Raw genomic sequence first — 114991 nt, forward strand, 5'->3', positions numbered from 1 at the left:
CGCAGATACGCCGTTACGTAGATACGATTCCCTAGTATATTAGGTGGCCATGAGTTAGGCAGAGCGGCGACGTCCCCCGCATGAGCTTGCGGGAGATCGTCGCCACCAACTTGCGTCACATGCGTCATGCCAAAGGCTTGTCGCAGGAGGAGCTTGCGGACCGTGCCGGGATCAACCGCAACTATGTTGGAATGCTGGAGCGCGAAGAACACGCGGCGACCGTCGATATGCTCGAACGGATCGCGACGATCCTCGACATTGACCCGATGGAATTCTTCCGCAAGTCGAGCTGATCTTCATCCGTTATTGTCGGGACCAACGGTGCGCAGGGTGTTCCACGACCCGCGTCTCCTTTGCGGAAGGTTCTGGCAGTGGGCGCGATTTGCGGGCCGCGCGCGAGGCGCTTATCCCATCGGTCGCATGACCGGGCTCCGTTTTCGGGACAACCGCAACGCGCCCTGGGCGCCAGGTGTCGCGCAATGACCATTCCTGCATTTGACGACGCGCCTCCGCAAACAAGGCGGGTGAACAGTTATGACGAACGCCATTTCGTTACCTATCTGCGCCTGCTCGAAGCGGATGCCGAGGGCGCGCACTGGCATGAGATTGTCCGCGTGATATTTGGCCTTGATCCGGCAACAGATCCCCAGCGCGCCTGGGGCATCTACGAAAGTCACCTCGCTCGCGCCAGGTGGATGACCGAAGTCGGATATCGCCATTTGCTCGAAGGACGCCCCCGGTAGAACCGTCGCCGCCGCCTACAGGGGATCGCTGCGCCGTGCGCGCAGGTTCGCCCGCAAGGCGTTGAATTCATGCGCTCGGGCGGTTCTTCTGGCGTGGGTGAGCGCAGGCAAGCTCGCTCTCCTGACCCCCAATGCGGGATACAGGGAGAGGTGCGATGCCAACTGCCAGCGATTGGCGGTCGCAAGCGATCGCCGGGGCAACCGCCAATTTCGATTATGCGGACTTTGCGCAGGAGTTCCTGCGGCACAACAAGAATTACCGCCGTGACTATGATCGGATGACATCGACGAGCGCGGACGGTGCACATCGGGAGAAGACCCTCGGCGCGGACTTCGTCCGGCGCTGGGGGTTGGTGTTTCCCCATCGACCCTTATGTGTCGGCCGCAGCCGCGCCCGCGCTATGGCGCCCCGACGTCGCGCCAGGCACAGTCGTGCTGGCGCCTCCGCCCCAAGGTTATGCCGCCGCGCCTGCATTTGATCCGGCCGATCTCGGCCCGATCGTCGCCGATCACACCGACCAGAGCGGTCGCCATCTCGTTATCGACGATCCCGGTGGACGCCTGCGCCTGTGGCTGTCTGATCCAGCGATGCGCGCTGGCACGATCATCGCACTCTCACCCGACGGGGACTATCCCTTGCGCCGGGCCGCCGCCGACCGCTTCCTGCGCCGACTTCAGGGAGCGCCGCGCGGCAGACGATCCGCCGCTTTCCGGCCAACGGAATTTCAGCGCCTGCGCCTGAGTTTCCTGCTCCACCTGCTCAGTCTCCTCGCGGCTGGTCTGAGCACCCGCGAGCTGGCCGACGCCGCGGTTTATCCCGGCCTGGAGCTTCACGGTTCCAACTGGCGCGCGGCCAATGAACGCCGGCAGGTTCAACGACTGCGCGACGAGGCCATTCGGCTCAGCGAGACCGGATATCTCGATCTGCTCCGGAGCCGGTAACGCTCTACGCCGGTGCGACATTTCCCGCAGGCTTATTTTACCCTCTCTCCCGGCATAGGCGGCATACGCCAGCCTTGTCTCCAGCACCACGCGCCTTGCCCTCGTGGCCCGCGCTTCGACGGAGACCGATCATGCAGCCTGACGCCCCAGACACTGCGCCGCGCTTTCTGCGAACACCCGATGCTGCGAAGCGTCTGGGCCTCTCGCCGCGCACCCTGGAGAAACATCGCTGCTTCGGAACCGGCCCCATCTACCACAAGCTCGGCGGACGCATCGTCTACACGGTTGCCGACATCGACGAGTGGGCGGCGGCCGGGATGCGGCGCTCGACATCCGATCCGGGACCCGGCCTGGCCACGACAAGGCGGCACGCCAGCGGGACGCGCGGGCGATAATCCATGTCGCTAAGCAAAGCTCCCGCCCGGCAGCTCGACCTGTTCCGCCCGGCCGGCGGTGATGTCGCACCGCGCGATGCCCAGGATCTGATGAGCTGGCCCTTCTTCTCGCTCGCCAAGAGCAAGCGGGTCGCACCGATCGAGTTTCGCATGGGCGAGGTCTCGATCCAGGTCGAGGCGACGCCCGAACATGGCATGGCCACCATATGGGATGCTGATATTCTGATCTGGGCCGCGAGCCAGATCGTCGAGGCGCACGACGCCGGCCTGCCGACCTCGCGCCTCATCGCCGCCACGCCCTATGACATCCTGACCTTTACAAGGCGCGGCACCGGCAAGGCCAGCTATGAGCGGCTGCGCGCCGGTCTCGACCGGCTTCAGTCGACCACGATTGCCACCAGCATCCGTCAAACCACCCAGCGGCGGCGCCATCGCTTCTCCTGGATCAACGAATGGCGCGAGCGTCTCGACGGGAAGGGCCGCGCGCTCGGCATCGAGATGATCGTTCCCGACTGGTTCTACGCCGGGGTCCTGGATCACGCGCTCGTCCTTACCATCGACCGCGCCTATTTCAGCCTGACCGGCGGGCTGGAACGCTGGCTCTATCGCATCTGCCGCAAGCATGGCGGACGGCAGGAACATGGGTGGAGCTTCGACGTCGCTCACCTCCACCTGAAGTCGGGCGTCCTCTCGCCGCTCAAGCGGTTCAGCTTCGAATTGCGCGATATCGTCCGCCGCCAACCCCTGCCCGGATACCGGCTGACCCTCACCTTCGAACTCGGCCGCCACCGGCTGAACTTCACCCCGCTCCCCATCGATCCGCTCGACGCCGTCATGCGGCGGATGGGCTACCCGCCTGTGGATAAGTTGCCATGAGACACGGACTATCAGGAACCGCGACTATCGGACGATCGGGAACCCGATCCTCGGACTATCAGGAACCGAAACCACCTATAACACAATGGAATCATTGCACGATTCCGCCCCTTAACATTGCTAACTCTGAATCCTTCGGATTCATGCTAACGGGCTGCGCCCCTGTGGACGAAGCGCGATGATCGTCGCGTTCCTCAATCAGAAGGGCGGCGTCGGCAAGACGACCCTCGCGCTCCACCTGGCTGGCCAGTGGGCCATCACCGGCAAGCGCGTGCTCCTAATCGATGCCGATCCGCAGGGTTCGGCGCTGGACTGGGCCCAGGAGCGCGCGTCGCAAGGCTTGCCGCGACTGTTCAGCGTCGTCGGTCTCGCACGCGACACGCTGCACCACGAGGCGCCGGAGCTGGCGCGCAGCGTCGACCATGTGGTGATCGACGGGCCGCCCCGTGTCGCGGGATTGCTCCGCTCGGCTCTGCTCGCCGCCGATCTGGTCCTCCTGCCGGTGCAGCCATCGCCGCTTGACGGATGGGCTTCGGCCGAGATGCTGACGCTGCTCGATCAGGCCCGCATCTTCAAACCCGCGATCGCGGCGCGGTTCATTCTCAACCGCTATCCTGCGCGCACGCTGATCGGACGCGCCACTGCCGACAACCTTGCTGACCATGATCCGACTCTGCTGCCGGCCCATGTCGGTCAGCGGGTGATCTTCGCAGATGCGTTGCGAACCGGGCGGCTCGCGTCCGAAATGAACTCGGGCAGCATCGCCGCGCGCGAAATCGTCGCTTTGGCGCAGCAGGTCGGGAGCCTGCTCTCATGAGCGGTCCGGGCAAATCGTCCCGGCGTTTCGTCGCCCGGCCGCGCGGTGTTGAATCCTGGGTGTCCGACGGCGATCGGGAACGAACCACGCCGCCATCACGCAGCGCGAACACCGCGCGGCTCACCATCGACGTGACGCCGGAACTGCGCAGACGGATCAAGTTCGCCGCGCTCCAGCGCGGGCTGACGCTGGCCGATCTGTTGCGCGCCCTGCTGGTCGAAGCCTTCCCGGACGAGGATCAGGAGCGCGCCCCATGATCGCCGCCCGCGATGATCGCACCCGCGTCGACCTGCTGTGGATCGAGAAGAAGATCGAGCGCTGGATACGCTTCGGACGCCCTGTCGAGGATCAGATACTCGACCGGCGCCGTCGCCGTCTCGGCTTCGCTCCTGGCAGCATATTCGCCTTCGTGCGCTGGGCGTCCAACGACTTCGGCACGGTCGTTTCCCGCATCGACATTCTGCGCGCGGTCCTGCCGGGGGAACCCTATCAGACCGTGCCCGGCGTCGATCCCGGCGGCGACATTCTGCTGCGGCTTTCCGGCTGGCCGAAGGTCCAGCGCGTGTTCGAAGCGATCGACGCGGTGGACGCACTCGACATCGATCCCGCCGACACCGCGCCGGACCATTGGCGCCACGTCCACAATCGTCTCGCCGCCCGCGAAACGCCGCGTCCCTACACGCTGGAGCGCCACCGCGCCTGGCTCGCCCGCAAAGGCTCCCTGCAATGACCTATCCGTGGAAAACGCTCGCGGCGGCCGTCGTCGCGGTCAATCTCATCGCGATCTCCATGTGGATCGATCCGCCGCCGCGACTGATCTGGAATGCCAGTCCGAGCGTTCCGATCGGCTTCTACCGCGTGCGGACGGGCGACTCCGTCCCGCGCGGCGCGCTTGCCGTGGTGATGCCGCCGCCGGATATCGCGGGGTTCCTCGCCGAGGGCGGTTATCTGCCGCTCGGCCTGCCACTCCTCAAGCGTGTCGCGGCGCTTCCCGGACAGACGGTTTGCCGGACTGGCGACACCATAAGCATCGATGGCCGGACCGTCGCCGTCGCCAAGGCGACCGACCGGCTTGGCCGCGCGCTGCCGGTCTGGGCGGGCTGCCGAACGCTCGCAGCCGACCAGCTCTTCTTCCTCAACGCCGACCGCGAGGACAGCCTCGACGGCCGCTATTTCGGACTGCTTCCCGCAGCAACCGTGATCGGTCGGGCGACGCCGATGTGAGCGTTCGCCGTGCCGCGAAATCTCTTCCACCCCGCCAAGCAAAGGAGACTGGCAATGCAACCCAATATCTTCAAACCCACCGATGATGGCTATACGGGCCGCATCCGGTTGTTCGGCATCGATGAGGTTATCGCCCTCGTTCCCGCCGAACCGAGCGATGCAGAAAAAGCGCCGGATTTCCGCGTCCTGCTCGACGACGAACATGGCCCCAGAGTCGGCGCTGCGTGGAAGGATGTCGGCGAACGCGCGGGCGACTATGTCTCGCTGGAGATCGAAAGCCCGTTGTTCGCGGGCCAGACTCTGCGCGCGCATCTCTTCCGCACCGACGACGAGGGTTCGGCTTTCCGCCTGTCGGTAAGCCGTCCGCGTGTCCGCGAAGATCGGAGCTGATCCGGTGCGCCCGCGCTGCTGCACATCGCGCCGCCGGGCGCTGTCGCTGGCGTTGCTCGCAAGTCTTGCGAGTGCGCCGGCGACGGCCATCGCGCGCGGCGAAACCGCCACGGCGCAGTCGTCGTCCGCGGTGACGCCGATCGCCGCTCATGTGGCCGAGGCATCGCGTCGTTTCGGTATCCCGGAGCGCTGGATATGGGCGGTCATGCGTGTCGAGAGCGCGGGCGATGTGACCGCGCTCTCGCACGCTGGAGCCATGGGGCTGATGCAGATCATGCCCGGCACCTGGGCGGAACTTCGCGCGCGTTATCGTCTCGGCCGCAATCCCTACGACCCCCGCGACAACATCATCGCGGGCGCCGCCTATCTTCGTGAATTGCACGATCGTTACGGCAATCCGACTGCAATGCTGGCAGCCTATAACGCTGGCCCGGGACGCTATGATGAGCATCTGGCGAACGGCCGCCCGCTACCGCGAGAGACGCGCGCCTATCTCGCCATGCTCGCGCCGATGGTCGGCGGAGCGCCCGCTCGCGCGCTCGCCAGCGCGCCCGCCGATGCGCTGGCCTGGACCCACGCGCCGCTCTTTTCCCGTCCGGTCAGCGTCACGTCCGGCACAGTTTCGACGCCATCCGTAGCGCCACGGGGCGATGCCGGAGAGATACCAGATCCAGCCCCTTCCGAAGTCGAGGATAGCCTGTTCGTCCCTCTTTCCGGTCACCAGCCGTCATGAGGCGCCCGCTCGCAGGCAGGCGTAGTCTGGGGCGCAACGGCGTTCGCTATCGCATACGAGGCCGGGAAGGCAGGGAAATAAGGGGAGCATCGCAAGATAAAAGGACCGCCAGCAGGCTCGGTCCAGATGGTTGGTTGGTCGGGGGTTTTTCGTATGGCTCCGTGAGCGGCCTGCCAGCATGTTTTCGTGAAACTGCCGAAATTCTCGTCAATCCGCGTCTGGCGGGCTTTTGCGCCGATGGTTCCAGCCTCCGATGAGCGGCCCCGACGACGAGTTCCAGGTCAGGCCTGGACGGCCCCGCGACGGAGGGACAAAAGGCCGGCAAGCGAAGTCCTTCGTCGGCCAGGTGCTGCGGGCGGCGAACAAAGGCGGGCGCGGCGGTCGCACATACAGTCCTCGCCGGAAAGGGGGCGGCGCTTCCCGCTTCGGGCGCGGCCGAGTGACAGCCCCTCGTCGCGCGCGCAGGTCATCGGATCGACGCGTCGTCGTCAAGATGCGGATTGTCCGGCACCAAGGGGGCAAATATCGTGCAGCGCCGCTTGCCCGGCACGCCAGCTATCTCGAACGCGAAGGTGTCACTCGCGACGGGGCGCCGGGCCGACTGTTCGACGCGACTGGCGACCAGGCGGACGGGAACGCCTTTGCTGATCGCTGCGAGGACGACCGCCACCATTTTCGGATCATCATCTCACCGGAGGACGCCAGAGAGATGGAGGACCTGCGTGCCTTTACCCGCGAGTTGATGGCAGATGCACAGCGCGACCTTGGCACCTCGCTCGACTGGGTGGCGATCGATCACTGGAACACCGACGACCCCCATATTCATGTGCTGGTTCGTGGTCGCGGTGACGATGGCCGCGACCTCGTCATAAGCCGGGACTATATCCGCGAGGGCTTCCGCCATCGCGCCGAGGACCGCGTGACCCTTGAAATGGGGCCGCGCACACAGCGCGAGATCCAGGCCGCACTCGGTCGCGAGGTTCAGGCCGATCGCTGGACCAGCCTCGATCGCTCGCTGAGAGATATCGCCGATCGTCATGGCGGCATTGTCGATCTGCGCCCGGACGCCAATGGTCATGGAGCTCAAAACCGGCATCTCCTGATAGGCCGCGCGCAGAAGCTCGAAGCCCTGGGCCTGGTCGATCCGCTCGGTCCCGCAGCCTGGACCATCAAGCCGGGTCTGGAAGACAAGCTGCGCGATCTCGGCGTTCGCGGCGATATCATCAAGACTATGCATAAGGCGATGGGTAAGGACACGCCGAATCCGGACGTATCGCGTTTCGCGATCCACCTCGCTCCGCCGGTCGATCCGATCGTGGGCCGTCTGGTTGATCGCGGGCTTTATGATGAACTCAAAGGGAGCGCCTTTGCCGTGGTCGACGGCATCGATGGTCGCACCCATCATCTCCGGTTCGAGGATCTCGAAATGACCGGGGACGCGAAGCCAGGCGCAATTGTCGAGCTGCGCTCCTGGGATGACGTTAGGGGACAGCGGCGCCATTCGCTCGCGACGCGCTCGGATCTGACCTTGAGCCAACAGATCAGCGCTGATGGCGTCACCTGGCTCGATCGCAATCTGATCGCCCGCGAACAACCTGTGCTGGGCGGCGGATTCGGCGCTGAGGTGGCCTCGGCGCTGGAAGCGCGCTGCGATTATCTCGAGGGGGAGGGTTTCGCCCAACGTCGCGGGCAACGAGTAGTATTCGCACGGTCGTTGTTGAAGACGCTGAAAGAGCGTGAGCTGCAACGGGCGCAGACGGAAATTGCGGGCCGGACGGGCCTCGCGCCGCAGCCGTCGGCGCCTGGGGAGCATGTCGCCGGAGTCTACCGGGAGCGCGTCACGCTCGCATCCGGCCGCTATGCCATGATCGACAATGGTCTCGGGTTCCAACTCGTACCGTGGCGCCCCGCGCTGGAGCAGAATCTGGGGCAGCATGTGTCCGGGACAATGACGCCGGGCGGCGGGGTTGATTGGACCTTTGGCCGACAGCGGGGCCTGGGTCTGTAGCAAATCTTGGCCTGCTTTCCTGACGTCAAACAGGATCGAAAAAGGATATTTGGCGCCTAGTTTAACAAATTTTCGTTGAATGTGGCGACAAATGCCCTATTTGTGGGTCGAGGAGCGGCGCAGATGCTATACAGCTTGGACATTGAGAACTTCTATTCCATCCGCGAGCGGCAGGTCATCGACCTGCGCGCGGCTGGAAACGCGCCCGACACTCCCGAACGGTTGGCACCAATCTGGGCGGGTTCCAAGGAGCGGGCGCCCAAGGTGGTCGCTATCTTCGGTCCAAACGCTTCGGGCAAATCAACGGTGCTGCGCGCACTGTCTTTTGTGGCCTGGTTCGTACGCGACAGCTTCAGCATCGCGCCCGGTGCGCGTCTGCCTTACGAACGTTTCAATGACGAAGCATCCTTGGCTGCGCCGACGCGCCTGTCGGTCTCGCTGGCCGGCCTTGCTGATCCCGAGAGTGATGATCCGAATGGACCACAATGCCGGTACGCGTATGAGGTGACGCTGGGCGGCGCGGCAGGTCAGGCGCAGGAGGTGCTGGCTGAAGCGATATATTATTGGCCGCCGGACACCGGGCGTAAGGTTCGCCTGTTCGAGCGCGATCGTTACGGCAAGGTGACGGCGGCGAGCGCCTTTGGCCTTTCCGGCTACCGGCAGGCACTGGAGAAGGTGCTGCGGCCGAACGCAAGCGTCATCTCGACGCTTGCCCAGCTCAAGCATCCCTTCGCCACATCCATCTGGCAGGCGGCTTCACTCGTCATCTCCAATATCCTGATCGAGAAGCAGGATGGACTGGAGGATCAGATGGTGCGCCACTATGCTAGCAATCCGGCGCTGGTCGATGCGCTCAACCGTGAGATCGAGCGGATCGACCTCGGCATCAAGGCGATGCGACTCGAATCCGGTCCCAACGGTCCAATCGCGCTGTTCACTCATGAAGGCCATGATGGTCCGATGCCGCTCGTACTGGAAAGCCACGGCACGCGGATGTTCCTGCGTATCTATCCAATCATTCTTCAAGCGTTAGAAACCGGCGGCCTCGCGGTAATCGACGAACTGGACACCGCTATCCACCCTCTGGTGTTGCCTGAGATTCTGCGCTGGTTCCACGATCCGGAACGTAATCCGCATGATGCCCAACTTTGGATGACCTGCCATAACGCCTCCCTGCTGGAGGAACTCATCAAGGAGGAAGTGCTGTTCTGCACCAAGGACCGGCGCGGTCGCACCGAGGTCTACACGCTGCGCGACGTCCAGTCGGTCCGGCGCGACGACAATTATTATCGCAAATATCTGAGCGGCACCTACGGCGCCGTTCCCCAAATCGGATGAGGCGGCCACAACGCCGCCGCATCCCGCAGCGCAGGCGATTGTTTGTCGGCTGCGAGGGAGAGAGCGAACGCGGCTATGGAGCATTCCTCACCCGTCTGATCGAAGATCAGCAACTTGCGGTCCATCTCGATCTGGTTGTGCTGCAACCTGGCGGCGGCGATCCATGTGGCATCGTTGAACTGGCTGCTCGCAGGATCGCGCAGAAGCAGAAAAGTCGTGGCGAACCCTATGATCGCAAGATTGTGCTGCTCGATGCCGACCGGCTCGGCGCCGTCCCGGAACGTGATCAGCGTCTCTTCCAGCTAAGCCGCCGCGAGAATATTCATCTTGTATGGCAACGGCCCTGCCATGAAGCCACGTTGCTGCATCACATCGACGGATGTGAACGCCTTGATCCGCAAAGCACCGCAGGGGCGCTTCGCGAGTTACGACGGCGATGGAATGACTATCAGAAAGGGATGTCAGCCAACCGACTTGCCGAACGTCTGGACCTCGACGCCGTTCATCGCGCCGCGGCTGTTGAGCAAGACCTCGCCGTCTTTCTCACCGAGATTGGATTGGTTCGGTGACCGGGTCATCGGTCCATGCGGGAGGCTGTTGGATGCTGCGTCATTCCCGAGGTTCAGCGGACGATCGGTCCAGCCGTATGGCGAAATTCGATGCAAATAGAGTCTGAGACGCGCGTAATTCGCCTACGCTATCATTTGTATTTGCACGATAGCGTTTCTATTTCTTCGATCGCTCTCGCTAAGATATTGTAATCGCAATCATTGGATCCCGACCTTTAGGCAATTTGCCGGAAAGGAAGGGTTATGTCGGCTACCAAGATATTGTGGGGCCAGATCCTCGCAGTCTTCGCGATCGTTCTCACATCAGTCTGGAGCGCGACCCAGTGGACGGCCGCCGCGCTCGCCCATCAACCCCAGCTCGGATCACCCTGGTTCACCATAGGCGACTGGCAGATCTATCCGCCGCCCGCTTTCTTCTGGTGGTGGTTTTCGTTCGACGCCTATGCACCCGACATATTTCTGCACGGCGCCTATATCGCCGTCTCAGGTGGATTCGTATCGATTGCCGTCGCCATAGGCATGTCGGTCTGGCGCGCCCGTGAACTGAAGAATGCAGAAACCTATGGCTCGGCGCGCTGGGCGACCGAGACGGAGGCGCGCGCCGCCGGCTTGCTGGGTGATGATGGCGTCATTCTCGGCAAGCTCGGCACGAACTATCTTCGCCACGATGGCCCGGAGCATGTGCTGTGCTTCGCGCCAACCCGCTCGGGCAAGGGCGTCGGCCTCGTTGTTCCCAGTTTGCTGACCTGGCCGGGCAGCTGCATCGTCCACGACATCAAGGGCGAGAACTGGGGACTGACCGCAGGCTTCCGCAGCCGTTTCGGCAAGGTGCTGCTGTTCGACCCGACCAATGCCGCGAGCGCGGCCTATAACCCCTTGCTCGAAGTGCGCCGCGGCGAATGGGAAGTCCGCGATGTTCAGAATATCGCCGACATATTGGTCGATCCCGAAGGGTCGCTCGAGAAGCGCAACCACTGGGAAAAGACCAGCCACGCGCTGTTGGTGGGCGCCATTCTCCATGTGCTCTATGCCGAGTCCGACAAGACGCTGGCCGGCGTCGCCAACTTCCTCAGCGATCCGGGCCGCCCGATCGAGACCACGCTGCGGGCCATGATGCTAACCCCGCATCTGGGAGACGCGGGCGTCCACCCGGTCGTCGCCTCGGCGGCGCGGGAACTCCTCAACAAGAGCGAGAATGAACGGTCGGGGGTGCTCTCGACCGCCATGTCGTTCCTGGGCTTGTATCGCGATCCCGTCGTCGCGGCCGTCACACGGCAATGCGACTGGCGCATCGCCGACCTCGTGAACGGGCCGCATCCAGTCTCGCTCTACCTCGTCGTGCCGCCGTCCGACATCAACCGCACCAAGCCGCTGGTCCGCCTCATCCTCAACCAGATCGGCCGCCGGCTGACCGAGGAGTTGAACTCCACTGCCAAGCGGCAGCGCCTGCTGCTGATGCTCGACGAGTTTCCGGCTTTGGGCAGGCTGGACTTCTTCGAATCCGCGCTCGCCTTCATGGCCGGGTACGGAATGAAATCCTTCCTGATCGCCCAGTCGCTCAATCAGATCGAGAAGGCCTATGGCGTCAATCACTCGATCCTGGATAACTGCCACGTCCGGGTTTCGTTCGCGACCAACGACGAGCGGACGGCCAAACGGGTCTCCGACGCCCTCGGCACCGCGACCGAAATGCGGGCGATGAAAAACTATGCGGGCCACAGGCTCAGCCCCTGGCTCGGTCATCTGATGGTGTCGCGATCCGAGACCGCCCGCCAGCTTCTCACGCCTGGAGAGATCATGCAGCTTCCACCCGACGATGAGATCGTCATGGTGGCGGGCACGCCGCCGGTGCGGGCGAAGAAGGCGCGATATTTTACCGATCCCCGTCTCACCCGCCGCTTGCTGCCGGCGCCAAAACCCCGGCGCAACCAGCGGCCGCCACGTCCAGACGACTGGACGGGTATCGAACCGCCGCCGCAGCCGGACAGTCCGCCTCCAAGTCAATCCGGCGGTGCGGCCGCCACGCCTGAGAATGCCGACAGCGATGACGCCAATGCCAATATCCGCCGTGAGCCGGGGCTTCCCGACCATGAGGAGGTGGTGCGTGAGGCGCCGGCGCCCGTCAACGAGTTCGATTTCGACGAACCGGATACAGCCAGCGACGAGGCGACCACCCAGCGCCGGATGCACCGCATCGCCCGCATCGCGAGCCTCGATCCCGGCGACGGCATCGAGCTTTGACAGGGAGAACCCAGACCATGCGCGTCAAACGCACTTATCGTCTGCCGCCCGATCTCGTCGATCAGATCGAGGACTATGCCGCCCGCAAGCGCGTGCCGCAGACGCACATCATCGAGGCCGCACTTCTCTCGTTCCTGTCGCCAGACGGGCCTGAGCGCCTGGAGGCGGCGCTGGCGCGGCGCCTCGATCGCCTGTCGCGGCAACTGGAGCGAGCCGAGCAGAACATCACCATCTCCAATGAGGCGATCGCCCTGTTCGTTCGCTTCTGGCTCACCACAACCCCGCCCTTGCCCGACACCGGGCAGGCGGCCGCGAAGGCCAGCGGCAATGAACGCTATAAGGCCTTCATCGAAGCGCTTGGCCGTCGGGTCGAGACGGGGTCGAGTCTCGCTCGTGAGATCACGCAGGACGTTGATTCACAGGCGAGCCGTCCCGTTACCGGGTTTGAGGACTGAATAAGTCCTACGCCCGGCTTTCTATTCCTTCGACGCCCTACGCTAAACGCAAATAGTTGTTGCGATAGCGTTTTTTCTGTCTCTTCTAACTGTCCCCATGCCCACGCGCGGCTCGCGCCAAGGCGCAATCAGGGGACGGTCATTGGCAAGCTACAGCCTTAAACCGGAGAGTTCGGCACGCGGTGCGCGGATGCTTCGCACGGCGCTGGGCGCTTCGATCGCGGGCTGGCTGGCGGACCCGAAGACCGTCGAGGTCATGCTGAACCCCGATGGCCGGTTATGGCTCGACCGGCTGGGCGAAGGCCTGTCCGATACCGGCGAACGGCTTTCACCGGCTGACGGTGAGCGGATCATTCGGCTGGTCGCCCATCATGTCGGCGCCGAGGTTCATGCAGGGAGCCCGCGCGTCTCGGCCGAGCTGCCGGATAGCGGGGAGCGGTTCGAGGGGCTGTTGCCGCCTGTCGTCGCAGCGCCGGCCTTCGCGATCCGCAAGCCCGCCGTGGCTGTCTTCACCCTCGATGATTATGTCGCCGACGGGATCATGACGCGGTTGCAGGCGTCGGCGCTGCAAATCGCAGTCGCCGACAAGGCCAATATCCTGGTCGCCGGCGGCACCGGCACCGGCAAGACCACGCTGACGAACGCGCTGCTGGCCGAGATCGCCAAAACCGGCGACCGGGTCGTTCTGATCGAAGACACCCGCGAGCTTCAGTGCAGCGCCCCCAATCTGGTGGCGATGCGGACCAAGGACGGCGTCGCCAGCCTGTCGGATCTCGTTCGTTCCTCTTTGCGCCTCCGCCCGGACCGGATTCCGATCGGCGAGGTGCGCGGCGCCGAGGCCCTCGATCTCCTCAAGGCCTGGGGCACGGGCCATCCCGGCGGCGTCGGCACGATCCACGCCGGCAGCGCGATCGGCGCGCTACGCCGCATGGAACAGCTCATCCAGGAAGCGGTGGTGACGGTGCCGCGGGCGCTGATCGCGGAGACCATCGATCTCGTCGCGGTCCTTGTGCGCGATGGCCATGGTCGTCGGCTGTCCGAACTCGCCCGCGTCGATGGGCTCAATGCCGCCGGTGAATATGCGCTGCGCCAGCTCCCCGGCCCGCTCGAGCCCGTCCGCAGGGCGGAAGACGTCCCCATCCATCAGACAGGAGAACTCGGATGACCAACGCACTTTCCCGTTTCCGCAGCACCGCCAACACGGCGATGATCGGCCTCGTGGTCGCGCTCGCCATGTCGAGCGCGGCCAGGGCGTCAGGCTCCTCGATGCCCTGGGAAGCGCCGCTTCAGTCGATTCTTCAGTCGATCGAAGGGCCGGTCGCCAAGATCGTGGCGGTCATCATCATTATCGTGACCGGCCTGACCCTGGCGTTCGGCGACACCAATGGCGGGTTTCGGCGGCTGATCCAGATCGTGTTCGGTCTTTCGATAGCCTTCGCCGCCAGTTCCTTCTTCCTCTCCTTCTTCAGCTTCGGCGGCGGGGCCGTCATCTGATGTTGGGCGGCGGAGATGAGGTCGCGGGCTTCTACGCCCCCGTCCACCGGGCGCTGACCGAGCCCATCCTGCTCGGCGGCGCCCCGCGCACGCTCGCCATCGCCAATGGCACGCTGGCGGCCGCGATCGGTCTCGGCCTCCAGTTGTGGATTGCCGGCGGCGTGTTCTGGCTGGTCGGCCATCTTGCCGCCGTCTGGGCCGCGCGCCGCGATGCGCAGTTCGCCGACGTCGCCCGCCGTCATCTCCGATACCCCGCGCATTTGCGTGTCTGAGGCGGAGCAACACCATGATGAACCTCGCCGAATATCGCCAACGCGCTGCCTGGCTCAGCGACTTCCTGCCCTGGGCCGCTCTGATTGCCGAGGGCGTCGTCCTCAACAAGGACGGCTCATTCCAGCGCACCGCGCGTTTTCGTGGCCCCGATCTTGATTCCGCCACACCGTCTGAACTGGTGGGCGTTACCCACCGGCTCAACAATGCACTCCGGCGCCTGGGATCGGGGTGGTCGATCTTCGTCGAAGCCCAGCGCATCCCGTCCGACGACTATCCCGTTTCGGACTTCCCCGACCCGGTCTCGTCGCTGGTCGACGAGGAACGCCGCGCCCAGTTCGTCGACGCGGGCGCGCATTTCGAGAGCCGCTATTATCTCACGCTGCTCTGGATGCCGCCCGCCGAGGACGCGGCCCGCGCCGAAAGCTGGCTCTACGAAGGCAAGGCCAAAGACGGGGTCGATCCCTGGGAACTGGTCAAGAGCTTCACGGATCGCTGCGCCCAGCTTCTCAATCTGATCGACGGGTTCGTGCCCGAATCCGCCTGGCTCGATGATGCGGAGACTCTGACCTATCTCCACTCGACGATCTCGACCCGGCGCCAGCGGGTCCGCGTGCCCGAAACCCCGATGTATCTCGATACGCTGCTGGCCGATGAGCCGCTGACCGGCGGTCTCGAGCCCCGGCTGGGCCGGCATCATCTGCGCGTCCTCACCGTGATCGGATTTCCGACAATGACCTGGCCGGGGATTCTCGATGAACTGAACCGGCTCGCCTTTCCCTATCGCTGGTCCACCCGCGCCATCATGCTCGACAAGGGCGACGCGACGAAGCTGCTGTCGAAGATCCGGCGGCAATGGTTCGCAAAGCGCAAATCCATCGCAGCCATCGTCAAGGAGGTGATGACCAATGAGGCGTCGGTCCTCATGGACAGCGACGCATCGAACAAGGCGGCGGACGCCGATGCGGCGCTGCAGGAGCTGGGCGCCGATGATGTGGGACAGGCCTATGTGACCGCGACTGTCACGGTCTGGGATGAAGACCCGGGTATCGCCGCCGAGAAACTGCGTCTCGTCGAAAAGATCGTCCAGAGCCGCGACTTCACCTGCATCCCCGAAGGCATGAACGCGATCGAGGCCTGGCTCGGATCGCTCCCCGGTCATGTCTATGCCAATGTTCGGCAGCCGCCGCTCTCGACGATGAACCTTGCCCACATGATCCCGCTCTCGGCGATCTGGGCGGGGCAGCCGCGCGACGAGCATTTCAAGGCGCCGCCGCTGCTGTTCGCCAAGACCGAAGGCAGTACGCCGTTCCGCCTGTCGCTTCATGTCGGTGACGTCGGCCATACGCTGGTCGTCGGCCCGACCGGCGCGGGCAAATCCGTGCTGCTCGCGACCATGGCGCTCCAGTTCCGGCGCTATCCCGGCAGTCAGATTTTCGCCTTCGATTTCGGCGGCAGTATCCGTGCTGCGGCTCTCGGCATGGGAGGCGATTGGCAGGATCTCGGCGGAAGCCTGTTTGCGCGGGATGGCGACACGGAGGAGACAGGCGGCGTCCTGTTGCAGCCGCTGGCCCGGATCGATGATGCAGCCGAACGAGCCTGGGCTGCCGAATGGCTTGCCGCCATCTTCGAAGCCGAAGGCGCGACAGTCGATCCGCAGGCCAAGGACCATATCTGGTCGGCCCTGACCTCCCTCGCCAGCGCTCTGCCCGGCGAGCGAACGCTCACCGGGCTCGCCGTGCTACTCCAGTCGCAAGAGCTGAAGCAGGCGCTTGCGCCATGGTGCGTGGGCGGCGCCTGGGGGCGGCTGCTGGATGCCGAACAGGAACGGCTCGGCACCGCCTCGGTGCAGGCGTTCGAGACCGAAGGGCTGATGGACAGTGGCGCGGCGCCCGCCGTTTTGTCCTATCTCTTCCACCGCATCGCCGGGCGGCTCGATGGGAGCCCCACGCTCATCATCATCGACGAAGGCTGGCTGGCGCTGAACTCGCCCGCCTTCGCCCGCCAGCTCTCCACATGGCTGGTGACGCTGCGCAAGAAGAACGCCAGCGTCATCTTCGCCACCCAGTCGCTTGCCCAGATCGAGAACAGCAGCGTCGCGCCCGCGATCATCGAAAGCTGCAAGACGCGTATCCTGCTCCCCAACGAACGCGCGCTCGAGCCGCAGATCGCCCGCATCTACCGCGCCTTCGGTCTCAATGACCGGCAGATCGAAATCCTGGCCCGTTCGACGCCCAAGCGGGATTATTACTGCCAGTCCCCACGCGGCAACCGGCTGTTCGAGCTGGGTCTCGGCGATGTCGCGCTCGCTTTCGCGGCCGCCTCTTCCAAGACCGACCAGATCACCATCGGCGAACTGATGGACGCCCATGGGCAGCAGGGCTTCGCCGACGCCTGGCTGCGCCATCGCGGTCTGAACTGGGCGGCCGACCTTCTGCCCGCTTTCACAGAGGAGAATCCGCTATGACACGTCATAAACTGCGCCGCAGCATCATCGTCGGCATCGCGATGCTGGGTCTAACAGCCGTCCCAGAGCCTGCCAGCGCGCAGCTCGGCTTCGGCGGGATCGTCTATGACCCGACCAACTATGCGCAGAATGTGCTGACCGCGGCGCGCTCGCTCCAGCAGATCAACAATCAGATACAGCAGATCCAGCAGCAGGCGACGTCGCTCATCAACGAGGCCCGCAACCTCGCTTCGCTGCCGTTCAGCAGCCTGGGCGAGCTTCAGGCGCAGATTCAGCAGACCCGCCAGTTGCTGAGCGAGGCGCAGCGCATCGCCTATGATGTGAAGACGATCGAGGACGCCTTTACCGCGCGCTATCGTAATGTCGATATGAGCGCGTCCGACGCGACCCTGATCGCCAATGCCCGCGAGCGCTGGCGGGACAGTGTCGGCAGCTTCGAGGATGCGCTCCGCGTCCAGGCCGGCGTCGTCGGCAATATCGAAGGCTCGCAGACGGCGATGGCGGACATCGTCGGCGCCAGCCAGTCGGCGACCGGCGCGCTTCAGGCGGCCCAGGCCGGCAACCAGCTTCTTGCCCTGCAATCGCGTCAGATCGCCGATCTCACCGCGCTTCTCGCCGCGCAGGGCCGCGCCCAGGCGCTCGAATCCGCGCGCAACGCCGCCACCGAAGAGCAGGGCCGCGAGCATTTTCGCCGTTTCATGCGCCGCAGCGGCCAGTGACCGGGCGATAATCGAGAAGGGGAAACGCACATGAGCCGCAGCGCCAGGATCGCCGGAGTCGCGCTTGCCGGAGGCCTGTTGATGGCGACCGCTATCGCCATAGCGGTGGACGAGCGCAAACCTGCCGCGCCTCTGCCATCGCCCACAGATCTCGCGCCGTACGATCCCTTGCGCGACGAGCTTGCCCGTTGCCGCACGCTCACCATGCCGGATTCCGGCTGTGACGCGGCCTGGGAGGAACATCGCCGCCGCTTCCTCGGACGCGAGGATGACCGGCCATGAACGACACCGGCGTCATCAATACCTTCCTCGACACGTTCAACACTTACATCGACAGCGGCTTCGGCCTGCTCGGGGGCGAGGTCGCCTTCCTCTCCACGACACTGATCGTCATCGACATCACGCTCGCCGGCTTGTTCTGGGCCTGGGGCGCCGACGAGGACGTGATGCACCGCCTTGTGAAGAAGGTGCTCTATGTCGGCTTCTTCGCTTTCGTCATCGGCAACTTCTCCGCGCTCGCCGGAATCGTATTCGAGAGCTTCGCTGGATTGGGGCTGAAGGCGAGCGGCGCCAGCATCAGCCTCGCCGACTTCATGAAACCGGGCAGCGTCGCGGCCGCCGGGTTCAATGCAGGCGAACCGCTGCTCGACGCTGCCGGACAACTGACCGGCCCGGTCGGCTTGTTCACCAACTTCGTCCAGATCGCGATCCTGTTGATCGCCTGGGTCATCATATTGATCGCCTTCTTCATCATCAGCGTGCAGCTCTTCGTCACGCTCATAGAGTTCAAGCTGACCACGCTCGCGGGCTTCGTCCTGCTGCCCTTTGCACTGTTCAACAAAACGGCTTTCCTTGCCGAAAAGGTGCTCGGCAATGTCGTCGCCTCCGGTATCAAGGTGCTGGTGCTCGCCGTCATCGTCGGGATCGGCACCGGCCTCTTCGCCCAGTTCGAAAGCGCGTTCGGCGAAATGCCGACTGCGGAACAGGCGATGTCGGTGGCGCTGGCCGCCCTCGCGCTTCTCGGCCTCTCGATCTTCGGACCCGGCATCGCCACCGGCCTTGTGTCCGGCGCACCCCAGCTCGGCGCAGGCGCCGCAGTCGGAACCGCGCTTGCCGTGGGCGGAATGGCAGTCGGCGGTGCGGTGGGCGCCCGCGTGGCGGCGGGCGGCGCCGCTTCCGCGATCGGCGGCGGCTTGAAGGCGGGCGCGGCCGCCGCGCGCGGCGGTTCTTTCGCCGCTGGCGCCGCGGCGAGCAGCTACAGCCTGGGATCGCTTGGGAAAAGCGGTGCCGGCGCGGTCGCGGGCGGGCTTTCCGCTGTCGGCCAGTCGGCCGCAGGCGGCGCGGCCAAGGCCGCTATGGCCCCGATCAGGAAAGCCGCCGCCAAGGCTGGCGACAGCATGAAATCCAACTTCCACTCCGGCGCCCGTGCTGGCTTCACCGCATCCGGCGGGACCATCTCGGGCGGTCCCGGCGGTTCGGGCAGCGCACCGGCTACAGCGTCAGCCACGCCCGGCTCTTCGCTCGGTTCACCGCCTGCATGGGCTCAGGCGATGAAGCGCCAACAGGCGCTGCAACGCGGCGTTACCGCGATCACGCACGCTGTGCGCTCCGGCGATCGCGGTGGCGGCGGCATGTCGCCCGACATCAAGCAAAAGGACTGACGGCTCATGTTCAAGCGCCCCTCCATTCGTTACGGCAAGGCCGTCGATCCGGAAACACCCTATCAACGCGCCGCGCAGGCATGGGATGACCGAATTGGCTCGGCGCGCGTTCAGGCGCGGAACTGGCGGCTAATCGCTTTCGGCTGTCTCGCCCTGTCCGCGGGACTTGCGGGCGGCCTTGTCTGGCAGGGCGCACGCGGCACGATTACGCCCTGGATTGTTGAGGTCGACAAACTGGGCCAGGCCCAGACCGTCGCGCCGGCCAATGGAGACTATCGGCCAACCGATCCGCAGATCGCATTCCATCTGGCGCGGTTTATCGAACAGGTCCGCAGCATTCCCGCCGACCCGGTGATCGTGCGCGAGAACTGGCTACGCGCCTATGACTTCACCACCGATCGGGGCGCCGTGGCGCTCAATGACTATGCGCGCACGAACGATCCATTCGCCAATGTCGGCCGCATCCAGATCGCCACCGAGATCTCCAGCGTCATCAGAGCTTCGCCCGACAGCTTCCGCGTCGCCTGGATCGAGCGGCGCTATCAGGACGGCAGTCTTGCGGCGATCGAGCGTTGGTCAGCCATCCTCACCGTTGCCGTGCAGCCGCCCCGCGATCCCGAACGGCTGAGAAAGAACCCGCTCGGCGTCTACGTCAACGCCATCAACTGGTCGAAGGAACTGGGCCAATGACCGTATCCGCATCATCGCCTCGCCAGTCGCGCTGTACCTACGTGCTTCCGGCTTTGCTGATTTCCGTATCCACGCTGTCGGCCTGCGCCACCAGCGCGGCGAAGCCGCCCTTAATCCGCTACGACGATGCGCCCGCCATCGCGGCCGTTCACACGCCGTCGCCTCCCGCGCCAGTCGAGATCGTCACCGTGCCGGAGCCGCTGCCGCTCCCCGGCCAATTGATGCCCGTTACCGAGAGCAGCGCGCCGCCCGAGCCCGCTGACCCTTCGGTACGCGTCAACCAGGCCAATGCCGCGGCTCGGATGCAGCCAGTGCGCGACGGCTTCATCAACGCGATCCAGGTCTACCCATGGTCGGATGGCGCGCTCTATCAGGTATATGCCGCACCCGGACAGGTCACCGATATCGCCCTGCAGGAAGGCGAACAGCTCGTTGGGCCCGGGCCGGTTGCGGCCGGCGACACGGTGCGCTGGATCATCGGTGATACGGTGAGCGGCTCCGGGACGTCTGCTCGGGTTCATATTCTCGTGAAGCCAACGCGGCCGGATCTTTCAACCAACCTGGTCATAAACACCAACCGTCGTACCTATCATGTCGAACTGCGCGCCACCCAGGCCACCTGGATGGCCTCGGTCTCCTGGACCTATCCACACGACCGCCTGATCGCGTTGCGCGCGCAGAACAGCCATGCCGCGTCATCAACACCCGTCGCCACCGGCGTCGACGTATCCCGGCTCAACTTCCGCTATCGGATCGAGGGCGACGAAGCGCCCTGGCGCCCGGTTCGAGCGTTCGACGACAGCGCGCAAGTGTTCATCGAGTTTCCCGCCGGTATCGCACAAGGGGAAATGCCACCGTTGTTCGTAATCGGTCCGGAAGGCGGCGGCGAGCTGGTCAACTATCGTGTGGCGGATCGCCATATGGTCGTCGATCGCCTCTTTGCGGCCGCCGAACTCCGTCTTGGCGGGGAGCGCCAGCAGACCGTCCGCATCGTTCGCGACGACGGACAGCGCCAGCGCAGGACCCGGCGATGAGCAGCGCGCACGAGCCCCGCGCGGCGCTCGACGCGCCGGGACGGCAGGATGATGCAGCGGCGCCTTCGACATTCGATCGCGGGGCGGAAGACGCGGAACGCGGTCCCCGCGAAGCGCCGTCGCAAGAGCCGCGAGACGAGCAGCTTCTGGAAGATCCTCAGCCGCTCGCGGACCCTGCGGGCTTTCGGCTGCGCGGCGATCCGCCGCGCGTCATGCGCCTGTCGCGCAAAGCCATCGCAACCCTGGGTGCGGTCGGTGCCCTGGCCGTGGGCGGTGCTCTGACCTTCGCGCTCCAGAGCCGTGACCGACAAGCGCCCGAGGAACTCTACAACACCGACAGTCGAGCCGTGACCGAACAGGTCGCCGCGGCGCCGCGAGACTATAGCCAGTTGCCGCCTGGCGTGCCTCAACTCGGAGCGCCGCTCCCCGGCGATCTGGGCGGCCCGATTCTCGCCGCCCAACAAGGGGACGCAGCGGCTCCCGATATGGCGTCGCCGCCCGGCGCGCAGGGCATGACGCCGGAAGAGCTGGCGGCCCAGCGTGCCGAGCAGGAACGGGAAGCCGCCATCGCGAGCCGGCTCTTTCTGGGCGGTCAGGCCGGTGCTCCGGTCCAAGTTCAAGCCCCTGGCACGGGTGGGGCGGTTCCCGGTATCGATCTCGCGGCCCTCGGCGCGGCAACACCCGCGACACCGGAACCGGCGGATGGGCCGAACATGCAACGCGCCAAGCGGGAGTTCGTCGAGCGCGGCCCGGAGAGCAGAACCATCAACAGCGGCCGCCTCGTCGATCCGGTCTCGCCCCATGTCGTGCAGGCAGGCAGCGTGATCGCGGCCGCCCTCATCACCGGGATCAGCTCCGATCTGCCTGGACAGGTCACCGCCCAAGTCACACAGAGCGTCTACGACAGTCCGACAGGCCGCACATTGCTCATTCCGCAAGGATCGCGGTTGATCGGCGACTATGACGCGGAGGTCGCGTTCGGACAGCGCCGCGTACTTCTGGTCTGGAACCGGCTGATCCTGCCCGATGGGCGTTCGATCATTCTCGATCGCCAACCCGCAGGCGACGCCTCCGGCTATGCCGGCATCGAGGACCGCGTCAACGAGCATTGGGGCGGCATCCTGCGCGCCGCAGGCCTTTCAACGCTGCTCAGCATCGGCGCGGAACTCGGGACCGATTCGGATGACGACATCGCGCGCGCCATCCGCGACGGCGGCCAGAATACGATCAACCAGGCGGGTCAGGACATTGTCCGCCGCCAGCTCAACATCCAGCCCACGCTCACGGTGCGGCCCGGCTACCCGGTCCGTGTTCTCGTGAGCCGCGATCTAGTGCTGGAGCGCTGGAGACAGACACGATGACCAAGCTCAAACTTGGCGATCTCGCCGAAGACAAGCCGGTCCGGCTCACCATTGAATTGCCGGCCTCCATCCATCGCGATCTTGAGGATTATGGCCGCGTGCTGGCTCAGTCGACCGGCGCGCCACAGCCGGTCGCCCCGGTCCGGCTGATCGCCCCAATGCTGGAACGGTTTATGGCGACGGATCGCGGGTTCTCGAAAGCGCGCCGTCAGGCGCGGGAAATGTAGCGCAGCGTTCGTGCGGTGATTAGCGCGCGTAACTAAAGGTATGGCTAAACTGCTATCTCCCAACAAGCGGATGTGCGTACCCACCGGCGGGATATGTCAGTGATGGGCCGCAGTGATCGAAGCCGCGATATCCGCAACCGAACGGAACAATATCAGCGGATCATCCTTGGAGGCGACGAAGCCTCGCCTGGTCCAGAATGACGCAGCGTCATCATCCACCGCGTTCACCACGAGCGCACGCCCGCCGATCAATGAAGCGGCCGTGACGCATCGTTGAAGCGCATGTTTGACGAGCCCTGTGCCAATACCCTTGCCTGTCCACCGTTCGTCGGTCGCAAGTTGGCCGAGCAGCAGGCAGGGAACCGGGTCGGGCGGCTGGCCGGTACGGATCGATCGAGGCAGCCGTCCGGGGACGATAGCCGTGGGCGCCAGCCCATAGTAGCCGACGACGCGATAATGCTCATGCACCACGATGACCGCTGTAAATCCCTTTTCCTGGTTCGACAGCGCACGCGTCTTCAGCCAGCGGTCAAGTGTCGGTTTACCGCAGGAAAAATCCGAGATGTTGTGTTGGGCGCTGAGAGCCTCGGGTCCGGAAAGAACCAAGGTTCAATCCTCGCTTGTCGCACTTGTCTCCCACGGCGCAGGACGCCGGATCAGTTCGATCATCTCCGGCACAGGAACCGGCGGCCCGGACAACGCTTCCATGAAAGCGTCGAAACTCGCCGCGCTCATGCGCACCGGAAGGGTCTCCATCAGCACGTCTTCGGCGGCCCGAACCGCCGCGTCTCGCACGAAATCCGTCCGAGAACGCCCGCGCAGCATCGCCGCACGGTCGATGATCGCGATATCTGCGTCAGGCAACCGCATGGAAAGCGGATGATCTTTTCGCTCGGCTAGACGGGGCATCGGGAATCTCCAAACCACATCCCATTTAGCGCATGTAGCGTAAATTGCAATACAAGAACAGATGGCGCCGGGAACCATGCGCGCAAGCCTCTCCGCCGTTATCGGCCCATGAAGGCTTCGAACCTTTCCCTGCCCTCCGCCTCGACAATGGCGGTCTCGGCATTGGCGCATTCATCGCCACGCACGCTGCCATCCCGGCATCGGTCGACCACACTCCTGGCTTTTTCGAGATTGGCGGCGAAATACTGTGTGCCGCGAGGCACGGCCGAAGGGAGTGGCAAGTTCACACTGACCTCCCGGTTCGCCGCGTCGATCGGCAGGATAGCCGGGCGCAGAACGAAGCCGAACCCAAAGCCGATTACCAGCGCGATGATCGCGACCGCCACTGTCTTGCCGTGCATCCTGTTCACTCCTTCTAGTCGCTTCGGAAATCTGCTGACGCCGGCCGGGCCGTGATCAGGCATCGGGATAGCGCTCGCGGATGAGGCCGAGGAAGCGCCGCAGCGCTGGGCTCGTGTCGTCGCTGCGCCAGTAGCAGCCATAGTCGATCCGGGCCTGGCCGGTCGGTTCATGAACCTCCCGGAAGACGATGCCAGGATGATTGACCCCCAGCGCCGATTCCGAAACGAGGGTAAGGAACCAGCCTGCCGAGACCATCGCCAGAACATTCTCGCGGCTGACATCCTGGGTTTCGACTTCGGGTTGAAAGCCAGGCTCGGCCAGTCGGGCTTGCATCAGCCGCATCAGGTCCGGGCCAGGGTCTTGCGTTCCCAGCACGAATGTCTGGCGTCGCAGATCGGGCCAATAGATCCGTTCGGCTTCGACGAGGGGATGACCCTCCGGCAGTGCGACCAATACGCGCTCGGACCAAAGCGACCGTCGTTTCACGGCCGGATCTGCCAGTTCGCCGGTCACGACGGCGAGATCGATCACGCCGGCATGAAGCGCATGATGGAGAAAGCAGCGATCGCGCTCGACTCCGTTCAGTCGGACGTCCGGGAAGCGCCGCTGGAATTCTACGATCGCAAACCGCAGGTCGCCCGCTGTCAGCGAGCTGCAAAACCCGATTGTGAGTTCGCCGGCATCGCCATTGCGCATCGCGCGCGCTCGCGTTTGCAGATTGTCGATCTCATTAACGATACGGCGGGCGGCCGCGATGATCGGCAGCGCTTCCGCCGTCAGGGTCGCACCGCGCGTTCGCCGCTCGAAAAGCTTCACGCCGAGCCGGTGCTCCAGCAGCAAGACGTTGCGACTAAGTGTCGCCTGCTTGATTCGCAACAGGGCCGCCGCCCTCGAAAAGCTCCTCATTTCCGCCGCGAGGACGGCGTAGCGTAATTGTTTCGTTTCCAGTGGCACGGCCGACCTCCCCGACGGAGGAAGGGAGGGATATCCGGGACAGTCTGTCGACCCGCCCCTGGAAATCCGTTGCTCACATCACTTCCTCCTGACTGAAAGACCAGCGGAGGCGGCTGCAAACGAAACGGATTCTGTCATCGGAACGAAATAATTAACCTTGTCAGCCCGCCAGGCCGCTCAATCCGTCAGGATTGGCATCATGGTTTTTACATGCGCATCGATCCGCTCCAGCACAGCTGGCGGAACGACGACGCGTGCTGGCAAGGTCCACCAATGCGCGTCGATGCGCTGCACTGTCTCCGCCACGGCTTTGAGCACGGCGGGCTCTGGAAGTCTTGCCCGATTGGCGAAGGCCTTCCACCGAGCCGGACCCAGTGCCTTGAACGATCGCTCACCGCCAAGCGACAGCGCTAGGCCATCTGAGGGAATATAGGGAACCGTCGAAAGCGTGTCGTAGATCGGCGCCAGTGCTGGGGTGTCGCCCGCACCTGGATAGATCAACGACCAGTTCTTGAGATGCATATCGCCGTTGCCCATCACAACCGAGAGGGTCAGTCTGCGGACGAATTCCAGCGCGGCGAAGGGTGAGATTGCGACGTTCAGCACCGAAGCGATGTCGTGGAAGGCGGCCCCGTCATATTTACGTGCGGGATAAAGGCCGAAGATCTGCGCGAAATCTTCAATATGGACGCGCTGTCCATTCGCCGTGCGATCGAAACGGCGAACGAGGAGAACCAGGCCTTCTGCAAGTGTTTCAAATTCTCCGGGTATCCCCTCAAACTGGTCGCGGCTGAGAAGCTCCCGCTCGGGGACATCCATCCCGATTGCTTCGGCAAGCGCGAGATTGGCAAATTCGTTTTCCGATACGCCCGGAAAGGCGGTGGATGGGAACTTGGCGATATATTGTCCTTCGCCGTCACCAAACGGCAGCGTCAGACCTCCGCCCTTGCCGGTGTTCTTCATCACCGAGAGCTTCATTTGCACGCCCGCCAGCGAAAAACGAGCCTTGCGTGGCCCATGTGAGGCTGTCGTCGTGACGCTGGCCTGTCCGTCAGAGGGCAATACGCGCACAGCGCCGGGCAAGTCTGCGCCGAGCGCCGCCAGGAGATCAAAATCATTGCCTGGCCGCACAGTGCCGGCGTGGTGCTTCTCCATTGCTGCGCGCAAACGGTCTTCGGGCAGGAGATTGGCGAAAAAGGGCGGCAAGGCGCCAGAGACGGGGCGCGGGTCTTTACGCAAATCCCCTGAGGCCGAGCGAAGGGACAGGCTCAGAACCGGAACGCCGCCTGTCGCGCGATAGGCCGGATCAAGGCTGAAGGCGCTGAAATCACCGGGCGTTCTGACGATCGTGCCGACCTTCACGTCCTTCAGCAACACATCCAGAGAGGTTATCGTCTCAGCGGTTGGCAAGGCTGTCATCACCGCTCTTCCGGTTGCGGGCTGAAGGCTGGGCGATCGTCCTCTGTCTCCGGATGTAAGAGCGCCGCCACAGCCGGCGCCATCGCCTGGGGCACCAGCATCATCTCAAGGCCGACCGCCCGGGCGATGTTGATCAATGTCGTGGCGCGCGCCGCCGCAGCCCCTGTCTCAATGTCGCGATAGCGTGGGCGTGATATGCCGGCGAGATCGGCGACTTGTTCCTGGGTCAGCCGCGCGGCCTGCCGAGCGCGCCGAAGATGGTCGCCGATCTCTTTCAACGTGCGGTCTTCCATTTGATACCTTTGCGGATCGATCGACTGACAATTGATCTGAATAGGTATCATATCAATGAAGCGCAATCAATAAAAGATCCTAAAACATATCATTGCTACTATGCATGGCTCGTTTTCGGATCATTGTATGCGGTCGAGGCGCGGGAATGGCCGGAAATGGGTTAGCTCATCACCACCACGCCGCCGGCAAGATGGCGGGCGCGCAGGTTCAGCAATTGCTCGATCTGCGGGACGGCTTCCTCGATCCGGTTGGTGTGGAAGATCGCATTGACCTCAAGGCCGCCCAGCGCCGCATTGGCGAGCACGATCTTGCCCGAGCGGTAGAGATTGATCTGGTCGACCACTTCGGCCAGCGAAGCGCCTTCGAAGATCAGCAGGCCGCGTCGCCAGGCCGTCGCCTTGGCGCCGTCGATCTCGCTGCGACGTGTTCCGCCATCGGCTGCGACAAACACCTGTTCATTCGCGCGCAGCATGAGCGGCCGATCGCCTCCACGGCATGTCACCTCTCCATCGACACAGGCGACGCGAACGCCGCCGTCGAGGCGCTGGACGTTGAAGCTGGCGCGATGCGTCGAGGCCTCCACTGCACCGGCCTTCACCCGGAACGGCGCACCGCGCTCCCCGGCGGTGATGAAGGCTTCGCCGACCACGAGGCTGATCCCGTTGGCGCCGTCGCGGGTCGTGTCGAGCAGGGAAATGGCGGTGCGGGAATTCATCTCCACCTTCACCCCGCTCACGGGCGCAAATGCGTAGCGCTCTCCGATAGCGGTCCGATGATCCGCGGTGAGTTCGGCAAAGGAAGGCCAGAGGCCAAGCGGCGGTCTGGCGACGCCCAGCGTCAGTGCGGCGACGGCCACCGTGCCGCCGCCGGCCAGAACAGCGCGGCGGCTCACCATGGCGGGCTGCTTGTTGTGCTTCGCCGCGACGGCGTAATTGCGCACGCCGGCAATCTCACGAAAGGCGGCCTCGTGCGCCAGGCTGGTGGCGCGCCATGCCGCGAGCCGCGCGGCATCATCGTCCGTCGCTGCGCCGGACGTCAGGCAGACGAGCCAATCGGCCGCTTCGACGAGCAGGTCGTCGGCGTCATCTTCACGGATCTCCCGATCCGTCATCGGCAATCCGGATCCAACGGGCGCGGCCATTGCGCGGTCTGCATCCTCAATTCTTTCTCCTCCTATCGGGTAGACACGCGAGCGGCCCGCTCAGCGAAAGGGTTTTTTCGCCGGGTGCGGCGCGCGCAGTGCAAGATGGCGCCGCGCAGGTCCATCTGGATCAGCCGGACCGTCACGCCATAGTGATCGGCGAGTTGCTCATGGCTCATCGTGCCGGTGAAACTCTCGATGAAGACGTGGCGCTGGCGGGGCGTCAGTTCACCCAGCACTTTCCAGACATGGGCGAGTTCGCTGCGCGCCAGAGCGATCCGCTCGGGTCCGGGCGCGTCATCCGGGATCGACAATATGTCTTCGATATCCTGGCTGCCCAATACCCGGCGCTGTTTGGCCGACATGGTCGCGGCCATGTTGATCGCCGCGCGATAGATATAAGCGTCGGGGTCGTTGACCGGCGCGTCATCTTTGAGATCGCTGAACTTGATCCAGGTCTCGTGCAATGCTTCGCCAGCCAGGTCTTGCGAGCCAAGGCGCGCGGCCAGGCGATCGCGAATCTGGGTGTAACGGAGCGCCAGCGTTGTTTTGATACTGGCCCGCGTCGCGCTCATGGACGCCGCCTCCCGCCAGGTGGAGCGGCGCGCCCTGCAAGACGGTCGGTCTCCACTTCGAAGCGCATCGAGCGGCTGAGCCCCTCGGGCGGCGGGCTGCTGATAATCGCGCCGAACAGGATCTGGCGGACGCGGGCGTCCCAATCGGGTTCGGAACTGCCGCGCATCAGGCGCACCTCATCGATGCGGCCGGTCGGATCGACGGAGACGGCGATCTCGATGCGGAAACTGCGCCCCTCATAGGCGCCGTCGCGCTTCAGGCGCTCGAAGATTTCCGTCTGAACGCGCTGGGCATATTGATTGTAGGCGCTTGGATCGCGGCGACCGACTAGGCGCGGCGCGCGAACTTCCGCCATGTCGAGATGGAGCGCGGACGGGCCAGCCGCCGCCGCATTCCCAGCCCGGTCGGATGGCGGCGGCTGGCCCTCGACGAAAATCACCGCAGAGTTGGGGCCGGTGAAGCGCGCCGAGAGGCCGGTGCCTTGCAGAAGATGTCGAAGGGCCGCAGGCGCGGCATAGACGCCGCGGAGCGGTGTGGACTGCCGCGCGCCGGCGAGGCTTTGGCGATAGATGATGTTGACGCCGCTCACGGTCGCAAACTCGGCGATCGCCTGCGCCACGGGCTGGGCAGGAATATCGTAGCGCCGCTCCTGCATCGCCGGCGCTGTCTGGGCTGCCGCCACCCCGGCCATGCAGATCGTGAGGACGATGGCGGCATAGAGCAGAAGCCCTTGTCCACTTCGCCTGACTGCAATGAAGGGGATGCGCGCAATCCTCGTCATCCGAGCCTGAAGGTCACCGGGATGACGACGCTGAGCTGGCCGGGCCAGCCTTCCGGGAAAGCCGGGAGGGGCTGCGCGCGCATGACCGCGGCGACCGCTTCCCGGTCGATGTCGGTTACGCCGGAGCTTTCCCCAACCCAGGCCTGGATCACCCGCCCGTCACGCGACATGATGAAGTGCAGCATGACCACGCCCTCGCGCCCCGCATCGCGCGCGCCGGCGGGATAGATGCGGTAACGCGCCAGATGAGCCTCCAGTCGCCGGCGATAAGCGAGGACATCGGCGTTCGGGAGATTGGCCAGATCATGTGCTTCGCCCTGCGCCTCGGCACTGGCGTGCGTCCCATCTGACTCAGGCCCGGCAGCGCGCGGCAAAGGGTCAGGGTCTCCGGTCAGCCCGGAGGTCTCCGGGGGGCGTGGCTGAGAGAGGGCCTCCGCCATTTCGCCGCGTTGTGGGCTATCGTCGCGAGCGCGTCCATCCGCCGGATCGAGCGGGATGAGTTCGACGATCAAAACCGAACCGCGATCGCCGCCGGCGACATCGCGCACAGGCGTGCCCTTGTCCCAGGCCCATAAGAGAGCGGCCCCCATGACAGCGTGCATGGAGAGCGAGGCGAGCCAGCCTATCAGTCGTGTCGAGACCTCCCGACTCATCGTCCGCCCGTCATCCCACTGTCATTCAAATGCTCAGCCCGTAGGCAGAATTTATCGCGTCTTCGTGACAGCTGGCCGGGCCGCGGAATTCTTTCGCGATGCCGGGCTGAAGAAAAATGCCTCGAAGCGAAAAAAGTCTTTCGTTCGATGTCGCGAGATTGGTCTTCCAATCGAGGACCATGACCATGCACCCGACTATGGCCATCAGATTGGAGACGCATGACGCGGATAACAGGGCGATCGCCCTGCCATCCGTTCGCGCAGTCGTGCCCCATCGTCAGGCGGTCGCCGTTGATGAAGCAGCACGCCCCGCGGTCTTGCGGCAACGCTTCAAGCTCGGTCCGCTCGACTTCGATTATCGGGCTTTTCCGCGCCAGCGCGTTGTCGCGCTCTCCTCGACCGACACGACCGTCCATATCGTCCTGCCGATCACTGGGATGACCGTGGTGGTGACGGAAGGCGAAGCCCAGACGCTCCGCGCCGGTTCGGCGTTGCTGCTTGGCGCCATTACGCGGACGGCCGTTGTCTGCACCGCCGGTTCGAGCGCGCTCTTCCTGCATATTCCGCGCGCCGCCATCCAGTCGGCCGCCTCGCGCGCGCTTGGCAGTCCGCGCCGCCTCGCCGCGATCGATCATCTCTTCAACTGGTCGCTCGACGATCTGGGCGCCCGTCTGCCGCGCGCTTCGGTTGCAGCGGAGCCCGGCCATGACGATCCTGTCCTGGAACGGCGGACGCTCGATGGACTGGTGAAGCGGTTGCGCGACGATGACGTTGCCGACACGCTCTTTCCCGTCGCGCGCTCGGTGCAGCGCGCCGTCGAGCATATCCGCGCCAACCCGCAGCACAGTTGGACGATCAACGATCTCGCGCCGATGGTGGGCGTGACGCCCGGCACCTTGCGCCGGAACTTCCGTACCTGTCTCGGAATCACCGTTACCCAGCTCGTTCAGCAAATCCGTATCGAGTGGGTGAGAGCGCGCCTGGAGAGCGTGACCGAAAGCCGTTCCATCAGCGACATCGCGCTCGCCGCCGGTTTCGGGGCGCCTGGCGTGATGAGCCGGACCTATCAACGTCACTTTGGAGAAACTCCGAGCAAGACCCGCACGCGGGCCTTTCGCGCCATGCGCGACTGAACCTTCCTCCCGCTCATGGGAGACAATAATTCCTCTAGCGTCCTGACGAATAGTCAGGGCGCAATTTCTGCTGCAATGAAGTAGAAATACAATATTATGCGACATAAATTACTATCAAGTGATTCGCCTGTGGCATTACGATAATACGTAAACCAGCGATCTCTGTAACACAACTTACATACTAAACGACCTAGGCGAGACGAAACGCATTTGGGCATGTGTTATGTCTTGAGACTTGCCCGCATCCCTTCTTAAGAGCGCATCGACAACTGGCGCTGCAATGCAGCACGGGTCTTTGCGCGCGCCGGCCATGGGATGACAGCGACCGGTCGCCGTCCGGCTCCAAGCCGTGCGGCGCTTCCGGCAGGGGGTACAGGTTTTGAGGTTCGATAAAGATCACTGGCGCCGTGCCGCGAGCCATGTCGCGCTTGCCGTCTCGATAGGGTTGATCGCATCGCCGGCACTCGCCCAGGGCGGCGGGGCTGGCGACGCCATCGCCGCCCCCGCCGAGGCAAGTGCCCGCTTCGACATCATGGCGTTCCAGGTCAGGGGCAACACCGTCCTTGCGCCCGACGATGTCGAGCGGGCGATCCTGCCCTTCATGGGGCCGGGACGAAGTGAGGCCGATGTCGAGGCCGCACGGGCGGCTTTGCAGAAAGCCTATGAGGACGCCGGCTATGTGGCGGTCTCTGTCTATGTGCCTGAGCAATCCGTCGACGGCGGGGTTCTGCAACTGGCTGTTCAGCAACAGGCCATCGGCCAGCTGCTCGTCGAAGGCGACACGGGACGCGCCGATGCACTGCGCGCGATGGCGCCCTCGGTCGCGCCGGGCCAGACGCCCAACCTGACCGCCTTCCAGCGCGATGTCGTCGCGCTCAACAGCAATCCCAATCGCCGCGTCACGCCGGAACTACGCGCCGGCGAAGCGCCCGGAACGCTCGATGTCGTCCTCAAGGTCGAGGAAAGCTCGCCGTTTCACGCCTCGGCGGAACTCAACAATTTCAGCTCCTCGGCCACGACCGATCTGCGGGCATCCGCGACGATCCGCTACGACAATATGTGGGGACGCGGAGATTCCTTAAGCCTGTCCGCACAGACCGCCCCTGAGCGCACCGACGACGGTACTGTCTTCTCCGGCAATTATCTGATGCGGCTGGGGCAAGGCACGCAGCTCCTGCTCTACGGCGTCCACTCGGACAGTGACATCGCAGTGGTCGGTGGGACCAATGTTGTCGGCAAGGGCAAAATGATCGGCGCCCGGCTGATCCAGTCGCTTGGCTCCAGCGAAGGCTTCTATCATTCGCTGACGCTCGGGTTCGACTGGAAGGATTTCAAGGAGGATGTGATCCTCGGGTCCGACCGCGCGTCTGCCCCGATCGAATATTTCCCGTTGATCGCGAGCTGGCGCGGCGACTGGGCGGGCGATCGCTCGAACAGCAATATCACCTTCTCGGGCACTTTCGGCATCCGAGGTCTCGGCGATCCCTGGGAGCGCTTCGACGCCAAGCGCTACATGGCCCGCCAGAGCTTCATCGCCTTGAAGCTGGACGCTGAGACCACGCGAACCTTCGGGCCTGATCTTCAGCTCAACGCGCGGTTCTCCGGCCAATGGTCGCCCGATCCGCTGATCTCGAACGAAGGCTTCTCGCTCGGCGGCATGTCGAGCGTACGCGGCTATTATGAGTCCGAGGCCATCGGCGATTATGGCTTCGCCTATCAGACCGAACTGCGCTCGCCGGATTTCGCCCGGATGCTGGGCAGCGACCTCATCAATGAGCTGCGCTTCCATGCCTTCATCGACAGCGGTTATGTCGGCATCCATCAGCCGCTGGAAAGCCAGCTTGCGACCCGCAACACCTGGCTTTCCAGCGCCGGCCTCGGCGCGCGGCTCAAGCTCTTCAACCATCTGACCGGCGCGATCGACGCCGGTGTTCCGCTTCGGTCGGGCTCGGAATCCGAGTCCGGCGACATCTTCGTTCGCTTCCGCATCCAGGGGGAATTCTAATCATGTCTGTTATTGCACGTCTCAAAAAGGGTGCGGTTGCCGGTGGCATCGCGCTGGCCGCGACTGTCGCATTCGCCGCACCGGCTCACGCCTGGTGGGAGGCCGATTACAGCTACCGCACCAGGATCAATCTCAACGTCGATGCGGCCGGCATCACTGGCGAAGTCACGCGCGCGCCGGTGCTGGTCCGCCTGCACTCGGGCAATTTCAGCTTCAAGGATGTGAAGGCCGACGGTTCCGACCTGCGCTTTGTGGCTGGCGACGATCGCACGCCGCTCAAGTTCCACATCGAGCGCTGGTCGCCGCAGGACGAACAGGCGCTGGTCTGGGTTGATGTCCAGGGCCTTCAGCCGGGTCAGACCTCTGCGATCTATGCCTATTACGGCAATGAAAGCGCCGCGGCTGCGCAGGATGCAGCCGGCACGTTCAGCACAGACTATCGCCTTGTCTATCATTTCGACAACGAGGGAGCCCCTCGGGACGCCACCGCCAATGACGCCCACGCCACTGGCGGAGAAGCGCGGAACGCGGGCGGCCTGATCGGATCGAGCCTCATTCTCGATGGCGCGAGCCCGGTGACGCTGCCTGCGTCCGCCTTCGCTTCCGGTCCGCTTTCCATCAGTTTCTGGGTGAAGCCTTCGGGCGATGGCGCGATCTTCAGCCTGCCCGGTGCCGTGAGCCTCGTCGCAGAAGGCGGCCAGCTGTTCATCGACGCCAATGGGACGCGCAGCAATGGCGGCGCTCTGGCGGCCGATAGCTGGGCCAATGTCGCGCTGGTGAACGACGGCGCCAAATCGACCCTCTACATCAATGGCCAGCCTGCGGGCGAACTGGCGGGCGCGCTCCCGGCAGCGACCGGCGCCGCCGTCATCGGTCAGGGCTTCACCGGTGAGATCGACGAATTCCGCGTCGCCGGCGTCGCTCTGCCGCAGAGCCTGTTCCAGCTCGCCGCCGCCAGCGAAGGCCAGGCCTCGCGGCTGGTGACGACCGATACGCCCCAGCAGGTCGAGACCGGCGGTGGCCACAACCATTTCGGCATTCTCTTCTCGGCTCTGACGCTCGACGCATGGATCGTGATCATCATCTGCGCCTTCATGCTCGCGATCGCCATTGCGATCATGATCACCAAGGGCTTGCTGATCAGCCGCGTCCGCAGCGCAAACGAGGCCTTTATTGGCGCCTATAGCCAGATCTCGCGGCGTGCAGGCGATCATGATGGCCTCCCGGCGTTCGATCCGGGCAATGCCGCCGCCGACTCCACGCTTGGCCGTCTCTACAATATCGGGCGCCGTGAGCTCACCGAGCGCCTGCGTGAAGGCAAGGCCACCGGCAGCCGCTTTGCGATCCGTGCCCAGTCGATCGCGGCGATCCGATCCGCCCTCGACGCCGGACGCGTCCGCGAAAGCCAGAAGCTCAACTCGAAGCTGGTGCTGCTGACCATCGCCATCTCGGGCGGCCCCTTCATCGGCCTGCTCGGCACGGTGCTGGGCGTCATGATCACCTTCGCGAGCGTTGCCGCTGCCGGTGAGGTCAACATCAACGCCATCGCGCCGGGTATCGCCGCCGCGCTGCTCGCGACCGTCGCGGGCCTTGCCGTCGCGATCCCGGCCCTGTTCGGCTACAACTATCTGCTTAGCCGGATCGAAGAGCTCACCGCCGACCACGACATCTTCGTGGACGAGCTGGAGAAGCGCATCGCCGAGACCTGGCAGGATGTCGGTCCCGCAGGCGGGCCCGCTGGGCAGGATACGCCCGCTCCCGGACCCGTCCCCGCCAAAGCGGCTTGACCCGAACTTAAGGAGATCAGGCCATGGGCATGCAGGTAGGTGGCGGCAAGAAGCCGTATAACGAGATCAACATCACCCCGTTCGTCGACGTGGTGCTGGTGCTCCTCATCATCTTCATCCTGATGACGACGGCGGCTGTTCAGGGGATCAAGGTGGACCTGCCGTCCGCCTCCTCGGCCAAGACGCTCGAGGCGCAGAAGAGCCGGGTCATCGCGGTATCGAACGACGGGACCGTGTCGATCGACGCCATCCCCGTCTCTATGGCCGAACTGGAGAGCCAGCTGCGGTCTTCGATCGCGACGACACCGGACCTGGCGGTGATCCTGCGCGGCGACCGGGCGGTTCAGTACGACAAGGTCATGCAGGTCCTCGACCTTTGCTCGAAGGTCGGCGTCCCCAGCCTTGGCATGGCGTCCACGCGCCCGCCGAGCGCGAACTGAGGCGGAGGGGATGATGGACCATGCGTGTCAAACGCTCCCGAAGCCGCTTTCGTCGTCGCAATCGGCGGCCCTGGTTTCTGCTGGCGCTGGCGATCCTCTTGATGCTTGCGGCGATCTCGATCGTCCGGCTGACGACCTAGGGAGGCGATCATGGCCGCAGGCGCATTGATCGCCCCCGGAAGCCCCAATGGGCCGCGGGGCCGCCGCAAGACATCGCCCATCACCTTCGGCCGCGTGCTGGTGGTGGTCGGCGTCGGCCTGGCGATTGTGATCGGCTACAATTTTCTGGGCAAGCAGACCGTCTCCGATCGTCCCAATGAAATGCGGACGACGCAGGTGATCCTCCCGCCGCCACCGCCCCCTCCGCCGCCGCCCGAACCCCAACAGGTCGAGCAGCCGCCGGAGCCGACCATCGCGCCGCCGATCGAGCAGCCGCTCGATACGCCGCCGCCGCCCGACGCCAGCAATGATCCTGCCCCCGGCGACAATGCGCTGACCGCGCGCGAAGGCGCAGGGCCGAGCAATTACGGGCTGGCGCGCGGAGACGGATCAGGCACCCGCATCGGTGGCCGCCCCGGCGGCGGCAATCCGTTCGGAGCCTATGCCTCGCAGGCGCAGAGCTGCATCCAGCGGGCCGCCCAGGCTGACCGTGAACTGACACGCGGCCGTTATAGGGCCGAGCTTGCCGTCACCATGGCCGCCAATGGCCGGATCGCCGACGCCCGCGTCAGCGGGGTCGATGACCGCCGCGCCGCGCGCATCCGTGCGGTGCTTTCGGGAACGACCTGCCCGCCGCCGCCGGCGGGGCTCCCGGTCATGCGCCTCGAAATCAACAGCCGCTCGGGAGGCTGATCGCATGTCCGCGCAGCACCCAGTGACCACTCTCTCGAAGGGGATAGACATAATGATGAAGGTTCCCGGCCAGACAGGCCGCCTTAAATCTCTGCTTTTGGCGGCGTCCGCTGGCGCTGCGCTTCTCGGCTCGCCGGCGTTCGCGCAGGACGATACGGGCATCGACCCGCGTCAGCTCATCGAACAGATGGTGGCCGAGAATATCATCACCCGCGAACAGGCCGATCGAATGATCAGCAATGCGCGGGCCGCCACCATCCAGGCGCGGGCCCAGGCACCGGCGCCGCTCCCGCAAGCGGGCGTCGCCGCCGATGGCACCCAGACCGTCACCTATGTTTCGCCTGTCGTGCGAGAGCAGATCGCGCAGCAGGTGCGCGCCGAGCTTGGCACCCAGGCCCAGGCCGAAGGCTGGGCCCGCCCCGGCGAGACGCCGGAATGGACGCGCCGCATCCAGCTTTACGGCGATGTGCGCGTGCGCGGCGAAGCGCGCCGCTATGACGACGCAAATGGCGACATCTTCTGGGACTATGATGCGATCAATGGCGGGCAGCCGCAGAACGTCAACGCCAGTTCGACCGGCTATATCGATGCGCCGTTCCTGAACACGCTGGAGGATCGCCAGCGCTTCCGCCTGCGCGCGCGTCTTGGCGTCAAGGCCCAGATCACCGACTGGATCACCGCCGATATCCGTCTCGCGACAGGCGCGAGCAGCTCGCCGGTCTCGACGAACCAGACGATGGGCGCCGACGGCAGCGGCAAATATCATCTCTGGCTCGACCGCGCGTCGATCCGCCTCGCGCCGACCGAGAATGTCGCGCTGGAGTTCGGCCGTTTCGCCAATCCGCTGTGGATGTCGGATCTCGTCTTCGACAACGACATGAATTTCGACGGCGTCGCGATCTCCGGCCAGGGCGCTGTTGCGGATGGCGTGCGTCTGTTCGGTACGCTCGGCGCCTTCCCGGTGTTCAACACCGATCTCAACTTCGGCACCCGCAATGCGCCGACAATCATCGACCCGGAAACGGGCGGCGAGATCGGCACTGGACGGCCGTTCAAGAGCGAGGATCGCTATCTGTTCGCGACGCAGGCAGGGGTCGAGTTCAATCCGACCGAGCAGATCAATGTGAAACTTGCCGGCGGATATTATCATTTCGACAATATTGCCGGGCGTCTGTCCGAGCCCTGCTACTGGACCGAGCTGGTCTGTTCGACCGACGCCCTGCGTCCGGCCTTCCAGCAGCACGGCAATACGATGATGGCGCTGCGCGATCCGCTTTATATCGGCTCGCCCAATCCCGAACTGGAGCCGGATAATCAATATTTCGGGCTCGCCTCGAAGTTCGAGCTGCTCCACATCCGCGCCCAGGCCGAATACCGGGCCAATGAACGCTTCGGCGTCCGGCTCGAAGGCGATTTCGTCAAGAATCTCGGCTGGGACCGTGATGCGATCTCCGCCATCGCTTGGAACAATCTCGGCCCCAATGGCGACACCTATAATGGTCGCTACGATGGCGGCGATGCCGGCTGGCAGGCCCGCCTGACCGTTGGATCGGTGATGAACCTCAATCTCGCCGGCGACTGGCAGGCAAAGCGCGGCGACTGGAACGCCTGGGTCGCCTATCGGCGCCTCGAAAGCGATGCGGTGGTCGACGCCTTCGCAGACAGCGATTTCCACATCGGCGGCACCAACAATCGCGGCTGGCAGATCGGCGGCAATTACGCAATCGCCAGGAACACCATCCTCGGCTTCCGCTGGCTGTCGGCGGAAGAAATCGCCTCGGCGCCGTTCAGCGTCGATCGCGGCTTCATCGACCTTATGACGCGGTTCTGAGGCCCGGATAGGCCCATGTCCACGTCAACGCTCCTGATTGTCTCGGCCGCGCTGCGCTCCCACGGCGCCGGCGATCGCAATCGTCCGGTTCCGTCCGGCCCCCTCAACGGGCGGAGCCGGGCGTTGACACATCTTATCCAGATCTCCGGCGCCGCTACTCGCCTGATCCGGTCCGGTTCCCCCAAAGACGGACAGGACCAGGTTGCGGTGCAGGAGGCCGTCACGGACCGGCTATGCCAACGGCCGGCCCGTGCGGCGGGAGCGGCGCTGGCCATCGGTCAGCGCCCGCTCACCCTTTTCCCGAACCCGCGCGCTGGTTCACGCCAGTTCCTGCGCCGCGCGGCGACGGCGGGCTCGCCCGACACCCTCTTCATCGGGCGAGCCTCGCTTGCGCTGGCGTCTTTCGCCACACTGTTCTTCGCCGGCAGCGCCCTTGCCCAGACAGCCGAGACGAGCGCGGAAGCGCCGCCGCTTGTGATCGAACTCGATCCGGCCGAAGTGCGCGCGCCTGCGCCGCAGCGCATCGGCGGCTCCGGCCCGCAGCCCTGTGTGATCGTCGATATCGCGGGCACGCGCGCCGGGCATCTCGACTGCGCGACGGGCCATCTTCAGGAGGCGGCGCGCGCCGCCCAGGCCGAAAGCCGCGTCGGTCTCGAAGCGCCGACGCCGGGCGCCGGATCGCCCGACGTCCAGCTCGGCGTCGCCCATCAGGCAGCGACCCGCCTGCGCATGGGCGATGCGCTCGGCCGGTCGGTCCACCCGGAGCGCCCGAACAGCCGTCCGCCCTCGACCCGGGGGCCGCGCTGATGACCCGCACCATTCTCGCCGAGGAGCTTGGCCGCACCGTCCCTTGGGTGCTGGCCTTCCTTCTCGCCGCCTTCCTGCTCGGTGAAGGCCCGTCCGGCGCGGCCATCCCGACCTCTCACGACATTCAAGAACATGCGGCCGCCACGCCTGCCGCAACGATGCTGGAGCCAAAACAATGACGAACACCAACCACTCGCTTCGCACGCGTCTGCTCATCGGCGCTTCGATCGGCTCCCTTCTGCTTGCCGGTGCCGCCGAGGCGCAATCGAACCGCATCGGCCAGGGTCGTGGCGGCGGCAATCCGGCGGCGGCCGCCGCCCGCGTCGCGCAGGCCGAAGCGCAGCGCGTGACCGAGCGCAACAGCGCCACCCAACGCGCGGTCGAGGCCATGCGCCGCGCGGCGCAGAACCGCGCCCAGATGAACGACGCGCAGGTGCAGGCGCGCATCGCCGCGCAGAACGCCATCAACAATATTCCCAACGGCATCGGTCAGGGCGGGCTTCAGCAGGCGCCCGGCATCGAGATCGATCCCAATCTCTGGCAAGGCGCCAATGGTCCGATAGAGAGCGCCGGCAAGGACGGGCGCACGACGGTCACGGTCGATCAGGACCAGCAGCGCGCCATTCTGACCTGGGACAGCTTCAACATCGGCCGCGAGACCGATCTGGTGTTCAACCAGGCCTATGGCGCCGACGCGGTCGTGCTCAACCGCGTGCGTGATGCTTCGCCCTCGCAGATCCACGGCACGCTCACCGCCCCCGGCACGGTGCTGATCCTCAACCAGAATGGTGTGCTGTTCGGCGGCACGTCCGTGGTCAATGTTCGCAATCTGATTGCCTCATCGGCCAATATTCTCGACAGCGATTTCCTCAACGCCAATCGCGGTATCTATTCGCAGCTATCCGGCGCCAACTATCTGCCGAGCTTCACCGACGCTGGCGGCGCGATCACGGTTGCGGCCGGGGCGCAGATCACTACCCATGCGCCCGCCAGCGCTACGCAGGGCGGCGGCTATGTGATGCTCATGGGGACCGAGGTCACCAATGAAGGCAGCATCGTCACCGCAAAGGGCCAGACGCTGCTGTCGGCGGGCGATGACTTCATCATCCGCAAGGGGTTCGGCACCGAAGAGAACCAATATTCGACGACGCGCGGCAATGAGGTGCGCGGGCTGATCGATGAAGACTCCGACAGCGGCACGGTGATCAACCGCGGCCTGATCGAAGCCGCCCAGGGCGACATCACGCTGGCTGGCCGCACGATCCGGCAAGAAGGCGTGCTCGTCGCCACCACTGGCGTCAATCAGCGCGGCACGATCCACCTGCTGAACAGTGCGACCGATGCCGAAGGTTCGGTGACGCTCGCCAGCGGTTGGGAATCGAGCGACGTCAACGGCAAGGTCGTCGGGTCCGGCCAAGGCCTGACGATCATCCTGCCCGAACTGGATAGTGAGGATACCGCGCTCAACGGCCAGCGGGATTCGCTGATCGAGCAGAGCGAGAAAGCCAACCTCAATCGCTACACAACCACCAGCGGCGGGTTCAACGACCGCTCATTGCTGGCCGATCGGCTCGACCAGTCGCGCATCGAAATCGTGACCGGCGGCGACGTCGTCTTCGAAGGTGGATCGCAGACCAGCGCCCAGGGCGGTCAGGTCGCGGTGCAGGCGGCCGGACGCATCACCACCGAGGATGGTTCGCTGATCGACGTCTCGGGCGTTCAGGGCATCGCCCTCGACATGGAGTCCAACTCCATCCTGGTGAACATCCAGGGCAATGAGCTGCGCGATTCCCCGCAGAACCGCGAGAACGCCAATCTTCGCAGCAACGACGTCTGGGTCGATGTGCGCGATCTCATTCTGCTGCCGGACGGCACCGGCGGCTATGATGGTGATCGCTGGTACACCAAGGGCGGCCTGCTCGAGGTTGGCGGCCATCTCAAGAACATGGCGCATGGTATCGGTGAATGGGCGGCGATCGGCGGCACGATCACGCTGGCGGCCAATGAAGTGGTGGCGCAGCACGGCGCGACCTTCGACATCTCCGGCGGCAGTCTCGACTATCAAGCCGGTTGGGTGCTTTCGACCCGTGTGCTCGGTGCGGATGGCAAGCTTTATGATCTCGCCAATGCGCCGGCGGGCATGAAGATGGTCGCCTGGGGCGACGCCTTCGTGCGCGAGCATTCGCGCTGGGGCGAGCAATATGCCCAGGTCTGGTCGCACCCGATCTCCGGGGCGCGTAGCGTTCGCCGCTGGAGCGACGGCTATACGGTCGGGCGCGACGCCGGACAGCTTATTCTCTCGACGCCGACCGCCATCATGGAAGGCGATATCATCGCCGCGGTTATCGAGGGTGAGCGGCAGGTCAATGCCCGAGCCGATGGCATCACCGATGGCTATGATGTGGCGCAGCATACCCGCGCGCAGCCGGGGTCGCTGGCTTTAGGGCGCTATGACCTGTTGGTGAGTAACACCAACCCCTATTCAGTGGAGGTGAAGATCGCGGATGTTGCGAGCATCGCTAAGCATCTCGCGACGGGGGACGCACTGCCTGAAGAGCGGAACGGCACCGCCTGGCTCGACGCAGGCCTGCTCAATCAGGCTGGTCTCGGCGGTCTCAACATCGAAACAACCGGCGTGATCGCCATCGACAATCCCCTGACACTGGCCGATGGCGGGGCGCTAAAGCTGGTTGCGCCAACGATTGACTTCAATGCGGACGTCACCGCCCATAGTGGCTCGATCAATGCGACCAACCGGGCAAGCAATCACTATGGAAGCAGCGCACAGGTTCTCCTGGATGGGAATGGGGGCTCGCTTATCGCGGTCGGTGAAGGCGTAACGCTCGATCTCACCGGCCTGTGGGTCAATACCGCCCTCAATGCTTCCGACACTGGAAAGCTGGGTTATCTCGATGGCGGCAAAGTCACCCTGGCCTCTACCCATGATCTGACTCTGGCGGAAGGCAGCCTGATAGATGTTTCATCTGGTGGAGCGATCCTCGCCCAGAATGATACAAGGGGCGGAGCCGGCGGTGACGTTTCGCTCGTTGCGGATGGCTATAATGCTATTGTTGCGCCGGATGGCGCGCTCCTGCTCGACGGGGAAATACGTGGCGTCGGCGTGCTGGGGGGCGGCACGCTACATCTCGAAACCGGCAAGACGTTCACTGTTGGCGCGGCCGATGAACAGGGCGGCACACAGGTCGATACTGCGATCTTTCAGACCGGTTTCGCTAGTTACGAGTTAGTCGGACGCAAGGGCGTGACAGTAGCCGATGGCACGGATCTGTCCGTAGTCATGCCGGTGTTGCTTTTTGGCGAATTCGCGCCGGATGCGGCTACCGGCGCGCCGCTGTCCGAAGCGCTCGACCTTTGGACGCCACCCACCTATTTGGAAAATCCGGTAGATGGCGTTTTGACCCGGCGGGGGGGAGCAAGCCTGACTATCTCCGCCACGCTGGGAGCGCCGGCTGGAAGCGATGAGGCTATTGGCGGAATTCGCATTGGTCGCCAAGCTGCGATAAATGTCGATCCTGGCCAATCCATCACGTTGCTAGGCAAAGATATTGAGGTCGATGGCGGCCTTCACGCTTGGGGCGGCAATGTTACGCTGGATGTTCCTCGCCTGGCGACAGCCGTTTCTGCGGGCTACGGATCTCCCGACCCGGGCCTGATCCGTATCGGCAGCGAAGCTGTGATCGATGTCGCCGCCCGCTCTGCTACCGCCGTGGACAGGCTGGGGCGCCGTTACGGCATTGTTGCGGATGGGGGAACGATCGCGCTCGGCGGCGACCTTGATTGGGAGGACACCGGTTCGGCCAAGGCTGCGGATGCGTTCATCGTCATCGAAACTGGCGCGCTACTCGATGCCTCCGGTACGCGGGCGACACTCGACCTTCCTTCTACGATGGGTATGCCCTCGATCACGACGCAGGTTGTCAGCGACGGCGGTACGATTGTCGCCAAATCCAATGTCGGGCTCTACCTGGACGGCACGGTGAAGGCCGAGGCTGGCGGCCAGGGCGCTGCAGGCGGCACGCTCGGCCTTGCGCTGGAATCGGCGGGCTACCGTGTCGGCGAAGCGCCTCCAGACCTGCTGCGGCCGCGTGAATTCCTACTGTCGCAGGAACAGAGCGAGAGCCTGCTTCCTGAAGGTTTCGGCGTGAAAGGAGACCAGGACGGCCTTGTCGCGGGCACCGGATATCTCGGCGCCGACAGGATCGAGGCTGGCGGTTTCGACAATGTCTCGCTGTTGGTGAACGGCGCGCTGTCGTTTGACGGCAGCGTCGCACTCTCGTTGGGCCAGAGCGCTCGTTTTTATGCGGGCACATATGCGCTGACGGACGCCGCCGCAGAGGATAGCCGGGTATCCATTGCGACTCCTTACCTGCGCCTGGCCGGCACGACGCGCATAGGTCCTGAGCATTATGAGATGCCTTCGCTTCACTGGGGCGACGGCATATCGCAGGCGCCAACGAACGCGCTGTTCTCGGTCGTAGCCGATATGATCGATGTGCGCGATCGGGTAGGCTTCGGCGCCCGCACTGCCGATCAATCGACCGGTGAGATATTGGATCGGCGCGGCTTCGCGCAGATCGATCTCACCAGCCGCGGCGACCTGCGGATGCTTGCAGGCACGCCGGGGCGCGGATTGCCGACCAATGCCACTACGGAACTGTCTTCCTCGGGCGACATTACCCTCACAGCAGCGCAAATATATCCGGCAACGGGTGTCGGCGGCAGAATCATGAGTGGCTATCAGGGAGAGGGTGAGGCTTTTCGGGCAGGTAGCAGTTTAACGATCCTCCGCTACGACGACAGTATTGCCGAAATGCCCTATTCCGCTTTTGGCATGCTAGCCTTGGGTGCCGAAACCATCAATCAGGGCGGCGTGGTGCGCGCGCCCTTCGGATTGATTACGATCGGTTCGACCTTCAACAGACAAGTCACGTCCTTGGTCAACCTGCTTCCAGGCAGTGAGACCTCGATCAGTGCCGCCGGACTGACGATGCCTTATGGCGGAACTGTCGACGGCATCGAATATGACTACAATGGTTCGCCCGTTGCACTCACCGCCATCAGCGGTACGGACTGGGGTCATGGCCTCGAAGTGAAGGCCGCTCGTCTCGATGTGCAAAGCGGAGCGCTGCTCGATCTTTCGGGCGGTGGGGATCTTGCCGGCGCCGGCTTCATGAGCGGACGGGGCGGATCGGTGGATATCCTCAAGACCGCGCTGATCAATGCCAACCCAGGCTATGGCGCGAGCGCGAGTGGCAATGCCGTTTACGCGATAGTTCCTTCAAGCAGTTCTTCCTACGCTCCCGTCGCGCCCGATGCTGGGTATGGGAATCCGGTGGTTGGGCAACAGATCACAATCCTTGAGAGCGTACCCGGTCTCGCTGCCGGCACATACACGCTGATGCCATCCAGTTACGCGCTGCTGCCAGGCGCCTTCCGTGTCGAGATCGGTGCGGGAATGACCAGCGGCTATGCGGGCGTCAATGCGATCGGCAACGGCTCTTATCTGACGCAGGGTACACTCGGCATCGCCAATACCGCGATACGGGATACCCTGCCTACACGGGTGACATTGACTTCCGCGGACGCTGTACGCGCGCATTCCGGCTACAACGAGATGGGCTACAACGCCTTCGTCGCGGCCGATGCCGCCCGACTGGGCATGCCGCGCGCGATGATGACTTCCGATGGCGGGACATTGGATCTTGCGTTCACCCGCGGCACCGACAGCGCGGACGGCTTGGCGCTGCGAGTGTTGGGCGACGTGAATCTTGCGGCTGCGAAGGATAGCGAAGGCTACGCTGGCGCGGTGCAGGTGCGTGGCATCGGCGAGGTCGTGGCGACCGGCGCGCAAGCATCGGCGGGGCTGGATTCCGCGTCGGTTGATGCGGGCGCGCTAAGTGCGCTCGAAGCGCCGCGCCTCATCCTCAATGCCACGCTGTCCAGCCTGTATGGCAAGAGCGGCCGCTACGTCACTGTGAATGGCGAGGGTTCGCTAACCATCCGCAGCGGCGCGGCGATCTCCGCCGCCGACATTATTATGGCCGGTTCAAAGTCCATGGGTAATGACGGGGGCACGTTGACGATCGAGGAAGGGGCCACTCTCAGCACCATTGGCATGGGTGAATCCAGCTATGATTCCGACGACGGCTATATTTTCAGCGGCCTCGGCGTGCTGGCCCTCTCCAACGGGTGGTTCAATCTGCTCCTTCAGGAAGAAAATCCCAATTCTCCCGATGGCCTCTACGTTAATGTTGGAGCATGCGTGACCGATGCTTGCGACCGGACGACGCAACTCCTGTCCGAAGGGACCATCGCTCTTGCGACCAATCGCGCGCTCACCATCGAGAAGAAGGTGGCATATGGTACGCGCAGGCTGGTACTGGGCGTATCCTCGGTAAATCTGGGAGAGAGTGCGGCGCTGGCGGCAGCCGAGGCAAGCGGACAGTTGCCGGATGGGCTGGAACTCAACCAGACCCGCCTTGCCGAGATCCTGGCGGGGAATAACGCGACGCACGCGCCGGCGGTCGAGATGCTGGAGCTCAATGCAACGAGAGCGGTCAATGTCTATGGCGCGGTTGACCTTGATGCCTCGTCGCTCGAACAACTCGTGTTCGGCACGCCTGCTATCTATGGTTATGGCGCCGATAGCGATGTCGCGACGATCCACGCGGGCGAATTCATCTGGACCGGCACGGACGGTGAGGCAGGCGCTCCGGTCGCCGGTCTGCTCGGTAAGGGCATGCTTGATATCCGGGCGAACTCGATCCTGTTCGGTCATGGGGCGAACACCCAATCTTCCACGGGTATCGATGAGCGGCTTGTGCTCGGCTTCGGGCAAGTCAACCTCACAGCAGCCGAGCGCATTGTCAGCAGCGGCAAAAGCATGCTTTCGGTCTATGAAACGCGCGGCGACTATGTGACCGGTAAGGGCTGGGATTATCAGGGCGGCAACCTTGTCGTCACTGCTCCTGTGCTGACCGGGGAAGCCGGATCGATGCTCACCGTGAGGGCAGGCGGCGACGTGAGCGTGATGGCGCCGGAGGGCGTGGCGGGTGAGGTCGCCAGCGATGCGCTGGGGGCGCAGCTGGCGATTTATGGTCGCAACCTTTCGATTGACAGCGCGGTGATCCTGCCATCGGGAAAGCTCACGCTGTCGGCAAGCGGCGACCTCGTGCTCGGCGACCTGGCTCGCATCGATCTTTCGGGTCGCGCGGTCGAGATGGTTGACGTCACGCAGTATAGTTGGGGCGGCGATCTTCTGATGGAAAGCACGGGCGGCAATATCTCTGCCAGCGCCGGTTCGATCATTGACCTGTCCGCCGTCAACAATCGCGCGGGCACGATAAGTGTCACCGCACTTGGCACAGGTGCCGGACATGTCGATCTGGCGAGTACGATTCTCGGTTCCGCTACGGGCAGGGCCGATGCCGGAGGCTCCGAAATCGCCTACAACGGAGCGGAGTTGGCGGTCCAGGCGCAGTCCCTTGCGGATTTCGGAGAGCTAAACACCCAGCTTAACGCAGGCGAGGTTTTCGGAGCAAGGCGCTTTCGCATCCGTCAAGGTGACCTCACCGTGGGTGACGGCGTGAAGGCGCAAGATGTTCAGATTGTGCTCGATGGTGGCAGCCTTACCATCGAGGGGACGATTGATGCCAGCGGTCAGGGGGTCGGCGCAATCCGTCTTGCGGCCATTGGCGATCTCGTCGTCAACGGCGCGCTCGATGCCCACGGCACGGGTCTTCGCGTAGATAGCTATGGTCAGATTATCGACAGCCCCAACCGCGCGGTTGTCGATCTCTCCAGCACGGCGGGTACGCTGGTCCTCGGCGACAGCGCGCGGATTGACCTGCGTGCCGGTACCGATGTGCCTGGCCAGAACGATGGCGCAGCACGGGGCTCGCTCGACTTGAACGCGCAGCGCACGGGAACGGACGACGTCGCAATAGACGTGGGCGGCATGGTAGACATCCAAGGCGCCAGGTCGATCGCCGTCAATGCCTTCCGCACTTATGACGATGCGCCGCTGGCCGATCTGCCGGACGTTTCCGGCGAACGGCCCCAGCTTGTCACCCAGGCTTATCTCGACCGGATTGACCTCGACAGCACCACCTTCATCGATTTGGCGTTGGGCAATGCAGCGCTTTCCGCTCGCCTGGCGGGGCTGGGACAATATCATCTCCGCCCTGGTGTTGAGATCGTGAGCAATGCAGCGGTCAATCCTTCAGGAACGCTGACGGTGCTCGGCGACCTCGATATGTCAGGCTATCGTTACGGACCGGAAGCCAACCGGATCGATCCGGCGCTGCGCGGTTTCGGCGAGCCGGGCGTACTGGCGCTGCGGGCCGCCGGCGACCTCAACATCCTGGGCAGCATCACTGACGGTTTCGCGCCACCCGCCGCCACGGCTGATGACGATGGATGGGTGCTCACGGAAACCAAAGGTCCTAACGGACTCGTCGGCGGCCTCACTCCCTTTGGTGGGGATATCATCATTCCGATCGACGGTGTCGTGCTGGATACGGGAACGACTTTCCCGCGGGAAGCGACGCTGAATTATGACGTGCCCGTTGGCGCTCTCACTCTTCCCGCCGGCACGGTGCTGCCGGTCGACGTGGCGCTGACTGGACAGCTCACGCTCGGCGCCGGATCTGCCCTATCCGCCAACATCTATAATACCGATGGATCGGTGGCTTATTCTGCGGGGATGGTGCTCGACAATATGGTGACGTTGACGCCGGGGATGAAGCTGGGCGCGGGCACTGCGCTCTCCAGCAGCGCAGCGGTGGATGCCTTGATCTGGCCCAAGGGCGTGCCCTTGCCGGTCGAAATGGTGACGAACGAACGGATCACTTTGGCACGTGGGGCCCTCATCCCGTCAATGACGGACGTTCAACTTGTCGATGATCTTGGTATCAACCTCCGTCCATCCGATCAGGGATTCATCAATCGCAATTGGGCCGTGGCCCCGATGCTGGCTTCGGGCACCAGCAGCTGGAGCTTCCAACTCGTTGCTGGGGCAGATGTCGCCTCGGCTGATCGCAAGGCGCTCGATCCGGCCTCGGTCGGGACGATTCGGCTGGCAGACACCCACTATAGCGGTACGCCGGCGCTCAGTAGCGCGGGCAGCGAGATACTCGTATGGGCAGAAGGTAACTGGCTGGGCTACGAACCGGGCACGCCGGTTTCGGAAGAGGAGGCATCATGGTGCGAGTATGACTCGACATTGTGCGCCATGCAGGAAGTCGGTGGCGAGATACTCGTCTGGGCGGACGGCAACTGGCTAGGCTATGAGCCCGGCACGCCGGTTTCGGAAGAGGAAGCGTCATGGTGCGAATATGATTCGACATTGTGCGCCGTGAAACAGACAGGCGGCGACCAGATTGTCTGGGCGCCTGACAACTGGCTGGGAATGCCTGCGGGCGAGCCCGTGTCAGAAGATGAACAAGCAGCCTGGTGCGCTCCCTTCCCTGATTTGTGCCTCGTTCAGGAAGGCGGTGGGCCGAAGGTTTGGACGGGGTATGATTATGTCGCGCCGGGTCTCAGCGTGATCCGAACGGGTACGGGCGATCTGTCGCTGACGGCGGCGGGGGACATCCGCATGTCCTCGCTCTATGGAATCTATACTGCCGGCACGGCGACCGATCCGGGCGATGGCTACGACCTTCAGCGTGGAACCTTGCCAACTGGCGTGGTGCTTGGCGGCGATACAGATTATTCGGCCACCCTTGCCAGTTATCATGCCTGGTATCCTGACGGTGGGGGCAATCTGGCGATCACGGCCGGCGGCGATCTAGTCGGTGATATCCTGGGTTTCCGCATGCTGGAGAACGGGCAGAGCTATCAATCGAGTGCGGTCGCCGGCAACTGGTTGTGGCGGCAGGGTTCGGGTGGCACCGTCACGGATGAAAAGATCCCGACGGCCTGGTGGATCAACTTCGGCACCTATGTTTCCTCGGCAAATGGCAGCAGCATTGCGAACCCGGCAATAACCGGCTTTACCGGCTTCGGCACGCTTGGCGGAGGCAATCTGACAGTTCGTATTGGCGGAGATGCGGGCCGCACGGCCAAGCGTGGCGGTGAAAACACTTCATTTAACTATGGTGATAGTCGTAGCGAAGGCCTTGTTCTGGCTGTTGGTTCGACCGGTCGTGTGGCAGCGGACGGCACGCTGAGGCTCACCGGGGGCGGTGACATGGTCATAAGGATCAGCGGGGTGCTCAATCCTTATGTCGAAGGTGATGCCGCCAATGCCAAAGCCAGCCTCGGTGGCAGCATTGTCAACCTGCGGGGATCGACCAGTGTTGATGCCGATTCGATCGGCGCCGTACAGGCCGGCTATCGCTCAATGTCTCTTCCTAATCCGCTCGATCCGCGCGGCACCGATCCGTTCGAGACCACGAAGGCGGAGGCGCTATCGGGTGTCACACTGGTGCCGGGCGATTCAGTCTTTACGGTGCGGACCCTTGGCGACCAGGTGATTGCCGGCGCAGGCGACGCCACACGCAGCATCGGTCTCAACACGCAGCCCTTCACGGTGAATGGGGTCAACTATGGGGGCGGCGGCAACAGCTGGTTCAGCCTCTGGACCGATCACACTGCCATCAATCTACAGTCGGCAGGCGGAGACATCGCGCCGGGCAAGCATGGGATTGAAACGAGCCAGACACTGATCGCCGCGGCCGACATTGCCGACACCTGGCCGGCGATTCTGCGGGTCACGGCGATGGGCGGAGATCTCTATTTCGGCGCATCGGCAGGCATGACGAATGATCTCGTGACCCGCGACCGCCTCTCGCCCTCGCCTTCCGGCGAACTCTCATTGTTGGCAGCAGGGTCCATTTATGGTGGCGATCTGACACGTTCCTCAAACCTCGCGTCGCGCCATGTAATCAGCGTGTCTTTCACCGACACGCTCCTGCCGACACCATTTAACCCGGCATTTGTCGGACGCGAAGATGGCCGATACAGCGAACGCGTCATGAACCTCTCGCTCGATGGTTCGGCAATCGACGCAACCAACAATGGCGAACTCAAGACGTGGAACGATACATATTCGCTCTTCGCCTTCGGACCCAACTCAGCTGCCGTCTCGTCGTCGAACTGGGCTGATCGACTTCCTGTGCGAATCTATGCTGTCGGGGGCGATATCGTCGGCCTGGGCAGTGGTGAAATGCTCAGCTTCAATTCGGGAAGTGGGCGCACCTTGTTGGACTGGTATGTCGGCGGAGGCCCGCTGCGCATGACTGCTGGGCGTGACATCGTTGCAAGCGGCACCGTGGGCGCATCCAATCTCATCGTCCACAGCAACGATACTGATGTTTCGGTGATCTCGGCCGGTCGCGACATCATCTACAGCAACTTCGACATTGCCGGTCCGGGGTCTCTGGAGGTTTCTGCGGGGCGCAACATCCTGCAGGAGGATCGGGGCTCGTTCACCTCGATCGGGCCGATCCGGGCGGATGATACCTCCGATGGCGCGTCCATCGCGTTGATGGCGGGCATGACCGGCGTGAACTGGGATGCGGTTCGGGACTACTATCTCGATCCGTCTAAGCTGGCCGATCCGGGGCGGCCGCTGGCCGAGCAGAATGTCGTGACCGATGAGGGTATCGTCGAAAGCGTCGGCAAGGTCGCGAAACTCTATGACGCCGAACTGGCCGCCTGGCTGTTCGACCGTTACGGCTATGTCGCCGAGGGTGCGTTCGCCGAGTTCGTCTCCGCCAATGGGCTGGTGGATGCCAATGGCGCGAAGCTTCCCGCCGCACAGCTCGAGGCTCGGCTTTCGGCCCTGGGCTTCAAGGACGCGGCGACCAACCAGGGCAATCTCTCGGCCCTGCTGCGTTCGACCGATATGTTCGACTATGGCTATGCCGATGGCGCGGCTTCGCTCAGTGAAGCGCAGTCCGGTCTGCTGACGCAGGTACAGGAACGCTTCGACGGGCTCTCGCCGGAGCAGCAGCGCATCTTCCTGCGGCAGGTCTATTTCTCGGAACTGCGTGAAGGCGGTCGCGAATATAATGATGCTGACGGGCCGCGCCTCGGTTCCTATCTGCGCGGGCGTCTTGCGGTGGCCACCCTGTTCCCGGACAAGGATGGCGGCGGCAATGTGATCGACCGCAGCGGCGATATCATCATGTATCGCGGCTCGGGCGTTCGCACCAACTTCGGCGGCGACATCGAAATGATGGCGCCCGGCGGCCAGATCGTCGTCGGCGTCCAGAATGTGATGACCGACGAGGACCAGAAGACCGCCGGCGTCATGACCCAGGGCAGCGGCGATATCCGCATCTTCAGCGAACAATCGCTCCTTCTCGGTCTCTCGCGCGTCATGACCACCTATGGCGGCAACATCCTCGGCTGGTCCGAGGAAGGCGATATCAATGCCGGGCGCGGGGCGAACACCACGGTGCTCTATACCCCGCCGCTTCGCACCTATGACGCCTATGGCAATGTCCGTCTGGCGCCGCAGGTCCCGTCGTCGGGCGCGGGCATCGCCACGCTGAACCCGATCCCCGAGGTGCCGGCTGGTGACATCGACCTGGTGGCCCCGCTGGGAACGATCGATGCGGGCGAAGCGGGCATTCGTGTGTCGGGCAATATCAACCTTGCCGCGCTTCAGGTGCTCAACGCCGCCAACATCAAGGTGCAGGGCGAAGCCGCCGGAATCCCGGTGGTCGCGGCGGTCAACACCGGCGCGCTGACCTCGGCCTCCTCGTCCTCCAGCGCCGTTGCCAATCAGGCGGCGGAACTGGCCGAGCGGGCACGGCCGCAGGTTCGGACCGAGATCCCGACGATCCTCAACGTTCGCTTCCTCGGCTTCGGCGAGTAAGCCGATCAGTTTGGGCCGAATGGTCGGCCCGCTCCCACCGGGACGGCGGCGGTCCACTGGCCGCCGTCCCGGACTACCTCATTCGGAGATTGCTTAATCATGGCAGACAACGCCAACGCTGCGGCCTCGACCGCTGCCCCCATGCTTCCGCTCTTCTACAAGGCCTTGCAGCCACTCCATTCGACCGTTCACGCTGACTGGCGCCTGAAGGCCGGCGATGTGTCCTTCGCGGCCGAAACGCCCTTCCTGCCGATCGTGGCGAGCGAAATCGTTTCGGCGGCGCGCACTTATCCGGTCGTGTTCGCTGGCGACACCGCGCAGCCGATCGCCGTTCTGGGCCTGGAGCCCACCAATCTCTTCGTCGAGGACGGCCGCTGGGCGAGCGATTGCTACATCCCCGCTTATGTCCGCCGATATCCCTTCACCTTCGGCAGGACCGAGGAGCCCGACGGCTTTGCCCTGTCGATCGACAGCGGTTCGGATCGGGTCGTTCAGGGCGGGACTGAAGGGACGGCGCTGTTCGAGGACGGCAAGCCCTCCGCGTTGACGCAGCAGGCGCTGGAGTTCTGCACAGCGTTCGGCCGGGAAGCGGAACTGACCAAGCTGTTCACGGATGCGCTGAAGGAAAAGGATCTGCTGGTCGACCGGCGGGCGGATGCGACCCTGTCCGATGGCCGCAAGCTGGGTCTCAATAACTTCCTGATCGTCGATGCCGAGAAATTTGCAGGCCTCGATGATGAGACGGTCGTTGCCTGGCACAAGCAAGGCCTGCTTGCGCTCGTGCATCATCACCTCGCCTCGCTCGACCGCTTCCGCGCGCTGGTCGATCGGCAGGCGCTGCGTCTCGTCGCGGATCCGTCATCGTCAGGTGCTTCGAACGAACCCGCTGCCGCCGAGGCCGTCGCCCCGGCAAAGTCCAACAAGTCCAGGAAAGTCGTATCATGAACAGCCGTCCTCTTCTCCTCTCCGCCCTTATTCTCGCTTCCGCCTTCACAGGCGCCTCTGCCTCGGCGCAGACGGTCGGTGGCGGACAGGCACCTGCCGCTGCCCCAGCCGCGCAGCCCCTTGGCGGCCCCATCGTGCCCGGTGTCTGCCTGCTCTCGCGCGAAGCCATCTTCGCCAATGCCGCTGTCGGCAAGGCCGCGTCTGCGCGTCTGGCCGAGCTGACCCGCGCCGCTCAGGCCGAAATCGACGGGCAGCGCCCGGCTCTGGAAACCGAAGCACGCGCACTCGAAGGCCAGCCTGACAATGCGGCCAACCGCCAGCGCCGCGAAACCCTGGCCCGCAGCTGGCAGGCGCTGCAAACCCAGGCCGCTCATTCCAGCCGCGAGATCGAGGCGACCCGCGCCAAGGCGCTGGAACGCATCGCCACCGAAGCGCAGCCCGTAATCGCCCAAGTCTATAGCAGTAAGAATTGTGGGCTGCTGTTCGATCGCGGCGCGGCGCTCGGCGGCAATTTCGCCAACGATCTGACAGCGGACGTTGTGCGCGCTCTGGATGCCCGCATCCAGACCATCAGCTTCGAACGCGAGCGCCTGCCGCAGCAACAGCCAGCCGTCCAGGCGCCGGCGCAGCGATAAGGCCGGAAAGAGGGAAGCGACCATGGGGACGATCCTGATTGCCTTGGGGGCCTTCATGCTGGGGGTTCTCATCACCAGCCTGTTGGCCCTTGGCGCGATCGCAATCCTCTACCGCGAGGCGGCGGCCATGGTCGATTCCTATATGAACGCTGTTCCGGGCGCCCGCATCCCTCGAGGTAGCCGGGACTGGCGGCCGCTCATCATCGCCGGCGGAGGCGCCGGTGTCTGAGAGTCCGATCGCCAGCGTTCGCGGGTTAGCGGGCTGGGTCCAGGCGATCCGCGCTGACGTCGTTGCCGAACGCGAGCGCCGGGCGCGGGACCGGGCGGTGAAACGCAGTCGCCCGGTCAGTGCTTTCGAGCTTCATTTCTATCGCACGGTGAGTGTCGCAGCCGCGGTGCTTGTCGGCCTCATGTTTCTGGGAGCGCGCTGATGCGGTCTACCTCCAAATCCTCACCTTTGTCCCGCGTCACACGCTGGATTGCGGCCCTTGTCGGCGCCGGGATTGCCTCGACTACGCCTGTTGCGGCGCAGAGTGTCGCGCCTTCGGCCGCGCCGGTCGAATGGGTGCGCTACGCCGAGTTCGCGACAACCTCCATCACCGGTTGGCTCGAGGCGCACAACGAGCCGGCGACACGTCTGCGCGCCTATCTCGATGCGACCCGACCCGCACCAGACGCGGCAACCGCGCCCCTGGTCATCAAGGTCTGGATTGAGCGCGACGGCAAAATCTCACGCATCGACTATCCTGCCTTCACCCACGCGGAGGCCAATGCCGATATGCAGGCGCTGATCGTCGGCCAGCAGCTCGCGGCCGCGCCGCCGCGCGACATGCTGCTGCCGCTCCGCATCGCCGTCCAGCTGGATGCGCCGGCATCAGCTCCAGCGCCTGCCGCAAGCGAGACGTCGCTTCCGCGGACATGACCCTTACTCTTCCCCTTTCCGGCTCGATCCGATCATGATGAAGCGGTGGCTCGACGGCCTTCGCTGGCGGCGCTCCCGCCGGTTCGAGAACGCGGTGTCGCTCGCAGTCGAAGAGCTTCTGCTTGAACATGGCGACGCAGCGTTGGATCAGGCCCGCCGCAAGGCACGTCCGCGCGACCAGCCCACCCGCCGAGAGGGACCTGGGAGGCGGCCTGACGTTGACGAGATGATGATGGGCCCAAAAATTCTAAGCAAAAAATTGTCCATTACTATTTACCCACCCTCTCGAGGGTAGCGCAGGCTAGCGATTATTCAGTCGCCGCGGCCCCGGTCCCGACCGCCCCAGTTCATCCATCGGATTGCGTAGCGGACATTCCTCAAGCGACAGGCAGCCGCAGCCGATGCAGCTCACGATCTGGTCGCGAAGCTGAGTCAGCGACATGATCCGCTCGTTGAGCATGCCGGTCCAGGCATCGGTGAAATTGCGCCAGTCTGCCGCAGTGGGGACATGATCGTGCGGCATGTCGGCCAGCGCGTCCTTGATGATCGCCAGCGGGATGCCGGCACGCTGGGCAATGCGGATGATGGCGATCCGGCGCAGGACGGAGCGGTGATAACGGCGCTGGTTTCCTTCCGTGCGCCAGCCCGCGATCAAGCCCTGCTTCTCATAAAAATGGACCGTAGAGACAGCCACGCCGCTGCGGCGCGCCACTTCGCCCACGGCCAAAACCTGCGACACTGCGGAAGACATAAATAGCCCTTGACCTCAATAATTGTTGAGGTTGTATGAGGCAGGTCGGCTTGTTCCGCAAGCATCCATTCCGTCCGAACTCGCGGACATAAACCGGAGCCGACATGAGCTTGATCGAGCGCACGAAAGCGCGCCTCCCACACATTCGCACCATCCTTGCAACGGTCTTCGCCCTTGCCCTTGTGCTGGGAGGCTTGTTCGTCTGGCGCGTGCTCAAGGCGGGACAGGCGCAGGAGTGGCATCAAGCACCGCTGCCCGTGGCCGCCATGCAACTGGAGCCAAGGGACGTTCCCCTCTCCCTCGAAGCGATCGGCACGCTCAGGGCCGTGCGGGAAGTGGAATTGTCAGCCGAAGTTGCCGGTCGCGTTTCGGCAATCCGGTTTGATTCGGGCGCAGAGGTCGGGGCCGGGGCCTTGCTTGTTCAGCTTTTCGACGGGCCGGAACGGGCGGACCGGGACGCGGCGCGGGCAAGGGCTGCCTTCGCGCGCATGCAAGTTGTGCGCTCGGAAGAGCTTGCACCGAGCGGCGCGGAACCGCGCGAACAGCTTGAAGAGCGCCGCGCAGAACGGGATCAGGCGCTTGCGGCGGTGCGTCAGCTTGATGCGCGGCTGATCCAGAAACAGGTGCGGGCGCCGTTCGCCGGGCAGATCGGCATCCGCCGCATCAATCCCGGCCAGTATCTCAATCCCGGCGATCCGATCGCCACGCTGACCGACCTGTCGCGACTTTATGTCGAATTCGCGCTGCCGCAGCAGAACCTCGGGATGATCAAGCCGGGCGCCACGGTCACGGTTGCCAGCGATGCCTATCCGCAGCGGACATTCACCGCGCGCGTGAACGCGGTCGAACCCCGGATCGGCGAGGACACGCGCAACATTACCGTACAGGCGATCCTGCCCAACCCCGACCGGGTGCTTCGCCCCGGCATGTATGTCACCGCCTCGCTGGTGCTGCCGCCCCAAACAAGTGCGCTCGTCGTTCCGGCGACGGCTATCCAGACATCGGCGCAGGGCGACAGCGTGATCGTCATTCGCGGCAAGGATGCCCGGAAAGGCGGAAAGGCGGAGTTCGTTCCGGTCCGCACCGGGCGACGAATCGGCAATGACATAGTGATCGAACGGGGCCTGAAGCCCGGCGATGTCGTGGTGACGGAAGGGCAGCTTCGCATCCAGCCCGGCGCGGACGTGACCGTGACCGCCCCCGCACGGGCTGGAGGCCGCTGATATGGCGTTCACAGACATCTTTATCCGCCGCCCCATCCTCGCGATCGTGGTCAGCCTGCTGATCCTGCTGGTGGGCGTCAGTGCGACGTTCAGCCTTCCGGTCCGGCAATATCCCCGGATGGAAAGCGCGACGATCACGATCGACACGACCTTTCCCGGCGCGACGCAGGATGTGATGCAAGGTTTCGTCACCACGCCCATGGCCCAAGCGATCGCGACCGCCAGCGGCATCGAATATATCACCTCGACATCGATGCAGGGCAGCAGCCGGATCAGCGCCAAGCTGGTACTCAATGCCGATGCCGACCGGGCGATGACGGAAATCCTCGCCAAAGTGCAGCAGGTCAAGTTCCGCCTGCCCACGGGCGTCACCGATCCCGTCATCACCAAGATCACCGACGGCGCTTCGGCGATCCAGTATATCTCCTTCATCAGCGACGATCTGCCGCCGCCGCAGCTGGTGGATTTCGCCGCGCGCGTCGCCCAGCCGATGCTCACCTCGGTCCCCGGCGTCGCATCCGCCCAGATCAGCGGCGGCGCCCCGCTGGCGATGCGCGTGTGGGTCGATCCGGTGAAGCTCGCCGCGCGCGGCCTCACGGCGGGCGACATCGCCGCCGCCCTGCGCGCCAATAATGTGCAAGCGTCCCCCGGCAAGCTGAAGGGCGCAAACACCGCGATCAACATCACCGCCGGCACCGACTTGCGCGACGTGGAATCGTTTCGCCGCATGGTCGTAAAGACCGGCGGCAGCGGCGTCGTGCGGCTGGGCGATATCGCGACCGTGGAACTTGGCGGGCAGAATTATGACGCCGCCGCGCAGGCCTCCGGCCGTCCCGGCGTGTCCATCGCCATTTCGCCGACGCCGGACGGCAACCCGCTGGAGATCGTCGCGGCGGTGAAGGCGCTGCTGCCCGAAATCCAGCGCGTCGCCCCGCCGGGGGTGGAGGTCGCCAATGATTTCGACGTCGCCCACTTCGTCAACGCCTCGATTGACGAGGTCGAGCGCACGCTGGTCGAGGCGGTGCTGATCGTGGTCGTGGTGATCTTCCTGTTCCTCGGCTCGCTGCGCGCGGTCATCATCCCCGTCGTCACCATTCCGCTGTCGCTGCTGGGCACGACGGCGCTGATGCTGGCCTTCGGTTTTTCCTTCAACCTGTTGACTTTGCTGGCCATGGTCCTCGCCATCGGGCTGGTGGTCGATGACGCCATCGTCGTGGTCGAGAACATCCACCGCCATATCGAGGAGGGGCTGAAGCCGTTCGAGGCCGCCCTGGTCGGCGCGCGGGAGATCGTCGGGCCGGTGATCGCGATGACGATCACGCTGGCGGCGGTCTATGCCCCCATCGGGCTGATGGGCGGGTTGACGGGGGCGCTGTTCCGCGAATTCGCCTTCACGCTGGCAGGCTCTGTCATCGTGTCCGGCGTGGTCGCGCTGACGCTGTCGCCCATGATGAGCGGCAAGCTGCTCCATTCGAAACTGGGCGAAGGCAGGCTGAGCCAGGCCATCGAGCGCAGCATGCACCGCCTCACCGCCGGCTATTCCCGCCTGCTGGACCGGACGCTGGCGGCGCGGGCGGCCGTCCTGATCGTGGGCGTCGCCATGCTCGGCGCGATCGTGTTGCTGTTCACCGGCGCCCAGCGCGAACTCGCCCCGCCGGAGGACATGGGATATGTCTTCGTGCAGACCAAGGCGCCGCAATATGCCAACCTCGATTACACGCGGCGCTATAGCGATGAAGTCGAGCGCATCTTCCAGACCCTACCCGAGTTCAGGAGCAGCTGGTTCGGCTCGGGCGGCGATAACAACGCCAATGGCGGGTTCGGCGGCGTCGTGCTCAAGGACTGGGCGGAACGGGACCGTTTGGCCGACGACATTCAGGCGGAGCTGACCGTGCGCACGGCGGCGGTGACCGGCGTCTATGCGACCGCCTTTCAGGACAGTCCCTTGCCTGCGGGCAGCGGCGGCCTGCCGGTGCAGATGGTGATCCGTTCGGCGGACGATTTTCCGCAAATCTACCAGACGCTCGAAACCATCAAGGGCGCCGCCTGGGGCAGCGGACTGTTCGCCTTCGTGGACAGCGACCTCGCCTTCGACAGCCCCGAAGCGCACATCACCATCGACCGCGCGAAAGCGGGCGAAATGGGCGTCAGCATGTCCGAAGTCGCCGACACGCTGGCGATCCTCGTCGGCGAGAATTATGTGAACCGGTTCAACTGGCACGACCGTTCCTATGACGTGATCGCGCAGGTTCCGCAGAGCCGCCGGCTCGCGCCCGACGATCTCGGCCGGTTCCAGGTGAGGACGGCGTCGGGCAGCCTCGTTCCGCTCGCCACCATCGCCAGCGTCGAAATACGCCCGCAGCCCAACCGGCTGCCGCAGTTCAACCAGATGAACAGCGCTACGCTGTCCGCCGTGCTGCTGCCGGGCGTGACCATGGGGCAGGCGGTGGACTTCCTGCAAAGCCAGACGCTGCCCGCGGGCACGAGCGTCGACTGGCTGTCGAACAGCCGGCAATATGTGCAGGAAGGCAACCGGCTGACCGTCTCCTTCGGCTTCGCGCTGGTGGTAATCTTCCTCGTGCTGGCGGCGCAGTTCGAGAGCTTCCGCGATCCGCTGGTGATCCTCGTCACTGTGCCGCTGGCGATATGCGGGGCGCTGGCGCCGCTCTATCTCGGCTATGCCACGCTCAACATCTACACCCAGATTGGGCTCGTCACGCTGATCGGGCTGATTTCCAAGCACGGCATCCTGATGGTGTCCTTCGCCAACGAGATGCAGCGGCATGAAGGCTGGAGCCGGGTCGAGGCGATCCGCCATGCCGCGGCGGTGCGGATGCGGCCGATCCTGATGACCACCGCGGCGATGGCCGCCGGCCTCGTGCCGCTGCTGTTCGCCGGGGGCGCCGGGGCGAACAGCCGCTTTGCCATCGGCATCGTCGTCGTCATGGGCCTGCTGGTGGGAACGCTGTTCACGCTGTTCGTGCTGCCCACCGTCTATTCCCTGCTGGCGGGCGATCACCGCCCGAAGGAGCCGACCGAAACCGGCGAATACCCGGCTGAAGGGGGTCTGGCCAATGCGTAAGTCCCGGCTCTCTCTTATCCTCTTGCCGCTGCTCGCTTCGGCTTGCGCGGCCGGCCCTGCCTATGCCCCCCGCAGACCCCCCGCTGCGTCGGCAGGGCCGTTCATCACGACGGTCGACGGCATCGACCGGGCTGGCGACCTGCCCGACGATTGGTGGCGGCTCTACCGCGATCCGGCGCTCGACAGCCTGATCGAGCAGGCCCTCGCGGCCAACACGGACCTGCGCGTCGCATCGGCCAATCTCGCCAGAGCGCGCGCGATCATTCGGGAGGCGCGCGCCGGACGGCTGCCATCCACCGAGGTATCGGGCGGCGTCAGCTATGGCGATTCCGCACAGGTCGACGCGCCGGTCGGCAATGACGCGCAATGGTCGCAGAACGCCGGAGTCGCGCTTTCCTGGGAAGCCGATCTGTTCGGCCGGATCGGGCGCGCCGTCGAGGCGGCCCGCGCCGATGCCGAAGCGGTCGAAGCCGCCCGCGATGCCGTGCGCGTGACCGTCGCTGCGGAAACGACCCGCGCCTATCTGGACGCCTGCGCGGCGGCTTACGCTTTATCGGTGGCGCGGCAGTCGTTGCAGACCAGCACGGAAAGCCGGCGCGTGGTGACGGAGCAGGCGCGCGCCGGATCGGCAAGCCGGCTCGACGTGGAACGGGCGGCAGCAGCGGAGGCGACCGCGAGGGCAGCGCTGCCGGCGTTCGAGGGACAGCGGCAGGTCGCCCTGTTCGAACTGGCGGCCCTGTTGGGCACGACGCCGGGCAATGTGCCCGAAACCGCGCGGCGCTGCGCGGTGCCGCCTGAACCCACTGCCGCCGCCATTCCCATCGGAGACGGCGCGGCATTGCTGCGGCGAAGGCCCGATCTCAGGCAGGCCGAGCGGCAGCTTGCGGCAGACACAGCGAGGATCGGCGTGGCGACCGCCGACCTCTATCCGGTCATCAGCCTTGGCGGTTCCGGCACCTTCTTCCGCAACGACGTGGTGCGGGGAAGCGATTCCTTCAGTTTCTCGCTTGGTCCCCTGCTGTCGTGGCGGTTCCCCAACATGTCGGTCGCCCGCGCGCGGCTGCGCCAGGCGGAGGCGCAGGGCGCGGCATCGCTGGCCGCGTTCGACGGGAAGGTCATCACGGCGCTCAAGGAGGTCGAACAGGCCCTCGCCATCGTAGCGACCGAACAGCGCCGGCTGGCCGCGCTGCGCGAGGCGCAGGACCGATCGGAGCGAGCCTACGAGCTTGCCGACAGGCGCTATCGCGCCGGTTCGATCGGATTGCTCGATGTGCTGGTCGCCCAGTCCGACTTGCTGGCCGCGCGAGCCTCCCATGCGGCTTCGCTGCGGCGACTGTCGCTGGCGCGGGTCGACCTGTTCAAGGCGCTCGGCGGCGGCTGGCAGCAAGCGCGGTCGACCGACAGCGCCCTCCTTTCCGAAAGGTCAGTAAAGTGAATAAGGCTCTTCCCCTGTTATCGACGATATTGGCGTGGCTGCTGGCGGCATTTTTCCTGTTCGGAGCCTATGGCAACGCCCTCATTTCCGAAGAATATGCCGCCGCCTATGCGGCCTGGGGCTATCCGGACTGGTTCCATTATGTCACGGCCGTCCTGGAACTGACGGCCGGCATTTTGTTGATGCGATCCGCCACCCGGCCGTTCGGCGCCGCGCTCGGAGCTTCGGTCATGGCGGCCGCGACGCTCACTACGTTGGTGAATGCGGACTACGACCATGCTGTCGCGCCTGCCGTGGTGCTTGCAGTCTCACTCTCCGTTCTCGGGCTTTCCGTCGCTTTGGGGCGGAACAGAAGGGCATGATGGCGTGGCTGCGAGGCAGCGCGCATGGCGTTGCCGACGAGGGAAAGTCGAGGACAAGGATCGGGTTCGATGAGAAGAATGAAGGGAAAGTCATGAACAAGGTCGAGAAGGTGCGGCAAGCGCTGCGCGCTGCCGGGCATGCGGACAGCATTGCTGAATTTCCGGCAGGAACGCAGACTGCCGAGGATGCGGCGGCTTCTGTCGGCTGCTCTGTCGCGCAGATAGCGAAGTCGATCGTCTTTCGCGCCGGCGAGGATGTAGTTCTGGTGATCGCATCGGGCGCTCATCGGATCGACCGCAGCAAGGTCGCGGCGGTGACGGAAAGGGCGGTCAAATCCGCGGACGCCGCATGGGTGCAGGAACAAACCGGTTTCGTCGTTGGAGGCGTTCCTCCCTTGGGCCATGACTGCGACCCGGTCACGATCATCGATGCCGCGTTGCTCTCGCTCGACTCCATTTGGGCGGCCGCCGGCTCGCCGACTCATGCATTTCGCACAAACGCGAAGGATCTGATCCGTATGACGGGCGGTATCGTCGCCGATGTCAGGCAGGGGTGATTGTCGCTCGCCGCTCGCAAGCCATTGCCACATCTCTCGCACGGTCCAACGGGCAATTATCCGGCGTTACCCGGTGCAATCTGAACCATTTTCCATTTCGCACACCTCCCAGCCGCCGCCGAGCGCGCGGTGAATTTCGACCACCGACAGGAGATGGTCAGAGCGCGCCGCGACGAGGGTGGCTTCGGCTTCGTACAGGCTGCGTTCGGCATCGAGAACGTCCAGATATTGGCCCTCGCCCTCGCGAAAGCGAACCGACGCCATTCGCGCCGCTTCGCGACTGGCGCCGACCTGCTGGTCGCGCATCGCGAGGCTGGTCCGGACCGCACCATAGGTCGTCAACGCGTCCTCGACATCGCGAAGCGCGATCAGGACGGTCCGGTGGTAATCGATGAGTGCCGCATCGACGCGGGCATCGGCGACACGGACCTGCGCGCGCAGCCGCGGCATATCGAACACCCCCCAATCGAGGCTGGGGCCGCCCGAGAAAGCAAGCGCACCGCCGCTGAACAAGGATTCGAACCCGCCCGCGAGAAGCCCGATGAACCCGGACAGGCGCACCGTCGGGAATAGATCGGCCTCGGCGACGCCGCGCCGTGCGGTGGCGGCGGCGAGCGCGCGTTCGGCGGCGGCGATATCAGGCCGCCGCCGCAACAGGTCGGCGGGCGCGCCGACGCCGATCTGTGTGACCTGCGGCAGGTCGGTTGTCGTCGCGGCGGGACCGGCGAAGCTTTGCGGTGTCTGGCCAAGCAGGACGGCGAGCGCATGACGCGCGGTGCCGATGCGCTGTTCGATCCCGGGTAGCGTCGCCTCGACGGCGGACAGCGCAGCCTCTGCGCGAACGACATCGAAACGCGCGCCCGCGCCGGCGCGCTCCAGCTTATATGTGACTTCGAGCGAACGCCGCTGGGTTTCGATCTGGCGATGCGCGATCGCAAGCGCGGCCTCGCTTCCGCGCAATTCAAAATAATGGCTGGCGACGTCCGCCGTAACCGCCGCGCGGGCCGAGCGCAGCAGTGCCTCGGCGCCACCGACGTCGGCCTCGGCGGCTTCGACCCCGCGGCGGATACGGCCGAACAGATCGATCTCCCAGCTGGCTTCTGCCCCGAGGCGCAAAACATCGCCCTCGCGTGGCTGACCGACCGGACGCTCGGCATCGGCCGGACGGCGGCGCTGATAGGAGGCATCAACACCGCCGCCAGGAAGCCGCGCCGCGCGCGACACGCCGGCGAGTGCGCGCGCCTCCTCAAGCCGTGCGACGGCGAGCCGCGCGTCGAGATTGGCCGCGAGCGCCTCGGCGATCAAACCATCGAGCGCCGGGTCGCCGAACAGTTTCCACCACGCGGTTTCGACAGCGGCATCTTCGACGCCCACCGGCTGCGCAGCATAGGCGCCGGGTGCCTCGATCTGCGGGGGAACATAGTTGGAGCCGACGGTAGCGCACCCGGCCAGGCCAAGGAGCAGGACGGCGGGTGAAAGTTTGGCGATCGATGTCATAGGGTCAATTCCTGCGGCTTGGTGTCCGGGCTTGAAAGGCGCCGCGCCTCGCGCCGCAGAACGGCCTTGCGGATCACGACGTAGAAGAGCGGGGTGAGGAAGAGGCCGAAGAGCGTCACCCCGAGCATGCCGGCGAACACCGCGATGCCCATGGCCTGCCGCATTTCGGCGCCCGCCCCTGTGGCGATCGCCAGGGGGACCGCGCCGGCGATGAAGGCGATCGACGTCATCAAGATCGGGCGAAGTCTTAACCGGCAGGCCTCGAGCGCTGCGGCAAGCGGATCGAGACCTTCGTCCTCCTGCGCGCGCGCGAACTCGACGATCAGGATCGCATTTTTCGCGGCCAGTCCCACCAGCACGACAAAGGCGATTTGAGTGAAGATGTTGATGTCGCCGCCGGTCAGCCAGACCCCGACGAGCGCGCTCAAGAGACACATCGGCACGATGAGCAGGACCGCCAGCGGCAGCGACCAGCTGTTATACTGCGCCGCAAGGATCAGGAAGGCGAGGAGCACGGCGAGCGGGAAGATGTAGAGGGCGGCATTGCCCGCGGTCTTTTCCTGATAGGTCAGATCGGTCCACTCGAAGGTCATGCCGTCGGGCAGTTCGGCGCGCGCGATCCGTTCCATCGCCGCGACCGCCTGCCCCGAGCTGAAGCCCGGCGCGGGACCGCCGCTGATATCAGCCGATGGAAAGCCGTTATAGTGGATGATGCGATCCGGGCCCGCGCCGGGCGCGGTCGTGACCAGCGTCGCGAGCGGGACCATCTCGCCCTGGGCGTTGCGGACCTGAAGCCGCCCGACGGCATCAGGCTGCGCCCGCGCGTCGGCTTCGGCCTGCGCATAAACCTGATAGGTGCGGCCGAAGCGGTTGAAGTCGTTGACATAGAGCGAGCCGAGATAGACCTGCATTGTGTCGAACACATCGGTCATCGCCACGCCTTGAGCCGCCGCCTTGGCCCGGTCGACATCGACCGAAAGTTCGGGCGAGGCGACATTATAGCTGGTCATCAGTCCGGCAAGCGCCGGCTCCTTGGCAGCAGCCGCCATCACCTTGGCGCTGGCAGCAGCGAGCGCCTCATAACCCGCGCCCGAGCGGTCCTCGATCTGCATCTTGAACCCGCCGGTCGCGCCGAGACCGGGAACCGGAGGAGGCGGAAAAACGCCGACGAAACCGTCGGGGACAGCGGCATATTTGCCCTGCAGTCGTCCGGCGATCGCTCCCGCCGCCATGTCCGGCGAAGTGCGCTCGGAAAAAGGATCGAGCATCACGAACATGACGGCGGCGTTCGGCACGTTGACGAATCCGTTGATCGACAGGCCCGGAAAGGCGACGACACTTTCGACCCCGGGCTCCGCCAGCGCGATCTTCGAGACCTGCTCGGCCACCGCCTGGGTGCGGTCGAGCGACGCGCCGTTCGGGAGCTGGACGATGCCGACGAGATAATATTTGTCCTGCGCAGGCACGAAACCGGCGGGCAGCTTGTCAAAGGCGAACCAGGTCAGGCCGAGCAATCCGGCATAGACGAATCCCGCGACCGCGCCGCGCCGGACGACACGTCGCACGCCGCCGACATAGGCGACCGAGCCGCGATCGAAGGCGCGATTGAAGGGCCGGAACAGCCAGCCAAAGCCCTTGTCGATCGCGCGCTGGATGCGGTCGCGCGGCGCGTCATGGCCTTTGAGCAGCACCCCGGCGAGCGCGGGCGACAGCGTCAGCGAATTGACCGCCGACAGGATGGTCGAGATGGCGACGGTAAGCGCGAACTGGCGATAGAATTCGCCCTGCAAACCGCCAAGAAAGGCAGTGGGGATGAAGACCGCGGCGAGGACCGAGGTGATCGCGATGATCGGCCCCGTAACCTCTGCCATCGCCTTGCGCGCGGCTTCGCGCGGCGTTTCGCCAAGCCCGATGTGGCGCTCGACATTCTCGACGACGACAATTGCGTCATCGACGACGATGCCGATCGATAGCACCAGTCCGAACAGCGACAGCGTGTTCAGCGAAAAGCCGAACAAATACATCACCGCCAATGTCCCGACCAACGAGACGGGCACCGCGACGAGCGGAATGATCGACGCGCGCCAGGTCTGAAGGAAGAGGATCACGACAAGAACGACGAGGAGCGTCGCCTCGAGCAGCGTGACGATCACGCTTGCGATCGAAGCCTCGACGAAGATCGTCGGATCATAGGCGATGCGATGCTCCAGCCCGTCCGGGAACCCGTTCGAGAGCCGGTCCATCGTCGCCCGAACCTGTGCCGCCGTGTCGAGCGCGTTGGCGCCCGGGCTTTGCAATATCTGGAGCGCGATCGCGGGCTCGCCGTCGAGCAGCGAGCGCAGCGCGTAGTCGTTGGCACCCATTTCGATCCGGGCGACCTCGCCCAGCCGGGTGAGCTGGCCGTCGGCGCCGGTCTTGACGACGATCGCGGCGAACTCCTCCTCGGTCGCGAGGCGGCCTTTGACGTCGAGCGCGACCTGCTGCGCGGCGGCGGGGCTGGGCTGGCGCCCGACGCTGCCCGCGGCGACCTCTACATTCTGTGCGCGGATCGCAGCGACGATGTCGCTCGCGGTCAGGCCGCGCGAAGCGATCCGCGCCGGGTCGAGCCAGACGCGCATCGAATATTCGCCGGCGCCCCAGACGACCACATCGGCGATACCGGGAATGCGCGCGATTTCGTCGCGAACCTGGAGCAGCGCATAGTTGGAGATGTAGAGCGGGTCATAACGCTTCGATGGCGAGAGAAGATGCACGACCATCAGCGCATCGGGCGCAACCTTTTGCGTGGTCACGCCCAGCCGCTGTACCGTCTCGGGCAAGCGCGGCAGCGCGCGCGACACCCGGTTCTGAACCTGAACCTGCGCGATGTCGGGATCGGTCCCTTGTGCGAAGGTGACCGTGAGGGTCATCCGGCCGTCGGTGGAGGCCTGGCTCGCCATATAGAGCATGCCCTCGACGCCGTTGACCGCCTGCTCGATCGGGCTTGCGACGGTTTCGGCGATGACCTCGGGCGAAGCGCCGGGATAGGCGGCGACAACGGTCACCGTCGGGGGCGCCACCGCCGGATATTCGCTGAGCGGCAGGCGGAGGAGCGCAAGCAGGCCCGCGATCAGCAGCAGCACCGACAGCACGATCGCGAAGATCGGCCGGTCGATGAAGAAGCGGGGGAAGTTCATCGCGCCGCCTCCCGCTGCACGCCAGCTTTCTGAACGCCATTGCCGCGCGGCATCGGCACGATCTTGGGCTTGACCGCCATGCCGGGGCCGGCGAGCCCCTTGACGATGACGCGGTCGCCGGGCCGCAAGCCTTTCTCCACAACGCGCAGGCCGTCCACGATCGGGCCCAGTGTCACGGGACGATATTCGGTCACGTTCTTCGCACCCAGAACAAGGACGAAGCGTCTGCCCTGTTCGACGCCGATCGCGAGGTCGCTGACCAGAATGGCTGGCCGTGTATCGCCGGTCGCGATATCGACTTCGGCGAACAGGCCCGGCGCCAGACGGCCGCCCGGATTGGGCAAAATCGCACGCGCGCGGATCGTGCCCGTCGCACGGTCGAGGCGGTTGCCGATGAAATCCAGCCGCGCCGACCGCTTGCTGCCGTCTTCGAGGCGGACGTCGACCTTGGCCCCGGCGCCTTGCCCGCGGCGATCGGCCAGCGAGCGAAGATAGGTCGCTTCGTCGACATCGAATTCGACAAAAAGCGGATCAACCGAGACGATGGTCGTGAGCGGTGTCGCAGCCTCACCGCCGGCGACCAGATTGCCCCGGGTGACGAGTATCTGACCGACCCGGCCGGCGATGGGTGCTTCGACGCCGGCATAGCGAAGGTCGAGCGCCGCCAGTCGCTCCGCCGCGCGCGCCGATGCGACCTGGGCTTCGCGCTCGCGCAGGGTCGCGGTGGTTACGTCCGACCGCTCACGCCCGGCAACACCCTCGGCGACGAGCCGGCGGGCCCGCACATCCTCGGCCGCCGCGAGTCCCAGCCGCGCTTCGGCTTCGCGCGTCGCCGCGCGTGCTGCGGCGTGCCGCGCCGCGAAAGGCGCACTATCGAGGCGAAAGAGGATCTGACCGCGGCGGACTATCTGCCCCTCGGGGACGCTGACATGGGCGATATAGCCCGAGACGCGCGGCTTGAGGTCGACCGTCTCGACCGCCGTCAAGCGCCCGGTATAGGTCGAACGCGGCACGTGATCCTGCACGACCACCGATGCTGCAAGCACCATCGGCGGCGCCGGAGCGGCGGCCTGTTCATCGCCTCCCGGCCCGCCCACCCAAAACACCACCAGCCCCGTCGCCAATATCATACCCAGTGCCGCGGCAACCCGTGATTTTCGCATCTCAACCTCCGAATCAGCGCCCGCTGATCCGAATGGATGGGGGCGTTCAAACTCGGGGGTTGCGGTTTTCCATCGTTGGAGGGTCAAGGGCTTTTTCGCCGGTAGTTTGAACAGGGAGGCGCGCGCGGCGAATTTCCACACGGCGTCCGCCGCCGCGAATTTCCGCGCTCGACCTCGCTACGGCCCCTCAGGCGCATACCTCGATCGATCGAGACGAAATTAGGCTTTTGGCTATTGACCATGCCAGCGTTGGAAGCCCGACCCCCGGCATCAATCGCAATAAGCGGGAAACTGATCTTGGGGAATTCCAATGCAGGACTTCATACCCGATCCGAAGAGATGGGCCGCTCTCGCGCTGCTTTGCGCCGCCCAGTTCATCGTGATCCTCGATACATCGATCATCGGCGTGGCCTTGCCCGCCATGCAGGCCGACCTCGGCTTCAGCGCGGGCGGGCTGAGCTGGATCTTCAATGCCTATGTCATCGCCTTTGGCGGCTTGCTGCTCCTCGGCGGACGGCTGGGCGATCTGCTCGGCGCCCGCCGCATCTTTGCGGGCGGATTTGCCATACTCACCTTGGCGTCGCTGCTGGCAGGGCTGGCGCCAAGCCAGGAGATGCTGCTTGCCGGACGGGCTTTGCAGGGCGTGGGCGCCGCGCTGATCGCGCCATCCGCCCTCACCATCCTCATGCGCCTTTTCGGGCATGATGGTGCCGAACTCGGCAAGGCGTTCGGTTTCTGGGGCGCCGCTGCCGCGGCGGGCGGCTCGGCCGGCGTGTTTCTGGGCGGCGTCATTACCGAATGGATGAGCTGGAACTGGACCTTCCTGATCAACGTGCCGCTCGGCCTTCTCGTGCTGGCGCTCGTTCCGGCCGTGCTCGGCAAGTCACCGCGCAGCAGCGGCGGCATCGACTGGTTCGGGGCGATCAGCGTCACAGGTGCGCTTGTCAGTCTCGTCTATGCCATCGTCTCGATCGAATCAGCCGGCTCCGACCCTTCGCAGACATTGTCGATACTGGTGGTTTCGGGAATTCTTTTCGCAATCTTCCTGATTGCCCAGTTCGCGCGGCGCGAGCCGCTTCTTCCCCTCGGCATTTTCAAGGCGCCGAACCTCGCGGCGGGCAATCTCGTGATGGCTTTGCTCGGGGCCGCCTGGATCCCGCTTTGGTTCTTCCTGAACCTCTATCTCCAGCAGATCCTCGGCCTCTCGGCGCTCGCCAGCGGCCTCGCGCTTTTACCGATGACCGTGACGATCATGGTCGTGATGGTCGGCCTTTCGGGCAGGTTGATCGGACGGTTTGGCGCCAAGCCCAATCTTGTGCTCGGGCTGCTGCTCATGGGCGGCGCGCTCTGGATGTTCGCGAACCTGCCGCCGGACGGAACTTTCTTGATGGACGTTCTGCCGGCTTCTCTCCTCGCCGCCTTCGGCATGGCCCTGGCCTATATTCCGACGACGATGACGGGCATGGCCGGCGCGAGGCCCGAGGAGACAGGCCTGGCATCAGGGCTGATCAACACGACCTACCAGATCGGCTCCGCCATCGGCCTCGCCATCATGGTTGCGCTCTCGACCTCCGGTTCCGGCGAAGGCACCGGCCAGACCGCCGAAACCATGCTGGCCGGTTTCCAGACCGCCTTCCTGGGAGCGGGGGTCGCCGCCGGTGTTGCCGCGCTCGCGGCGCTGCTGTTCGTTGGAACCTCCGGGCCGCAAAAGGATGTACCGGTCGGCTGAAAGCCTCACGTCAGCGGGGGCCATGCCTCCGCTGGCGCGGCATATGGAGGACGCGGGTTTCGCGGGGACGGCTGGGAATCGGCGCTGTTTTCGGCAATCAGGTGCTCCCGTCATACTCGGCCAATGATGGATGCCCCCGCCCAGCGATTCGGGGGCGGATGGCTTCAAGCGCCCAGACTGCGGGTTTCTGCGTTTTGGGACGACAGCCCGTTCAACAGGATCGAACGGATGGAAAAGACAGGAACGCGACTCCCGCGCGCGGCTCTGATCCTGTAGGTATCCCGCAAGCGAAGGTCTCCGGCAGGAGATCCTTTTCGGAGCGAACGGGGGCTTTTCGTTCGACCTCCACCATTCATCGACGAGGGTCGAGCCATGACGCGCAGCCGGCTAGTGCGCGTGGCCTGTATGAGCCGCCATTGCCTGGCCGGGCGCGTCGAGGCTGCAACCGGCATTTCCGTCCCAGTCGATCCCGATTGTCGGGTGCTCGATCTGGAATTTCGTCTTCAGTTCGTGCTCGACCTGGCCAATCACATGGCGGATATCGGCTCCGTCCGCCGGCTGCACCTGGAGCGTCGCCAGCACGCGCCCCGACGTCAACGACCAGATATGGATATGGCTGGCATTCTGCAGGCCCGGGACGGCCGCACGAAGATGTTCGGATATTTCGGAACTGCTGGCGTTGGCGGGCGCGCCTTCGAGCAGGATATGCAATGTGTTCTTGAGCAGGCTCCACGCGCTGCGCAGGATCAGCAGCGACACGAGCACCGAGAGAATAGGGTCGATCGGGGTCCAGCCCGTGAACCAGATCGCGCCTGCGGCCACGATGGCGCCGACGGAGCCGAGCAGGTCGCCCATCACGTGCAGCACCGCACCCTTGACATTGACATGGTCTGAATCGCCGCGGGTGAGAAACCAGAGGACGAAAAGGTTCACGAGCATGCCCGTGAGGGCGACCACGAACATCGAGCCGGCCAGAACCGGTCCCGGATTCTGGAAACGCTCGACCGCTTCGTAGAGAACCCACGCGACAATGCCGAACAAAGTGAGGGCATTGACGAACCCGGCGATCACCTCGAACCGGGCGTAGCCAAAGCTGCGCTGCCCGTCGGCAGCCCGCCTTCCGAGACGGAAGGCGGCGTAAGCGAGGCCGAGCGCGATGGCGTCGGTCAGCATATGTCCGGCATCGGCCAGAAGCGCGAGCGAGCCCGAGAGATATCCGCCGACAGCTTCGACGAACATGAAGGCGAAGATGATCAGGAAGGAAAGGAGAATCTTGCGTTCGTTATCCTCCGTAACCACCGGAAGATGCGAGTGATCATGGTCATGTCCGCCCACGTGGTGGTGATCATAGCCATGTCGATCGTGGGATGAGCGTGGATTTGGCATGGTTCGTTCCATCGGTTTCGGTTCGGCGGAGCCGGGTTTGATCCCAAGGTCGGCGGCGCCTGTTACGCAGCTGGCGCTTTGGCACGGATGTCCGCACTTCCGATCTACTATGGCCGGCCGCGATCAACTGTACGCGCGATATGCCCGACCCTGTCCGCGAAGAGACCGGGCGATATCGAATTCGTGTGGCTTGCATTAGAAGTTCGAGAAAGGGGCGCGGTTGCAACGGCGTGCCCCGGCGCGGTCACGGCGCCGGCGGAACGGTGACGACGAAGGGCACCGTCCGCACCTCGCCGCCACCCATGAACTGGATCCACAGTGCATAACGGCCCGCGCGTGGCGGCGCTGCGTGAAGCATCAGCTTGGCCGGGATGGCCGCCCCTGGATCGGCATGGGATCCATGCGCGTGCTGCCCATGTGCATGATGGCCGCCTTTCGGAGCATCCGCCATGGCGTGCGCGTGAACATAGCCGAGATCGTCGGTGCTCACGAAGACCGCATGCGCGGGCACGCCGAGATAGAGCCCGAGATCGGTCGCGGGCCTGCCATCCTTCAAAATCGTCAAGGCGATCATGTTTTCGGCGCCGGCCCGGAGCGCCGCGGCGTCGAGCTCGATCGAATAGGGGCCGTCGGATCCCTCTGCGGCGGCGACCGGCGGCGATTGCTGCGCGACCGGGGTCTTTTCAACATCGACCGGCACGTCGAAGCGGACGACCTGCTGGCCGAGCCCCTTCGGCATGACATCGGCGTACACATGATAGAGCCCGGCCTTGGGGAAACGCACCTCGATCCGGAAGCGCCCGTCCGGCCCGGGTTTCTCCGGATGCTCGTGCACGAAGGTCGAGAAGGCGCTGTCGGTCGCCAGCAAGTGGAGTTCCCGCGCCAGTTCCTCGTCGAACTGGGTGACGGGCTGCCCCGTCATCTTGTCGGTAAAAGCGATCACCAGCTCGCGCGCAAGCGGCCCGGTCTCCCGGACAGTGAGTTCGGCGGTCACTTTCTCCGTGATGCCGGGAAGAGCAAAGGCGCCGCTCAGGGGAGCCTCCGCCGCGAAGGACGGTCGTGCCGCCATGCCCGTCACCGCCAGCGCCGCCGCGCCGGCCATGAAAAAATGTCTGACATCCATGATCTAATCTCCCGATCGGATGGCTGCGGCTGCGGGACGTGTCCCGGCCGGATAGCCTGCTTCGCTGAGCGCCGCGAGGAATGCGGCTTCGTCCGCCACGCTCTCGACCCGAACCTCGCGCGCGGGCGGGTCGGTTTCGATGCGGGCCTGCGGGTCGACGCTTTGCAGCGCCCTGGTGACCGACCTGGCGCAGCCGCCGCAGGTCATATCGGGGATATAGAAACGGCGCATAAAATCTCCTGGTGATGCGATCTTCAGGCGATGTGGGGTTTGCCATCGTGACAAGGTCAAGGACCGCAGGGCGAAATTATTTTTTCACGAACGACGCTTGACCTGCCCACGATGGCAAACCCCATCTCCATCGGCAGGAACCCGAGAACAAAGGAGAATCCCATGCAATTCCTTGTACCCGATATGACGTGCGGTTCCTGTGTGCCGCACGTCACCGACGCTATCGCCAAGGTCGATCCCGGCGCCGTGGTCGAGGCCGATACCGTCGCCCGCACAATCACCGTCACTACCTCCGCCAGCCAGCAGGAAATCGAGGAGGCACTCACCGACGACGGCTATCCCGCCACCGCGATCTGAAACAGGAGAAGTGAAGCGCATGGAACATGACCAGCATCGCGGCCACATGCGATCGCCCCCTTCCGGAAACCCGGTCATTCGCGCCTATCAGGAAGCGAATGACCGGATGCACGCCGCCATGACGATCAAGTTCAGCGGCGATGCCGATTTCGATTTTCTTCGCGGGATGATTCCGCATCACCAGGGCGCCATCGAGATGGCGCAGGTCGTCTTGAAACATGGAGCCGACCCCGAGGTGCGCCAGCTGGCCGAAGCGATCATCGCCGCCCAGGAGAATGAAATCGAACAAATGCAGCGGTGGCTGAACCGCTAGGCCGCCTGCCACATCTCGCCGACCCGTTACCCCTCCCTCAGCCCCCCTGAGCGGGTCGGTCAAGTGCCCGAACGTCGGTGAACACCGACGCCCGGCCATGGGTGCGCTTCGGTATCCAATCATGGAGCCGGGGCGCGCTTCATCCGGCTTCCCGGCCGAAATGCTTTGGTCTTGCCCGTCCCGAAACCCGTGACCGCATCGCGCATTCGACGCCATCGGATAAAAGCACATGATCTGCGACGCCGGCCGGTCGGGGCGCGATCAGCCTGCGATGCTGCCGGGCTGTCGACAAGGTTCAAATATGGGCGCCGGTCCGAAAGTTGCCGGCCACTTGCGATCGGCTTCGCCCGCTTCATCTGATGGTATATTTCCCTGCCTCGGCATCGCGGCATATGTGGGACTTTTTGGCCTTGGGACGCGGAGCCTCTCGAATATTTGGACCTGTTCGCCGCAGACCCGCCGCAATGCGGACCATTTGCGATTGTTGGCGGATCCCCGGCGCCGGCATGAAATCTTCGGATATGGCTCCGATCCCGGCCTCAGCGGTGCCGGTCCCGATACCGTCACCTGGCCGCGATCTCCGGTCGCGAGCGCCGCACCGCGAACCAGGCTGTCGCAAGTCCCGCGACCAGCAGCGCCGGGAATGCGGCGATGTTGACCGTCGCCCAGCCTTGACCGGTCTGTATCGTGCCGGCCGCGAGCGTCGCGAGCGCCGTGGTGCCGAACACGAGAAACTCGTTGGCGGCCTGGGTTCTGGCGCGCTCCGCCGGTTCATAGGCTTCGGTGAGAAGGGTCGTGCCGCCGATAAACAGGAAGTTCCAGCCGACACCGAGGAGAAGCAGCGAGGCCTGGAAGGCCAATAGCGCCGACCCGCTGAGCGCGATAGCAAGGCTTACCGACAAGAGGAGTGCGCCTGCGACGAGGATACGCAGCACCCCGAAGCGGGCGATGAGCCCGCCGGTGAAGAAGGACGGCGCGAACATACCGACGAGATGCCAGCGCGTGACGCTGGCCGCGGCATCGACCTCGTGGCCAGCGGCGACCACCGCGAGCGGCGAGGCGGTCATCACGAAGCTCATCACGATATAGGCGGCGGCGGCATTGAGCGCCGCGACGACGAACACCGGCTGGCGCATGATCGCCAGCAGCGGGCGTCCGCGCGCGTCTGCCTCCGCCGCGATCGCGGGCGGCGTCGCGCGCAAAGCTGCAAGCACGGCGATAGAGAAGAGAGCGAGCAGCGCGGCAGCGAGAAAGGCCCCCATATATTCGGCCGCCGGAACAAGCGCGCGCGTTCGCGCTGCTACCTCGGGGCCGATGACCGCGGCGGCCACTCCGCCCGCCAGGACCCATGATACGGCCTTCGGGCGGAACGCCGGCGCGGCGAGGTCGGCGGCGGCGAAGCGGTAATACATGGCGGACGCCTGGAAGACGCCGATCAGTGCGTTGCCGAAGCAGAACAGCGCGAAGTCCCCTCTGGCGATTCCCCAAGCCGCGAGGCTGGCGCCCGCGGCGCCGACGAAAGCGCCGAGCTGGAAGCCGGCGCGGCGCCCGATCCGCGCCATCAGCATCGAAACCGGAATGGTCGTGACGGCGGTGACGACGGTGCTTAGTGCGAGGGGGAGCGTCGCGAGGCTCGGGATCGGCGCAAGCGCCGCCCCAACGAGCCCCGAAAAAGTGAAGATCACCGAGAGCGTCGAAAGATAAAGTGCCTGGGCGACGCTGAGGATCAGAACCGGCCTGCGCGCGCCACCGGACATTTCTATCATCTCTTGCGTCACGTCCGCCGCTCCGTCGACGCGCACCACGGGGCCAATGCCGCTTTCTCCGCGGCGAACCGCGCCGGGTTGCGGCGGAGGCGGAGGCGCGCGCGTCCAGCCGGGGCTATCGCGGCCTTGTCGTTTGCCATGTCATTGCGGTTCGGCCCGTCGCCGCGCGCGTCGCTTTTGGCGAAGGAGGCGAGATGCTCAAGCGCGCTCACCATCGCCTGAATGTCGGTGATATGGCGCTTCAGCGCATCGGCGTGGCGGTGCGCGATCGTCCCGGCATCGGCGTCCGAACGGGCGCGCCAGAGCTGAAGCAGGATCAGCGCCCGTTCGATTGTCAAGCCGAGATCGCGGCCGCGGCGGGCAAGGCGCAGCATTTGCGAAAAGGCGCGGCGGCTGCCTGCCGTGCCGCCCACCCTGGCGATGAAGCCTATTTGCTCCAGATCCCGGATCAGCCTCGCCGAAGCGCCGATCAACATGGCGGCCCGCCCGACATTCATGATGCCGTCTTCCCGCCTGCTTGGCGCGCCGCGTACTGAAACGGTGGCTCGGTGTTGGCGCGCGTGGCATCATCGGGTGCGGCGACATCGGTTTTGACGCGGCGGGCCGGGTGGGCAACGGCTTCATCCTCCTTGCCGAGCCATGCGACCTCAATGTTGGTGAGCGGCTGTGCGCGGCACGCCAGAATGAGCCCTTGCGCCTTTTCCTCGGGGGTGAGTGCGAAGCACGTGTGGGGCAGCATGTCGACCTCGCCAGCCACGAGCCGCGACTTGCACGTGCCGCAGCGGCCCGAACGGCAGCCATGCGGATAGGCGATGCCGGCATCGAGCGCCGCCTCGAGGATTGTCTGGCCGTCGCCGACCGCGATGGCGCGGCCGGCTTGGTGGATATCAACGGTTCGCGTCACGGCCGCCCCCCGCTCAAACGGCGTCGGCGAGGCCAAGCGCCTCGACGAGCCTCGGCTTCTGCGATGCGAAGGTTCCGTGGAAGATTTGGTCGCCAACAAGCGTGATCGGTGCGACGCGCACGCCGGTGCGCATCTTGGCTTCCGCCATGATCGCCGGGTCCGACATATCCTTTTCGGTCCAGGCGAGTCCGCGGCTGGTCAGCCACGCCTTAAGTGCTCGGCAATCGGGACAGGTCGCTGTGGAATAGATGAGTATCTCGGGAGTGGTCGCAGGCATGATCTTGTTCCTTGTCGGTCACGAGCGGCGGAGAGGAGCGACGGCTTGGGGCCGTCGGAATGCCTCCTCGTGCTGGCCGCCCGCCAGGAGATGCGGCTTCCAACGATGGCAGGGTCAACCCTAATTCGGTCGAAGCGAATGCCGATGATGTGTGGTCAGTCGGCGCCGACGTCGCTGGCGTGGATGTGCCGGATTCGCCCGGGTTCAGCCAGACAACGGCCAGGGCCCACAGGGCCGGGCGGGCTCAGTGCCGCCGTGCGGGCGGCCCGCCGGGTCCGCCGAAACGCTGCGGCTCGCGGGGTTCGAGCCGCGAGGGCTCGCCGTCGTCGTCGGCCAGCCCTTCGATGATCGGGCAGTCGGGGCGGTCATCGCCGTGGCAATGATCGGCGAGCGTTTCGAGCGTCCGCACCATCGCTTCGATTTCGGCCATTTTTCCGCGGAGCCGTTCGATATGTCCCAGCGCGAATGATTTAACATCGGCGCTGGCGCGGCTCCGGTCCGACCAGAGGCCGAGCAGCTCGCCGATCTGCTCCACCGTAAAGCCGAGATCGCGCGCGCGCCGGATGAAGCGAAGCCGATGCACGTCGGCCTCGTCATAGTCGCGATAGCCCGAGTCGTGGCGCGCGGCCTTGGGGATGAGCCCCGTCTGCTCATAATAGCGGATCATTTTCGTCGAGACCCCCGACAATTTGGAAGCGCGGCCGATGTTCATGCTGCCTCTCCTTCTGCGTTTTTGTCGGACGCGATCACCGGCCGGAACGCCTTCAGCCTGAGCGCGTTGCTTAGCACGAAGACGCTCGACAGCGCCATCGCACCAGCCGCGAAGACCGGCGACAGCAAAGTGCCGTTGAGCGGATAGAGCGCGCCGGCTGCGACGGGGATCAGCGCCGCATTATAGCCGAACGCCCAGAACAGATTCTGCTGGATGTTCCGGATCGTCGCCTTCGACAGCGCGATCGCATTGACCACGCCGCGAAGGTCGCCCGACATCAGAACGACGTCGGCGGACTCGATCGCAACATCAGTGCCGGTGCCGATCGCCAGGCCGACATCGGCCTCGGCGAGCGCGGGGGCGTCGTTGATGCCGTCGCCGACGAAAGCAACCTTGCGGCCCCCCGCCCGAAGCCGGTTGAGCGCATCGACCTTTCCGTCGGGAAGCACTTCGCCGACCACCTCGTCGATCCCCAGCGTCCGCGCGACGGCATCGGCCGTCGCCTGATTGTCGCCGGTGATCATCGCGACCTTGAGTCCGAGCGCGTGCAGCGCGCTGATCGCCTCGGGCGTCGTGTCCTTGATCGGATCGGCGACCGCGATCACCGCCGCAAGCTTGCCGTCGATCGCGGCATAGAGCGGGGATTTGCCTTGCGCGCCGAGTTCGCGGGCCTTGGCGGCAAAGGCCGAGACATCATGCCCCAGCTTGTTCATGAACCGGTCGGCGCCGACCCGAACGTCGCGATCGCCGACCCGCGCCGAAACGCCGTACCCGGGAATGGCTTCGAATGCTGTGGGCGACTGGACGTCAAGACCCCGCGCGTCCGCGGCAGCCACGATCGCCTCGGCGATCGGGTGCTCGGACTGGCTTTCGACGCTGGCGACCAGCGCGAGCACCTCGTCGCGCCCGAACCCGGCCGCCGGCTCGATGTCGGTCAGTTCGGGGCGCCCCTTGGTCAACGTGCCGGTCTTGTCGAGCGCCACGACGCTCACGTCGCGCAGCGTCTGAAGCGCCTCGCCCTTGCGGAACAGCACCCCCAGTTCGGCAGCGCGCCCGGTTCCCACCATGATCGACGTCGGGGTCGCAAGACCCATCGCGCACGGGCAGGCGATGATCAGCACCGCGACCGCATTCACCAGCGCGAAGGTCAGCGCCGGATCGGGGCCGAAGATGAGCCAGATCAGGAAGGTCAGCCCCGCGATCCCCATTACTGCGGGGACGAACCAGGCGGTCACCTTGTCGACCATCGCCTGGATCGGCAGCTTCGATCCCTGCGCCTGCTCGACCATGCGAATGATCTGCGCCAACACCGTGTCCGCGCCGACCTTGGTCGCGCGGAAGGTGAAGGCGCCGGTCTTGTTGATCGTGCCGCCGACGACCGCTGCGCCCGCGGACTTGGCAACCGGGACCGGCTCGCCGGTGATCATCGACTCGTCAACATAGGAGTTTCCGTCAACAACTTCGCCATCGACCGGCACGCGTTCGCCCGGACGCACCTGGACGATATCGCCCGTACGGACATCCGCGAGCGCGACTTCCAGCGCCGTGCCATCGCGCACGACGCGGGCGGTTTTCGCCTGCAGTCCGACGAGCCGCTTGATCGCCTCCGACGTTCGCCCCTTGGCCTTGGCCTCAAGATAGCGGCCAAGCAGGATCAGCGCGACGATCACCGCCGCGGCTTCATAATAGACATTGGCGGTGCCCGCCGGCAGCACGCCGGGGGCGAAGGTCGCGACCAGCGAATAGCCCCAGGCGGCGCTCGTCCCCAGCGTGACGAGCGAGTTCATATCGGGCGTGCCGCGCAGGATCGCGGGAATGCCCTTCTGGAAAAAACGTAGCCCAGGCCCGAAGAGCACCAGCGTGGTTAGGACGAACTGGATCAGCCAGCTCGTCTGCATTCCGATCGTGGCCATGACGAAATCATGGACCGCGGGGATGAGGTGCGAGCCCATCTCGAGTATGAAGACCGGCAAGGCCAGCACCGCGGCGAGAAGCAGCGACCGGCGCAAGCCGATGAGCTCCTCTTCGCGCGCCGAGGCTTGCTGGTCGGACGATGCGCCATCATCCTCAATCCGGCGCGGTTCGTAACCGGCGCCGCGGATCGCGCCCTCCAGATCGCCAAGCGACGCAATGCCAAGATGATAGCGGATGCTGGCTTTCTCGGTCGCCAGATTGACGGTGGCGGTAATGACACCTGGAACCTTGGACAGCGCTTTTTCAACATGACCGACGCACGACGCGCACGTCATGCCCGCAACGCCAATTTCGACCTCGACCTCGGGCACCTGATAGCCCGCGCGCTCGATCGCCTGCACGACGGCAATCGGGTCAGCGGCGCCCGCGAATGTCACATCGGCGCGTTCGGTCGCCAGATTGACGCTGACCCCGTTCACGCCCGGCAGCTTGGCGATCGCCTTTTCGACATGGCCGACGCACGAGGCGCAGGTCATATCGGCGACGGCGACGCTTAACTGCGCCAATCTGGTGGCCGGGTTATCGCTTTCGCGCTTCAATTGCACCACATCGGCCATCACAAAATCTCCGGTTTTCTTCGATTGACCGGGTTGTGGGGTTTCCAACGATGGGAAGGTCAAGGGGAAAACTTTCCGAACCGAAGACTTCCCGCACGTATTTCGACCCGCAATTCCTAGGCGACGCCGAACAGTTCTGGGATGCGGCGAAGCCGCCGAAGCGACGGCGCGGCCCCGCGCGGTTCACACTCTCGTCCCAGCCATCTCGCCTGACCTTTCCGAGGGACGACTGCGGCGGCCGACACGGCCGCGCCCCATATAATCAGTATATTGGCTGAGCGGACTGGGCAGCTACAGGAAATCACATGATTGCCGGGCAAACTTCCAAGGCCTGATAGCCGGTTCCATTGCTCGCTCTCCAAAGCCTGAATGCAGGCAGTCCGCTTCCCGCCCCAAAGCCGCCGTTTCACCATTTTGGAAATCACTGACTCCGCGAGCGGAGAATCGGCCGATGGCTGGCCGGCAGCGCATAGGAGCAAAACCGCGAGAATTGGGTGATTTGGGACCGTCCACATTTAGCCATACAGGGCTGGAAAGCATACATCACTACGGATCGGCTCGTTGCCCGGATTTGACATCTGTTTCACATATCGCGGTCCAGAGCGGGGATCGCGATCCCGATCATATGACCTTTCATGCCGCACCGCGCCCCCAGCATCCGAAGAAAATCGAATATTGTGTGATCAGGGACACAGAGCATGGTCACCGCGGCCTTATCTCCTTGAAACATCCACTATATTGAAGCCGGTGATATGAAGCACATCCTCTTGCACCTGATGCCGTCACCGATCGTTTCGGTTCCGTCAGGTACTCAAATAGGCGCGGCAGGCAGGAAGTCGGGACAGCCAGGCCGCGGATTTGAGCGAGCCGGGGTGATGGCGGACGGCGTCGGGGCGCGGTGGCGGTTCGCAGTGACATCGCTGATGACCGCAATGACGATGGCGGTCGGTCAGCCGGTGCTGGCCGATGTTACTGATCAGACCATGCTGGACGCGCTGCCGGAGCGTTTCGGCCCCGATCTTTCCGCACAGTCCTTCGGGGACGAACAACGGGCGCTTGCGAGCACCGTGAGCGACTATCTGTCGGGCAGCTATTGTATCGCCGGCCAGCGATCGATCGTGAACCGCCCCGCGATTGCCGGAGGCCATTTGGTTTGAGTTATGCCGCCATCGGGCGTTCGTCCAGCATGGCGTAGTATCGTGCTTCGGCTTCGGCGGGCGGGATGTTGCCGATTGGCTCGAGCAACCGCCTGTTGTTGAACCAACTCACCCATTCGAGCGTGGCATGTTCGACAGCCTCGAACGACCGCCACGGCCCGCGTCGGTGGATCACCTCGGCTTTGTAGAGTCCGTTGATCGTTTCGGCCAAAGCGTTGTCGTAGCTGTCGCCAACGCTGCCCACCGAAGGTTCGATCCCGGCTTCGGCGAGACGCTCGGTGTACTTGATCGAGACGTACTGGCTACCGCGGTCGGAGTGGTGGATAAGACCGCCATGATGGACGGGCCGCCGATGATGGATCGCCTGCTCCAGGGCATCCAGGACGAACCCGGCATGCGCGGTCCGGCTCACTCGCCAGCCCACGATATAGCGGGCGAACACGTCGATCACGAAGGCGACGTAGACGAACCCGGTCCAAGTCGCGACGTACGTAAAGTCCGACACCCACAGCATGTTCGGCGCCGGGGCATGGAACTGCCGGTTGACCTGATCGAGCGGGCAAGGCGCCGCCTTGTCGCTCACCGTCGTCTTCACCGGCTTGCCCCGGATCACGCCCTGCAGACCAAGATCGCGCATCAGCCGCTCGACCGTGCATCGGGCGATGTCGAAGCCTTCGCGCTTCATCTGCCGCCACACCTTCCTTGCACCATAGACGCCGAAGTTCTCGGAGAACACGCGCAGCACCTCGGGCTTCAGGGCCTGATCGCGCTGGGCACGGGCCGACATTCGCGAGGGATCGCGCCGCTGCGCGACACGCTCGTGGTAGGTGGATGGGGCGATCGGCAAAACCCTGCAGATCGGCTCGACCCCGTACTCCTCGCGATGCTCGTCGATGAACCCGCTCATCGCTTCAGTGGGCGGTCGAGCTCCGCCTGGGCAAAATAAGCAGACGCCTTGCGCAGGATCTCGTTGGCCTGGCGCAGCTCGCGGTTCTCGCGTTCCAGCGCCTTGAGCTTGTCAGCCAGCTCGGACGGAACGCCAGCACGCATGCCCTTGTCGACCTCGGACTTCTTCACCCACTCGAGCAGCGTGTAGGCCGAGCAGCCAATCTTGCCGGCAATCGATGTCACCGCGGCCCAGCGCGAGGGATGATCCTTCTCGCTGTCGAGAACCATCCGCACCGCCCGCTCGCGAACCTCGGGTGAAAACTTGTTCGTCGTCTTGCTCATAGACCCTTCCTCTCAGGAGTTGGGGCCTCCGGCAATCGCGGGGCGGTTCATGCCGTTCTTCATGATGTAACCGAAGTTGATCGGCTTATCCTGGTCGGCCAGATCGAGCTTCAGGTTCAAACTGGCCTTGAGGTCGGCATAGACACCCAGTGGTTCAAGCACCGACAGGAACGACCGGATCGCGGCCGGCAGGGAAGGATCGCGCTTCGCCATCATGTCCCAGAAGTCCGCCGAGCTGATCGACTGCGGGCCTCTTTGGGCAGCGGCTGGGATCGGGTGGACGGTCGCCGCCCCATCCTCGACACGGACAATCCCGCGCTCGATCATCACGGTCTTGGCCAGCGTGCTGGGCACCGCGAGAATGTCGCCTGCCAAGTTCCGCCATGTGGCAAGCTCGACGAGCGCGAAGGTAAAATGTGCGCCCGCATGGCTCTGTAGTAGATCGCTGAGTGCCTCCGTCTCTGTCCTGATCCCGTCGCCCAGGACGATGACCAGCATTCTGCCTCGCCGCAGGTTCAGCGAGACCGCGTCGATGAACTCCGCTTCGTCCAGAGCTTCGGGATGATCACGGACAAGATCATACAGGCGTCGCTGTGCCTGCTGCCCTCGTGCAACAGCCGTCTCGAATGCCTCGAATTCCATCAGGGTGAGCGCGGCGACATAGTCCAGCGCCTGCGCCACCACCTCGCGGCGCATCTGGCCGTTCCGCCAGAGCTTGGTCTCGACCAGCACGATGTCGCCGGAAGGCGTAAGATAGAGATTATCGATATGGCCGTGGCCAGTCGGCACTTCGCGGGCGGCCGCGATCAGATCGCCGAAACTGTCCGTCGTCAGAACATTCGGCACAACTCGCGGCGTAGATTAGCGGAGTGCGGACCTCGTCAGGGGGTTGATGTTAGGCGGCGAACTTGCGGTGCTGCAAGCGCCGATGTTCGATGGTCTGTCGCTTGATCCTTTCGCGCAGTTTGATGATTGCCGGTGCCCTGCCGAAGTAGGCATCGGCGGGCGTCACGTTGCTGAGGCTCTCGTGGTAACGCTGGTGGTTGTAGTGCTCAACGAAGGCCTCGATCCGGGCCTCGAGGTCGCCGGGCAGGAAGTAGTTTTCCAGCAGGATGCGGTTTTTCAGGGTCTGATGCCAGCGCTCGATCTTGCCCTGGGTCTGCGGGTGTAGCGGGGCACCGCGCACATGGCTCATCTTCTGGGCCTCGATGTATTCCGCCAGTTCGCCGGCGATGTAGCTGGGGCCATTGTCCGACAGCAGCCTTGGCTTGTGCAGCACCGTGGCGCTGTCGCAGCCCGATGCGGCCAGTGCCATGTCCAGCGTGTCGGTCACGTCCTCGGCGCGCATGTTGGTGCACAGCTTCCAGGCGATGATGTAGCGTGAGAAGTCGTCGAGCACGGTCGACAGGTACATCCAGCCCCACCCGATAATCTTGAAGTAGGTGAAGTCGGTCTGCCACATCTCGTTCGGCCGGGTGGTCTTGGTGTGGAACTGATCGGCGGCCTTGATCACCACATAGGCCGGGCTGGTGATCAGGTCATGGGCCTTCAGAAGGCGGTAAACCGTGGCTTCCGACACGAAGTAACGCCTTTCGTCGGTAAAGCGCACCGCCAGCTCCCGTGGGCTCAGCTCGGACTGCTCCAGTGCCAGTTCGATGATCTGATCATGGATGTCAGGCGGGATCCGGTTCCACACGCGGCTCGGTGCCGATGGCCGATCTTCCAACGCCTCCGGTCCGCCTTCGAGGAACCGGTCGTACCAGCGGTAGAACGTCCGGCGTGCGATCCCCAGCTTGTCGAGGGTGAGCTTCGCCGGCAGATGCGACTGCTCGACGATCCGGATGATCTCGAGCTTCTCGGATGCGGGATATCTCATTCGTCGTCGCCCCCATCCGCGATCATGCTTTTTTTGAGCAGACGGTTTTCGAGCGTCAGGTCGGCCACGCATTCCTTCAGGGCACGGGCTTCGCGGCGCAGGTCCTGCACCTCGCCGCTGGTCGCGGCACGAGCCGTGTCACCCGCCAGGCGCCGCTTGCCCGCTTCCATGAACTCCTTCGACCAGGTGTAATACAGGCTCTGGGCAATGCCTTCCTTGCGGCATAGTTCGGCAATGCTGTCTTCGCCACGCAGCCCATCGAGCACAATGCGGATCTTGTCTTCGGCCGAAAAATGCCGCCGGGTCTGCCGCCGGATGTCCTTCACCACCCGCTCAGCAGGGGCCTTGGCAGGCGATTTTTTCAAGGAGTGTTGGGGCTTCATCTTCGTTCCTTCGTCACTACGACGAAGCCCCAACACTCCTTAATTCACAACCTCAAATCTGTGCCATTGGCGCTGACGGGGAACAGACGATTGCGGGCGCCGTTCGGGGCATCGCCTACGTGTTGCGGGCCTGCGCACCGCCCGATGGCGTGGACTGGCTTACCACGCTCGCACACCGGATGACGAACACCGCGAAGCCGTCACGTCCCAAACTGCCGCGCATGGTTCGGATAGGCAGCATCATTCTGCTCTCCGACAGGCTGATGGACATCGGCCTCGAAAAACTGCGGGTCGGCCGCCGCAGCGGCGCTCCGATCTATCGCGACGGTTTGCTCATCGGCTTGCTCATCCACCGCCCGATGCGTCGCCGCAATCTCACGGACCTGCGGATCGGCCATAACCTGTTCGTCGATGACTTCGGCATCAGGATCACGATCCCGCGCAAAGAGACCAAGAAGGGGGTTCCCTTCGACGGTTATGTTCCCAAGCGGCTCGAAGAGGCGACATTCACCTATCTCGATCGGGTTCGACCTGTCCTGCTCAAGAACGATATTCCTGACGAGGGCTGGCTCTGGGTGGGGCGCCGAGGCAGGCAGGTGACGGCTGATCAGATCAGCACGCGCGTTACTCGCATCATGCGGGAGCACTTCGGAAGAGACCTCTCGCCGCACCTGTTCCGCGATTGCGCGGCCACCGAAGCTGCCCTTGAGCGCCCGGAGCTTATCGGCATTACGAAGCATGTGCTCGGCCATATGACGCTGGCTTCGAGCCAGAAATTCTACAATCAGGCGACCAGTTTCACCGCCTTCTCCCGCCACGCCGACGTAATTCGCAAGCTGCGGGGAGAAGGATCATGACCCGCGCGGCCATTTACGTCAGAGTATCGACGGCCCGCCAGGCCGAGCGCGACCTGTCGATTCCCGACCAGATTGCCCAGTGCCGCACATGGTGTCAGCGGCAGGGTGTCGAAGTGGTCCAAATCTTCTCCGAGCCGGGGGCGTCCGCGCTCGACGAGGATCGGCCGGTTTTTCAGGAGATGATCCACACGGCGAAGCGCACAGACAAACCCTTCGATCTCGTGGTCGTGCATTCACTCAGCCGCTTTAGCCGGGACTCGCTTCACTCGGAACTCTACATCCGCGAATTGCGGAAGGCCGGGGTGGAACTTGTCTCGATCACTCAGGACGTCGGCCAGGACCCGACCGGCGAGATGTTCCGCAAGCTGTTGCACATCTTCGACGAGCATCAGAGCCGGGAAACCGCCAAGCACGTCCATCGCGCCATGCTGGAGAATGCCCGACAGGGCTTCTGGAACGGTTCACGACCGCCTTACGGCTATGGCGTCGAGATCGCTGAGCGGCGAGGCAGCAAGGATAAGAAGGTGCTGGTCGTAAACGACGCCGAGGCGCGCGTCGTTCGCATGATCTTCGACATGGCCGCAGGTGTGGAAGGCCGGCCCATGGGGGTAAAGGCCATCGCAACATGGCTCAACGAGCGCGGTATCCTTCGGCGAGGGCGCAGGTTCTCGACCGGAGGTGTCCACGCGATCCTGACGGCGAGCACCTATCATGGACAGCACTACTTCAATCGCACCGACAGCAGGAACGACCGTCCCCGTCCTCCTTCCGAATGGATACCGCTCGCCGTTCCGGCGATAATCGAGGAGAAGACCTTCAACGCGGCGCAGGCGCTCCTGCAGAGCCGCGCGCCCAAGCGGGTGGCGCCGCGCCTGGTCAACACGCCGACGCTGCTCGCCGGGGTGGCCCGATGCGGCAATTGCGGCGCTGCGTTGATCCAGAACACCGGCAAGGGCGGACAGTATCGCTATTACTGCTGCTCGCGCCGTCTCAAGGAAGGCCCCTTCGGCTGCAAGGGGCTGCGCATGCCGATGGACAAGCTCGACGGGATCGTGATCGGCGAGGTGACGAAGCGGATACTGCATCCGGATCATCTGAAAGAGCTGCTGGAAAACTATCTGCACACGGCGATCGAACGCGAGGATCGCAACCGCGATCGGCTGCGGCAGATGCGCCTGGATCACAAGGAAGCCGAAGCAGGCATCGCCCGGCTGCTGGAACTGGTCGAGAAAGGGCTGATGGATGCCGAGGACGCTTCGATGCGTGAGCGGCTGGTCAATCTGCGGTTCCGGCGCGATGAACTTGCCGAGCAAATATCCGACCTCACCCGTCGCCTCGCCATGGCCGAGCCGGTGATCACGCCCGCCAAGATCGAGAAGCTGGCGCTGCTCCTGCGCGACAAGCTGCATCACGGCCAGCCTGATCTGCGCCAGGCTTATGCCCGGCTGCTGCTCAGCGAGGTGTGCGTGAACGACCGGGAAATCCGCATCAGCGGCTCGAAAGCCGTGCTGGCCCGGAGTGCGGCAGCGGGCGTGGCCAAAACCACGCCCGCAGTTCTCTCTTTTGTTCGAGAATGGTGCACTCGACAGGATTCGAACCTGTGGCCTCCGCCTTCGGGCAGCAGGGGAACAACAAGGAGGAAGGCAAGGCGAAGTCATGTTCCGCAATCGACGTCCTCGCACCGATGTCGTCTGACAGGGGGCAACTTCGCGCGGCATTGCAAGGGGTCCGTGCAGTTGACTGGACACCGCTTGCCGCCGGACTCGATCGTGCCGAGGCTCTGCTGACGGCCTCCTCAACGCCGAGGGAGCAGATCATCTATGTTGTGTCAGATGGCGAAGAGACCTGCGGCGGCGATCCCGTGACCTCCGCCCGACGCATCGACAGCGGTCGCGCGCCGTCGATGCCGCAGGATGGATGGAGATCTGCCCACACCCGTTCCTATACGCGTCAGTTCGCCAAGGCCAGGGCCGGACAACCGTGACCCGTTCATTCAGGCACCTCGATCAGCTTAACCTTATGGGCCGTGCGCCGCCGATGGTCGCTGAAGCGCTCCCCGTTGCGGCTCTCGGTTCGGACACCATTGCGTTTCCAAGGCTTGCAAAGTTTGCAGCCGCTCCGCTGGTTCCGCGACCTTTTTCTTTTGCAATGCATCGAGGTTGTCATCTTTCTGTCGCAAGCGAGGCGCCGTTCGTTTGTTCTTGACTCTCATACATCGTTTTGGATGATTAACCACGACATCCATCGCCCAGGGGGGATCAATACATGACGTTTCTTCGCGCGCTGTTTCAGGCTCTGTTCTGTCATCACGCGGCTGCCGGCGCCGTTCGCGGGGGCAGCGGCCACTTCAACGAACAATGCCACCCCGGCACCTATAACTGAACGGAAAGCGGCCGCTGAAAGCTGGTCGCCTGTCAGGATAGATGACCGCCGCTGCCTGATTTACGGGCCGCGGTTCGGAAAACTGTACCTGCTCTCTGTGGAACGCCTTGGAGACAGGGTGTTTCGCCAGGTGATCGGCTTGTCCGGTCCAGACGACGCAGCACTCGCCGATCCATCCGACCGCGTTGGCTGGTCGCTTGCGAGCCAGGGCGACGATCTTCGCCCTGGGTCCGGATGGCGGATGCGGTTGGCCTATCACCTCCTTCATCATTCGCGTCATGGCCTGCCGTTCAGGCTGAGTGCGAAGCTGATCGGGCTGGCAGCGAGCCGTTCAGCAAGCCATCCGCACGGCGGGCAGAACACGGTAGAAGCGATCGCGCGTGCGGTTGCCGCCACGGAAGATGCCGTCGGATTCTCCGATTGCTATCCTCGCGCCTTGCTTACCGCTTGGCTGGCGCTTGCCGCGGGCAACTCCTGTGTTCTGGCGATCGGTGTGCTGGCGCCGACGCGAAAGTTGCACGCCTGGTGCACGGTCGCCGGTGTCCTGCCGTTCGAGCCGGTGGCAGAGCATTATCTTTATCAACCGGCCTGGACCATCACGCTGCCCTGATGCCGGCCTTTTTTCGCCCAACCACAACGAATGTCGAAATTGGAGACGCCGAACTCGAGGTCCGCACTTCGGTCGCCACCCGGCACGTCACGCTACCGGGCTGCGGCATCACCTATCTGTGCCTCTATGACGATGAAATCGATCAGCGGACCGAACTCTTCATCAGGCGCTTGGCGATGGCCGGCACGGAAGCGATCGCGCCTTATCTTGAACTGACCGACATCGCCTTCATTGTGCGGCATGATGGCAGTTTGTCGGTTATGCGCGGCGGAGCGTGCCCGATTGCACTCTATTACTGCCCAACCGAGAAGGGGCTGCGCTTCACAACCGCCCTGCCCGTCGCGAACACTTCACGCCTTTCCCGGCGTGGAATCATCATGGCCGTCGCCGCAGCGTGCCAGCACTCTTCTTATGAGCCGAACGCTTTCACCGAAACGCCAGTCGCCGGATGGCACCGGGTGCGTCGCGCCTCGATCAACCATTTCGTCGCGAACCGGCTCGAACGCTGCGAACTCATCGATGGACGACCGGTCCGCACAGTGAGCCGGGAAGAGATTGCCGCAGAGGTCCGTGCGGCATTCATGGCGTACGGGAATTCGCAGGCCGGGATCACCAGATCGGTCCTGGAGGTTTCAGGCGGATTCGATAGCACGCTTGCCGCGACCACACTGATGGCGCGGCAGGACATGCACGGCATCTCATCGGTCTATCCCTATTATGAGTTCCGCGACGAGGTCGAAGTGCAAGCGGGTGTCGCTGGAGAACTTGGAATTCCCCGCACTATCCTCGACGGCACAACGCTTTTCCCCTACGCGCCCAGCGACGAGCCTGTGCGCTGGGACGAGCCGTCGGTCTATGTAACCGGCATCCGCCATGCCGAGCAGGTTGCGCGCTTCGCCAGTCGGCACCATGCACAGCGCATCTATATGGGGCATGGCGGGGACCAATGCTTCGCGACGGATCTGACCTCAAGGGAAGGACTTGTCCGCAATCCACCGGGGCGAGGACCGTTTTCAGCGCGAAGCTGGGCCATTGTTTCCGCAGCCACAAAGGCCACTAACGCATCGCCCTGGATGGCCCGGTCAGCCGGCACGTTCGTCTATGACGCGCGGCAGGACCTATGGGTCAAGGAACGATATGGCGTCACCATCAGGACGCCGTTTTCCGATCTGCGCATATTTCAGGCAGGTCAGCTCTGGTCGGAGCACTCGGCGGCAAGGGGCAAGCGGCCCGACAAATCGATCCTGGTGGATGCGCTGGGCAGCTATCTTCCCGACGCCGTTGTCCGGCGGAAGGGCAAGACGGCCTATGACGGCGTTTGGATGCGCGCTTATGAACGCCATGCCACTCATATTGCCGATTGTTTCGATCGCGCCGCCGCCACGCTGGGGCATCTGGGCATTTCCGCAACATGGTTGATTCGCAGGACCCGCGCGCTTGGTGCCTGGAAGCCCGTGTCGGACAGGGAAGTGCTGGCGCTCTACGCGGTCGCGTTCTGGATTCTGGCTTGGGAACTTGACCGACCGGAGGAGCTTTGCTGGGCGCCGTGATCCCGGGTAGCAATATCGAAGAAGAAATTCTGAAACAGCCTGCCGTTCTCCAACCGGTCGCCGAAATAGGCGCTCGCGCCATGGGCGAGATGCGCGTCGAACAGGACCAGGCGGTTATAGATATTGCTGATCCGGTCGATCTCCTCCCAGTGCCCGCGGTCGAATTCCGCATCGCTCCCGAAGGTCAAGGCCATCAGTGCGGCGTCGCTGGACCGTCGGCGCAGACCGCTCCGGCGCCCGCGGAAGAAAGACAGGCCCGCTCCCAGCGGGGCGTCGGGGGTAAGAAACAGGACGCCTGCATAAGACTGACTGTCGGAATGATACGGGATGGCATCGTTGGCGAAGCAAACCTGGAATCGCCCGTTGGCGGTATTGTCGTCCCAATGCGCCAACTGATGACCGAGCAAATCCTCGAACCTTTGGCGATAGGGCGCCAGATGCAGGAAACGCGCCTCGGTACGCAGGCCGGCGCTGTGCATTTTGACATAGGGCTGCCTGAGCGCCGTCGCCCGCACGCCGTCGGGATCTGTCAGAAAGTCATCGACGACGATGATCTGCGGGCCGGTGCTATCAACGACCATTGTTCCTTCCTTCCGCGAGCTACCTCCAAGGTGCCAGTTTATCTTTCGCGTAATCCTCAGACATGCTGACCACGATCGCGTGGTGAAGATTCACCTGAAGCGTTCTTCGAAATACGCATACCACATTCGTTGAAGCGCAGCGGGTTGCGGCAGAGTTGCACAAGCGCGGCACTCGTCCCCTCATCGGGGCGGTGAGCAGGGCTTTCCTTCATATTCATGCCGGTGGAGCTTGTATTCACCCCCGCTCCAGCGAACCACTGGAAAACAGAACCCCGGTCCGCCGACCTGAATGTCGGGAAAATTGTCCGAACCTCTTGTCGCAAGCAACTCGGGAATTCCGATGCCGGCCGTCATAACCTTCCATTGGCCGTTCGGCTGCCGGGTCAACAACTGGAAGCTCAAACCCGACATGCCGAAGCAGATCGCGCCGCCTTCAGTCACGATGACCTCGGGCCGGCCATCACCATTGATGTCTTCGATTGTCCCTATTGCACCGGCCTCATAGGACGCCCCCGCCGGCGGGTCTCCGCATGTGCCGCTTTCCCATTGTCGGCGCTTCTGTACATAGGTGAAACCTGCGGCCTGGAAGATGCTTCGCATCTCTGAGCTAACGCCATCCAAAGAAGCGCCCGAAGTTGACGAGCCGGCAACGGAATTGGCTTCCACGCTTGCCGCCGCGACACGATCAGCGGCGGCTGAAGTGGGCTCCGCCCCGGCTGATGAAGCGGGCGCCGCCAGGGCGATCCTTTCCGGCGAAGTTCCCGCTTCACTACCGCCGCCACCTGCAATTTCCTCACTCGTCGCACTCCGGCCCGATTGGCCGCCACAGGCCGTCAACGCCAAAGCAACCACCAGGGGACCCAGTTTCCGGTCGAAGGATTTTATCATTTGCCCACCTCTGCACTGCTCTACGGCTTTACCGCCGCCTGTCCTCAGTTCCATGACAATAATACTGGCGTTGCCATCAAGCGATTGCCGAACGGCACGACCTCGGCACTGTCGTAAAGGCTCGCCCCGAAGGCGAAAGCGATTTCTGCAGGCCTCGGCGAGCGCTCGCAAACCGACGAAATCGTCGGTCTTAACTGTTGCGCGATCGCGACGCCGAGACAGGTGTCTCAAATCTCCGGCTGAAATCCAGGAACTCTCCACTGATAGCGCCGTCGATTCGCGAGCAACCGCGCCGCCGAGGACTGAAGATTCGTAAACTATTGAAATTGAGGGGGTTTGGTGGAAATTGCTGCTTCCGCGACTGCTTCCGTGGTGGAAATTGCGCTGGAGGCCGCACAAGACGCCTGATTCAAGCGTTTGATTTCTAAGGGGAAATTTGGCGCACTCGACAGGATTCGAACCTGTGGCCTCCGCCTTCGGAGGGAATATCGCTGGCTCCGCCAAAAAGCGCAAGGAGCCGCCGATGACCGCCTATCCTACTGTAAAACCTAAACAATTTGCATTTTGCCTCCGCCAAACTTACTCTTCTGTTCGCCACAGTTTTCGCCCGCGTGCTTACGTGGTGCTTACGCGAGAGGAAGCAGTAGGGTCGGAGGAAGCCCATGTCTAAGCTCACAAAACGCGTCGTAGACGCCGCAGAAAGTCGCGCAAAAGATTACGTCATATGGGACGATGAACTGCCCGGCTTCGGCCTCCGCGTGTTCGCGTCCGGCAAGCGCAGCTACGTGATCCAGTATCGGCTCGGTAAGCGGTCGCGGCGCTTCACAATCGGATTGCACGGAGTCTGGACGCCTGAGCGCGCGCGCCAGGAGGCAAAGGTGCAGTTGGGACGGATCGCGCAGGGCGAAGATCCGGCTGAAGAGAAGCAGCTCGACAGCAAGGCGATCACCGTCAAGGAGCTGTGTGAGCTCTACGTTGGCGATCTGAAAGCCGGCCTCATCCTCGGCAAGGGAGGCCGCCCCAGGCGAACGGACCGAGGATGCCCATTGCCTGAACAGCCGAAACACAAATGGTCCCGCTCCATCTGAGCCTTCCCGAACGAGGCATTATGGTGTGGCCGTCCCGAGTGGCGACCGGATGTGAGGCTATATAGGCGAGATCTGCGCGCCGATCAGATGACGATGACCATGTCACCATTCTGACCCACAACTGGTCCATACCAGATTGACTTCGATAATCTGGATATGACGTGTTTGAACGAATCGAAAAAGCTACGCGAACGACAATCGTTTCGCTCGGCGCGGGAGCCGCGGCGGCATTCTGCGCCTATTTTTCGATGTATGCCTTTCGCAAGCCATTCGCGGCGGCGACATTCGCTGACCAGCCCGCTCTGTTCTTCGATCTCGATTACAAGACGACACTGCTGATCGCCCAGGTTCTGGGCTACGCACTATCGAAGCTGATCGGCATCCGTATGATCGCCGAGTTCGGGCGGACCGGGCGGGCGGGCGCTATTCTGACGCTGATTGGCATCTCCTGGCTCGCGCTCATCCTGTTCGGGGCCGTGCCCGCGCCATGGAACATCGGCTTTCTGTTCCTGAACGGACTGCCACTCGGCATGATCTGGGGCCTGGTGTTCAGCTATGTCGAAGGGCGCCGCGCATCCGAGGCGATGGGCGCGCTGCTCTGCGCGAGCTTCATCCTCTCGTCGGGTGTCGTCAAATCGGTTGCGATCCTGGTCATGGACTGGGGCGTGGGAGAATTCTGGATGCCGGCGGTTACGGGGGCTCTCTTCTTTCCGCTTCTCCTGTTGTCGCTGTGGTTGCTCGAGCGGATGCCGCCCCCCGATGACCGCGACATCGCCGAGCGCACAGCACGCGTCCCGATGCGTGCGCGGGAGCGTGCAAGTTTCCTCCGCAATCATGGCGTCGCCATGCTCCTGCTCGTATCGGGCTATGTCCTGTTGACCGCGATCCGGGACTTCCGCGACAACTTCGCGGCCGAGCTCTGGATTGCCATGGGCCAGGGTGGCATCGCTTCAGTATTCTCCGCCTCCGAACTGCCAGTTATGATCGTCGCTCTGACCGCGCTGGGCGCGCTGACGCTCATCCGCGACAATATGCGGGCTCTGTTGGCCATGCACGGAATCATCCTGATCGGCGCGCTACTGCTGGGCCTCTCAACGCTGGCGTTCCAGCACGGATGGCTTGCGCCATTCTCCTATATGATCTTGACCGGCGCCGGACTCTACCTCGCTTATACGCCGTTCAACGCGATGCTGTTTGACCGCATGATCGCCGCACTCGGCCATGTGGGCAATGCTGGTTTTCTGATCTATATCGCGGACAGTTCGGGCTATGTCGGCAGCGTTGCGTTGCTTCTGTATCGAAGCTTGGCAGCCCCATCGATGGACTGGCTCTCCTTCTATATTTCTTGCGCCTATCTCACGGCCATCGCGGTGGCGGTGCTGACCGTCTGTTCGGCTGCCTGGTTCCATTTCCATGTCGGGAAACACCATGTTCGCCCATCCGCCGCCTGACCTTGCCATTGTCGGGGCCGGGATCGTCGGCCTGGCCCATGCGCTTGCGGCGGCTAAGAAGGGAAAGCGGGTCCTTGTCGTCGATCGCGACGCGCAGGCAAACGGAGCCTCGATACGCAATTTCGGCTTTGTCACCGTGACTGGACAGCAGCGCGGGCGGGTGTGGGCTCTCGCGCGCCGCAGCGCCGCGATCTGGCGCGACATCGCCCCGCGCGCCGGAATCTCGATCGAGCAGCAGGGATTGCTGATGGTTGCACAGCGCGCCGAAGCCGCCATCGTGATCGACGCCTTTGCCGCTACCGAGATGGGCGAAGGCTGCGAACGCCTGACAGCCGCACAGGCACGCCGCCACTGTCCTGAACTGAGCGGCGAAATCACCGCGGCGCTGCTGTCCAGCGCGGACCTGCGGGTAGAGTCGCGCAGCGCCATCCCCCTGCTGGCAAAATGGCTGCACGACGCCTGGAATGTGCGCTTCATCCGGGGCGTCGCCGCCAGCCGGATCGAGCCGGGCGCGATCATTTTGAGCAACGGCGAGCGCATCGTGGCGCCTCGCATCATCGCCTGCCCCGGCGACGACTGGTCTAGCCTCTTCCCTGCTTCCTTTGCGGAGGCGGGCATTACACGCTGCCAGTTGCAGATGCTCCGCCTGGCCCCGCCTGGATGGCAGTTGCCCAACCCGGTGATGAGCGACCTCTCGATGGTGCGCTATCTGGGTTACGCCGATCTGCCGGAATCCGCTCCGCTTAGAGAACGCCTCCGGAGCGAAGCGCGCGATGAACTGGATCACGGCATCCATCTGATCGTAGTGCAAGGCGCGGATGGATCGCTCGTCGTCGGGGACAGCCACATCTATGCGCCGACCCCGGAACCCTTCTCGTCCGCAGCCGTCGACGCAGCGATCCTGCGCCAGTTCGCCGCGGTGTTCGGCGGCACGCTACCCGTCGTCGAGCGGTGGACGGGCACTTATGCCAGCGGTCCCGACCACAGCATCATACACGAGCCGTTGCCCGGCGTACGGCTGGTGGTGGTGACGAGTGGCACGGGCGCTTCGACCGGCTTCGCGCTGGCGGAGGATGTGGTTTCTTCAATCTTCGAGGACTGACCGAAATGATGGAATCCCGTTTGCCCTTTTCCAACGCCCTCCGGGCGGTGATCTTTGACTGGGCCGGCACGATGATCGATTTCGGCAGCCGGGCGCCGGTGATCGCACTATGCCAGACCTTCGCCGAACATGGCGTGCCGATCACCGAGGCGGAAGCGCACGAGGACATGGGCCGGGCGAAGTGGGATCATATCGCCCGCCTGCTCGCCAAGCCGCGCATCGCCCAGGCCTGGTCGGAGACTAAGGGGAGCGAGGCGACACCCCAGGACGCCCGAATACTGTTCGAAGCGATCGGTCCCGCTATGATCGAGGCCGCACGCGAATGCGCCATCCTGGTCCCCGGCGCGGCGGAAGTGGCGTGCGGCCTGCAACGTGCCGGCGTGAAGGTCGGCTCCTGCACCGGTTATACACGCGCAATGATGGAGGCGATCCTGCCTTACGCGGCGGAGCAGGGCTACCGGCCCGACCATGTCGTATGCGCCGGGGAAACGCCTGAGGGGCGTCCTTCTCCGCTCATGGCCTGGAAGAACCTTGTCGAACTGGGTGCCTGGCCCGCCTACGCCTGTGCCAAGGTCGATGACACCGAGGTCGGCATCGCCGAAGGCCGGGCGGCGGGCATGTGGACGGTCGGGGTGGCCGCCAGCGGCAACGAGATCGGCCTGACCGCTCAGGCGCTCGCCATGCTGCCGCCAGACGAACGGCAAAGGCTGATCGCACGCGCGACCGATCGGCTGATGACGGCGGGGGCCCATCTGGTCATCGCCACCGTGGCCGACCTGCCCGAGGCGCTGGGCCATTTGCCGATAGGTTCTCCGCCGGATGTGCGGGTTCCGTGATCAGGCGTCCGGTTCGCCACGTACCGACAGGTCGACGTGGATACGGATGGCGTCGTGGCGCCAATATTCCTGATCATACTCGACCACGCGCCCCTTTTCGTCGAAACTCGTCCGCACCACCGTCAGGCTGGGCGCGCCCGGCTTAGTGCCCAGCGTTTCAGCGGCCTCCTTTGCCAGCGCGCAGGGCCGCATGTCGACACGATTGCGCGCGACGACGACGCCATATTTGTGCTTGAGGATCTGCGTCAGCGAGCCATCGAGATCGTGATCGAGCAGGCCGGGAGCGAGCGCGGGATCGACGGTGATCCGTTCAACGAGCACGGGCCTTCCGTCGATCGTCCGCATCCGCTCGATCACGTGGAGCGGCGAACCGGGCGCGACGCGGAATATGTCGGCCAGCGCGGCGTTCGCGTTGATGCTTGATTTGGCCAGCGTTATCGTGGCCGGCGTGCGGCCCTGTTCGGTGACATAGGCCATGAAGCCCGCCCAGCGCGTGGGATCATAAGTGATGGCGGGCGGGGAGACATACCAGCCTGATCTGTCGCGACGGTAGATCAGCCCTTCGGCTTCGAGCTGCGCCAGCGCCTGCCGGATGGTGCCCCGCGCGAAGCCGGCACTGGTTTGGAACTGCCGCTCCGACGGAAGCCGGGAACCCGCCGGCAGCTTGCCTATCTCGATATTGAACGCGATCTGATCCCGCAGCGCCAGATATTGCGGCCCGGCCGCTTCGCCCGGCTTGCCCTCCATGGGGATCATGTCAGCGCTTTGTCGCATGGCGAAGCTTTGCCGTCCGGGTCCGGGGCGGTCAAGGCGCAATGCCGGGCCGCCACCCGCCAGATAGCGGATGGCGGCCGGCTCATGTCAGAACACGTAGCTGGCGCGCATCAGGAAGGTGCGGCCCGGCTCCATATAGTCCTTCATATAGGAAGGATTGTCGCCCTTGGTGGTCCAGTATTTCCAGCCGCCAAGGATATTGGCGACATCGAAATCGACCGCAAACTGATCGGTCAGATGGAAGCGCGAGTGGAAATCGAGGCTCTTGTTGGGACGGACCCATTTGTCGACCGCATTATCGCGCATATCCTCGATGAACTTGCCGCGATAATTGTAGGACAGCTTCGCCTCGATTCCATATTTCTGGAACGTCAGCGCCGCATTGTACATCAGGTGCGGTGTGTTGATGAGGCGGATCGGGCGCCCCTTTCGATAGGGCAGACCGGTTTCGGCCTCGCTGTGCTGCACAGTCAGATTGGCCTCGATCCCGAAACCGTCGAACGGCTCGGGTAGTCCTTGCAGCGACTTTATGAAATTGAACTCCATGCCATAGACCTTGGCCGTCTCGCCATTCTGTGGCTGGGTGATCTCGATCGAGCCGTTCGGCGTTGTTGCCGGAACCTCGCTGCCGTTGGTGAAGATGAAATTGCGGATGCGCTTGTAGTAGGCGGTTGCTGAGATGATGCTTGAGGAATCGGGATAATATTCCGCCGACAAATCGAGGTTCAGCGCCCTTGCCGCCTTGAGGTCAGGATTGCCGCGGCTGATCGCGATGATCTCGCCAGTGCCAGGTTCGCGGGTGACGCTTTGGCCGGCGGAAATATATCCATATTCAGGCGGGGAATAGCCCGTCCAGATCGCGGCACGCACAGTGGCTTTCGGCGAGGGGCGCCAGATGGCGTTCACGCTGGGAAGCAGGACAGTATACCCGCGATCGGTCGTGTCGAAACCGCTGTTGGCGCCATCGTCCGACCAGAACACATTATGTGTCTCGCGGCGTTCCATGCGGGTGCCGGCGATCACTCTTAGCGTATCGAAATCGAAATTGGCCAGCGCATAGGCAGCGTAGACCTTCTCGGTCGACCGCTTGTCGTCCGCCAGTTGATCCGTGTCGTCGGGAGCGAAAGGATTGACCTGTTCGGCCGCCCTGATCGCCGCGATCACGGCCTCCCGGCTGAAGACGTCGCCATAATAATATTGCCCGCCCAGCATACTGGTGACTTCCTTCTCGACCAGCCCCGACTGATCGAGGTTGAGCCCGTCGAGCGGGGTTCCGGCGAAGTCGCCGTCATATAGCCGGGTGCTGTCATATTTCCGTTTCGACCGCATGAACTTGGCGCCCACCTTCACATGGTCGAGCACACCGCCGACATCATATCGTCCGTCCAGCCGGAAGGCGATGCGGTTATCGGTCTGCTTGCTGCGCTCATGTGAGGCGCCGTCGAAGAGGAGAAGCGACGAATCCGTTTCGACGGAGCGGGCGAAGGCGGGCAGCCCCGCCTTGGGAAAGCGGGGATTGCTCGACACCCAGTCAATGCCTGTCGCATTAAGCGGCCAGGCGCATTGATCGCAGCCATAGCTGATCGAATAGCTGTCGGGATTGCTTCGTTCTCCGCCCGAATAGCTGAGATCATACTCCAGTGACAGCTTGCCCAACTGGCTGCTGCCGCCGGCGTTGACCGTATACAGGGTCTGGTCGAGATTGATCGTTTCGAAATTGCGGGCGAACTGGAACTGTTTCGGATTCCATACGCCAGAGCGGCCGTTCAGCGACCAGTATCCATTGGTCCCCGTGTCGGCATCGGTGATCCTCCCATCACCGTCGCGATCGACGATCTGCGCGGTGGTATAGCCGTAGATCTTGCCCTTGACCGGATCTTCGCCGACGATCATCGCATCGGGCTGAGCAAGGTTGCGGTCCTCGATGTCTACTTGGGTCAGCCGCGCTGTCGGGCGGTTGCGATAATCGGTGAGGTCGTTCGTCCCGCGTTGCTCCTGCCGTGAATACTGGCCCCGCAGGTAAAGCTGGGTCGCGTCGCCGCGATAGTCGAGGGAGATGTTCCCGCCGTAACGGGTCTGCTTGAGGCGCCGGTAGTCAAGGTCGATGCCGGGAAGGTGCATATTGCTTTCGTCGATGATCTCTTCGGCGTCCTTGCGCCAGTTATAAGGCTCCCACTCACCATCATTCTCGGTCTCCTGGCCATTGCCATGCGACACGCCATAATTGGCGGAAACAAAAATGCCGAAGCGGTCGTCAGCAAAACGGGTGCCAAAGTCGCCCTGGATCTGGTAGCTACCGGCCTTCTCACCGGCCTTGTCCGCCTGCTGGTTGATGCCTGCGGCACCGTAAAGGCGGATGATCGTGGAATCCTTGAAATCGAAGGCGGTCGGCGTCCGGAAATTGATGGTGCCGCCAATCGCATCGCCATCCAGGTCGGGTGTGAGCGTCTTGGTAACGCGGACCTCGGCAAGACCGTTGGGGGGGAGAACGGTCAGGGATACGTCGCGGCTGTCGGGGTTGGTCTGCGCGACGCGCACGCCATTGATCGACACCGCATTATAGGTGCCCGCGAGCCCGCGTACCGTGACATATTCCCCCTCACCGGTGTCCTGGTTGACGATCACCGAGAGCCCTGGGATGCGTGCGAGCGAGTCTGCCACATTGGCATCGGGCAACTTGCCCAGATCGTCCGCTGATATGACGTCCACGACATTATCCGCGGTTCGTTTGGCGCCGATCGCGGTTTCTGTGCTGAGCCGCTGACCGGTAACGACGATTGTCTCGCCCGGCGCTGCATCTTCGGCATGGCCGATTGCAGGGACGCAGGCTGCCGCAAGCGCGGCGCAGGACGCGGATAGGTGAAAGGCTGAGCGCACGGCCGACGGCCTGGTCGATTGCATGATCGGTTCCCTTGAATAAATCCCTCGAACTGACCGATCGGTTCAGGATCGCCGGCTAAAATCCGAATCACCTTCAAGCGGTCAACTGGTATAGGCCAGAATGTCATGACACGGTGATTACATATGCTGCGTTTGCGAGAGAAATGCTGAAGCATGTCAGACAGGATGCCGGCCTCAGTTCGCACAGCTGCGTGAACAGCATCTGAGAGGGTGCTGGTCTCGGCGGGTACCTCGTGAATCGGCAGTCTGGCGTTCCCTGGCTGGAGCGCTCCGTTCACTATGCGGGATGGAGGAGCATGCGGCGCGTCCGAACGCGCTAGTTGCGCCCGCCCAGTGCTTCGCGCGCGGCGCGATCGCCAATCAGCCGCTCTAGGAGGGGGCGGTAGGATTCGAGTTCGGAAACCGCCCAGTTCTTGCGCTTTCCGGTGTCATCATAGCGCCGCAACCTGATCGCTTCCTCGAAGAAACGTGCCTGTGCAAAAGCGCTCGCCTCCGCCGCGGTCATCGGGCCGCCCTGAAGCTGGAGACTGAGTTCCGATGCGCGGCTCAGCGCTGAACGGTAGCCGGGCTCCGACGCACAGAGATAGCGCTTCGCCTCGACATGCATCCTGACAGGTTCGGTCACGCTGTCCGGGAAAGCGGTGGCGAGAAAGGCCGCGCCGATGACCTCGTGTCGGGCATCGATACCGCGCTGCTCCGCTGCATTTCCGGCATCGTCGATGAACTGCCCGATATCATGCAACAATGCGGCAGCGATCAGCGTATCGGGCGCCCGGTCTTCGCGCGCGAGTTGGGCGCATTGCAGCGCGTGCTCGAGCTGGGTGATATCCTCGCCATAGGTGAGACGTCCGAATTTATTGATTATATTGAATATTTTATCGATCATCTGATCCGAGCCCAATCTGGAAGATGTGGAAGCGCTGGCCGACGCAAGGGGCAAATGCACTGGCGCAGACGGACGACTTATTGGACTATACCAATAATTTCAACCGGAAGCCCTGCGCGAAGTTCGGAACAGATGCGCTACTTGGTAATGGTGAAGGTGTCGCGCAAATGGCCATCGGCATCGATCGCTTCGGCCTCAAGACGGTCCCCCGCGCCGCGCAGCATCAGATAATGATGGTCGCGAAAGGTCTTGCGGTTGAAGCCCGGCTTGGTCGGCTGGAAATCCTCCAGATTTCCGCCCATGCCTCCGACCTGCACATAAGTGATGCCGTTCGCCATATCGATCTTGCCGCCCCTGATTGGCCAGCTGCGCTCGTAGGTATGGAGGTGACCGACAATGACGAGGTTGACTGAGTGCTTCTCGTAGATCGGCTCCAGTTCCGCCGTCACCACCGGATCGCCGCCGTGCGACACGCCTGTCCAGCTATCGCCGTAATCGTCCTCGTCGGTGGACCTCAGCGCATGATGATGCATGGCGATCTTCCATTTCGCGGTCGACGAAGCGAGCGCCTGATCCAGCCAGGCCCTCTGCCGCGCGCGGAAGCCAGGCTCGCGCTTTTCGCGATCTTCGAGATTGCTGTCGATGACGAAAATTTCGGCGTCACCGTAGCGGATATTGAAGAACGCCTCGTCGCCGGGCTGGCGGTGATAGTGGCGGAACCAGTGCAGTTCGCTCTCACCGTTTCCGGGTGCCGCTATCACCGGAACCCGGCCGAACAGCGGCCCCATGCCGGCGAAATACTCATGCGTCCATTCAAAGCGGCGCTCGAGCGAACCGCCATCGGTGAGATCGCCGGCAAGTAGCAGGACATTGGGGCGCTCTTCCCAGATGAGCGCGCTCATCCGTCGGTTGATATGGGTGCGTGCTTCGGTGTCGGCGCTGATCGCCATGGTGAAGGGGACTCCCGGCGGCGGCGCGGTCCGGAATGACAGAAGACCGGATCGCACTTCGTTGCCTTGCGTGTCCACCCCTGTCACACGGTAGAAATACGGCGTATCGACCTTCAACCCGTCAAGGCGTAGTCCGCCGATCCGCTTGCCATCGCGCGGGATCTGGCGCGATTGCAGTGCATCGGCCGTCTCCCCCCACTCAACGGTGGTTGCGACCGGACGGTTGGTTTCCCAGGAAAGCTCGATAGACGTGGTCGTCGGCGTATTGAGATAAGGGGGCTGAGTGAAATGGAGCGCCTTGTCGGTCAGCCAGCCTTCCTCGACGAGCCGTGCGCGGCGATCGAACGCGGCCTTGACCTCCGCCGCACTAAGCGCGCGACCGTAAATGGCCGCAGCCTTGACCAGATCGTCCAGGCGCATGAAGCGCTCCGCCTCGAAGAAGCCGCTCAGTTGCAACGAGGCGTCGGAAACTGCGTTGGCGGGAAGCTCCGCCTGCCCCTTGACGACTCCGTCCACATAAAGCGTCCAGCGCGCGCCGTCTCGCACGCCCACGAGGTGATGCCAGCGGCGCTTGTATCCCTCGCCGGTCTCCGCCTTCAGCAACGGCGCACCGTCCGCACGTACCGGGCCAAACAACGCCTCGCCCGAGATATAGCCAAGGGCCCAGTCGGGACGCGGCTGGCCGCTGTCGATCAGCGCGCCGATGCGCTGATTGACGTGGTCGAGCAGCCAGAGTTCCACCGTGAAGGCTTCTCCGCGCGGTTCGGCGTCCAGTACTCGGCGTTCCGTCGCCCGCATGCCGGAAAGAACGGGCATTGTGCGTTCCGTCGAGATCAAGGGTAAAGGCGGTGTTTCTCGCTTCGGCGCCGGGTCAGCTCGCCGCGGCAAGGCATTGTCAAGTTCGAAGGTCCATTCGGCCAAAGGTCGAAGCGCGGCAGCAACTGGCGCAGGCTGGTCACTGGCTTCGGCATGGCTGACGGGCAGCACTGAGCCGAGGAGCGCCACAGTTGCGGCGATCATTCTGGAAAACCGGGCCTTGCTTCCGCTTTCCCGGTTCGCTCCGAATGTGGCAACACCCGCCATAGGTCAATCTCCAATCAATTCTGGACTAGACCAGTATCCGGAATCGGGGACAATTTCATGACATCGTGCGCTGCCCATCTATTGCGACGAGAGCCTGCGGCCTTTCCTGTGCTTACTGGCAGCCGGCGCAAAAAATGCAGCCTTGCGTACAGAGCCCGGTCGGATGGTGGAGATCACCGGCGCGCAATGGGTCGATGTTTGCCAGTAACAGGCCTGAGCGTGGCCTTCCTGGCGATCCGGGTGACATGCAGAGCCGGTACATCGAGGCTGCGGTGAACGGCGTCCTCATCGCCGGCCTCTATCTGCCGAACGGCAACCCGCGTCCCGGCCCGAAGTTCGACTACAAGCTGCGCTGGTTTGACCGGCTGCAGGCGCATCTGGCGTCGCTGATCGATCTCGAAGCCCCGGTGATCGTGGCGGGAGACTTCAACGTGATGCCCACGGATATCGATGTCTATGCCCCGGAACGATGGCGAGAGGATGCGCTCTTCGCATCCGAGGTCAGGAAAGCCTGGCAGCGGCTGCTGGATCAGGGCTGGACAGATGCGATCCGCCTCCTGCATCCGACCGAAACAATCTACACCTTCTGGAAATATTGGCGCCGCTCATTCGAGCGCAACGCTGGCCTCCGGATCGGCCATTTCCTGTTCAACCCTCCAGCGCTGGATCGGCTTCTCGCGGGGGAGGTCGACACCCGCCCGCGCGGTTGGGATAAGACCAGCGACCATGCACCGGTGTGGATTGAGTTCGGCGATTGAGAGTTTTGTGAAGGATGGAGATTGCTGCGGGATCGCCCGGACGGTCGGGAGCGTCAGGCGCCATCGGCCCCTCAACCCACGCAACATCCAAGCGTCGCGCTGTCGTTGGTGGCGACCGGCGCCGGCGCCATTGCACCGCGATGCTGCGACGGCGCGGCGGGGCCGAACGTGAGGCGCAGCATGATCCGGGTGGAGCGGAGCGCGACGCGCATGGCGGACGCAAGTCCGGGATTACGGCTGACGTCGAGCAGCGCCGCGTCGCAGCTGTTCGATTCGTGCAGAAGATTGAGCAGGCGGTGCTCGTCGACCGACAGGCCGTTACGCGCCGAACTGCCATCACGGACACGGAAGCGGCGTCCCGAACAGGCTTCGTAGAGCCCCAGCACGCTGTCGATGACAGGCGCGAGGATGCCGCAATGACAGGTGTCGAGAACGCGATAGAGAGCCGGTTGGACCGACTGGCGATTATCGCGGGCGTGGCGCCATGCGCGCGCCGCATCGAGAAACATCGAATCGACCGCCCCATGTGTGGGCGGGATGAAAGCACAGGTCACAGGCCATCCTCCGTTTCCCCCTCATGTTTTGACGTGAGGATCGCATAGGCTGGCATTGTGGCGTCCGGAAGACAGCGGCGATGATGCGACCGGCTTTCGCGGTGGAGATGTTGGGTGCTCGGGACTGCGCGTCCGGCTAGAGGAACGGCCGTGCCGCCATCTCCAGCCCGAGCAGCAGCAGGCAGATCAGAAATCCACGGCGGAACGCGGCCGGGCTGATCCGCGAGCGGACGGCTTGGCCCGCGGCCATGCCCGCGAGCGCCGGCAGGATGGCGAGCCCCGACAGGGCAAGGTCGCCGAGCGGCAGCGCGCCGCGCCAGACGAGGGCCAGCCCCAGGGCGACGGTCGATACGGTGAACGACAGGCCGAGCGCCTGCACCAGATCGTCCTTTTCGAGGCCGAGCGACTGGAGATAGGGTACGGCCGGAATGACGAACACGCCGGTGCCGCCCGCCACCGCGCCGGTGGCCCCGCCGATCAGCGGCGACAGCCATGGCTCCAATCGCGCCGGTACGCGGAACGGCCGCGCCAGCAGGGTGTAGGCGGCATAGAGCATAAGCGCCGCGCCCAGCATCGCCGTCGTGAGCGCCGTGTCGCCACTCGTCAGTAATGCGGAGCCGGCGAGCGTGCCGACGACGATCGCGGCCATCATTGGCCAGAGGCGCCGCGCGATCGGCCGCAGGCTCGGCCCGGCGACAAGCTGCCAGACATTGGTGACGAAGGAAGGCGCGAGCAGTAGCGCGGCCGCCGCGAGCGGTGACAGTAGCGCGCCCAGCACGCCCATGGCGACGGTGGGCAGGCCCATGCCGGTGACGCCCTTCACGATACCGGCGACGAAGAAGGTCGCGGTGATGGCGGCGATGAGGGGGATGGAAAGGTCCATCCCCCTCATCTGGCTGCGGCGCGCGTCGGGACACAATGCGGATTTGCCAGCGCCAGGATTCGGATGACCCGAAGGCTGGAGATGAGTTAGAAGGCAGGCCATGCGGTTCGATCTCACCGACCTGCGCCTGTTCCTCGCCGTGGTCGAGGCTGGCAGCATCACCCATGGCGCGACCGCGGCGAACCTGTCGCTGGCGGCGGCGAGCGAGCGGCTGCGCGACATGGAAGCGGTCGGCGGCGTGAGCCTGCTCGACCGCGGCCGCCGTGGCGTCACGCCGACGCGCGCGGGGGAAGCGCTGGCGCATCATGCGCGGCTGATCCTCGGCCAGATCGCGCGGATGCAGGGCGATCTGGGCGAACATGCGCTGGGCCTGCGCGCCACCGTGCGGCTGCTGGCAAACACGGCGGCGATGACCGAGTTCCTGCCCGATCCGCTGGGCGTCTGGCTGGCGGCGCATCCCCGGATCGACGTGGACCTTCGGGAACGGCAGAGCAGCGAGATCGTCAAGGCGATCGCGGGCGGACTCGCCGACATCGGCATCATCTCCGACGCGGTCGACAGCGGCGGCCTGACGCTCCGACCCTTCGCGATCGACCGGCTCGTGGTGGTCATGGCGCGAGCCCATCCGCTGGCCGGGACGAAGCGGATCGCCTTTGCGGACATCGTCGACCAGGCCCATGTCGGCCTCGCCGCAGGGGCGTTGCAAGACCATGTAGAACAGCAGGCCGAAAATGTCGGACACAAGCTGAAGGTCCGCGCGCGGGTGCGAACCTTCGATGGCCTGTGCCGGATGGCCGCGCATGGCGTGGGCGTCGCTGTCATGCCTGAGACGGCGGCGCGGCGATCAAGCCGTTCGATGTCGATCGCGATCGCCCGCCTGACCGACGACTGGGCGACGCGCCGGCTTTCGGTCTGCTGTCGATCGGAGCCGGAGCTTCCGGCGCCCGCACGTGATCTGATGGCGCATCTGGCGGAGACGGGCGTCAGGGGATGACGAGACGCTCCGGTCGCGGGATATCTCCGTCGCGCAGCCAGGTCAGCGTGTCGCGCCAGAAGCCTTCGGCATGATTCTCGCGGAACAGGTCGAAATGGCCGATCTTCTCCCGGCCATAATCGCGCGGCGAGAGCAGCAGCGCGGCGCGCATGGCGTTGCGGTAACAGGCCAGGGTCCGGCGCACCGCCGGCAGGGTTCCGATCGGATCGTCGGTCATGGCCACGGCGAGGATGCGCGCTTCGACCGCCGCCATTCGGCGCACCGCCTCCGCGCGCGCCTCTGGCGGGTGGCTGCGCTCGAAGCGGGGGCCGCGAAACGCCCATTCGAAGGCGACGCCCGCCGGCAGGTCTTCCAGCCATCCGAGGCGCCGTCCGGGGAAATAGCCGAAGAGCGCCGTCAGGAGCGGCATCGCCACATGCCATTTGAGGAAGAGGGGGAGCCTGTGGCGGGGTGCATAGTCGCCCCACCAGGCATATTGCGCGCTCACGGTCAGAATCCGGTCGATCAGCGGCGCGCTTTCGGCCAAACCCGGCAGGAAACCGCCGATGCTGTGGCCGACCACCATGAGCGGCGCATCGGTTCGATGTGCGCGCATGAACCGCAAGGCGGCGTCGCAGTCCAGTTTGCCCCAATCGCGCCAGCGATAGCCGCAGCCGCGCAGCCTCGCGGGCCGGGAAAGGCCAATGCCCCGATAGTCGCAGGTCAGCACCTCGAAGCCATGAGCCGCAAGGAAGCGGGCATAGCGATGATAGAAACGCGCACGCACGCCGGTGGCGGCATTGATGATCACCGCCCCGATCGGCCGATCGGCCGAGGCCATCCAGATATGGCCGTGCAGCGTCACGCCGTCGCGGCACAGGATGTCGACAGGGTGTCCGTCTTCGTCGCGGGTCATGCTCGCGTGATAGGCGGGCGATCATCTTGTGTATATTCACTGGTCGGTATACCTAGCCCGGATGAGCAAGGCCTCCACCCGCGACCGCATCATCGAGGCCGCCGGAAAGCTGTTCCACGCCGAGGGAATCCGCGCCGTCAGCGTCGACGCCGTGGCCGAAAAGGCGGGCCTCACCAAGCGGACGCTCTATTATCATTTTCGCAGCAAGGACGATCTGATCGCGGCCTATCTTGAAACCCGCGACCAGCCCAATCTGGCGCTGTTCCAGCGCTGGTTCGGTGAGGCCGAAGGGGACGTCGCCGACAAGGTCCGGGCGATCTTCACCAATCTCGCGGCGTCCGCGCGGCACCCGAAATGGAAAGGCTGCGGGTTCTTGCGCACCTCCGTGGAACTGGTGACGATGCCGGGTCATCCGGCGATGGTGATCGGCCGGGCGCACAAGAAGCGGGTGGAAGACTGGCTGGGCTCGGTGTTCGCCGACGCCGGCTTTGGCGCGGGGGCGGGCGAGTTGGCACGGCAGGTCATCCTGCTGCTCGACGGCGCGTTCGCCGTCGTCCTTCTTCATCGCGATCCAGGCTACATGGAATCGGCGGGCGACGCCGCAGCGCTTCTGATCAGGGCGACGTCTGTGAGCGACGGCTAAACACCCCTCATATCGGGCGCTCGCGCTCGATTCCGGCTCGAGCGCGAGCGTTTCAGGCAAGGCATCTGAGCAGCAGCGAGCGCTAGCCTGTTGGCCAATTGGCCGCCCACAGCCTCCGTTTGAAGCCCGGAACCTCCTCTGAGCCCCGGCCCTGGGATGCAATAGGTCCCGCTTGAGAATCGCCTGCGTGGTTACATATTGAAATCAAAGGAACTTCTGGAAAATCGCTGCTTCCGTGGCTGCTTCCGTGAGGGAAACTGGAGAAAATCCCGTGCGTCGGAACCCTCCCTAAGCCGCTGATTTTGTTGGAGAAATTTGGCGCACTCGACAGGATTCGAACCTGTGGCCTCCGCCTTCGGAGGGCGGCGCTCTATCCAGCTGAGCTACGAGTGCATCCCGACCCCCGTAGTGGAGGGGTCCAAAATCGTCAATCTATCGACTGCTTCCGTGGTGCTTCCGTGAGGCTTTTGCCTCGAAAATCCGCTTCCGCAATGTTTAATCTAAAGCCTTGTTTCTTCACTCCATTTTCGACCCGAGCGACCTCCGAGAACAGCTTGACTTTCGCCTTCGGAGGGCAGCGCTCTATCCAGCTGAGCTACGGGTGCTGATAGAGCGCGGCTCCTAGCAAGCCCGCGCCGCGCCAGCAATGGCCTATCGACGATAGCGTAGCGATGTGCGAAGCGGCAGGGCACAGGGAGCCGACGTGAAACCAATCGAACAGTCTTGGCCGATGGCCGCCGATCTTTACGGCGAGATGCAGCTCGAGGCGAATCCGCCCGCGCGGCGCCGCTGGCGCGACTATCTTCCCGGCATCCTCGTCACCGCCATCGCCGCGCTCGCCGCCGCGTGGCTCGCCGACCATTATGCCGCGCCGCTGGTGCTGATGGGGTTGCTGATCGGCCTCGCGATGAGTTTCCTGTCGCAAGACAAGCGGACCCACGCCGGACTTGACCTGATGTCGCAGACCGCGCTGCGCATCGGGATCGTCCTCGTCGGCGCGCGGATCACCGCCGAACAGCTCATCGAACTCGGGCCGCTGCCCTTCGCACTGCTTGTCGTCATCATGCTCGCGGTCATTCTGGTGACCGTCGCCAGCGCGCGACTGTTCGCGCAGGACCGCCATGCCGCGCTGCTCGCGGGTGGCGCGACGGCGATTTGCGGCGCGTCGGCGGCGCTCGCGCTGTATTCGCTGATCGGCGACAAGCGCGTCGACCAAGCGCGTTTCACGCTGACGCTGGTCGGCATCACCGTCGCGAGCGCGCTCGCGATGACGCTTTACCCCCTGCTCGCTGCCGAGCTTGGGCTGACCGACGCGCAGGCGGGATTCCTGATCGGCGCGTCGATCCATGACGTCGCGCAGGCGATCGGCGGCGGCTTTTCCTTCTCGCAGCCGGCGGGCGAGGTCGCGACGATCGTCAAGCTGACGCGCGTCGCGTTGCTCGCCCCGATGTTGATGCTCGTCGCGCTCTTGCTCGGCCGCAGCGGCGAGGCGGGCGGCAAGACACGCATTCCGCTGCGCCTGCCCTGGTTCATCCTCGGTTTCCTCGCGGTCGCGGCGCTCAATTCGCTGATCGCGATCCCCAAGATCGCTCAGGATGCGGCGGCGACGGGCGCACAGGCGCTGCTGCTGCTGGCGATCGTCGCCACCGCGATGAAAGCGCGGCTGCATCTGCTCATCGATCAGGGATGGCGCAGTTTCGCGCCGATCATCGTCGCGACGCTGACCAGCTTCCTGCTCTCGCTCGTCGCCGCGCTCAGCCTGTGACGCCGTGACGTCACTTTAACGCTTTAGAATTTCAGCCCTTCGGCAGCGCCCAGCTAACGGTCAGCTGCGTCGCGCGGCGCGGAATATCGAGCTTCGCTTCGCTGAAATTGACCTTTTCATTGGGCGGCAGCATCCGCACCGGCGGCTTGATCGTCCAGCTATAGACGATCGTCCCCTGCGCATCGCGCAGCTCGGCGAGGATCGGCGGCACGCGCTGTTCGCGGTCGGTCGGGTTGATAATCACCCCCGACGCAGCGAAATAGATCGTCCCGTCGGCGAGTTCGCGATGATCCTGGTTCGGCGGCAGTTCGATGACGAGGTCGGGCTCGTCGACCCCGCCCGGCAGGCCCAAGCCCTGCGCCCAGCTCGGCAGGCCGAAATACATGAGGCCCCCGGTGGCGGCGAGCATCACCACCGCAGCGCCCGCCGCGATGATCGTCCAGCGCTTTGCGGGGTTGCGCCGCGGACGGCGGAACGGCAACGGCGCATCGTCGATCACGGGCGCGGGGCGCGGCGCCGGTTCGGTCGCAAAGCGCGGCGGAGCCGGTCCGGTCGCTGGCCCGGGTTCGGGATAATCGGAATAGGTCGCGGCCGGCCTTTGTGACGCTTCGGGAGCGGGAGCAGATGCGGCAACCGGTTCGGGCGCGCTCGGCGCGGTTACAGCCGCCGCGGCGTTCGGCTCCTGGAACCAGCTATGGCGGCAATTGGCGCATCGCACAGTTCGGCCCGTGGGCCCGATCGCCGTATCGGGCACAACATAACGCGTATGACAGGACGGGCAGGCAAGGATCATCGCCCCCTCTAAACACGCCGATTCGCGCGTTGCAAGCGCCGTGTGGCTACTCGCGTCTTGTCCTCTGTGGATAGCCGTGCGAGATGCTGGCTGATGAGCCGACCGGCGCCCCTGTTCCTCGACCCGACGCAGGCGCGAGACCGCGTGCCGGTGACGCCATGACGGATAGCGCTCCTGCGCGGCCCGGCGGCGCGATGGTCGAATTCGATGGCGTTGGCCTTCGCTATGGCCCCGATGCCGAGGTTTTAAGCGATGTCAGCTTCAATCTCCAGCCGGGAAGCTTCTATTTCCTCACCGGTCCATCGGGCGCGGGAAAGACCTCGCTGCTCAAGATGCTGTACCTCGCGCAGCGGCCAAGCCGCGGTATCGTGCGCCTGTTCGGCGAGGATCTGGTCGCGATGCCGCGCCAACGCCTGCCCGGCTTTCGCCGCCGCATCGGCGTCGTGTTTCAGGATTTCCGCCTGATCCCGCATCTGTCGGCGCGGGACAATATCGCGCTGCCGCTGCGCATCGCGGGGGTCAGCGAGGAGGATCTGTCGGGTCCAGTCGGCGAAATGCTGAGCTGGATCGGACTCGGCGACCGTGCCGAGTCGCGGCCCGCGACACTGTCGGGCGGCGAGCAGCAGCGCGTCGCGATCGCGCGCGCGGTGATTGCACGCCCGCAACTGCTCGTCGCCGACGAGCCGACGGGCAACGTCGATCCCGAAATGGCGATGCGCCTGCTCGGCCTGTTCGAGGCGCTGAACCGCCTCGGCACCACCGTCGTCGTCGCGACGCATGATATCCACCTGATCAGCCGCATCGAAAATGCGCAGATGATGCGGCTCGAGAAAGGACGGCTTGCCGACCCCACCGGCGCGCTGCGCTACCCCCCGGCGAACCGGGCCTGACGATGATCATCCCGCGCGTTCCCGTCCAGCATCGCCGCCTGCTTCCCGACCGACGCCTGTCGGGACCGACGCCGTGGGTGATCGCGATCCTGATGATGCTGACCTTGCTCGCCGCCGCCGCCGGGTTCGGGCTCGCGCGGTCGGCGAATGCGATCGGCGCCGCGATCGCCGGGCGCGTGACGGTGCAGATCGTCACCGCGAACCCGGTAACGCGCGCCGAACAGGCCACCGCGCTCCGCCGCGCCGCCGCCGCGCAGCCCTTCGTGCTCTCGGCGCGCGCCGTCGAACAGGAAGAGCTGCAGGCGACGCTTGGCCAATGGTTCGGCAGCGAAGCGAACAGCGAGGGGGGCGACGATCCGGTGCTGAAATCGCTCCCGCTACCCGCGCTCGTCGACATCGACTTCGTCGGCGAGGACCGCACGGGCCATATGCGCCAGCTAAAAGCGCTGGTGGCGCGCGAGGCGCCCGGCGCGCGGGTCATTCCCCACGCCGAATGGCTCGGCCCCGTCGCGCGGCTGATCCGCTCGCTCGCGTGGATCGCCGGCGGCATGGTGCTGCTGATGACGCTCGCCAGCGCGGCGGTGGTGATCATGACCGCGCGCGCCGCGCTCGCGACGCATTTTCCGACGATCGAGATGCTCCACATGATCGGTGCGACCGATCGCCAGATTACGCGCTTGTTCCAGCGCCGCATCGCGATCGACACGGCTTATGGCATCGCGCTCGGGACGGTCGTCGCCGCAGCGATCCTCCTCTTGATCGGCTGGCAATGGTCGGGTGTCACATCGGGACTGGCCGCGACCGCTTCCTTCGGCCCGGCGGGCTGGGCGCTCTTGCTGGCGCTCCCGCTATTGGCTATCGCGCTCGCAGCCCTGACCGCGCGCCAGACCTTGCTCGCGGCGCTCAAGAAGATTCTATGATCAAGCGCCTGATTTCCCTGATGTTCCTGGCCTGGGTGCTTGGTTTCGCGTGGTTCGCGCTGCTGCTGCCGCTGCCTGCGCCTGCGCAGAAGACCGATGCGATCGTCGTGCTCACCGGCGGGCCGGGGCGCATCGACCGCGCGCTCGAACGGCTCGAGGCGGGCGATGCCAAGCGCCTATTGATCAGCGGCGTCGCGCGCGAGGTGAAGCCGCGCGAGCTCGCGGTGACGTACAAGCGCCCGATGAAATTGTTCGACTGCTGCATCGCGCTGGGGTTCGAGGCCGAGGATACGCGCTCGAACGCGACCGAGGTCGCGACCTGGGTCGAGCGCCGCAAATATAAGAGCATCCGGCTGATCACCACCGACTGGCATATGCGCCGCGCCGAATATGAAATCGGCCGCGCGGTCGGCGACAAGGTAACGATCCTGCCCGACGCCGTGCGCAGCCAGCCCAATTTCGCGACTTTGTTCCGCGAATATCACAAATATCTGGCGGGATTGGCGGGCGGGCTGCTCGGCCTGTGAGTTATACGGTTGCCCTGTTCCGCTCGATCCTGTTCTGGATCGCCTTTTTCGTGATGAGCAGCATTTCGTCGATCGGCGGGGTGATCGCGCTGCCGATCTCGCACCGCGGCACGATCTTTTTCGTGCGGATATGGGCGCAGGCGCATCGGATCTTCTGCCGTTTCCTGCTCGGCCAGACGATCGTCGTCGAGGGCGAGATGCCCGACATCCCGGTGCTCTATGTCTTCAAGCATGAATCGGCGTTCGAAACGGTCGAGCAGCCCATGCTGTTCAAACACCCCGCAGTGTTCGCGAAAGAAGAGCTGTTCTCGATTCCCGTCTGGGGTCAGGCGGCGCGCTTCTATGGCCTGATCCCGGTCGACCGCGACGGCGGCGGCAAGGCGATGCGCGCGATGCTCGGCGCCGCGAAGGCTGCGCTTGCCGCCGGGCGCCCGCTGGTGCTGTTCGCCGAGGGAACGCGCGTTCCGCACGGCGAAGCGCCGCAACTTCGACCCGGTTTTGCCGGCATGTACCGCCTGCTGGGTATTCCCGTGATCCCCGTCGCGGTGAACAGCGGCCTTGCCTTTCCGCCGCGCCGCTGGGTCAAATGGCCGGGGACGATCACCTACCGGATCGGCGAGACGATCCCAGCCGGCCTGCCGCGCGAAGAGGCCGAAGCACGCGTGCGCGTCGCGATCAATGCGCTGAACCCGCCTGAGGCGTTGCTGGAATCTAATTGATCCTCCCTGTCGCGTAGCGATGGGGAGGGGGACCGCCCGCAAAGCGGGTGGTGGAGGGGCCGTCGCGTCCCAGCCCCTCCGTCAGCGCTTCGCGCTGCTACCTCCCCGTGGCTTCGCCACAGGGAGGATTTGATATAGCTAATGCTTCCGCCCGAAATCGGGCGCCGCATCATCCTGCCCCTGTTCGATAATCGACCGCCGGATCGCGCGCGTGCGCGTGAACCAGTCCTCGAGCTTGTCGGCATCGCCGCGGCGGATCGCCTGCTGGAGCACCGTCAGATCTTCGTTAAACCGCTGCAAGGTCGCGAGCACCGCATCCTTGTTGGCGAGGAACACGTCGCGCCACATCACCGGATCGCTCGCCGCGATGCGCGTGAAATCGCGGAAACCGCCCGCCGAATATTTGATCACTTCGCTCTCGGTGACCTCTTCGAGTTCGCTCGCGGTGCCGACGATCGTGTAAGCGATGAGGTGCGGCAAATGGCTTGTCACCGCGAGCACCATGTCGTGATGCGCGGCGCCCATGATATCGACCTTGGCGCCGAGCGCCTGCCAGAAGCCGATCAATGCCGTCACGGCGTCTTCGGGCGCACCGGCGGCCGGGGTGACGATGCACCAGCGCCCTTCGAAAAGCGTCGAAAAACCCGCGGCCGGGCCGCTATTCTCGGTCCCTGCCACCGGATGCGCGGGGATGACGACATGATCGGGCAGCGCCTTTGCCAGCGCGTCGGCGACACCCGCCTTCGACGACCCGACATCCGAAATGATCGCCGCTGGCTTCAGCCCCGGTCCGATCGCGACGGCCGCATCGGCCATCCGGCCGACCGGCACCGCGAGAATGACGAGGTCGGCATCGGCCACCGTAGCGACCGGATCACCGGCAATCGTATCGCAAAGACCAAGTTCGCCCGCGATGCCCCGCACCTCGGCGCTGGCGTCATGGCCGGTGACCGTCACCTGCGGCAAGCGTTCCTTGATCGCGCGCGCGATCGACGAGCCGATCAGGCCCAATCCGATAATTGCGACGCGCGCGAATGCCATCAGCCGTTCAGCGCGGCGCGGATCGCCGCCGCCAGCCCGCGCGTCTCGTCTTCGGTGCCGATCGTCATGCGCAGCGCGTTCGGCAATCCCTGCCCCGGCAGCCAGCGGACGATATAGCCCGCGTCCATCAGCCGGTTATAGACCGTCTCGGCGCTCACATCGCCCTCGAACAGCACGAGCAGGAAGTTGCACGCCGACGGCACGACGCGCAGGCCGTGGTTGCCGAGGCTTTCGAGTTCGCCCGCCAGCCAGGCGCGCCATTCGGCATTATGCGCGCGACTGTGCGCCACAAATTCCTCGTCGCCGAGCGCCGCGACCGCAGCCGCCTGCCCCGCGCGCGTGACGTTGAACGGCAGGCGGATGCGGTGCAGCGCCGAAATCACCTCGGCGGCGGCATAGCCCCAGCCGATGCGTTCGGCAGCGAGCCCGTGAATCTTCGAGAAAGTGCGCGTGATGAAGACGTTTGGCTGCGTCTTCGCAAGCTCGAGCCCGCCGTCATCCTCGGCATCCGAGAGATATTCGGAATAGGCCTGATCGATCACGAACAGCACATTCTTCGGCAGCCCAGCATACAACCGCGCAACCTCGTCGCGCGTCGCGAGCGTGCCGGTGGGATTGTTCGGATTGGCGAGGTAGACGACGCGCGTCTTGTCGGTCACCGCCGCGAGCAGCGCGTCGACATCGGTCGCATAATCCTTGTCGTCGGCCTCGACCGGCACCGCGCCGACGCGCCGCGCCGCAATTTCATAAACTGCAAAACCATAACGCACGTACAGAATTTCGTCGCCCGCTCCAGCATAGGTGCCCGCCGCGAGGTGAAGCAATTCGTCCGATCCGTTGCCGCAGATGATCCGCGCCGGATCGAGACCGAATTTCGCGGCGATCGTCTCACGCAACTCCACCGACCCCGGATCGGGATAGCGCGACAGCGCATCGGGCGCCGCCTGCGCCGCGGCGAACGCCGCGCGCGCCTTGTCCCCGGTGCCGAGCGGATTCTCGTTTGCGGAGAGCTTGATCAGCGGGCGGCCATCGGAGCCGGCGGACTTGCCGGGAACATAAGGAGCGATGCCGCTGATCCACGGCTTGGGCTGAAGGGTCTGGGTCGCATCGGTCATGCCGCGCCGTTTAACGGCTGTGCGGCGCGAGTCCAGTACGTTGACAGGGTGCGCGCGCCCGCTTAGCCCCGCGCGAACCATGGCGAGCCTGCTCCACGATATCCAGCATCACAGCGTGACGATCGCAGCATCACTGCCGCTCGACAGCGGGCAGGTCTTGCCCGCGGTGACGATCGCGTACCAAAGCTATGGCGCGCTCGATGCCGACAAGTCGAACGCGGTGCTGATCTGCCATGCGCTGACCGGCGACCAATATGTCGCAAGCGACCATCCTGCCACTGGAAAGCCCGGCTGGTGGGCACGCATGGTCGGCCCCGGCAAGCCGATCGACACCGACCGTTTCCATGTCATCTGCGCCAATGTGCTCGGCAGCTGCATGGGGACGAGCGGCCCGGCCTCGCCCGACGCGGCGACCGGCGCCCCGCTCGGCATGGCCTTCCCCGTCATCACTATCGCCGACATGGTGCGCGCGCAGGCAATGCTGCTCGACCATCTCGGCATTTCGCGGCTTCATGCCGTCGTCGGCGGATCGATGGGGGGCATGCAGGCGCTCGCCTGGGCCGCCACCTATCCCGACCGGCTCGCCTCGGCGCTCGTCATCGCGAGCGCGGCGCGCCATTCGGCCCAGAATATCGCATTCCACGAGGTCGGGCGGCAGGCGATCATGGCCGACCCCGACTGGCAGGACGGCCAATATTATGGCAGCGCGCGCGCGCCGACCAAAGGGCTCGCGATCGCGCGTATGGCGGCGCACATCACTTATCTCTCCGAGGAAGGGTTGACCGAGAAATTCGGCCGCCGCCTGCAGGCGCGCGACATCAAGAGCTTTGGCTTCGACGCCGATTTCCAGGTCGAATCCTATCTGCGGCACCAGGGGCTCGCCTTCACCGACCGCTTCGACGCCAACGCCTATCTCTATATAACGCGCGCGATGGATTATTTCGATCTCGCCGACCCGCACGACGGGCGCCTTGCCGGCGCGTTCGCGAACGCGAAGGACGTGCGCTTCACCCTCGTCAGCTTCGATACCGACTGGCTTTATCCGACCTCCGAATCGCGCCGCGTAGTGCAGGCGCTGCAAAGCGTCGGCGCCGCGGCGAGCTTCGTGGAACTGTCGGCGCCCTTCGGCCACGACAGCTTCCTCCTTGATGTCCCGGCGCTCGATCGTCTTGTCGCGGGCGCGCTCGGATCGGGCTTCTGATGGCGCTGCGTCCCGACCTCGCGATCATCGCCGATGCGGTCCCTTCGACATCACGCGTCCTCGACGTCGGCTGCGGCGACGGCGAGCTGATGGTTGCGCTGCGGGGCAAGGGCGTCGATGCACGCGGGCTGGAGATCGACCCT

At 64.5% G+C, this 114991-nt stretch carries 107 protein-coding genes, 1 tRNA gene and 1 other annotated feature (1 of these 109 only partly in view); of the genes, 69 read left to right on the forward strand and 39 right to left on the reverse strand.

All coding sequences use genetic code 11. The features are described from left to right. Positions 1 to 80: 80 nt before the first annotated feature. The 28 genes from SKP52_RS19815 (at position 81) to SKP52_RS19940 (ending at position 22654) form a co-directional block, all read left to right on the forward strand. A complete protein-coding gene (locus SKP52_RS19815; RefSeq protein WP_039577869.1) occupies positions 81 to 293 on the forward strand; it encodes a helix-turn-helix domain-containing protein in 213 nt (70 codons plus the stop codon). 186 nt (positions 294 to 479) lie between these two features. Continuing rightward, a complete protein-coding gene (locus SKP52_RS19820) occupies positions 480 to 743 on the forward strand; it encodes a DNA -binding domain-containing protein (protein WP_039577872.1) in 264 nt (87 codons plus the stop codon). Positions 744 to 898: 155 nt separating this feature from the next. After that, positions 899 to 1222, forward strand: coding sequence for a transcriptional regulator domain-containing protein (locus SKP52_RS27100; protein ID WP_089217523.1), 324 nt, complete (start codon positions 899 to 901; stop codon positions 1220 to 1222). Beyond that, the gene (locus SKP52_RS19825; RefSeq protein WP_039577875.1) at positions 1119 to 1685 is read left to right on the forward strand and encodes a DNA -binding domain-containing protein; all 567 of its coding nucleotides are present in this window, start codon (positions 1119 to 1121) and stop codon (positions 1683 to 1685) included. Before SKP52_RS27100 ends, SKP52_RS19825 begins: the two co-directional genes overlap by 104 nt. A 131-nt stretch (positions 1686 to 1816) precedes the next feature. Next, positions 1817 to 2080, forward strand: a complete 264-nt coding sequence (locus SKP52_RS25595) for a helix-turn-helix transcriptional regulator (protein ID WP_081997451.1) — start codon at positions 1817 to 1819, stop codon at positions 2078 to 2080. Positions 2081 to 2083: 3 nt separating this feature from the next. Then, the gene (locus SKP52_RS19830) at positions 2084 to 2956 is read left to right on the forward strand and encodes a replication initiator protein A (RefSeq protein WP_039577878.1); all 873 of its coding nucleotides are present in this window, start codon (positions 2084 to 2086) and stop codon (positions 2954 to 2956) included. Between the two features lie 178 nt (positions 2957 to 3134). Next, positions 3135 to 3773, forward strand: a complete 639-nt coding sequence (gene parA / locus SKP52_RS19835) for a ParA family partition ATPase (protein WP_039577881.1) — start codon at positions 3135 to 3137, stop codon at positions 3771 to 3773. Next, positions 3770 to 4030, forward strand: a complete 261-nt coding sequence (locus tag SKP52_RS19840; RefSeq protein WP_039577884.1) for a ribbon-helix-helix protein — start codon at positions 3770 to 3772, stop codon at positions 4028 to 4030. The genes parA and SKP52_RS19840 overlap by 4 nt, the downstream gene beginning before the upstream one ends. Continuing rightward, positions 4027 to 4503 (forward strand): DUF2840 domain-containing protein, encoded by a 477-nt coding sequence (locus SKP52_RS19845; protein ID WP_039577887.1) that lies wholly within the window; start codon positions 4027 to 4029, stop codon positions 4501 to 4503. The genes SKP52_RS19840 and SKP52_RS19845 overlap by 4 nt, the downstream gene beginning before the upstream one ends. After that, positions 4500 to 4997: a S26 family signal peptidase gene (locus tag SKP52_RS19850; RefSeq protein WP_039577890.1), complete on the forward strand. Its 498-nt coding sequence runs from the start codon at positions 4500 to 4502 to the stop codon at positions 4995 to 4997. Before SKP52_RS19845 ends, SKP52_RS19850 begins: the two co-directional genes overlap by 4 nt. A 54-nt stretch (positions 4998 to 5051) precedes the next feature. After that, entirely contained in the window at positions 5052 to 5387 is a 336-nt protein-coding gene (locus tag SKP52_RS19855) for a DUF736 domain-containing protein (RefSeq protein ID WP_039577893.1), read from the forward strand. A gap of 4 nt (positions 5388 to 5391) precedes the next feature. After that, positions 5392 to 6120: a lytic transglycosylase domain-containing protein gene (locus SKP52_RS19860; protein WP_039577895.1), complete on the forward strand. Its 729-nt coding sequence runs from the start codon at positions 5392 to 5394 to the stop codon at positions 6118 to 6120. 253 nt (positions 6121 to 6373) lie between these two features. Continuing rightward, positions 6374 to 8128, forward strand: a complete 1755-nt coding sequence (locus tag SKP52_RS19865) for a relaxase/mobilization nuclease domain-containing protein (protein ID WP_039577898.1) — start codon at positions 6374 to 6376, stop codon at positions 8126 to 8128. A gap of 123 nt (positions 8129 to 8251) precedes the next feature. Further along, entirely contained in the window at positions 8252 to 9466 is a 1215-nt protein-coding gene (locus SKP52_RS19870) for an AAA family ATPase (RefSeq protein WP_039577901.1), read from the forward strand. Next, complete coding sequence (locus SKP52_RS19875) at positions 9463 to 10035, forward strand: RloB domain-containing protein (protein ID WP_039577904.1); 573 nt, start codon at positions 9463 to 9465, stop codon at positions 10033 to 10035. The genes SKP52_RS19870 and SKP52_RS19875 overlap by 4 nt, the downstream gene beginning before the upstream one ends. Positions 10036 to 10278: 243 nt before the next feature. Next, entirely contained in the window at positions 10279 to 12276 is a 1998-nt protein-coding gene (locus SKP52_RS19880) for a conjugal transfer protein TraG (protein ID WP_039577906.1), read from the forward strand. Between the two features lie 17 nt (positions 12277 to 12293). After that, complete coding sequence (locus SKP52_RS19885) at positions 12294 to 12731, forward strand: hypothetical protein (RefSeq protein WP_039577909.1); 438 nt, start codon at positions 12294 to 12296, stop codon at positions 12729 to 12731. Between the two features lie 190 nt (positions 12732 to 12921). Next, positions 12922 to 13896, forward strand: coding sequence for a P-type conjugative transfer ATPase TrbB (gene trbB / locus SKP52_RS19890; protein ID WP_052208609.1), 975 nt, complete (start codon positions 12922 to 12924; stop codon positions 13894 to 13896). Beyond that, positions 13893 to 14225 carry a TrbC/VirB2 family protein gene (locus SKP52_RS19895; RefSeq protein WP_039577915.1) on the forward strand — a complete coding sequence of 111 codons (333 nt, stop codon included), beginning with the start codon at positions 13893 to 13895 and terminating at the stop codon, positions 14223 to 14225. Before trbB ends, SKP52_RS19895 begins: the two co-directional genes overlap by 4 nt. After that, complete coding sequence (locus SKP52_RS19900) at positions 14225 to 14497, forward strand: VirB3 family type IV secretion system protein (protein ID WP_039577919.1); 273 nt, start codon at positions 14225 to 14227, stop codon at positions 14495 to 14497. The genes SKP52_RS19895 and SKP52_RS19900 overlap by 1 nt, the downstream gene beginning before the upstream one ends. Before the next feature lie 14 nt (positions 14498 to 14511). Beyond that, positions 14512 to 16962, forward strand: coding sequence for a conjugal transfer protein TrbE (trbE, locus tag SKP52_RS19905; protein ID WP_039577923.1), 2451 nt, complete (start codon positions 14512 to 14514; stop codon positions 16960 to 16962). Further along, entirely contained in the window at positions 16959 to 17681 is a 723-nt protein-coding gene (trbJ, locus tag SKP52_RS19910) for a P-type conjugative transfer protein TrbJ (protein ID WP_039577925.1), read from the forward strand. Before trbE ends, trbJ begins: the two co-directional genes overlap by 4 nt. Before the next feature lie 30 nt (positions 17682 to 17711). Further along, on the forward strand, positions 17712 to 17963 hold the full coding sequence (gene trbK-alt, locus SKP52_RS19915; RefSeq protein ID WP_039577927.1) for a putative entry exclusion protein TrbK-alt: 252 nt from the start codon (positions 17712 to 17714) through the stop codon (positions 17961 to 17963). Continuing rightward, complete coding sequence (gene trbL, locus SKP52_RS19920; protein ID WP_039577930.1) at positions 17960 to 19342, forward strand: P-type conjugative transfer protein TrbL; 1383 nt, start codon at positions 17960 to 17962, stop codon at positions 19340 to 19342. Before trbK-alt ends, trbL begins: the two co-directional genes overlap by 4 nt. Before the next feature lie 6 nt (positions 19343 to 19348). After that, positions 19349 to 20032 (forward strand): conjugal transfer protein TrbF, encoded by a 684-nt coding sequence (gene trbF / locus SKP52_RS19925; RefSeq protein ID WP_039577933.1) that lies wholly within the window; start codon positions 19349 to 19351, stop codon positions 20030 to 20032. Beyond that, positions 20029 to 21066 carry a P-type conjugative transfer protein TrbG gene (gene trbG, locus SKP52_RS19930; RefSeq protein WP_052208611.1) on the forward strand — a complete coding sequence of 346 codons (1038 nt, stop codon included), beginning with the start codon at positions 20029 to 20031 and terminating at the stop codon, positions 21064 to 21066. The genes trbF and trbG overlap by 4 nt, the downstream gene beginning before the upstream one ends. Next, a complete protein-coding gene (locus tag SKP52_RS19935) occupies positions 21063 to 22427 on the forward strand; it encodes a TrbI/VirB10 family protein (protein WP_081997453.1) in 1365 nt (454 codons plus the stop codon). Before trbG ends, SKP52_RS19935 begins: the two co-directional genes overlap by 4 nt. Continuing rightward, positions 22424 to 22654 carry a DUF2274 domain-containing protein gene (locus SKP52_RS19940; RefSeq protein ID WP_039577936.1) on the forward strand — a complete coding sequence of 77 codons (231 nt, stop codon included), beginning with the start codon at positions 22424 to 22426 and terminating at the stop codon, positions 22652 to 22654. The genes SKP52_RS19935 and SKP52_RS19940 overlap by 4 nt, the downstream gene beginning before the upstream one ends. 96 nt (positions 22655 to 22750) lie before the next feature. Here SKP52_RS19940 and SKP52_RS19945 read toward each other — a convergent pair whose 3' ends face one another. From SKP52_RS19945 to SKP52_RS24820, 10 genes are all read right to left on the reverse strand, one after another. Beyond that, a complete protein-coding gene (locus SKP52_RS19945) occupies positions 22751 to 23260 on the reverse strand; it encodes a GNAT family N-acetyltransferase (protein ID WP_039577939.1) in 510 nt (169 codons plus the stop codon). Between the two features lie 3 nt (positions 23261 to 23263). Next, positions 23264 to 23641, reverse strand: a complete 378-nt coding sequence (locus tag SKP52_RS19950) for a type II toxin-antitoxin system TacA family antitoxin (protein ID WP_228383709.1) — start codon at positions 23639 to 23641, stop codon at positions 23264 to 23266. Between the two features lie 20 nt (positions 23642 to 23661). Continuing rightward, positions 23662 to 23964 (reverse strand): hypothetical protein, encoded by a 303-nt coding sequence (locus SKP52_RS19955; RefSeq protein ID WP_039577945.1) that lies wholly within the window; start codon positions 23962 to 23964, stop codon positions 23662 to 23664. Between the two features lie 55 nt (positions 23965 to 24019). After that, the gene (locus SKP52_RS19960) at positions 24020 to 24919 is read right to left on the reverse strand and encodes a LysR family transcriptional regulator (protein WP_039577947.1); all 900 of its coding nucleotides are present in this window, start codon (positions 24917 to 24919) and stop codon (positions 24020 to 24022) included. A 177-nt stretch (positions 24920 to 25096) separates the two neighbouring features. After that, positions 25097 to 26338, reverse strand: coding sequence for a type II toxin-antitoxin system HipA family toxin (locus SKP52_RS19965; RefSeq protein ID WP_039577949.1), 1242 nt, complete (start codon positions 26336 to 26338; stop codon positions 25097 to 25099). Continuing rightward, positions 26338 to 26697, reverse strand: a complete 360-nt coding sequence (locus tag SKP52_RS19970) for a helix-turn-helix domain-containing protein (protein ID WP_228383710.1) — start codon at positions 26695 to 26697, stop codon at positions 26338 to 26340. The genes SKP52_RS19965 and SKP52_RS19970 overlap by 1 nt, the downstream gene beginning before the upstream one ends. A 95-nt stretch (positions 26698 to 26792) precedes the next feature. Next, complete coding sequence (locus tag SKP52_RS19975; RefSeq protein WP_039577952.1) at positions 26793 to 27773, reverse strand: FecR family protein; 981 nt, start codon at positions 27771 to 27773, stop codon at positions 26793 to 26795. A gap of 32 nt (positions 27774 to 27805) precedes the next feature. Continuing rightward, positions 27806 to 28348 (reverse strand): RNA polymerase sigma factor, encoded by a 543-nt coding sequence (locus SKP52_RS19980; RefSeq protein ID WP_039577955.1) that lies wholly within the window; start codon positions 28346 to 28348, stop codon positions 27806 to 27808. Then, a complete protein-coding gene (locus SKP52_RS24815) occupies positions 28345 to 29130 on the reverse strand; it encodes a secretin and TonB N-terminal domain-containing protein (protein WP_052208615.1) in 786 nt (261 codons plus the stop codon). The genes SKP52_RS19980 and SKP52_RS24815 overlap by 4 nt, the downstream gene beginning before the upstream one ends. After that, a complete protein-coding gene (locus tag SKP52_RS24820; protein WP_220474065.1) occupies positions 29127 to 29732 on the reverse strand; it encodes an energy transducer TonB family protein in 606 nt (201 codons plus the stop codon). Before SKP52_RS24820 ends, SKP52_RS24815 begins: the two co-directional genes overlap by 4 nt. Positions 29733 to 29980: 248 nt before the next feature. Here SKP52_RS24820 and SKP52_RS19995 point away from each other — a divergent pair, with 248 nt between their 5' ends. From SKP52_RS19995 to SKP52_RS20060, 14 genes are all read left to right on the forward strand, one after another. After that, positions 29981 to 30916 carry a helix-turn-helix domain-containing protein gene (locus SKP52_RS19995; RefSeq protein WP_160292449.1) on the forward strand — a complete coding sequence of 312 codons (936 nt, stop codon included), beginning with the start codon at positions 29981 to 29983 and terminating at the stop codon, positions 30914 to 30916. A gap of 379 nt (positions 30917 to 31295) precedes the next feature. Next, positions 31296 to 32921, forward strand: a complete 1626-nt coding sequence (locus tag SKP52_RS20000; RefSeq protein ID WP_052209009.1) for a ShlB/FhaC/HecB family hemolysin secretion/activation protein — start codon at positions 31296 to 31298, stop codon at positions 32919 to 32921. Between the two features lie 2 nt (positions 32922 to 32923). Beyond that, positions 32924 to 34708 carry a DUF2341 domain-containing protein gene (locus SKP52_RS20005; RefSeq protein ID WP_052208619.1) on the forward strand — a complete coding sequence of 595 codons (1785 nt, stop codon included), beginning with the start codon at positions 32924 to 32926 and terminating at the stop codon, positions 34706 to 34708. Between the two features lie 23 nt (positions 34709 to 34731). Further along, the gene (locus SKP52_RS20010) at positions 34732 to 35148 is read left to right on the forward strand and encodes an ExbD/TolR family protein (RefSeq protein WP_015460402.1); all 417 of its coding nucleotides are present in this window, start codon (positions 34732 to 34734) and stop codon (positions 35146 to 35148) included. Between the two features lie 150 nt (positions 35149 to 35298). Beyond that, positions 35299 to 36000, forward strand: coding sequence for a cell envelope integrity protein TolA (locus tag SKP52_RS20015; RefSeq protein ID WP_039577960.1), 702 nt, complete (start codon positions 35299 to 35301; stop codon positions 35998 to 36000). A gap of 52 nt (positions 36001 to 36052) precedes the next feature. Further along, positions 36053 to 37831 (forward strand): putative porin, encoded by a 1779-nt coding sequence (locus SKP52_RS20020; protein WP_039577964.1) that lies wholly within the window; start codon positions 36053 to 36055, stop codon positions 37829 to 37831. A gap of 123 nt (positions 37832 to 37954) precedes the next feature. After that, positions 37955 to 38638, forward strand: a complete 684-nt coding sequence (locus tag SKP52_RS20025; protein WP_148309196.1) for a hypothetical protein — start codon at positions 37955 to 37957, stop codon at positions 38636 to 38638. After that, the gene (locus tag SKP52_RS20030) at positions 38638 to 38817 is read left to right on the forward strand and encodes a hypothetical protein (protein ID WP_039577972.1); all 180 of its coding nucleotides are present in this window, start codon (positions 38638 to 38640) and stop codon (positions 38815 to 38817) included. The genes SKP52_RS20025 and SKP52_RS20030 overlap by 1 nt, the downstream gene beginning before the upstream one ends. Before the next feature lie 167 nt (positions 38818 to 38984). Further along, positions 38985 to 51488, forward strand: coding sequence for a filamentous haemagglutinin family protein (locus SKP52_RS20035; RefSeq protein ID WP_160292450.1), 12504 nt, complete (start codon positions 38985 to 38987; stop codon positions 51486 to 51488). A gap of 99 nt (positions 51489 to 51587) precedes the next feature. After that, on the forward strand, positions 51588 to 52433 hold the full coding sequence (locus tag SKP52_RS20040; protein WP_039577975.1) for a SapC family protein: 846 nt from the start codon (positions 51588 to 51590) through the stop codon (positions 52431 to 52433). Then, positions 52430 to 53068: an OmpH family outer membrane protein gene (locus tag SKP52_RS20045; RefSeq protein WP_039577979.1), complete on the forward strand. Its 639-nt coding sequence runs from the start codon at positions 52430 to 52432 to the stop codon at positions 53066 to 53068. Before SKP52_RS20040 ends, SKP52_RS20045 begins: the two co-directional genes overlap by 4 nt. Positions 53069 to 53090: 22 nt before the next feature. Then, a complete protein-coding gene (locus SKP52_RS20050; protein ID WP_039577982.1) occupies positions 53091 to 53297 on the forward strand; it encodes a hypothetical protein in 207 nt (68 codons plus the stop codon). After that, positions 53290 to 53499, forward strand: a complete 210-nt coding sequence (locus tag SKP52_RS20055) for a hypothetical protein (protein WP_039577985.1) — start codon at positions 53290 to 53292, stop codon at positions 53497 to 53499. The genes SKP52_RS20050 and SKP52_RS20055 overlap by 8 nt, the downstream gene beginning before the upstream one ends. Beyond that, positions 53499 to 53990 (forward strand): hypothetical protein, encoded by a 492-nt coding sequence (locus SKP52_RS20060; RefSeq protein WP_039577989.1) that lies wholly within the window; start codon positions 53499 to 53501, stop codon positions 53988 to 53990. The genes SKP52_RS20055 and SKP52_RS20060 overlap by 1 nt, the downstream gene beginning before the upstream one ends. Positions 53991 to 54291: 301 nt before the next feature. Here the strand turns inward: SKP52_RS20060 and soxR are convergent, their stop codons facing one another. Further along, entirely contained in the window at positions 54292 to 54741 is a 450-nt protein-coding gene (soxR, locus tag SKP52_RS20065; protein ID WP_039577993.1) for a redox-sensitive transcriptional activator SoxR, read from the reverse strand. A 104-nt stretch (positions 54742 to 54845) separates the two neighbouring features. Here soxR and SKP52_RS20070 point away from each other — a divergent pair, with 104 nt between their 5' ends. The 5 genes from SKP52_RS20070 to SKP52_RS20090 are packed head-to-tail and all read left to right on the forward strand — an operon-like array spanning position 54846 to position 61400. Continuing rightward, entirely contained in the window at positions 54846 to 55964 is a 1119-nt protein-coding gene (locus SKP52_RS20070; protein ID WP_052208623.1) for an efflux RND transporter periplasmic adaptor subunit, read from the forward strand. A gap of 1 nt (position 55965) precedes the next feature. After that, on the forward strand, positions 55966 to 59046 hold the full coding sequence (locus SKP52_RS20075; RefSeq protein ID WP_015460390.1) for an efflux RND transporter permease subunit: 3081 nt from the start codon (positions 55966 to 55968) through the stop codon (positions 59044 to 59046). A gap of 22 nt (positions 59047 to 59068) precedes the next feature. Beyond that, the gene (locus SKP52_RS20080) at positions 59069 to 60481 is read left to right on the forward strand and encodes an efflux transporter outer membrane subunit (protein ID WP_407695042.1); all 1413 of its coding nucleotides are present in this window, start codon (positions 59069 to 59071) and stop codon (positions 60479 to 60481) included. Then, a complete protein-coding gene (locus SKP52_RS20085) occupies positions 60478 to 60843 on the forward strand; it encodes a DoxX family protein (protein ID WP_039578005.1) in 366 nt (121 codons plus the stop codon). The genes SKP52_RS20080 and SKP52_RS20085 overlap by 4 nt, the downstream gene beginning before the upstream one ends. Next, positions 60840 to 61400 (forward strand): YbaK/EbsC family protein, encoded by a 561-nt coding sequence (locus tag SKP52_RS20090; RefSeq protein WP_228383711.1) that lies wholly within the window; start codon positions 60840 to 60842, stop codon positions 61398 to 61400. Before SKP52_RS20085 ends, SKP52_RS20090 begins: the two co-directional genes overlap by 4 nt. Before the next feature lie 66 nt (positions 61401 to 61466). On the opposite strand, the gene SKP52_RS20095 is transcribed toward SKP52_RS20090, so the two are convergent. Genes SKP52_RS20095 through SKP52_RS20105 form a run of 3 tightly spaced genes read right to left on the reverse strand, consistent with a single transcriptional unit; the run spans position 61467 to position 67236 of the window. Next, the gene (locus SKP52_RS20095) at positions 61467 to 62897 is read right to left on the reverse strand and encodes an efflux transporter outer membrane subunit (RefSeq protein WP_015456753.1); all 1431 of its coding nucleotides are present in this window, start codon (positions 62895 to 62897) and stop codon (positions 61467 to 61469) included. Then, the gene (locus tag SKP52_RS20100; protein ID WP_015456754.1) at positions 62894 to 66073 is read right to left on the reverse strand and encodes an efflux RND transporter permease subunit; all 3180 of its coding nucleotides are present in this window, start codon (positions 66071 to 66073) and stop codon (positions 62894 to 62896) included. Before SKP52_RS20100 ends, SKP52_RS20095 begins: the two co-directional genes overlap by 4 nt. After that, on the reverse strand, positions 66070 to 67236 hold the full coding sequence (locus SKP52_RS20105) for an efflux RND transporter periplasmic adaptor subunit (protein WP_015456755.1): 1167 nt from the start codon (positions 67234 to 67236) through the stop codon (positions 66070 to 66072). Before SKP52_RS20105 ends, SKP52_RS20100 begins: the two co-directional genes overlap by 4 nt. A 310-nt stretch (positions 67237 to 67546) precedes the next feature. On the opposite strand from SKP52_RS20105, the gene SKP52_RS20110 reads away from it, so the two are divergent. Further along, positions 67547 to 68965 (forward strand): MFS transporter, encoded by a 1419-nt coding sequence (locus SKP52_RS20110; protein ID WP_015456756.1) that lies wholly within the window; start codon positions 67547 to 67549, stop codon positions 68963 to 68965. 387 nt (positions 68966 to 69352) lie between these two features. Here SKP52_RS20110 and SKP52_RS20115 read toward each other — a convergent pair whose 3' ends face one another. The 3 genes from SKP52_RS20115 to SKP52_RS20125 form a co-directional block, all read right to left on the reverse strand. Beyond that, the gene (locus SKP52_RS20115) at positions 69353 to 70264 is read right to left on the reverse strand and encodes a cation diffusion facilitator family transporter (RefSeq protein ID WP_015456757.1); all 912 of its coding nucleotides are present in this window, start codon (positions 70262 to 70264) and stop codon (positions 69353 to 69355) included. A 331-nt stretch (positions 70265 to 70595) separates the two neighbouring features. Then, the gene (locus SKP52_RS20120; RefSeq protein WP_015456758.1) at positions 70596 to 71474 is read right to left on the reverse strand and encodes a hypothetical protein; all 879 of its coding nucleotides are present in this window, start codon (positions 71472 to 71474) and stop codon (positions 70596 to 70598) included. 3 nt (positions 71475 to 71477) lie between these two features. Continuing rightward, the gene (locus tag SKP52_RS20125) at positions 71478 to 71705 is read right to left on the reverse strand and encodes a heavy-metal-associated domain-containing protein (RefSeq protein WP_015456759.1); all 228 of its coding nucleotides are present in this window, start codon (positions 71703 to 71705) and stop codon (positions 71478 to 71480) included. 162 nt (positions 71706 to 71867) lie between these two features. Between SKP52_RS20125 and SKP52_RS20130 the strand changes: the two genes are divergently transcribed. Further along, a complete protein-coding gene (locus SKP52_RS20130; RefSeq protein WP_015456760.1) occupies positions 71868 to 72062 on the forward strand; it encodes a heavy-metal-associated domain-containing protein in 195 nt (64 codons plus the stop codon). Positions 72063 to 72081: 19 nt separating this feature from the next. Next, positions 72082 to 72375: a CopM family metallochaperone gene (copM, locus tag SKP52_RS20135; RefSeq protein ID WP_015456761.1), complete on the forward strand. Its 294-nt coding sequence runs from the start codon at positions 72082 to 72084 to the stop codon at positions 72373 to 72375. 563 nt (positions 72376 to 72938) lie between these two features. Here the strand turns inward: copM and SKP52_RS20140 are convergent. From SKP52_RS20140 to SKP52_RS20165, 6 genes are all read right to left on the reverse strand, one after another. Next, positions 72939 to 74153: an MFS transporter gene (locus SKP52_RS20140; protein WP_228383712.1), complete on the reverse strand. Its 1215-nt coding sequence runs from the start codon at positions 74151 to 74153 to the stop codon at positions 72939 to 72941. Further along, the gene (locus tag SKP52_RS24825; RefSeq protein ID WP_051128685.1) at positions 74150 to 74617 is read right to left on the reverse strand and encodes a MerR family DNA-binding protein; all 468 of its coding nucleotides are present in this window, start codon (positions 74615 to 74617) and stop codon (positions 74150 to 74152) included. Before SKP52_RS24825 ends, SKP52_RS20140 begins: the two co-directional genes overlap by 4 nt. Positions 74618 to 74634: 17 nt before the next feature. Continuing rightward, complete coding sequence (locus tag SKP52_RS20150; protein ID WP_039578015.1) at positions 74635 to 75045, reverse strand: 2Fe-2S iron-sulfur cluster-binding protein; 411 nt, start codon at positions 75043 to 75045, stop codon at positions 74635 to 74637. Between the two features lie 13 nt (positions 75046 to 75058). After that, a complete protein-coding gene (locus SKP52_RS20155; RefSeq protein WP_015456765.1) occupies positions 75059 to 75322 on the reverse strand; it encodes a glutaredoxin family protein in 264 nt (87 codons plus the stop codon). A 244-nt stretch (positions 75323 to 75566) separates the two neighbouring features. After that, the gene (cueR, locus tag SKP52_RS20160; protein ID WP_015456766.1) at positions 75567 to 76034 is read right to left on the reverse strand and encodes a Cu(I)-responsive transcriptional regulator; all 468 of its coding nucleotides are present in this window, start codon (positions 76032 to 76034) and stop codon (positions 75567 to 75569) included. After that, a complete protein-coding gene (locus SKP52_RS20165; RefSeq protein WP_015456767.1) occupies positions 76031 to 78565 on the reverse strand; it encodes a heavy metal translocating P-type ATPase in 2535 nt (844 codons plus the stop codon). Before SKP52_RS20165 ends, cueR begins: the two co-directional genes overlap by 4 nt. A 752-nt stretch (positions 78566 to 79317) precedes the next feature. On the opposite strand from SKP52_RS20165, the gene SKP52_RS20170 reads away from it, so the two are divergent. Next, a complete protein-coding gene (locus SKP52_RS20170; protein WP_147367372.1) occupies positions 79318 to 79722 on the forward strand; it encodes a hypothetical protein in 405 nt (134 codons plus the stop codon). A 1-nt stretch (position 79723) separates the two neighbouring features. Here the strand turns inward: SKP52_RS20170 and SKP52_RS20175 are convergent. The 3 genes from SKP52_RS20175 to SKP52_RS20190 all read right to left on the reverse strand — a co-directional run bounded on the left by SKP52_RS20175 (position 79724) and on the right by SKP52_RS20190 (position 83211). Continuing rightward, positions 79724 to 80952 (reverse strand): IS3 family transposase gene (locus SKP52_RS20175; protein WP_119592530.1). Its coding sequence is split into 2 segments (ribosomal slippage): positions 79724 to 80664 and positions 80664 to 80952, totalling 1230 coding nucleotides; the frame shifts between segments, so codons are not numbered across the junction. Next, positions 80555 to 80671, reverse strand: a sequence feature (AL1L pseudoknot). It overlaps the preceding gene by 117 nt. A gap of 12 nt (positions 80953 to 80964) precedes the next feature. Then, positions 80965 to 81798 (reverse strand): hypothetical protein, encoded by an 834-nt coding sequence (locus SKP52_RS26280; RefSeq protein ID WP_052208624.1) that lies wholly within the window; start codon positions 81796 to 81798, stop codon positions 80965 to 80967. 49 nt (positions 81799 to 81847) lie between these two features. Further along, positions 81848 to 83211 (reverse strand): IS3 family transposase gene (locus tag SKP52_RS20190; RefSeq protein ID WP_119592876.1). Its coding sequence is split into 2 segments (ribosomal slippage): positions 81848 to 82863 and positions 82863 to 83211, totalling 1365 coding nucleotides; the frame shifts between segments, so codons are not numbered across the junction. A gap of 149 nt (positions 83212 to 83360) precedes the next feature. Here SKP52_RS20190 and SKP52_RS20200 point away from each other — a divergent pair. From SKP52_RS20200 to SKP52_RS20215, 4 genes are all read left to right on the forward strand, one after another. Next, entirely contained in the window at positions 83361 to 84068 is a 708-nt protein-coding gene (locus SKP52_RS20200; protein ID WP_147367355.1) for a tyrosine-type recombinase/integrase, read from the forward strand. Then, positions 84065 to 85855, forward strand: coding sequence for a recombinase family protein (locus SKP52_RS20205; protein ID WP_052208626.1), 1791 nt, complete (start codon positions 84065 to 84067; stop codon positions 85853 to 85855). Before SKP52_RS20200 ends, SKP52_RS20205 begins: the two co-directional genes overlap by 4 nt. A gap of 734 nt (positions 85856 to 86589) precedes the next feature. Continuing rightward, positions 86590 to 87060, forward strand: coding sequence for a lasso peptide biosynthesis B2 protein (locus SKP52_RS20210; RefSeq protein ID WP_228383713.1), 471 nt, complete (start codon positions 86590 to 86592; stop codon positions 87058 to 87060). Further along, entirely contained in the window at positions 87060 to 88610 is a 1551-nt protein-coding gene (locus SKP52_RS20215) for an adenine nucleotide alpha hydrolase family protein (protein WP_039578025.1), read from the forward strand. Before SKP52_RS20210 ends, SKP52_RS20215 begins: the two co-directional genes overlap by 1 nt. Here the strand turns inward: SKP52_RS20215 and SKP52_RS20220 are convergent. Both SKP52_RS20220 and SKP52_RS20225 read right to left on the reverse strand, forming a co-directional pair. After that, positions 88541 to 89125 (reverse strand): DUF6445 family protein, encoded by a 585-nt coding sequence (locus SKP52_RS20220; protein WP_267127987.1) that lies wholly within the window; start codon positions 89123 to 89125, stop codon positions 88541 to 88543. The two genes, SKP52_RS20215 and SKP52_RS20220, sit on opposite strands and share 70 nt — an antisense overlap. Positions 89126 to 89371: 246 nt before the next feature. Further along, the gene (locus SKP52_RS20225; protein ID WP_225082413.1) at positions 89372 to 90079 is read right to left on the reverse strand and encodes a hypothetical protein; all 708 of its coding nucleotides are present in this window, start codon (positions 90077 to 90079) and stop codon (positions 89372 to 89374) included. Between the two features lie 662 nt (positions 90080 to 90741). Between SKP52_RS20225 and SKP52_RS20230 the strand changes: the two genes are divergently transcribed. The 4 genes from SKP52_RS20230 (at position 90742) to phnX (ending at position 94556) form a co-directional block, all read left to right on the forward strand. Continuing rightward, complete coding sequence (locus SKP52_RS20230; RefSeq protein WP_039578028.1) at positions 90742 to 91167, forward strand: Arm DNA-binding domain-containing protein; 426 nt, start codon at positions 90742 to 90744, stop codon at positions 91165 to 91167. A gap of 161 nt (positions 91168 to 91328) precedes the next feature. Further along, positions 91329 to 92618, forward strand: a complete 1290-nt coding sequence (locus tag SKP52_RS20235; protein ID WP_228383714.1) for a DUF5690 family protein — start codon at positions 91329 to 91331, stop codon at positions 92616 to 92618. Then, complete coding sequence (locus SKP52_RS20240; protein ID WP_039578031.1) at positions 92596 to 93720, forward strand: TIGR03364 family FAD-dependent oxidoreductase; 1125 nt, start codon at positions 92596 to 92598, stop codon at positions 93718 to 93720. The genes SKP52_RS20235 and SKP52_RS20240 overlap by 23 nt, the downstream gene beginning before the upstream one ends. A 5-nt stretch (positions 93721 to 93725) precedes the next feature. Beyond that, entirely contained in the window at positions 93726 to 94556 is an 831-nt protein-coding gene (gene phnX, locus SKP52_RS20245) for a phosphonoacetaldehyde hydrolase (RefSeq protein WP_228383715.1), read from the forward strand. Here the strand turns inward: phnX and SKP52_RS20250 are convergent, their stop codons facing one another. The 4 genes from SKP52_RS20250 to SKP52_RS20265 all read right to left on the reverse strand — a co-directional run bounded on the left by SKP52_RS20250 (position 94557) and on the right by SKP52_RS20265 (position 101150). Next, a complete protein-coding gene (locus tag SKP52_RS20250; protein ID WP_139181702.1) occupies positions 94557 to 95330 on the reverse strand; it encodes a UTRA domain-containing protein in 774 nt (257 codons plus the stop codon). An 87-nt stretch (positions 95331 to 95417) separates the two neighbouring features. Continuing rightward, positions 95418 to 98231, reverse strand: a complete 2814-nt coding sequence (locus SKP52_RS20255) for a TonB-dependent receptor (protein WP_039578037.1) — start codon at positions 98229 to 98231, stop codon at positions 95418 to 95420. Positions 98232 to 98547: 316 nt separating this feature from the next. After that, entirely contained in the window at positions 98548 to 99117 is a 570-nt protein-coding gene (locus SKP52_RS20260) for a phosphonate degradation HD-domain oxygenase (RefSeq protein ID WP_039578040.1), read from the reverse strand. Positions 99118 to 99254: 137 nt separating this feature from the next. Further along, on the reverse strand, positions 99255 to 101150 hold the full coding sequence (locus tag SKP52_RS20265) for a metallophosphoesterase (protein ID WP_081997457.1): 1896 nt from the start codon (positions 101148 to 101150) through the stop codon (positions 99255 to 99257). 194 nt (positions 101151 to 101344) lie between these two features. On the opposite strand from SKP52_RS20265, the gene SKP52_RS20270 reads away from it, so the two are divergent. Then, a complete protein-coding gene (locus tag SKP52_RS20270; protein WP_228383716.1) occupies positions 101345 to 101908 on the forward strand; it encodes an exodeoxyribonuclease III in 564 nt (187 codons plus the stop codon). Positions 101909 to 101979: 71 nt separating this feature from the next. On the opposite strand, the gene SKP52_RS20275 is transcribed toward SKP52_RS20270, so the two are convergent. Together SKP52_RS20275 and SKP52_RS20280 are read right to left on the reverse strand one after the other, a co-directional pair. Continuing rightward, positions 101980 to 102462, reverse strand: coding sequence for a hypothetical protein (locus SKP52_RS20275; RefSeq protein ID WP_148309197.1), 483 nt, complete (start codon positions 102460 to 102462; stop codon positions 101980 to 101982). Positions 102463 to 102598: 136 nt separating this feature from the next. Next, positions 102599 to 103345, reverse strand: coding sequence for a sulfite exporter TauE/SafE family protein (locus tag SKP52_RS20280; RefSeq protein ID WP_039578048.1), 747 nt, complete (start codon positions 103343 to 103345; stop codon positions 102599 to 102601). A 100-nt stretch (positions 103346 to 103445) separates the two neighbouring features. Here SKP52_RS20280 and SKP52_RS20285 point away from each other — a divergent pair, with 100 nt between their 5' ends. Next, positions 103446 to 104339 carry a LysR substrate-binding domain-containing protein gene (locus SKP52_RS20285; RefSeq protein WP_039578051.1) on the forward strand — a complete coding sequence of 298 codons (894 nt, stop codon included), beginning with the start codon at positions 103446 to 103448 and terminating at the stop codon, positions 104337 to 104339. On the opposite strand, the gene SKP52_RS20290 is transcribed toward SKP52_RS20285, so the two are convergent. After that, positions 104329 to 105234: an alpha/beta hydrolase family protein gene (locus SKP52_RS20290; RefSeq protein ID WP_039578054.1), complete on the reverse strand. Its 906-nt coding sequence runs from the start codon at positions 105232 to 105234 to the stop codon at positions 104329 to 104331. The two genes, SKP52_RS20285 and SKP52_RS20290, sit on opposite strands and share 11 nt — an antisense overlap. A gap of 61 nt (positions 105235 to 105295) precedes the next feature. On the opposite strand from SKP52_RS20290, the gene SKP52_RS20295 reads away from it, so the two are divergent. Beyond that, entirely contained in the window at positions 105296 to 105877 is a 582-nt protein-coding gene (locus SKP52_RS20295) for a TetR/AcrR family transcriptional regulator (RefSeq protein WP_039578057.1), read from the forward strand. A gap of 316 nt (positions 105878 to 106193) precedes the next feature. On the opposite strand, the gene SKP52_RS20300 is transcribed toward SKP52_RS20295, so the two are convergent. Beyond that, positions 106194 to 106270 (reverse strand) — tRNA-Arg (locus SKP52_RS20300). 337 nt (positions 106271 to 106607) lie between these two features. Between SKP52_RS20300 and SKP52_RS20305 the strand changes: the two genes are divergently transcribed. Further along, positions 106608 to 107642, forward strand: coding sequence for a YeiH family protein (locus SKP52_RS20305; RefSeq protein WP_039578060.1), 1035 nt, complete (start codon positions 106608 to 106610; stop codon positions 107640 to 107642). Positions 107643 to 107673: 31 nt separating this feature from the next. Here the strand turns inward: SKP52_RS20305 and SKP52_RS20310 are convergent, their stop codons facing one another. Next, complete coding sequence (locus SKP52_RS20310; RefSeq protein WP_039578064.1) at positions 107674 to 108435, reverse strand: zinc-ribbon domain-containing protein; 762 nt, start codon at positions 108433 to 108435, stop codon at positions 107674 to 107676. A 158-nt stretch (positions 108436 to 108593) separates the two neighbouring features. Between SKP52_RS20310 and ftsE the strand changes: the two genes are divergently transcribed. The 4 genes from ftsE to SKP52_RS20330 are packed head-to-tail and all read left to right on the forward strand — an operon-like array spanning position 108594 to position 111491. Continuing rightward, positions 108594 to 109325 (forward strand): cell division ATP-binding protein FtsE, encoded by a 732-nt coding sequence (gene ftsE / locus SKP52_RS20315; RefSeq protein WP_052208633.1) that lies wholly within the window; start codon positions 108594 to 108596, stop codon positions 109323 to 109325. 2 nt (positions 109326 to 109327) lie between these two features. Beyond that, a complete protein-coding gene (locus tag SKP52_RS20320) occupies positions 109328 to 110245 on the forward strand; it encodes a cell division protein FtsX (protein WP_039578075.1) in 918 nt (305 codons plus the stop codon). After that, the gene (locus tag SKP52_RS20325) at positions 110242 to 110772 is read left to right on the forward strand and encodes a YdcF family protein (protein WP_039578081.1); all 531 of its coding nucleotides are present in this window, start codon (positions 110242 to 110244) and stop codon (positions 110770 to 110772) included. The genes SKP52_RS20320 and SKP52_RS20325 overlap by 4 nt, the downstream gene beginning before the upstream one ends. Continuing rightward, on the forward strand, positions 110769 to 111491 hold the full coding sequence (locus SKP52_RS20330; RefSeq protein WP_039578086.1) for a lysophospholipid acyltransferase family protein: 723 nt from the start codon (positions 110769 to 110771) through the stop codon (positions 111489 to 111491). Before SKP52_RS20325 ends, SKP52_RS20330 begins: the two co-directional genes overlap by 4 nt. Positions 111492 to 111629: 138 nt before the next feature. On the opposite strand, the gene SKP52_RS20335 is transcribed toward SKP52_RS20330, so the two are convergent. Together SKP52_RS20335 and hisC are read right to left on the reverse strand one after the other, a co-directional pair. Then, on the reverse strand, positions 111630 to 112535 hold the full coding sequence (locus SKP52_RS20335) for a prephenate/arogenate dehydrogenase family protein (protein ID WP_039578092.1): 906 nt from the start codon (positions 112533 to 112535) through the stop codon (positions 111630 to 111632). Beyond that, the gene (hisC, locus tag SKP52_RS20340) at positions 112532 to 113647 is read right to left on the reverse strand and encodes a histidinol-phosphate transaminase (protein ID WP_039581802.1); all 1116 of its coding nucleotides are present in this window, start codon (positions 113645 to 113647) and stop codon (positions 112532 to 112534) included. Before hisC ends, SKP52_RS20335 begins: the two co-directional genes overlap by 4 nt. Positions 113648 to 113726: 79 nt before the next feature. On the opposite strand from hisC, the gene metX reads away from it, so the two are divergent. Further along, the gene (gene metX / locus SKP52_RS20345; protein WP_039578096.1) at positions 113727 to 114848 is read left to right on the forward strand and encodes a homoserine O-acetyltransferase MetX; all 1122 of its coding nucleotides are present in this window, start codon (positions 113727 to 113729) and stop codon (positions 114846 to 114848) included. Continuing rightward, a protein-coding gene (metW, locus tag SKP52_RS20350; protein ID WP_039578100.1) for a methionine biosynthesis protein MetW crosses the window boundary here: on the forward strand, positions 114848 to 114991 show its start. Its footprint extends 441 nt past the window's final position; only the first 144 of its 585 coding nucleotides appear in the window; the start codon lies at positions 114848 to 114850; its stop codon lies off the right edge, out of view. The genes metX and metW overlap by 1 nt, the downstream gene beginning before the upstream one ends.

It is taken from the genome of Sphingopyxis fribergensis, from assembly GCF_000803645.1.
In the GTDB taxonomy this organism is placed as follows: Bacteria; Pseudomonadota; Alphaproteobacteria; order Sphingomonadales; family Sphingomonadaceae; genus Sphingopyxis; species Sphingopyxis fribergensis.

Excerpts from the sequence above, each read along its gene's own strand:
- SKP52_RS19815 (WP_039577869.1), top strand. The coding sequence starts at position 81 with ATGAGCTTGCGGGAGATCGTCGCCACCAACTTGCGTCACATGCGTCAT.
- SKP52_RS19820 (WP_039577872.1), top strand. The coding sequence starts at position 480 with ATGACCATTCCTGCATTTGACGACGCGCCTCCGCAAACAAGGCGGGTG.
- SKP52_RS27100 (WP_089217523.1), top strand. The coding sequence starts at position 899 with ATGCCAACTGCCAGCGATTGGCGGTCGCAAGCGATCGCCGGGGCAACC.
- SKP52_RS25595 (WP_081997451.1), top strand. The coding sequence starts at position 1,817 with ATGCAGCCTGACGCCCCAGACACTGCGCCGCGCTTTCTGCGAACACCC.
- SKP52_RS19830 (WP_039577878.1), top strand. The coding sequence starts at position 2,084 with ATGTCGCTAAGCAAAGCTCCCGCCCGGCAGCTCGACCTGTTCCGCCCG.
- parA (WP_039577881.1), top strand. The coding sequence starts at position 3,135 with ATGATCGTCGCGTTCCTCAATCAGAAGGGCGGCGTCGGCAAGACGACC.
- SKP52_RS19840 (WP_039577884.1), top strand. The coding sequence starts at position 3,770 with ATGAGCGGTCCGGGCAAATCGTCCCGGCGTTTCGTCGCCCGGCCGCGC.
- SKP52_RS19845 (WP_039577887.1), top strand. The coding sequence starts at position 4,027 with ATGATCGCCGCCCGCGATGATCGCACCCGCGTCGACCTGCTGTGGATC.
- SKP52_RS19850 (WP_039577890.1), top strand. The coding sequence starts at position 4,500 with ATGACCTATCCGTGGAAAACGCTCGCGGCGGCCGTCGTCGCGGTCAAT.
- SKP52_RS19855 (WP_039577893.1), top strand. The coding sequence starts at position 5,052 with ATGCAACCCAATATCTTCAAACCCACCGATGATGGCTATACGGGCCGC.
- SKP52_RS19865 (WP_039577898.1), top strand. The coding sequence starts at position 6,374 with ATGAGCGGCCCCGACGACGAGTTCCAGGTCAGGCCTGGACGGCCCCGC.
- SKP52_RS19870 (WP_039577901.1), top strand. The coding sequence starts at position 8,252 with ATGCTATACAGCTTGGACATTGAGAACTTCTATTCCATCCGCGAGCGG.
- SKP52_RS19875 (WP_039577904.1), top strand. The coding sequence starts at position 9,463 with ATGAGGCGGCCACAACGCCGCCGCATCCCGCAGCGCAGGCGATTGTTT.
- SKP52_RS19880 (WP_039577906.1), top strand. The coding sequence starts at position 10,279 with ATGTCGGCTACCAAGATATTGTGGGGCCAGATCCTCGCAGTCTTCGCG.
- SKP52_RS19885 (WP_039577909.1), top strand. The coding sequence starts at position 12,294 with ATGCGCGTCAAACGCACTTATCGTCTGCCGCCCGATCTCGTCGATCAG.
- trbB (WP_052208609.1), top strand. The coding sequence starts at position 12,922 with ATGCTTCGCACGGCGCTGGGCGCTTCGATCGCGGGCTGGCTGGCGGAC.
- SKP52_RS19895 (WP_039577915.1), top strand. The coding sequence starts at position 13,893 with ATGACCAACGCACTTTCCCGTTTCCGCAGCACCGCCAACACGGCGATG.
- SKP52_RS19900 (WP_039577919.1), top strand. The coding sequence starts at position 14,225 with ATGTTGGGCGGCGGAGATGAGGTCGCGGGCTTCTACGCCCCCGTCCAC.
- trbE (WP_039577923.1), top strand. The coding sequence starts at position 14,512 with ATGATGAACCTCGCCGAATATCGCCAACGCGCTGCCTGGCTCAGCGAC.
- trbJ (WP_039577925.1), top strand. The coding sequence starts at position 16,959 with ATGACACGTCATAAACTGCGCCGCAGCATCATCGTCGGCATCGCGATG.
- trbK-alt (WP_039577927.1), top strand. The coding sequence starts at position 17,712 with ATGAGCCGCAGCGCCAGGATCGCCGGAGTCGCGCTTGCCGGAGGCCTG.
- trbL (WP_039577930.1), top strand. The coding sequence starts at position 17,960 with ATGAACGACACCGGCGTCATCAATACCTTCCTCGACACGTTCAACACT.
- trbF (WP_039577933.1), top strand. The coding sequence starts at position 19,349 with ATGTTCAAGCGCCCCTCCATTCGTTACGGCAAGGCCGTCGATCCGGAA.
- trbG (WP_052208611.1), top strand. The coding sequence starts at position 20,029 with ATGACCGTATCCGCATCATCGCCTCGCCAGTCGCGCTGTACCTACGTG.
- SKP52_RS19935 (WP_081997453.1), top strand. The coding sequence starts at position 21,063 with ATGAGCAGCGCGCACGAGCCCCGCGCGGCGCTCGACGCGCCGGGACGG.
- SKP52_RS19940 (WP_039577936.1), top strand. The coding sequence starts at position 22,424 with ATGACCAAGCTCAAACTTGGCGATCTCGCCGAAGACAAGCCGGTCCGG.
- SKP52_RS19950 (WP_228383709.1), bottom strand. The coding sequence starts at position 23,641 with ATGGTTCCCGGCGCCATCTGTTCTTGTATTGCAATTTACGCTACATGC.
- SKP52_RS19955 (WP_039577945.1), bottom strand. The coding sequence starts at position 23,964 with ATGCACGGCAAGACAGTGGCGGTCGCGATCATCGCGCTGGTAATCGGC.
- SKP52_RS19965 (WP_039577949.1), bottom strand. The coding sequence starts at position 26,338 with ATGACAGCCTTGCCAACCGCTGAGACGATAACCTCTCTGGATGTGTTG.
- SKP52_RS19975 (WP_039577952.1), bottom strand. The coding sequence starts at position 27,773 with ATGGCCGCGCCCGTTGGATCCGGATTGCCGATGACGGATCGGGAGATC.
- SKP52_RS19980 (WP_039577955.1), bottom strand. The coding sequence starts at position 28,348 with ATGAGCGCGACGCGGGCCAGTATCAAAACAACGCTGGCGCTCCGTTAC.
- SKP52_RS24815 (WP_052208615.1), bottom strand. The coding sequence starts at position 29,130 with ATGACGAGGATTGCGCGCATCCCCTTCATTGCAGTCAGGCGAAGTGGA.
- SKP52_RS24820 (WP_220474065.1), bottom strand. The coding sequence starts at position 29,732 with ATGCACGCTGTCATGGGGGCCGCTCTCTTATGGGCCTGGGACAAGGGC.
- SKP52_RS19995 (WP_160292449.1), top strand. The coding sequence starts at position 29,981 with ATGGCCATCAGATTGGAGACGCATGACGCGGATAACAGGGCGATCGCC.
- SKP52_RS20005 (WP_052208619.1), top strand. The coding sequence starts at position 32,924 with ATGTCTGTTATTGCACGTCTCAAAAAGGGTGCGGTTGCCGGTGGCATC.
- SKP52_RS20010 (WP_015460402.1), top strand. The coding sequence starts at position 34,732 with ATGGGCATGCAGGTAGGTGGCGGCAAGAAGCCGTATAACGAGATCAAC.
- SKP52_RS20015 (WP_039577960.1), top strand. The coding sequence starts at position 35,299 with ATGGCCGCAGGCGCATTGATCGCCCCCGGAAGCCCCAATGGGCCGCGG.
- SKP52_RS20020 (WP_039577964.1), top strand. The coding sequence starts at position 36,053 with ATGATGAAGGTTCCCGGCCAGACAGGCCGCCTTAAATCTCTGCTTTTG.
- SKP52_RS20030 (WP_039577972.1), top strand. The coding sequence starts at position 38,638 with ATGACCCGCACCATTCTCGCCGAGGAGCTTGGCCGCACCGTCCCTTGG.
- SKP52_RS20040 (WP_039577975.1), top strand. The coding sequence starts at position 51,588 with ATGGCAGACAACGCCAACGCTGCGGCCTCGACCGCTGCCCCCATGCTT.
- SKP52_RS20045 (WP_039577979.1), top strand. The coding sequence starts at position 52,430 with ATGAACAGCCGTCCTCTTCTCCTCTCCGCCCTTATTCTCGCTTCCGCC.
- SKP52_RS20050 (WP_039577982.1), top strand. The coding sequence starts at position 53,091 with ATGGGGACGATCCTGATTGCCTTGGGGGCCTTCATGCTGGGGGTTCTC.
- SKP52_RS20060 (WP_039577989.1), top strand. The coding sequence starts at position 53,499 with ATGCGGTCTACCTCCAAATCCTCACCTTTGTCCCGCGTCACACGCTGG.
- soxR (WP_039577993.1), bottom strand. The coding sequence starts at position 54,741 with ATGTCTTCCGCAGTGTCGCAGGTTTTGGCCGTGGGCGAAGTGGCGCGC.
- SKP52_RS20070 (WP_052208623.1), top strand. The coding sequence starts at position 54,846 with ATGAGCTTGATCGAGCGCACGAAAGCGCGCCTCCCACACATTCGCACC.
- SKP52_RS20075 (WP_015460390.1), top strand. The coding sequence starts at position 55,966 with ATGGCGTTCACAGACATCTTTATCCGCCGCCCCATCCTCGCGATCGTG.
- SKP52_RS20090 (WP_228383711.1), top strand. The coding sequence starts at position 60,840 with ATGATGGCGTGGCTGCGAGGCAGCGCGCATGGCGTTGCCGACGAGGGA.
- SKP52_RS20095 (WP_015456753.1), bottom strand. The coding sequence starts at position 62,897 with ATGACATCGATCGCCAAACTTTCACCCGCCGTCCTGCTCCTTGGCCTG.
- SKP52_RS20100 (WP_015456754.1), bottom strand. The coding sequence starts at position 66,073 with ATGAACTTCCCCCGCTTCTTCATCGACCGGCCGATCTTCGCGATCGTG.
- SKP52_RS20105 (WP_015456755.1), bottom strand. The coding sequence starts at position 67,236 with ATGCGAAAATCACGGGTTGCCGCGGCACTGGGTATGATATTGGCGACG.
- SKP52_RS20110 (WP_015456756.1), top strand. The coding sequence starts at position 67,547 with ATGCAGGACTTCATACCCGATCCGAAGAGATGGGCCGCTCTCGCGCTG.
- SKP52_RS20120 (WP_015456758.1), bottom strand. The coding sequence starts at position 71,474 with ATGGATGTCAGACATTTTTTCATGGCCGGCGCGGCGGCGCTGGCGGTG.
- SKP52_RS20125 (WP_015456759.1), bottom strand. The coding sequence starts at position 71,705 with ATGCGCCGTTTCTATATCCCCGATATGACCTGCGGCGGCTGCGCCAGG.
- SKP52_RS20130 (WP_015456760.1), top strand. The coding sequence starts at position 71,868 with ATGCAATTCCTTGTACCCGATATGACGTGCGGTTCCTGTGTGCCGCAC.
- copM (WP_015456761.1), top strand. The coding sequence starts at position 72,082 with ATGGAACATGACCAGCATCGCGGCCACATGCGATCGCCCCCTTCCGGA.
- SKP52_RS24825 (WP_051128685.1), bottom strand. The coding sequence starts at position 74,617 with ATGTTGATCGGCGCTTCGGCGAGGCTGATCCGGGATCTGGAGCAAATA.
- SKP52_RS20155 (WP_015456765.1), bottom strand. The coding sequence starts at position 75,322 with ATGCCTGCGACCACTCCCGAGATACTCATCTATTCCACAGCGACCTGT.
- cueR (WP_015456766.1), bottom strand. The coding sequence starts at position 76,034 with ATGAACATCGGCCGCGCTTCCAAATTGTCGGGGGTCTCGACGAAAATG.
- SKP52_RS20165 (WP_015456767.1), bottom strand. The coding sequence starts at position 78,565 with ATGGCCGATGTGGTGCAATTGAAGCGCGAAAGCGATAACCCGGCCACC.
- SKP52_RS20170 (WP_147367372.1), top strand. The coding sequence starts at position 79,318 with ATGAAGCACATCCTCTTGCACCTGATGCCGTCACCGATCGTTTCGGTT.
- SKP52_RS20205 (WP_052208626.1), top strand. The coding sequence starts at position 84,065 with ATGACCCGCGCGGCCATTTACGTCAGAGTATCGACGGCCCGCCAGGCC.
- SKP52_RS20215 (WP_039578025.1), top strand. The coding sequence starts at position 87,060 with ATGCCGGCCTTTTTTCGCCCAACCACAACGAATGTCGAAATTGGAGAC.
- SKP52_RS20225 (WP_225082413.1), bottom strand. The coding sequence starts at position 90,079 with ATGATAAAATCCTTCGACCGGAAACTGGGTCCCCTGGTGGTTGCTTTG.
- SKP52_RS20230 (WP_039578028.1), top strand. The coding sequence starts at position 90,742 with ATGTCTAAGCTCACAAAACGCGTCGTAGACGCCGCAGAAAGTCGCGCA.
- SKP52_RS20240 (WP_039578031.1), top strand. The coding sequence starts at position 92,596 with ATGTTCGCCCATCCGCCGCCTGACCTTGCCATTGTCGGGGCCGGGATC.
- phnX (WP_228383715.1), top strand. The coding sequence starts at position 93,726 with ATGATGGAATCCCGTTTGCCCTTTTCCAACGCCCTCCGGGCGGTGATC.
- SKP52_RS20250 (WP_139181702.1), bottom strand. The coding sequence starts at position 95,330 with ATGCGACAAAGCGCTGACATGATCCCCATGGAGGGCAAGCCGGGCGAA.
- SKP52_RS20255 (WP_039578037.1), bottom strand. The coding sequence starts at position 98,231 with ATGCAATCGACCAGGCCGTCGGCCGTGCGCTCAGCCTTTCACCTATCC.
- SKP52_RS20260 (WP_039578040.1), bottom strand. The coding sequence starts at position 99,117 with ATGATCGATAAAATATTCAATATAATCAATAAATTCGGACGTCTCACC.
- SKP52_RS20265 (WP_081997457.1), bottom strand. The coding sequence starts at position 101,150 with ATGGCGGGTGTTGCCACATTCGGAGCGAACCGGGAAAGCGGAAGCAAG.
- SKP52_RS20270 (WP_228383716.1), top strand. The coding sequence starts at position 101,345 with ATGTTTGCCAGTAACAGGCCTGAGCGTGGCCTTCCTGGCGATCCGGGT.
- SKP52_RS20280 (WP_039578048.1), bottom strand. The coding sequence starts at position 103,345 with ATGGACCTTTCCATCCCCCTCATCGCCGCCATCACCGCGACCTTCTTC.
- SKP52_RS20285 (WP_039578051.1), top strand. The coding sequence starts at position 103,446 with ATGCGGTTCGATCTCACCGACCTGCGCCTGTTCCTCGCCGTGGTCGAG.
- SKP52_RS20290 (WP_039578054.1), bottom strand. The coding sequence starts at position 105,234 with ATGACCCGCGACGAAGACGGACACCCTGTCGACATCCTGTGCCGCGAC.
- SKP52_RS20295 (WP_039578057.1), top strand. The coding sequence starts at position 105,296 with ATGAGCAAGGCCTCCACCCGCGACCGCATCATCGAGGCCGCCGGAAAG.
- SKP52_RS20305 (WP_039578060.1), top strand. The coding sequence starts at position 106,608 with ATGGCCGCCGATCTTTACGGCGAGATGCAGCTCGAGGCGAATCCGCCC.
- SKP52_RS20310 (WP_039578064.1), bottom strand. The coding sequence starts at position 108,435 with ATGATCCTTGCCTGCCCGTCCTGTCATACGCGTTATGTTGTGCCCGAT.
- ftsE (WP_052208633.1), top strand. The coding sequence starts at position 108,594 with ATGACGGATAGCGCTCCTGCGCGGCCCGGCGGCGCGATGGTCGAATTC.
- SKP52_RS20320 (WP_039578075.1), top strand. The coding sequence starts at position 109,328 with ATGATCATCCCGCGCGTTCCCGTCCAGCATCGCCGCCTGCTTCCCGAC.
- SKP52_RS20325 (WP_039578081.1), top strand. The coding sequence starts at position 110,242 with ATGATCAAGCGCCTGATTTCCCTGATGTTCCTGGCCTGGGTGCTTGGT.
- hisC (WP_039581802.1), bottom strand. The coding sequence starts at position 113,647 with ATGACCGATGCGACCCAGACCCTTCAGCCCAAGCCGTGGATCAGCGGC.
- metX (WP_039578096.1), top strand. The coding sequence starts at position 113,727 with ATGGCGAGCCTGCTCCACGATATCCAGCATCACAGCGTGACGATCGCA.